This is a genomic window from Paraburkholderia lacunae (assembly GCF_003353175.1).
Lineage (GTDB): Bacteria > Pseudomonadota > Gammaproteobacteria > Burkholderiales > Burkholderiaceae > Paraburkholderia > Paraburkholderia lacunae.
On sequence record NZ_QHKS01000003.1, the window covers coordinates 340,411 to 428,051 of the forward strand.

Annotated in this window: 70 protein-coding genes, 1 tRNA gene and 1 pseudogene (1 of these 72 running past the window's edge); 49 read left to right on the forward strand and 23 right to left on the reverse strand. The window is 64.1% G+C overall.

Features of this window, described 5'->3' with window-relative positions; translation table 11 throughout:
- The 4 genes from DLM46_RS06435 to DLM46_RS06450 all read left to right on the forward strand — a co-directional run.
- On the forward strand, positions 1-1,208 hold the 3' portion of the coding sequence (locus DLM46_RS06435; RefSeq protein WP_244305864.1) for a sugar ABC transporter ATP-binding protein. The gene continues 430 nt to the left of window position 1, outside the view; 1,208 of the gene's 1,638 nt are visible here — the last part of the coding sequence; its start codon lies beyond the left edge, outside the window; the stop codon is at positions 1,206-1,208.
- Complete coding sequence (locus DLM46_RS06440) at positions 1,205-2,260, forward strand: ABC transporter permease (protein WP_115099914.1); 1,056 nt, start codon at positions 1,205-1,207, stop codon at positions 2,258-2,260. The genes DLM46_RS06435 and DLM46_RS06440 overlap by 4 nt, the downstream gene beginning before the upstream one ends.
- Before the next feature lie 206 nt (positions 2,261-2,466).
- A complete protein-coding gene (locus DLM46_RS06445) occupies positions 2,467-3,705 on the forward strand; it encodes an SfnB family sulfur acquisition oxidoreductase (protein WP_115099915.1) in 1,239 nt (412 codons plus the stop codon).
- A gap of 127 nt (positions 3,706-3,832) precedes the next feature.
- Positions 3,833-4,903: a substrate-binding domain-containing protein gene (locus DLM46_RS06450; RefSeq protein ID WP_115099916.1), complete on the forward strand. Its 1,071-nt coding sequence runs from the start codon at positions 3,833-3,835 to the stop codon at positions 4,901-4,903.
- Positions 4,904-4,983: 80 nt separating this feature from the next.
- Here the strand turns inward: DLM46_RS06450 and DLM46_RS06455 are convergent, their stop codons facing one another.
- Positions 4,984-5,988 (reverse strand): GlxA family transcriptional regulator, encoded by a 1,005-nt coding sequence (locus tag DLM46_RS06455; RefSeq protein ID WP_115099917.1) that lies wholly within the window; start codon positions 5,986-5,988, stop codon positions 4,984-4,986.
- Between the two features lie 1,345 nt (positions 5,989-7,333).
- On the opposite strand from DLM46_RS06455, the gene DLM46_RS06460 reads away from it, so the two are divergent.
- Together DLM46_RS06460 and DLM46_RS06465 are read left to right on the forward strand one after the other, a co-directional pair.
- Positions 7,334-7,410, forward strand: a tRNA-Asp gene (locus DLM46_RS06460).
- Between the two features lie 86 nt (positions 7,411-7,496).
- The gene (locus DLM46_RS06465; RefSeq protein ID WP_115099918.1) at positions 7,497-9,434 is read left to right on the forward strand and encodes a SurA N-terminal domain-containing protein; all 1,938 of its coding nucleotides are present in this window, start codon (positions 7,497-7,499) and stop codon (positions 9,432-9,434) included.
- Between the two features lie 329 nt (positions 9,435-9,763).
- Here the strand turns inward: DLM46_RS06465 and DLM46_RS06470 are convergent, their stop codons facing one another.
- Positions 9,764-10,468, reverse strand: a complete 705-nt coding sequence (locus DLM46_RS06470) for an arylesterase (RefSeq protein WP_115099919.1) — start codon at positions 10,466-10,468, stop codon at positions 9,764-9,766.
- Here DLM46_RS06470 and DLM46_RS06475 point away from each other — a divergent pair.
- A complete protein-coding gene (locus tag DLM46_RS06475) occupies positions 10,467-11,153 on the forward strand; it encodes an ABC transporter ATP-binding protein (protein WP_115099920.1) in 687 nt (228 codons plus the stop codon). The genes DLM46_RS06470 and DLM46_RS06475 overlap by 2 nt on opposite strands.
- A gap of 191 nt (positions 11,154-11,344) precedes the next feature.
- On the opposite strand, the gene pgi is transcribed toward DLM46_RS06475, so the two are convergent.
- The 3 genes from pgi to DLM46_RS06490 form a co-directional block, all read right to left on the reverse strand.
- Positions 11,345-12,967, reverse strand: coding sequence for a glucose-6-phosphate isomerase (gene pgi / locus DLM46_RS06480; protein ID WP_115099921.1), 1,623 nt, complete (start codon positions 12,965-12,967; stop codon positions 11,345-11,347).
- A gap of 272 nt (positions 12,968-13,239) precedes the next feature.
- Complete coding sequence (locus DLM46_RS06485; protein ID WP_115099922.1) at positions 13,240-14,829, reverse strand: NAD(P)H-hydrate dehydratase; 1,590 nt, start codon at positions 14,827-14,829, stop codon at positions 13,240-13,242.
- A gap of 110 nt (positions 14,830-14,939) precedes the next feature.
- Positions 14,940-16,235 carry an FAD-dependent oxidoreductase gene (locus tag DLM46_RS06490; protein ID WP_115099923.1) on the reverse strand — a complete coding sequence of 432 codons (1,296 nt, stop codon included), beginning with the start codon at positions 16,233-16,235 and terminating at the stop codon, positions 14,940-14,942.
- A 329-nt stretch (positions 16,236-16,564) separates the two neighbouring features.
- Between DLM46_RS06490 and purL the strand changes: the two genes are divergently transcribed.
- The gene (purL, locus tag DLM46_RS06495) at positions 16,565-20,713 is read left to right on the forward strand and encodes a phosphoribosylformylglycinamidine synthase (RefSeq protein ID WP_115099924.1); all 4,149 of its coding nucleotides are present in this window, start codon (positions 16,565-16,567) and stop codon (positions 20,711-20,713) included.
- 34 nt (positions 20,714-20,747) lie between these two features.
- On the opposite strand, the pseudogene DLM46_RS40060 reads toward purL, so the two are convergent.
- Positions 20,748-20,969 (reverse strand): annotated as a pseudogene (locus tag DLM46_RS40060) (hypothetical protein); the annotation flags it as partial.
- A 539-nt stretch (positions 20,970-21,508) separates the two neighbouring features.
- Between DLM46_RS40060 and DLM46_RS06505 the strand changes: the two are divergent.
- Positions 21,509-21,772 (forward strand): hypothetical protein, encoded by a 264-nt coding sequence (locus DLM46_RS06505; RefSeq protein WP_115099925.1) that lies wholly within the window; start codon positions 21,509-21,511, stop codon positions 21,770-21,772.
- A 386-nt stretch (positions 21,773-22,158) separates the two neighbouring features.
- Here DLM46_RS06505 and DLM46_RS06510 read toward each other — a convergent pair whose 3' ends face one another.
- From DLM46_RS06510 to DLM46_RS06530, 5 genes are all read right to left on the reverse strand, one after another.
- On the reverse strand, positions 22,159-22,938 hold the full coding sequence (locus DLM46_RS06510) for a peptidylprolyl isomerase (protein ID WP_115099926.1): 780 nt from the start codon (positions 22,936-22,938) through the stop codon (positions 22,159-22,161).
- Between the two features lie 11 nt (positions 22,939-22,949).
- Complete coding sequence (locus DLM46_RS06515) at positions 22,950-23,264, reverse strand: BolA family protein (protein ID WP_115099927.1); 315 nt, start codon at positions 23,262-23,264, stop codon at positions 22,950-22,952.
- Position 23,265: 1 nt separating this feature from the next.
- Positions 23,266-23,796, reverse strand: coding sequence for a septation protein A (locus DLM46_RS06520; protein WP_115099928.1), 531 nt, complete (start codon positions 23,794-23,796; stop codon positions 23,266-23,268).
- A 272-nt stretch (positions 23,797-24,068) separates the two neighbouring features.
- Entirely contained in the window at positions 24,069-24,491 is a 423-nt protein-coding gene (msrB, locus tag DLM46_RS06525) for a peptide-methionine (R)-S-oxide reductase MsrB (RefSeq protein WP_115099929.1), read from the reverse strand.
- Between the two features lie 52 nt (positions 24,492-24,543).
- A complete protein-coding gene (locus tag DLM46_RS06530; RefSeq protein ID WP_115099930.1) occupies positions 24,544-26,115 on the reverse strand; it encodes a protein adenylyltransferase SelO in 1,572 nt (523 codons plus the stop codon).
- 186 nt (positions 26,116-26,301) lie between these two features.
- On the opposite strand from DLM46_RS06530, the gene DLM46_RS06535 reads away from it, so the two are divergent.
- The 3 genes from DLM46_RS06535 (at position 26,302) to DLM46_RS06545 (ending at position 31,682) form a co-directional block, all read left to right on the forward strand.
- Positions 26,302-27,978: a 3-(methylthio)propionyl-CoA ligase gene (locus tag DLM46_RS06535; RefSeq protein ID WP_115099931.1), complete on the forward strand. Its 1,677-nt coding sequence runs from the start codon at positions 26,302-26,304 to the stop codon at positions 27,976-27,978.
- Between the two features lie 142 nt (positions 27,979-28,120).
- Positions 28,121-30,220, forward strand: coding sequence for a 3-hydroxyacyl-CoA dehydrogenase NAD-binding domain-containing protein (locus DLM46_RS06540; protein WP_115099932.1), 2,100 nt, complete (start codon positions 28,121-28,123; stop codon positions 30,218-30,220).
- A gap of 283 nt (positions 30,221-30,503) precedes the next feature.
- A complete protein-coding gene (locus DLM46_RS06545; RefSeq protein ID WP_115099933.1) occupies positions 30,504-31,682 on the forward strand; it encodes an acetyl-CoA C-acyltransferase in 1,179 nt (392 codons plus the stop codon).
- Here DLM46_RS06545 and DLM46_RS06550 read toward each other — a convergent pair whose 3' ends face one another.
- Together DLM46_RS06550 and DLM46_RS06555 are read right to left on the reverse strand one after the other, a co-directional pair.
- Positions 31,683-32,186: an LEA/WHy family protein gene (locus tag DLM46_RS06550; RefSeq protein ID WP_115099934.1), complete on the reverse strand. Its 504-nt coding sequence runs from the start codon at positions 32,184-32,186 to the stop codon at positions 31,683-31,685.
- 87 nt (positions 32,187-32,273) lie between these two features.
- Complete coding sequence (locus tag DLM46_RS06555) at positions 32,274-32,645, reverse strand: hypothetical protein (RefSeq protein ID WP_115099935.1); 372 nt, start codon at positions 32,643-32,645, stop codon at positions 32,274-32,276.
- A 178-nt stretch (positions 32,646-32,823) separates the two neighbouring features.
- On the opposite strand from DLM46_RS06555, the gene DLM46_RS06560 reads away from it, so the two are divergent.
- From DLM46_RS06560 to DLM46_RS06585, 6 genes are all read left to right on the forward strand, one after another.
- Complete coding sequence (locus tag DLM46_RS06560; protein WP_244305869.1) at positions 32,824-34,425, forward strand: aminotransferase-like domain-containing protein; 1,602 nt, start codon at positions 32,824-32,826, stop codon at positions 34,423-34,425.
- Between the two features lie 192 nt (positions 34,426-34,617).
- Complete coding sequence (locus tag DLM46_RS06565) at positions 34,618-34,920, forward strand: Dabb family protein (RefSeq protein WP_341868577.1); 303 nt, start codon at positions 34,618-34,620, stop codon at positions 34,918-34,920.
- A gap of 10 nt (positions 34,921-34,930) precedes the next feature.
- Complete coding sequence (locus DLM46_RS06570; protein ID WP_115099937.1) at positions 34,931-35,416, forward strand: PaaI family thioesterase; 486 nt, start codon at positions 34,931-34,933, stop codon at positions 35,414-35,416.
- 135 nt (positions 35,417-35,551) lie between these two features.
- Positions 35,552-36,550, forward strand: a complete 999-nt coding sequence (locus tag DLM46_RS06575; protein ID WP_115100008.1) for an NADP-dependent oxidoreductase — start codon at positions 35,552-35,554, stop codon at positions 36,548-36,550.
- Between the two features lie 46 nt (positions 36,551-36,596).
- Positions 36,597-37,475 carry an SDR family oxidoreductase gene (locus DLM46_RS06580; RefSeq protein WP_115099938.1) on the forward strand — a complete coding sequence of 293 codons (879 nt, stop codon included), beginning with the start codon at positions 36,597-36,599 and terminating at the stop codon, positions 37,473-37,475.
- 66 nt (positions 37,476-37,541) lie between these two features.
- A complete protein-coding gene (locus DLM46_RS06585) occupies positions 37,542-38,516 on the forward strand; it encodes an alpha/beta hydrolase (RefSeq protein ID WP_115099939.1) in 975 nt (324 codons plus the stop codon).
- 13 nt (positions 38,517-38,529) lie between these two features.
- Here DLM46_RS06585 and DLM46_RS06590 read toward each other — a convergent pair whose 3' ends face one another.
- Together DLM46_RS06590 and ygfZ are read right to left on the reverse strand one after the other, a co-directional pair.
- Positions 38,530-39,372 (reverse strand): NRDE family protein, encoded by an 843-nt coding sequence (locus DLM46_RS06590; RefSeq protein ID WP_115099940.1) that lies wholly within the window; start codon positions 39,370-39,372, stop codon positions 38,530-38,532.
- Positions 39,373-39,471: 99 nt separating this feature from the next.
- A complete protein-coding gene (gene ygfZ / locus DLM46_RS06595; RefSeq protein ID WP_115099941.1) occupies positions 39,472-40,578 on the reverse strand; it encodes a CAF17-like 4Fe-4S cluster assembly/insertion protein YgfZ in 1,107 nt (368 codons plus the stop codon).
- 78 nt (positions 40,579-40,656) lie between these two features.
- Here ygfZ and mltG point away from each other — a divergent pair, with 78 nt between their 5' ends.
- The 7 genes from mltG (at position 40,657) to DLM46_RS06630 (ending at position 46,209) form a co-directional block, all read left to right on the forward strand.
- Entirely contained in the window at positions 40,657-41,667 is a 1,011-nt protein-coding gene (gene mltG / locus DLM46_RS06600; protein WP_115099942.1) for an endolytic transglycosylase MltG, read from the forward strand.
- The gene (gene tmk, locus DLM46_RS06605; protein WP_115099943.1) at positions 41,667-42,287 is read left to right on the forward strand and encodes a dTMP kinase; all 621 of its coding nucleotides are present in this window, start codon (positions 41,667-41,669) and stop codon (positions 42,285-42,287) included. Before mltG ends, tmk begins: the two co-directional genes overlap by 1 nt.
- Before the next feature lie 116 nt (positions 42,288-42,403).
- Positions 42,404-43,438, forward strand: a complete 1,035-nt coding sequence (locus DLM46_RS06610; protein ID WP_115099944.1) for a DNA polymerase III subunit delta' — start codon at positions 42,404-42,406, stop codon at positions 43,436-43,438.
- Positions 43,439-43,525: 87 nt separating this feature from the next.
- Positions 43,526-44,041: a GNAT family N-acetyltransferase gene (locus tag DLM46_RS06615; protein ID WP_115099945.1), complete on the forward strand. Its 516-nt coding sequence runs from the start codon at positions 43,526-43,528 to the stop codon at positions 44,039-44,041.
- 34 nt (positions 44,042-44,075) lie between these two features.
- The gene (locus DLM46_RS06620; protein WP_115099946.1) at positions 44,076-44,867 is read left to right on the forward strand and encodes a TatD family hydrolase; all 792 of its coding nucleotides are present in this window, start codon (positions 44,076-44,078) and stop codon (positions 44,865-44,867) included.
- Between the two features lie 52 nt (positions 44,868-44,919).
- Positions 44,920-45,660: an ankyrin repeat domain-containing protein gene (locus tag DLM46_RS06625; RefSeq protein ID WP_115099947.1), complete on the forward strand. Its 741-nt coding sequence runs from the start codon at positions 44,920-44,922 to the stop codon at positions 45,658-45,660.
- Between the two features lie 192 nt (positions 45,661-45,852).
- A complete protein-coding gene (locus tag DLM46_RS06630) occupies positions 45,853-46,209 on the forward strand; it encodes a Rap1a/Tai family immunity protein (protein WP_115099948.1) in 357 nt (118 codons plus the stop codon).
- Between the two features lie 289 nt (positions 46,210-46,498).
- Here DLM46_RS06630 and DLM46_RS39305 read toward each other — a convergent pair whose 3' ends face one another.
- Positions 46,499-46,672: a hypothetical protein gene (locus tag DLM46_RS39305; protein ID WP_165847914.1), complete on the reverse strand. Its 174-nt coding sequence runs from the start codon at positions 46,670-46,672 to the stop codon at positions 46,499-46,501.
- Here DLM46_RS39305 and DLM46_RS06635 point away from each other — a divergent pair.
- The 4 genes from DLM46_RS06635 to DLM46_RS06650 all read left to right on the forward strand — a co-directional run bounded on the left by DLM46_RS06635 (position 46,671) and on the right by DLM46_RS06650 (position 51,957).
- Positions 46,671-47,903, forward strand: coding sequence for a mechanosensitive ion channel family protein (locus tag DLM46_RS06635; protein WP_115099949.1), 1,233 nt, complete (start codon positions 46,671-46,673; stop codon positions 47,901-47,903). The two genes, DLM46_RS39305 and DLM46_RS06635, sit on opposite strands and share 2 nt — an antisense overlap.
- 91 nt (positions 47,904-47,994) lie before the next feature.
- Positions 47,995-49,407 (forward strand): alpha,alpha-trehalose-phosphate synthase (UDP-forming), encoded by a 1,413-nt coding sequence (gene otsA, locus DLM46_RS06640; RefSeq protein ID WP_115099950.1) that lies wholly within the window; start codon positions 47,995-47,997, stop codon positions 49,405-49,407.
- Between the two features lie 67 nt (positions 49,408-49,474).
- Entirely contained in the window at positions 49,475-50,641 is a 1,167-nt protein-coding gene (locus tag DLM46_RS06645; protein WP_115100009.1) for an AAA family ATPase, read from the forward strand.
- Positions 50,642-50,889: 248 nt separating this feature from the next.
- A complete protein-coding gene (locus DLM46_RS06650) occupies positions 50,890-51,957 on the forward strand; it encodes a glycosyltransferase family 4 protein (RefSeq protein WP_115099951.1) in 1,068 nt (355 codons plus the stop codon).
- Positions 51,958-52,180: 223 nt separating this feature from the next.
- Here DLM46_RS06650 and DLM46_RS06655 read toward each other — a convergent pair whose 3' ends face one another.
- The 3 genes from DLM46_RS06655 to DLM46_RS06665 all read right to left on the reverse strand — a co-directional run bounded on the left by DLM46_RS06655 (position 52,181) and on the right by DLM46_RS06665 (position 54,264).
- Positions 52,181-52,768 carry a BPSL1445 family SYLF domain-containing lipoprotein gene (locus tag DLM46_RS06655; RefSeq protein ID WP_115099952.1) on the reverse strand — a complete coding sequence of 196 codons (588 nt, stop codon included), beginning with the start codon at positions 52,766-52,768 and terminating at the stop codon, positions 52,181-52,183.
- Positions 52,769-53,153: 385 nt separating this feature from the next.
- On the reverse strand, positions 53,154-53,600 hold the full coding sequence (locus DLM46_RS06660; RefSeq protein WP_115099953.1) for a hypothetical protein: 447 nt from the start codon (positions 53,598-53,600) through the stop codon (positions 53,154-53,156).
- A gap of 367 nt (positions 53,601-53,967) precedes the next feature.
- A complete protein-coding gene (locus tag DLM46_RS06665) occupies positions 53,968-54,264 on the reverse strand; it encodes a PsiF family protein (protein ID WP_115099954.1) in 297 nt (98 codons plus the stop codon).
- Between the two features lie 448 nt (positions 54,265-54,712).
- Between DLM46_RS06665 and DLM46_RS06670 the strand changes: the two genes are divergently transcribed.
- The 3 genes from DLM46_RS06670 to DLM46_RS06680 all read left to right on the forward strand — a co-directional run bounded on the left by DLM46_RS06670 (position 54,713) and on the right by DLM46_RS06680 (position 56,767).
- On the forward strand, positions 54,713-55,009 hold the full coding sequence (locus tag DLM46_RS06670; protein ID WP_115099955.1) for a YciI-like protein: 297 nt from the start codon (positions 54,713-54,715) through the stop codon (positions 55,007-55,009).
- A gap of 92 nt (positions 55,010-55,101) precedes the next feature.
- Entirely contained in the window at positions 55,102-55,314 is a 213-nt protein-coding gene (locus DLM46_RS06675; protein ID WP_133300300.1) for a hypothetical protein, read from the forward strand.
- A gap of 286 nt (positions 55,315-55,600) precedes the next feature.
- Entirely contained in the window at positions 55,601-56,767 is a 1,167-nt protein-coding gene (locus DLM46_RS06680) for a transposase (protein WP_115099957.1), read from the forward strand.
- Between the two features lie 105 nt (positions 56,768-56,872).
- Here the strand turns inward: DLM46_RS06680 and DLM46_RS06685 are convergent, their stop codons facing one another.
- Positions 56,873-58,438, reverse strand: a complete 1,566-nt coding sequence (locus DLM46_RS06685; RefSeq protein ID WP_115099958.1) for a mannose-1-phosphate guanylyltransferase/mannose-6-phosphate isomerase — start codon at positions 58,436-58,438, stop codon at positions 56,873-56,875.
- 676 nt (positions 58,439-59,114) lie between these two features.
- Between DLM46_RS06685 and DLM46_RS06690 the strand changes: the two genes are divergently transcribed.
- The 10 genes from DLM46_RS06690 to DLM46_RS06735 all read left to right on the forward strand — a co-directional run bounded on the left by DLM46_RS06690 (position 59,115) and on the right by DLM46_RS06735 (position 72,263).
- The gene (locus tag DLM46_RS06690) at positions 59,115-60,512 is read left to right on the forward strand and encodes an undecaprenyl-phosphate glucose phosphotransferase (RefSeq protein ID WP_115100010.1); all 1,398 of its coding nucleotides are present in this window, start codon (positions 59,115-59,117) and stop codon (positions 60,510-60,512) included.
- 67 nt (positions 60,513-60,579) lie between these two features.
- On the forward strand, positions 60,580-62,040 hold the full coding sequence (locus tag DLM46_RS06695) for a UDP-glucose dehydrogenase family protein (RefSeq protein WP_115099959.1): 1,461 nt from the start codon (positions 60,580-60,582) through the stop codon (positions 62,038-62,040).
- Between the two features lie 28 nt (positions 62,041-62,068).
- Positions 62,069-62,524 carry an arsenate reductase/protein-tyrosine-phosphatase family protein gene (locus DLM46_RS06700; RefSeq protein ID WP_115099960.1) on the forward strand — a complete coding sequence of 152 codons (456 nt, stop codon included), beginning with the start codon at positions 62,069-62,071 and terminating at the stop codon, positions 62,522-62,524.
- Positions 62,524-63,747: a polysaccharide biosynthesis/export family protein gene (locus DLM46_RS06705; RefSeq protein WP_244305870.1), complete on the forward strand. Its 1,224-nt coding sequence runs from the start codon at positions 62,524-62,526 to the stop codon at positions 63,745-63,747. The genes DLM46_RS06700 and DLM46_RS06705 overlap by 1 nt, the downstream gene beginning before the upstream one ends.
- 134 nt (positions 63,748-63,881) lie before the next feature.
- Positions 63,882-66,080: a polysaccharide biosynthesis tyrosine autokinase gene (locus tag DLM46_RS06710; RefSeq protein WP_115099962.1), complete on the forward strand. Its 2,199-nt coding sequence runs from the start codon at positions 63,882-63,884 to the stop codon at positions 66,078-66,080.
- Between the two features lie 59 nt (positions 66,081-66,139).
- The gene (locus DLM46_RS06715; protein WP_115099963.1) at positions 66,140-67,063 is read left to right on the forward strand and encodes a glycosyltransferase family 2 protein; all 924 of its coding nucleotides are present in this window, start codon (positions 66,140-66,142) and stop codon (positions 67,061-67,063) included.
- A 112-nt stretch (positions 67,064-67,175) separates the two neighbouring features.
- Positions 67,176-68,327: a glycosyltransferase gene (locus tag DLM46_RS06720; RefSeq protein ID WP_115099964.1), complete on the forward strand. Its 1,152-nt coding sequence runs from the start codon at positions 67,176-67,178 to the stop codon at positions 68,325-68,327.
- Positions 68,328-68,330: 3 nt separating this feature from the next.
- Positions 68,331-69,794, forward strand: a complete 1,464-nt coding sequence (locus tag DLM46_RS06725; RefSeq protein ID WP_115099965.1) for a glucose-6-phosphate isomerase — start codon at positions 68,331-68,333, stop codon at positions 69,792-69,794.
- Positions 69,791-71,020 (forward strand): glycosyltransferase family 4 protein, encoded by a 1,230-nt coding sequence (locus tag DLM46_RS06730; protein ID WP_115099966.1) that lies wholly within the window; start codon positions 69,791-69,793, stop codon positions 71,018-71,020. Before DLM46_RS06725 ends, DLM46_RS06730 begins: the two co-directional genes overlap by 4 nt.
- Before the next feature lie 76 nt (positions 71,021-71,096).
- Positions 71,097-72,263: a glycosyltransferase family 4 protein gene (locus DLM46_RS06735; RefSeq protein WP_115099967.1), complete on the forward strand. Its 1,167-nt coding sequence runs from the start codon at positions 71,097-71,099 to the stop codon at positions 72,261-72,263.
- A 231-nt stretch (positions 72,264-72,494) separates the two neighbouring features.
- On the opposite strand, the gene gmd is transcribed toward DLM46_RS06735, so the two are convergent.
- From gmd to DLM46_RS06750, 3 genes are all read right to left on the reverse strand, one after another.
- The gene (gmd, locus tag DLM46_RS06740; protein WP_115099968.1) at positions 72,495-73,538 is read right to left on the reverse strand and encodes a GDP-mannose 4,6-dehydratase; all 1,044 of its coding nucleotides are present in this window, start codon (positions 73,536-73,538) and stop codon (positions 72,495-72,497) included.
- Positions 73,539-73,690: 152 nt separating this feature from the next.
- Entirely contained in the window at positions 73,691-74,458 is a 768-nt protein-coding gene (locus DLM46_RS06745; protein ID WP_115099969.1) for an SGNH/GDSL hydrolase family protein, read from the reverse strand.
- Positions 74,455-75,549, reverse strand: coding sequence for an acyltransferase family protein (locus DLM46_RS06750; protein ID WP_115099970.1), 1,095 nt, complete (start codon positions 75,547-75,549; stop codon positions 74,455-74,457). The genes DLM46_RS06745 and DLM46_RS06750 overlap by 4 nt, the downstream gene beginning before the upstream one ends.
- A gap of 715 nt (positions 75,550-76,264) precedes the next feature.
- Between DLM46_RS06750 and DLM46_RS06755 the strand changes: the two genes are divergently transcribed.
- The 7 genes from DLM46_RS06755 to DLM46_RS06780 all read left to right on the forward strand — a co-directional run bounded on the left by DLM46_RS06755 (position 76,265) and on the right by DLM46_RS06780 (position 87,196).
- On the forward strand, positions 76,265-78,463 hold the full coding sequence (locus DLM46_RS06755; RefSeq protein ID WP_115100011.1) for an NHL repeat-containing protein: 2,199 nt from the start codon (positions 76,265-76,267) through the stop codon (positions 78,461-78,463).
- A gap of 108 nt (positions 78,464-78,571) precedes the next feature.
- The gene (locus DLM46_RS06760; protein WP_115099971.1) at positions 78,572-80,038 is read left to right on the forward strand and encodes a flippase; all 1,467 of its coding nucleotides are present in this window, start codon (positions 78,572-78,574) and stop codon (positions 80,036-80,038) included.
- Entirely contained in the window at positions 80,035-82,479 is a 2,445-nt protein-coding gene (locus tag DLM46_RS06765; protein WP_115099972.1) for a glycosyltransferase family 4 protein, read from the forward strand. Before DLM46_RS06760 ends, DLM46_RS06765 begins: the two co-directional genes overlap by 4 nt.
- 319 nt (positions 82,480-82,798) lie before the next feature.
- Positions 82,799-83,134, forward strand: coding sequence for an RHS repeat domain-containing protein (locus DLM46_RS06770; protein ID WP_244305873.1), 336 nt, complete (start codon positions 82,799-82,801; stop codon positions 83,132-83,134).
- A 43-nt stretch (positions 83,135-83,177) separates the two neighbouring features.
- Positions 83,178-85,985, forward strand: a complete 2,808-nt coding sequence (locus DLM46_RS06775; protein ID WP_244305874.1) for a DUF6531 domain-containing protein — start codon at positions 83,178-83,180, stop codon at positions 85,983-85,985.
- Positions 85,986-85,988: 3 nt separating this feature from the next.
- The gene (locus DLM46_RS40065; RefSeq protein WP_244305877.1) at positions 85,989-86,669 is read left to right on the forward strand and encodes an RHS repeat-associated core domain-containing protein; all 681 of its coding nucleotides are present in this window, start codon (positions 85,989-85,991) and stop codon (positions 86,667-86,669) included.
- 8 nt (positions 86,670-86,677) lie between these two features.
- The gene (locus DLM46_RS06780; RefSeq protein WP_115099974.1) at positions 86,678-87,196 is read left to right on the forward strand and encodes a hypothetical protein; all 519 of its coding nucleotides are present in this window, start codon (positions 86,678-86,680) and stop codon (positions 87,194-87,196) included.
- Positions 87,197-87,641 lie beyond the last annotated feature (445 nt).

Consider the following 87,641-nt stretch of genomic DNA (forward strand, 5'->3'; position numbering starts at 1 on the left):
TGCCGGCGCTGTCGATCGCCGACAATCTGCTGCTCGATCGCCTGTGCGATCCGGGCTCGCCGTGGCGCGTGCCGCCTGCGGCTCGCCGCGACGCGGCGGGGCCGCTTGCCGCGCGAGTCGGTCTGGATGTCGATCTGTCGGCGCCGCTCGCGTCGTTGTCGCTCGCGAGTCAACAACTCGTCACGCTCGCGCGCGCCCTGGCGTCGCACCCCGCTTTGCTGATTCTCGACGAGCCGACCGCCAGCCTGTCCGCGCCGGAAGCCGAACGGCTCTTCGTGCTGCTCGACCAGTTGCGCGACGAAGGCGTCGCGATCCTGCTGGTCTCGCATCGGCTCGGGGATCTGCGGCGCATTGCCGATCGGGTGACGATCGTGCGCGACGGACGTATCGTCGCCGACCTGCAAGCGCCGATCGATTTCGATGCGGCTGTCGAAACGATGATCGGACGGCCCCTACTCAAAGATCGCGCTCGCCATGCGGCGGATAGGGCGTCGCTCGAAGCGTGTTTCAGCTTGCGCGACTTCCAGTTGATGCCTGACAGCATCCCGTTCGATCTCGACGTGCGACGCGGCGAGATCGTCGCAATAGCGGGTCCGGTGGGAGGAGGAAAGTCGCGTCTGGCGAGTGCGATCTTCGGTGCTGCACGCGCGGCCGCCGGCGAGATGATGCTCGACGGGGCGCCGTGGCGTCCGCGCTCGCCCGCTGATTCGATTCGCGCAGGCGTGTTCCTTGCCGGCGAGGATCGTTGGCGCACGTCGCTGTTTCCCGACAGTGTGCCGTTTGCGTCGATCGCGGGCACGCTCAGTTTTCCGTTCATGTCGCGCTGGTTCCCACGCGGCACGGTACGCCGGACGGTTGAGCGCGATGCCGCGCTCGAAGCGATCGGCAACTTCGGCATTCGCTGCACGGGTCCCGACGATCGCCTCACGCACCTGTCCGGCGGCAATCAGCAGAAGGTCGTGCTCGCGCGCTGGCAGGCGCAACGCGCGCGGCTGTTGCTGCTCGACGAACCGTTTCAGGGCGTCGACGCGGGCGCACGCGCCGATATCGTCGATACCTTGCGGCGGCACGCGCGTGAACGCGCGACGATCGTGTTCGTCAGCGATCTCGAGGAGGCGTTCGAGATTGCGGATCGCGTCGTGCGCTTCGATCGCGCGACGCTAGATCGCGTACCCACCACCGACCCGACTGCCCACCTCCATCCATGAAACCCGTTACCCCTTCTATCGCTGTCAACGCGGTCACGGCGAGGCGTGCGCGCCCCGCATTACGCGGCTTGCGCGAGCACCTCGAACGCACCGGCATCCTGCTCGTGCTCGCCGTCCTGATTACCGTGTTCGCCACCAGGGAACCGGCGTTCCTGAACATCGACAATCTGTTCAGCATCCTGCAGGCGGTATCGATCGTGGCGTTGCTCGGCATCGGTGTGACGATCACGCTGGCGGCAGGCGGTTTCGATCTGTCGGTGGGCAGCGTGGCCGCGTCGGCGCAGATGGCGGCGAGCTATGTGCTGATCGTCTGGCACGGCAGCGCGCTGGCGGCCGTGGCCGCATGCGTCGCGCTCGGCGTCGCAGCCGGTCTGTTCAACGGCTTGCTGATCACGCGGCTGCGTGTGCCGGACCAGCTCGCCACGCTTGGCACGCTGTTCCTGCTGGCCGGCCTGCAACTGATTCCCACCGGCGGCCGTTCGCTCGCCACCGGCACCGTGTTGCCTGACGGCACGGAGGCAACCGGCGTTTTCCCTGCCGCGTTTCTCGCGCTTGGGCGTCTGCGTCTTTTCGAGGTGGTGCCGTTGCCGGTGCTGATTCTCGCTGCGTTGACCGTGCTCGCCTGCATCGCGATGGAGACCACGCGCTGGGGCCGCGTGATCTACGCGATCGGCGGCAACGAGACGGCCGCACGGCTCGCCGGCGCGCCCACCGCGCGCTACCGGATCGCGGCATACGTCGCGTCGGGAGCGATCGCGTCGCTAGGCGGCGTGCTGATTGCCGCGCGCGTCGGCCGGGGCGACGCCAGCGCCGGGCACTCGCTGCTGCTCGACGGCGTGGCCGCGGCGCTGGTGGGCTACGCGGTGTGGGGCGCGAAGCGGCCCAACGTGTTCGGCACAGTGGTGGGCGCGGTGTTCGTCGGCGTGCTGCTCAACGGACTGACGATGCTGAACGCGCCGTATTACATGCAGGATTTCATCAAGGGCGTCTTGCTGGTGCTCGCCCTGGCGTTCACGTTCAGTGTCGGGCGGCGCGCGGATTCGCGCACATGACCCGTGCGTGGTGGGGTGGCGGAGTGGCGGCGTCGCGGTGTCGCAGTGTCGGCGTCGTGCCGACCCAGGTCGTGCCGATCGCATCCGGCGGAAAACCGCCGGTGATCGTTTGCCATCCGAAGGAATATCGATTGCCGAATCGTTCAGTTTGCGCGCGCGATGTCCACTGATAGATTGTGCGAACGGCAATTCAAGCGGAGACGCTCATGGCAGAGATTGACGAAGCACCTTCATCGCATACGACCGAAGCGGACCGGCATGCGGTCCGCGTGATCGCCGACGACGCAGAGGCGCTCGCGGTCGCACACGAACTTGCGTCGCGCTTCGCGCACGGCGCAGCGGAGCGCGACCGCGAGCGCCGCTTGCCGCACGACGAGATCGAGTGGTTCTCGCAGTCCGGCCTGTGGGCGATCACGGTGCCGAAGGCGTACGGCGGGGCGGGCGTGTCGTTTGTCACGTTGACGGAGGTCGTCAAGATCGTCGCCGCGGCCGACCCTTCGCTCGGCCAGATGCCGCAGAACCACTTCGGCCTTGTCGACGTGATCGCGCTGACAGGCACGGAAGAGCAGAAGCGGTATTTCTTCGCGCAGGTGCTGAACGGCAAGCGCTTTGGCAACGGGTTCTCGGAGAAGGGCACGAAACACGTGCTCGATCTGAAGACTCGGGTGCGGCGCGACGGTGAGCACTATGTGGTCGATGGCGCCAAGTTCTATTCGACGGGTGCGCTGTTCGCGCACTTCGTGCCGGTGCTCGGACTCGACGACGAGCGCAAGGGCTGGCTCGCGTGGATTCCGCAGGGCACACCGGGCCTGAGCGTCATCGACGACTGGTCGGGCTTCGGTCAACGCACGACGGCGAGCGGAACCGTGGTGCTGGAGAACGTGCGGGTGCCGGCATCCCACGTGTTTCCGGCGCACCGTGTGTCCGATTTTCCGACGCTCAACGGCCCGATCTCGCAGATCATTCAGGCCTCGATCGACGCCGGCATCGCGAAGGCGGCGCTCGGCGATACGCTGACATTCGTGCGCACACGCTCGCGGCCGTGGATCGATAGCGGCGTAGAGCGTGCCGGCGACGATCCGCTGACCGTGCGCGAGATCGGTCATCTGCACATCCAGTTGCATGCCGCCGAGGCCTTGCTTGAACGCGCTGCGCGTGTGATCGACGAGATCGCCGCCAAGGGCGGCATCAGCGAAGACGACGTTGCGCGTGCATCGGTGGCGGTGGGCGAAGCGAAAGTGCTGACGACCGAAATCGCCTTGCTCGCTGGCGAGAAACTGTTCGAACTCGGCGGCACGCAAGCCACGCTCGGTGAGCACGGTCTGGACCGGCATTGGCGCAACGCGCGCACGCATACGCTGCATGATCCGGTGCGCTGGAAGTATCACCTGGTCGGCAACTACTATCTGAACGGCGTCAAACCGGCCCGTCATCCGTGGAATTGATCAACTGGGCGGACCGCGTCGTGCCCGCAATGCATCCGGGCGCGCGTGGTCGCGCACGCACCGCGGCGCAAGCCGGATAGCGCCTGCTTCGCCATAACCACATCGTCTATCGGGTTGGGGATCCTTCATGAAATCGGTTTTTCTCCGCAAGTCTTTCGTCGGCCGCATGTTCGGCGCGCTGACTTTGTTTTCGGCTACCGTGCTGACAGGACTCGCCGCACACGCCGCGCCGCTGAAAGGCGCGCCTGCGCCGTTCGATAAGGGCGGCGTCAAGATCGCACTGGTCAACTATCTGTCCACCGGCGATTTCTTTCAGGCCTATGAAGCCGGCGCGCAAAAGCAGGCGCAAGCGCTCGGCATCGATCTGCGCATCTATGAAGGCCGTCAGGATGCGGCCGAGCAGCGCGAGCAGATCCAGCAGGCGATCAGCCTGGGCGTGTCGGCGATCATCGTCAATCACGGCTTGCCTGAATCGCTGAAAGACGTCGTGCAGCGCGCGCTCGACAAAGGCATCAAGGTGGTCGCGTTCGACGTCGACCTGGGCAACCCGAAGGTGCCGCAGATCGAGCAGAGCGACCGCGACCTGGCGGCGTTGCTGCTCGAGCAGGTGGTGAAGGACAACGGCGACACGTTTGCCGCGGGTTATGTGTATGTAGCCGGCTTCGCGCCGCTCGACCGGCGCGATGCGGTATGGCGGGACTTCAGGAGCGCCCATCCGAAGGTCCAGGAAAAGGCGCGCTGGGGCACCGTCGACAATCCGATCGCGCAATCGGTGGCGAACCAGGCTGCCGCGGCCTATCGCGCGCATCCCGACATTCGCGTGGTGTTCGCGCCTTACGACGAGTTCGCGCGCGGCGCGAAACTCGCGGCGGACGAAGCGAACCTGTCGTCGAAGATCCGCATTTACAGCGCGGATATTTCGACCGCCGACATCGAGGCCATCCGCGCACCGGGCAGCGCATGGGTGGCGACGGCGGCGACCAACCCGGCGGTCGTCGGCGCGGTGTCCGTGCGCGCCGCGGCATTGCTCGTAGCCGGGCAGGACCCCGGGCGCCGGATCGTCGTCAAGCCGGCGCTGATTACGCGCGACGATCTGGTGAACAACAACATCCGGACCATCGCGGAGCTTGGCGCAAAATTCCCGGCCTTTCGCGCGAGCGACGCTGCAACGGCGCCGTGGATTCCTGGGGCGGATTGAGCCGCGTCATGCGGACTACGTCAGCCGCGCCAGGACGTTCGACGGGTACCTGAGATCGCTTTAAGCCGTCAGCCGGCCCGTTACGACAGTCCGTGCAACTGCCGCCCGTTGGCGCGATACTCGGTCGGCGTCGTTGCAAGATGCTTGCGGAAGAGTTTGGAGAGCTGTCCACCGGTGCCGATGCCGCAGCGGCGAGCGATCTTGTCGACGGGGAGGCTGGTTTCGACAAGAAGGCGGCAACTCAGGTCGAGCCGTACCTTCAGCAAATAGTCAGACGGGCTGAGGCCGACTTCAATCTTGAAGCGGCGCAGGAAATTCCGTTCGCTCATTGCGGCGACCTGTGCCGCGTCGCCGATCGAGACCGGCTGGTCGCCGTGGGATTCCAGCCACTGCGCGGCCGCCTGAATCTGCTTGCTCAAAAGCGCGGAGGTGTTCTTGCGAACGGTCGTGGTGAACGGCGTTTCAGCGAGCGGTTGCGTCCTGGCGGCGATCTGCTGGGCGATCTCAGAACCGAGATCATCCTGAACAACGCCTAGCGCCAGTCGCAAAGAGACGGTGGCGTCGTGGGAGAGTTTGGCGCTACGCGGCTTTCGGCCGACGTCGCCGCAGCCGGGCTCAGGATTGCCATCGGTGATGAATTTTGTCAGTCCGGTTGCCTCCAGCAGCGGATTCTCGCCGAAAGGCAGGCATACGTGCTCGGCGCCGTGCGAGGCGCGCCGCAGCCACCTGATCAGATTGACGTCGTGCAGTGTGTTCCACAAGTCTGCGCCGCCTGCAATGAAGAGTGCGTGAAGCTTGTCCGCCTGTTGGCGCGCCTCGATGCTTTCCGTGTACACGAACACCGATGACGAACTGGCTACCCGGCCTCCGGTCGCGGACAGCAGACGGACGTCGTAACGTGTCCTGGCCAGCTTGCGGGTCTCGGCGAGAGCGTTTGCCGCCTGGAATATCTCGATAACAGAAGCCGCCTCAGGCAGCGCAAAGCCGTTAAACAAGGCTATGCCGATATGCTTGACGTTACTGGTTTGCAACATAACTTGCCGTTGCAGCCGGTCGTTATTTTGAACGGTTGAATAGTGCTCCATTTTGATCCTCGGAAATAAATGAATCGATTCGAGTCGCTTTAATTGGTATGGACCTGCGCCCGCCTGGCGGTTTTGGACAAAACCGATGGCGGGTGTTTTTTAATTCAAGGGCTTTAGCTGCAATATGCGTTTTGTTGGGGAACCGTCGATCGATTGAGAGGCAATTGTAAGCTGCTGACTATATTACATTTGACCGTGCGTCTCATTCCAGAAAAAATAATATTTTCTGTCGATATACCGGTTGCTGGCCAGCTTGGTCCTGTTCGCTGCCGCGCACCTTTATTTCTATCCCTTACGGGAACCGCCTTCGGGGCACGTTGCTGCGCCCTTGGAGATCGGCTTTTACTCAGGAAGACAACGTTTTACTTCGTGATTGAATTCTGACCCTCAGTGAAATATCAGACGGCGAGGTACGCTTCACAAGAAACACTTATCAATTGCATTTGATGGCCTGTCGTGCATGGGGACTTTTACCTGCCTTGCACACAAATATTCAGACACTCCCATTTCCATGGGTAAGGCGCTCGCTCCGGAAGTACCGCGCGGCCTCGACAGCTCAATCGATGGTGCGCGCTTCAGCTGAGGTTCGCTGCGCGTTTTCTCCTGGCGCTATCAGTCAATGTGTTGGCCGGTTCAGCCGCTCGCGCACGACACCCCGTCCGTTCTACCTATACTCGCGCCGGCTCGCTGCGCACCCGATGGCGCTCAGCCATCGCCGAGTATCTTGTGCGTCCTCGCTCCCCGTTACCACTGCTCGACATTCGATTTGCCAATTCATGAAATATCCCTACGACCTCCTTCTTTCAGCACTTTTGCTGCTGCTCGCCCTAGGCTGCATTGCGAAGCTGGCCATCGGATGAGCGCCTTGCTGGCGCAGGTCGTTGCGTCGGCGCCTCCATCCACCACGGCGAAGAGCGGCGTTGCGGGGGCGGTGGTTCGGGTCAGGTTTGGGTCGACACCAGCACGAGGGCCGGCCGCTGCTCGAGCGCCAAATACTCCGGCAGGACAGGAGCGGCGGGGACATGCCCGACGCTCAAGCGCCGGCAACGGATTGTCACGCCGTTCGCGGCAGGGTCCGCTAATCGGCCTGACCTGCTTCAAGGCCCGCCGGGCAAAAGCGGCGGCCGTGCGCAATGTTGCGGTCATGCGACGGTTTCGGTTACAATTACTCTTCGTTGTATTTTTCGATGTATCCGTCGGATTGCGTCGGATCGGATTACGCGGGCGCCTTACCCCATAAGGCTTGGCGGGCCGTTTTTCGAGCCCCCGGCGCGATCGGATCCGGCTGGATGCGTCGGCAGTAGTGCGGCATCAACGGCCTGGAAGCAAGTCAGGCGCGGTACAAGGAGTGGTAGTTCAGTCGGTTAGAATACCGGCCTGTCACGCCGGGGGTCGCGGGTTCGAGTCCCGTCCACTCCGCCAGTATCCTCGAAAGGCGAACTCCGGTTCGCCTTTTTTATTGCCCGCTGTTGTAAGATCGGGCGTTCTGTTTTTGGCACCCCTCACGCATGCTCGATTTTTTCCGCAATCACAAACGCCTGATGATGTTCATGCTCATCCTCGTCATTGTGCCGGGGTTGGGTTTTGTGGGTATTCAAGGCTTCCGCGGCTTTCTTGACGAAAGTGCCAACGTCGCCGGCGTCAACGGTCACAAGATCACCCGCGCTGAGTATGACGGCGCCATGCGTCAGCAGCTCGACCGCGCCCGCCAGATGCTGGGTGCGCAGTTCGACATGAAGTTGTTCGACACGCCGGAGCGCCGTCGCGAAATGCTCGACGGTTTGATCGAGCAGCGCGTGCTGGCCGACGAAACGCAGCGCTTGCATCTGACCGCTTCGGACGAGGCCGTGCGGCGCGTCTTGCTGAGCGATCCGGTGATCTCGTCGCTGAAGAATCCCGACGGGTCGATCGACGTCGACCGTTACAAGCAATTGCTCGCGATGCAGGGCATGACGCCCGATCAATACGACGAGCGTGTGCGCTACAGCCTCGCCACGCAACAACTACCCAGCAGCATTCAGGGCAGCGCGTTCACGTCGAAGACGCTCGCACAGCATCTGACCGAACTCGCCGAACAGCAGCGCGAAGTGCAGGGCATCGCGTTCCATCCGCGCGACTATGCAGCGAAGGTGCAGCCGACCGACGCGCAACTGCAGGCCTATTACGACGCGCATCGCAACGACTTCGCCACGCCGGCCACGGCGACGATCCAGTACCTCGTGTTGTCGCCGGCAACGCTCGCGGCCGCGGTGCAGCTGAGCGACGCCGATCTGAAAAAGTATTACGACGACAACATTGCGAAGTACCGCACCGAGGGCCAGGTGCGCGCGAGCCACATCCTGATCGCCGCGCCGAAAGACGCAAGCGCTGCCGACAAGGCCAAGGCAAAGCAGAAGGCCGAAGAGGTGCTCGCGCAGATCAAGGCGCATCCGGATCAATTTGCGCAGATCGCGCAACAGAACTCGCAGGATCCGGGTTCCGCATCGAAAGGCGGCGACCTGGGTTACTTCGGCCGCGGCATGATCGCGGGCGGCCAGGCATTCGACGACGCCGTGTTCGCTCTCAAGAAAGACGAAGTCAGCAGCATTGTGCAGACCGACTTCGGCTATCACATCGTCGAGGTCACGGACGTGAAGCCGGCCGTCACCAAGCCGTTCGACGAAGTGAAGGAGGCGATTGCGAAAGACGTCAGGACGCAGCAGGCGAGCAAGACCTTCAGCGACGAGTCGGAAGGCTTCACGTCGCTCGTCTACGAAAAAGCGAAGAGCCTGCAGCCGGCCGCCGACAAGTACAAACTGCAATTGCAAACGGCCACGGTTACGCCGCAAGCCGACGCGAAACTGCCGCCGGATAGCCCGCTGAACAACGCGAAATTCCTCACCGCCGTGTTCGCAAGCGATGCGGTGACGGCGCGCAACAACACGCAAGCGATCGACGTCGGCGGCAATACGCTGATCGCCGCGCACGTGACGGACTACAAGGCCGCGGCGGTACCGGCGCTCGCTGCCATCAAGGACGCGGTGCGTCAGAAGGAGATCGCGGCTCAGTCGAACGAGGCGGCGCACAAGGACGGTCTTGCGAAGCTCGCCGAATTGCAGAAGTCGAATGCCACGACGGGCTTCTCGTCGCCGGTGAAGGTGTCGCGTAACCAGGCACAAGGCGTTCCGCCTGCGGCGTTGAGTGCAATTTACAAAGCGGATGCGCAAAAACTCCCGGCTTATGTCGGCGTCGATCTCGGCAACGACGGCTATGCGATCTATCGCGTGAACTCGGTGGCGGCGAGCGCGCCAGTCGATCCGCAGCGTCTGGCAGCGGCACAACAGCAGATTGCGCAAGTCGACGCGCAGTCCGAAGCAGAGGCTTACGTGCAAGCGCTGCGTGAACGGGCGAAGGTGAAGTTCTACGGTTCGCTCGACAGCAGCAACGCCCAGGCGAGCGGCGAATAAGCTTCGGTTCCGGCAAATCGGTCAGCGCGCGGTACAACGAAACGCGCAGATGCAAAAAAGCCCCGCAATGCGATTGCGGGGCTTTTTTATTAACGGGTTTGACGAGCGCAAACTCGTTGCTGGTTTTGTCCAACCGACTGGCCGCCCGTGGGCGGTTAAGCGGCAGGGGCGAAAATTGCCACGGTCAACGCGATTAACGGTACGTATTTCACGTTATCTCGTCAAAATTCGCTCGGAATCGAGCCGGCTTGCATAGATTGCGCAATAATCCGATGGACCTTCCGGATCCATGTTCCCCGATTTTCGTAAGCAGGTTGTTCGCGAACTTCTCAGCGCGGCGAACTTGTGCGCAGCAACGGCTTCACAGCCGGCCACACGTTGTCGAGCAGCACCGGTTGTGCCTGTTGCGTCGGATGAATCTGGTCGGCCTGAAACATCTCCGGTTTGTCGGCGATGCCCGCGAGCAGGAAGGGCACTAGCGGCACGCGCAGTTGTTTCGACAGTTCGCCGTAGAGGCCGTGGAACTTTTGTGTGTAGTCCGGGCCGTAATTAGGCGGTACATACATGCCGACCAGCACGACCTTCGCGTGACCTTGCTGAGCCTGCTCGATGATCGTGCGCAGGTTGTCCTCGGTGGTGGCGAGCGGCACGCCGCGCAACGCATCGTTGGCGCCGAGTTCGACGATCACGATGCTCGGTTTGAGTCTTTGCAGGAGCGCCGGCAAGCGGGCCCGGCCGCCGCTCGTGGTGTCGCCGCTGATGCTTGCATTGGCGACGCTATAATCGATTCGCTCGTCGTTAAGGCGCCGCCGCATCAAGGCCACCCAGCCGGTGTCGCGGGGCAGGCCGTATTCGGCGGAGATGCTGTCGCCGAGCACGACGATCACCGGCTTGGCCGCGTCGGGCGCGTTGGCGGCACGAGCCACGAAGGGCGTCGAAAACATGGCTGCGGCCAGCACGGCGGAGCCGAATCCCGTAGTCAGCGCCGCAGCGCGAGGTGCCTTGGCGCGCACTTTCAACCTACGCTTCACCATGCTAAACAAAACTGATCCAGTCATTGACGTGCGGGGTTTGAGCAAGCGGGTTAAGGATGCTACGGGCGAACTGACGATTCTCGACGATATCGATCTTGCCATCGCGGCCGGCAGCAGTGTGGCGATCGTCGGTGCGTCCGGGTCGGGCAAGTCTACGCTGCTTGGCTTGCTCGCAGGATTGGACAGCGCGAGTTCGGGCTCGGTTCGGCTGCTGGGCCGCGAACTCACCGAACTGAACGAAGATGAGCGCGCCGCATTGCGCAGCGGCTCGGTCGGTTTCGTGTTCCAGTCGTTTCAACTGATGCCGCATTTGACGGCGCTCGAAAACGTCACCTTGCCGCTCGAACTGCAAGGGGGCATCGGCACCCGCGAGGCCGCGGCGCGAGCGCGCCGCTTGCTGGAGCAGGTGGGGCTCGGGCAGCGCACCGGTCATTATCCGAAGCTGCTGTCGGGCGGCGAACAGCAACGCGTCGCGCTCGCGCGTGCGTTCGTCACGCACCCGGCGATCCTGTTTGCCGACGAGCCGACCGGCAGTCTCGATGCGGCTACGGGTCATGCGGTGATCGACCTGATGTTCGAGATGAATCGCGCGAACGGCGCTACGTTGATTCTCGTCACGCACGACATCGAGCTTGCGCGCCGCTGCGATACGACGGTGACGATCGAGGCGGGGCGCTTGGCCTGAGCGTGGCGCCGCACCGCCCGGCACATGCCAATCGTTCGTACAAAAGCAAAGCGGGCCGCGAGGGCCCGCTTTTCACTCCAGCCGAGGTCATCCAATAGCGCAACCCGCTACCGCAACCCAACGCAGCCAACCGGCCGCGATAGAGCGGCCAGCGCAAGCGCATTCGGCGCGAACAGGCGCGCCGCTCACGTTCAACGCTTTAACGCAGCACGTGCCCGCGCGATCAACGCCGAGGTCGACGAATCGTGTTTCGCCGCATCGACGCTTGCCGCCGTCAGGTCCGCCTCGACCACCTTGCCGAGAATCTTGCCCAGCTCGACGCCCCATTGATCGAACGGATTGATGTTCCATACCGACGCCTGCACCAGCACCTTGTGCTCGTACAGCGCGATCAGCGCGCCGAGCGAACGCGCGGTCAGTGCGTCGACCAGCAGCGTGCTGGTCGGACGGTTGCCCGGAAACACCAGATGCGGCGCCAGTTCCGGCTTGTCCGCGCCAGCCACTTTTTTCGCTTCTTCCAGCGTGCGGCCGAGCATTAGCGCTTCGCTTTGCGCGAAGCAGTTGGCCAGCAGCTTCGGATGATGGCTGACGAGCGGATGCTCCGGCGTCAGCACCGCGATGAAGTCGATCGGCACGATGGTCGGGCCCTGGTGCAGCATCTGGAAGAACGCATGCTGACCGTTCGTGCCCGGCTCGCCCCACGTGACGGCGGAAGTCGGATAGTCGACCATGGCGCCGTCCAGCCGTGCCGACTTGCCGTTGCTCTCCATCTCTAGCTGTTGCAGGTACGAGGGCAGGAAATGCAGTGCTTCCGAATACGGCGCGACCAGATAGCTTTGCGAGCCGAAGAAGTTGCGATACCAGATGCCGATCATGCCGAGCAGCACAGGCAGATTCTTGTCGAGCGGCGCGTCGCGGAAATGCTGGTCCATTTCGTCGGCGCCGGCCAGCAGTTCGCCGAACTGCCGCGGACCGATCGCGATCATGATCGACAGGCCCACCGCCGACCACAGCGAATAACGGCCGCCGACCCAGTCCCACATCTCGAACACGTTCTCTTTCGCGATGCCGAACCTGACCACTTCCGCCGGGTTCGCCGACACGCCGACGAAGTGCTTCGCGAGCGCGCTTTCCGGGCAGCCTTTCTCGGTGAACCAGTCGCGCAGCGAGCGCGCGTTGGTCATCGTTTCGAGTGTCGTGAAGGTCTTGGAGACGATGATCGCGAGCGTTTCTTCGGGATCGATCTGCTGCATCACGTTGTACAGATCGGCGCCGTCCACATTCGACACGAAGTGCGTCGTGATCTCCGGGCTCGCCAGATGGTGCAGCGCGTGCACGACCATCTTCGGCCCGAGGTCCGAGCCGCCGATGCCGATGTTCACGATGTGGCGGATCCGCTTGCCGGTGTAGCCGGTCCAGGCGCCGCTGCGCACCTGGTCGGCGAAGGCGGCCATCCTGGCGCGCTCGGCTTGCACCTGCGCGTAGAACGGCGCCTGCGGGTCGCTGGCGCGCAGCGCGGTGTGCAGGGCGGCGCGGCCTTCGGTCGGATTGACGACTTCGCCCGCGAACATCGCGTCGCGGCGTTTCTCGACGCCGGCTTCGCGGGCGAGTTGCACCAGCAGTTTCAGGGTTTCGTCGGTAATGCGGTTCTTCGAGAAATCGGCCGCGAGACCGCCGCCCGCGAACGCAAAGCGCTCAGCACGGGTAGGGGCGGGATCGTTCTCGGGGGCGAACCAGTCGCGCAGGTGCGCATCGCGAATCTTCTCGTAATGCGATTGCAGCGAGGACCAGGAGGGGAGCGAGTTCTGCGTCATAGCGTCCGTCTAACGAAGGGCACGAAGAAAGGCGCGCGCGTGAAGCGCTGCCGAGGATGATGCAACGATGCTGTCAGAGCGATGCCGCGCGGCCGGGTTCGTCGCCGGTTGCGGCGAAGCCTCGCGAGCCTGTTTCGGGATGAGAGCGCTCGCTTAAGTTTCGCCGCAACCCGCAATGAATCTGTCGGGCGGCGCAGTCAATCAGTATAGCGGCGTTGCGTGTCAGGCGGCAGCGGTGTGGGCATTCGCGGCAGACTGCGCGAGATGCGGGTTCATCGATTCGGTGCCGGATAGAACATCTGGTTCAGCAAGGTCCGCACCATCGGCGCCAGTTCTCCCGCCGTCAAGCCGGCCGGGCCGTGGCCCTGGGCGCTCAGCGTGTCGGCGGCGAGGCCGTGCAGGTAGACGCCCGCCAGCGCGGCTTCAAAGCGCGGCAAGTGTTGCGCAAGCAGGGCGCCGATGATGCCGCCGAGCACGTCCCCGGTGCCGCCTGTCGCGAGCGCGGCATTGCCGGTCGGATTGATGGCGAGGCGGCCGTCCGGGGCGGCGATCACCGTGCCGGAGCCTTTCAGCACGACGACGCTGGCAAAGCGCGCCGCCAGCGCGCGCGCCGCGGCCAGCCGGTCGCGCTGCACGGCCGGGGCGTCGGTGCCGAGGAGGCGCGCGGCTTCGAGCGGATGCGGCGTCAGCACGCACGGATCGCCTTGCACGCCGCGCGCGGTGACTGCTGCCGCAAGCGACGGGTTTTTCGAAATCAGATTTAGCGCGTCGGCGTCGAGCAGCTTGGGCGCGTCGAGGGACAACACGTCGTGCAGGACCTGCGTGGCGCGCTCGCGATGGCCCATGCCGCAGCCGACGGCGAGCGCGTCCATCGTATCGAGCGGCAGATCGTCGATTGCGTGGAGCATCAGTTCGGGATGCGGCGGATCGTAGGGCGGCGCGCCTTCGCCCAGCAGAGCGACGTGCACTTTGCCCGCGCCGGTGTAGAGCGCCGCGCGCGATGCGAGGATCGGCGCGCCGCACATGCCGGTGTCGCCGCCGACCACCGCGAGGCTGCCGAAGCTGCCCTTGTTGGTGGCGAAATCGCGTGACGGCAGGAAGGCGGCGAACAGATCGGGCGCGTTGAGTTGCACGCCCGTGCGGGCGGAGCTGTCGATGCCGATCGGCGCCACCGTGACCGCGCCGGCGAGGTCGCGGCCTTGTGCGGTGAAGAGACCTGGCTTGGCGCCGATGAAGGTGATGGTGTGGGTGGCGCGGACCGCGTCGCCTTCGCTTTGCTCCTCGCCGACTATCGTGCCTGTATCGCTGTCGAGGCCGCTTGGGGTGTCCAGCGCCAGCACGCCGCCTTTGTTTGTTCTGGTGCGTTGCGAGAGCTGGCGGGCGGCGCTCGCGAAGACGCCTTCCAACGGGCGTGTCAGGCCTATACCGAACATGCCGTCCACTAGCCACGTGTATTCGTCCAGCGAGGCCGGGAGTGTCGAGCTGATTGCAATGCCGGCGGCGCGGGCGTTGTTCAGGGCCCAGCGGGCGTCGTCGGGTTTTACCTCGATGGGCATGCAGAGTTCTACCGCGAAGCCTGCTTTGTGGAGTTCCGTCGCCATGACCAGGGCGTCGCCGCCGTTGTTGCCCGGCCCGGCAATGAGCCACACTTTGTGCCTTGTTCTGGCGACCGACGTGTCGCGGGTGATTTGCTCGCTCAGGAAGCTCGCGGCGGCTTTGCCTGCGCGGCCCATTAGCGTATGAGCCGGCAACGCTGCCGATGCCTGGGTTTCCAGGATCCGCAGGTCCGTCAGGGTGAGGAGGGGGAGCGCACGGGTGTGCGGGGTGATGAGCTGTGCAAACGTGGTGTCGGATCGGGTCATGGCGGCGGCTTGGGGTTCACCTTTTAGCAAGGTGAGTCAGCTTTTGACGCCATTATGGTCGTGCGGATTGGGTGTGTGGGTTTTTTTGCCTGCGCGGCAGAAAGCCTCTGTCAAAACCGGTCCGGCCGAAGCGCCGCCAACGTATCCACGGGCAGGTCAGGCGCCGCACCGGCAATGAGATCGGTCACCAGTTTCCCGGCTCCGCATGCCAGCCCCCATCCCGCGGGGCCATGACCCACATTCACAAAGAGACGGGGATGCAACGCGTTGCCGATCACCGGCAAACCATCCGGCGACAGCAGTTTGACCCCCTCCCACGGCAGTGCCGCGGAAATCCGCGCGGCGCCCGGGAGCCAGTCGTGCGTCGCCTGGCCCAGCAGCGCAAGCGCCTCCTTGGTCAAGGCTTCGCCGAGCGGTTTGTCGATCTGGCCGGTACTTTGCAATACCGCGCCGCCCGCAATCCGCAGACGATGGTTCATCCGCGTCACTGCAATTCGCTTCACCGCGTCGACGATCGCGACGTGCGGCGCACATTCCTCATGCGCTATCGGTGCAACCAGGGTGTGCAGGCGCAGCGGATGCAGCGGCAGTCGCAGCCCGAGGCGTTCGACGAGCGGCAAGCTGCCGTAGCCCGCGGCCACGACGATCGCATCGGCGCTGATGACGTCGACTTCGCGTGAACGGGACGTCTTGCCGGGGCGCGCCGCCAATTCCACCGCTGGGCGCTCGCCGTCGAGGCGGATCGCCGACACTTCGCAGCCCAGCATGAATTGCACGCCGCCCTGCGTATCGAGCGTTTGTTTGATCAGCTTGGCAAACAGCGGGCAGTTGGCCGTGCGCTCATGGTCGAACAGCACGCCGCCGGCGAATGGCGGATCGGTCGGCACGGAATGCTCGAACGCGGCGCATTCGGCGGGCGTCAGCACGTGATGCGGCACTTCGTATTGACGCAGCAATTCGAGCGCGGTGTGTGTCTGTTCCCATTCCTGCGCGGAGCGCACCAAATAAAGCAGGCCGTTCGCCTGTTCGAATTCCAGGCCGAAGCGCGCCTCCATGTCGGCCATCGCGTCACGCGATGCCTCGATCAGCGGGCGCAGCCGCCCGTATTGCCGGCTGAACGTCTCCGGCTCCTGCAAGGCGGCAAGCTGCTTGACGAACTGGCGCGCCGGCCCGTTGAAGCCGGCCTTGCTGATGACACCGTTCTTCGCGCCCTGACGGTTCGCCATGAAAGTCGGGCCGAACCAGACGTCGAGCGGGGTCGGGAGGACGGTGCCGCCGTGTCCATAGGTCGCGCCTTGCGCGACGGTCGCGTGGCGCTCGACGACGCACACCCTGTGGCCCGCCGCGCGCAGCTGATAAGCGGTGGCGACGCCCACTATCCCGCCGCCGATGACGATGACATCCATGTTCTGATTCGATTTGCCGGCGGGATACCGAAGCCCTGCATTCCGCTCAAGCGTGGCATGCGGCGCGAAGCCCGGCCCTGGCTCAGGCTGCTCGCGCCGATCTGGTGAAAGGGCGAATGATAGCAGTCAAACCGATCGCTTTACCACGCGAGAGCGGCAGGCAGGGCGGTCCCGCAACCCTGCCGGCGCCGCGCCAACCCCTATCTGCAAGCCCGCTGGAAGCCCGTTCCCGGGGTATAATCCCCGACTTCCTTTCCGCCTCACGTCGCCTGCACGCGCGACTCATCGGCATCACTCATCGGCATCATTAGCGACGCAACGTCAAGTCCATGGCCCACTTCTCGTGTTTCCCCGGCGCTTCGGCCCTTTCCGATTTCCGTCAAACCCGCCTGCTCGAAACGCTGACGCGCATCGACGCCAACATTGCCGGCGTGCGCGGACAGTATCTGCACTTCGTCAACGCACAAACGCCGCTCGGCGCCGAAGACAACGCGAAGATCGAAGCGCTGATGCACTATGGCGATCCATTCGAAGAAAGCAAAGAGCGCGGCTCGGCCGAAACCTTCCTCGTGGTGCCGCGCTTCGGCACGGTGTCGCCGTGGGCCAGCAAGGCAACCGATATCGCCCATCTGTGCGGCCTCACGCAGGTGCGCCGCATCGAGCGCGGCGTCGAGTACACGGTCACGCTGAAAAGCGGCCTGCTGGGCGGCAAGAAGGCGCTCTCCGACGAAGCCCGTGCGGCGGTCGCCGCGGCGCTGCATGACCGCATGACCGAAAGCGTCGCGCCGTCGCGCGATCACGCGCTGCATCTCTTCGACGAACTGCCGGCCAAGCTGCTGCAAACCGTCGACGTGCTGGCCAACGGCCGCGGCGCGCTGGAAGCGGCGAACACGGAACTGGGCCTCGCGCTCGCCGACGACGAAATCGACTACCTGGTCGACGCGTTCACGAAGCTCGGCCGCAACCCGACCGACGTCGAACTGATGATGTTCGCGCAGGCCAACAGCGAACACTGCCGCCACAAGATTTTCAACGCGCAATGGACCATCGACGGCGAGCCGCAGGACATCTCGCTGTTCAACATGATCCGCAACACCGAGAAGCTGAATCCGCAAGGCACGATCGTCGCGTATTCGGACAACTCGGCGATCATGGCGGGCGGCATGGCCGAGCGCTGGTTCCCGCGCACGCCGGCCGAACCCGGCGCAGACGGGTTGCCCGAGCACTATCGCCGCAACGTCGAACTGACGCACACCTTGATGAAGGTGGAAACGCACAATCATCCGACCGCGATCTCGCCGTTTCCGGGCGCCTCGACCGGCGCGGGCGGCGAAATCCGCGACGAAGGCGCCACCGGCCGCGGCGCGCGTCCGAAGGCGGGGCTGGCGGGTTTCACGGTGTCGAATCTGGAATTGCCTGACGGCGTAGAAGCGTGGGAAAACGCCCGCGACGCTGCGCAGCCTCTCGCGCACCGCAATCCGAACGACAAGCACGAAGCGTACGGCCGTCCCGACCGCATCGCGTCGCCGCTGCAAATCATGATCGACGGGCCGCTGGGCGGCGCCGCGTTCAACAACGAATTCGGCCGGCCGAATCTGGGCGGCTATTTCCGCGCTTACGAACAGAACGTGGCCGGTCTGGTGCGCGGCTATCACAAGCCGATCATGATCGCGGGCGGCATCGGCAATATTTCCGATCAGCACACGCACAAGCACGATCTGCCGGAAGGGTCGCTGCTGATCCAGATCGGCGGCCCGGGCATGCGCATCGGCATGGGCGGCGGCGCGGCCAGCTCGATGGCCACCGGCACCAACACCGCCGAGCTCGACTTCGACTCGGTGCAGCGCGGCAACCCGGAAATCGAACGCCGTGCGCAGGAAGTCATCAATGCGTGCTGGCAGCTCGGCGAAAAGAATCCGATCCTGAGCATTCACGACGTCGGCGCGGGCGGTCTGTCGAACGCGTTCCCGGAAGTGGTGGACGGCGCGGGCAAAGGCGCGATCTTCGAACTGCGCAAGATCCAGCTGGAAGAAAGCGGTCTGTCGCCGCGCGAAATCTGGTCGAACGAAGCGCAGGAGCGTTACGTGCTGGCGATTGCGCCGGCCGATCTGCCGGCCTTCGAGGCGATGTGCCAGCGCGAGCGCTGCCCGTTCGCGGTGATCGGTACGGCCACCGCCGAGCGTCAGCTGAAGCTGATCGACGCCGAACAGAAAGACGGCGCCGTGCATCAGCCGGTCGACATGCCGATGGAAGTGCTGCTCGGCAAGGCGCCGCGTATGCATCGCGACGTCAAGCGCGTCGCGACGAAGCTCGAACCGGTGGACGTCACCGGCATCGCGCTGTCGGACGTCGCGCTCAGCGTGTTGCGTCACCCGACGGTGGCTAGCAAGTCGTTCCTGATCACGATCGGCGACCGCTCGGTCGGCGGCACGACCGCGCGCGACCAGATGGTCGGCCCGTGGCAGGTGCCGGTCGCGGACGTCGCGATCACGACGATGGACTACGCCGGCTTCCGCGGCGAAGCGATGACCATGGCCGAGCGCACGCCGCTCGCCGTGATCGACGCGCCGGCGTCGGGCCGTATGGCCGTCGGCGAGGCGGTCACCAACATCGCGGCGGCGCCGATCGCGTCGCTCGATAAGCTCAAGCTGTCGGCCAACTGGATGGCCGCGTGCGGCGCAGCGGGCGAAGACGCCGCGCTGTACGACACGGTCAAGGCGATCGGTATGGAGTTGTGCCCGGCGCTCGGCATCAGCATTCCGGTCGGCAAGGATTCGCTGTCGATGCGCACCAAGTGGGAAGACAAGGGCGTCGCGAAGGAAGTGGTCGCGCCGGTCTCGCTGATCATCTCGGCCTTTGCGCCGGTCGAAGACGTGCGCCGCCACCTCACACCGCAACTGCGCCGCGCGAGCGGAACCGACGGCGTGGGCGAATCGGTGCTGATCGCGATCGACCTCGGCCGCGGCAAGCATCGTCTGGGCGGCAGTATTCTCGCGCAAGTCACGCAGCAGGTCGGCGACACGGTGCCGGACGTCGACGATCCGGAAGATCTGAAGCGCTTCTTCAGCGCGATCCAGGCGCTCAATAGCGACGGCAAGCTGCTCGCGTACCACGACCGCTCGGACGGCGGCCTGTGGGCGACGGTGTGCGAAATGGCGTTCGCGGGTCACGTCGGCGTGTCGTTGAACGTCGACATGCTGGTGCTCGATCCGCATCACGAATCCGATTACGGCGACGCCAAAGACTGGGCGAAGCAAACCAGCGGCCGCCGCGAAGACCGCACGATCCGCGCGCTCTTCACCGAGGAACTCGGCGCGGTGATCCAGGTGCGCGCCGCGGACCGCGACGCCGTGCTGGTCGCGTTGCGCGAACAGGGTCTGTCGGCGTGCTCGCACGTGATCGGCAAGATCAACGAACGCGACACGATCGAGATCTTCCGCGACGCGAAGAAGGTCTATGAAGCGCCGCGCACCGAATTGCATCGCGCGTGGAGCGAAGTGAGCTGGCGCATTTCGCGTTTGCGCGACAACCCGGCTTGCGCCGACGCCGAATACGACGCGCTGCTGGACGCGGCCGATCCGGGCATTTCGCCGGTCCTCACATTCGATCCGGCTGAAGACGTCGCCGCGCCGTTCATCACCCAAGGAGACTTCCCTCGGAGCCTCCCCCAAGGGGACTTCCTTCGGGGCGTTGGCAAGGGCGCGCGTCCGCGTGTCGCGATTCTGCGTGAGCAGGGCGTGAACTCGCACCTCGAGACGGCTTACGCATTCGACCGTGCCGGTTTCGACGCGCACGACGTGCACATGAGCGATCTGCTGTCGGGTCGCGCCACGCTGGCGGATTTCGCCGGCGCGGTGGCGTGCGGCGGCTTTTCATACGGCGACACGCTGGGCGCCGGCGAAGGCTGGGCCAAGGCGATCCGCTTCAACGCGCGACTGGCCGACATGTTCGCCGCGTTCTTCGAGCGCGAAGACACGTTCGCGCTCGGCATCTGCAACGGTTGCCAGATGATGAGCAGCCTCGCGTCGATGATTCCGGGCGCCGAAGCGTGGCCGAAGTTCACGCGCAACAAGTCGGAAAAATTCGAAGCGCGCTTCTCGCTGGTCGAAGTGCAGGCGTCGCCGTCGATTTTCTTCGCCGGCATGGAAGGCTCGCGCATTCCGGTCGCGATCGCGCACGGCGAAGGCTTCGCCGACTTCTCGCAGCAAGGCGATGCGTCGAAGGTGGCTGTGGCGATGCGTTATGTCGATCACCGCGGCCAGGCCACCGAGCAATATCCGTTCAACCCGAACGGCTCGCCGGACGGCATCACCTCGGTCACCACGCCGGATGGCCGCTTCACCGTGCTGATGCCGCACACCGAGCGCGTGCATCGCGCGGTGCAGATGAGCTGGCATCCGGAAGGCTGGGGCGAGCGCGGCAACGACGGCAGCCCGTGGATGCGTGTGTTCCAGAACGCACGCCGCTGGCTGGGTTGATGCAGGAAGGGCCGCTGCATCGCGCGGCGGTTTTTTAGAAAGCAGATCGTGTAGAAACGAAACAGCCGCCTTCGGGCAGTAATGCGGCTCCGTTAAGGTCCTTTTTTAGGTATCGAACGGTATAACATTGATGTCGTGATTTAACGACCTGGTCGCATGTGCGGCCGGGTCGTTTTTCGTTGGGTAAAGCCTTGAGCCGTTCACGCAAACGCTGAAGGCATGAGGGCAGTTTTGCGTATGCCGGAGTGATAGCGGCCCCCGCCGAGACGGGGCTCGTCACTTACCTGCTGTGACGGCGGATTGTTGTCGCGATGTTTTCCGGAAGGTGCATTCGGTACCTTGTTCGGCCAGTTCGGCTGCTTGGCGCGTTGATGTTTGGTTGCGTGCATCTGTCAGTCTCTTTCGGCTGGAATCGGTACGGGGCACATCGTTGCGATGAGCACGACGCGCATGATGCAACGGTTCGCAGGCATTGGGTGTGTCCTGAAGTTCCTTGAGGATTCTTCAGCCGTCTCCCATAAAGTGCCGTTTTTTGATATGACACTTCGCACTACTATCTGGATGGTGACGCTTCTCCACGCTGCATCTCCCTTTTGGGGCGGCTGCTAATACGCTCCGTCTTTGTTATTCCTGCTGTCCCGGATCGAACCGTCTGTCTCCATCCTTGTTCACGCGGGTATATCTCGCGTCAGGCGCGTACTTTGTGCCGCCATTCGAGGACTGACGGGGTAAGCGCTTCCTCGCGCTGTGCAGACAGAGAGCATTCGAAAGATATCAAATGTGCAGAGGGTTTTGATGGCTATTCATCCGCCGTATTCCGTGGTTCTGACCTACACCGAAGATCCCCAACAGTTGATCGTCCATACTGTTGATCCGGCCAAACTAGCTCCTCTCGTGGCCGGAAAAATGGGCGTGGTCTTGGCTGATGAACACGATTTCAAACTTGACGATGAATTCGCGAGACAGCTTGGAGTCGCAATGCTCAACGCGATCGCGCTGGGTCAGCCTGACATCAGGCAATACATGACCGTCACGCAAGAGCCAATCGACAGGCAGTAGGGCAGTACCTCACTACTGTCTGCCCGGACGATAGCCGCGCCCTGCCAGTTGGCGCTTTCCGTGTCTGTCTTCAGGCAATGGAACCTCGGAAATTACAGGTATGAAGAGCGCACACTTGAAATCCTGAAAGACCGACATCCAACTGTCAGGGAGAAAGGCGTAGAAAACCTCGTGGCAGAGCTAAGAGGGCCAGAACCAAACGGCGCAATGACCAGGCAAGTCCCTCTAGACGAGTTGATCAACGCGCTGCAAGGATCAAGAAGGCAATGCTTACCGAGCAGTGACACAGAGCACTCCCCGCAATGGAGGGGCCGTTGTCCAAATAGAACAAGAAAGCCGCCCGAGGGCGGCTTTCTTGTTCTCAAGCGGCAGCTTAAAAAACCCGCTTACTGAATCTTCGCGTTCTTACGCAAACCTTCTTCGAACGCTTGCAGCTTTTCCTGCTGGATCTGCTGCACGATCTGCGGACGCACCTGCTCGAGCGGCGGCGGCGTGATGCTGCGCACGTCGTCGACACGGATGATGTGCCAGCCGAATTGCGTATGCACCGGCGCGTCGGTCACCTGGCCTTTCTGCAGATGCGTGGCGGCCTCCGCAAATTCAGGGACGTAGGCCTTCGGGTCCGACCAGTCCAGGTCGCCGCCGTTCTTGCCCGATCCCGGGTCCTTCGAGAACTGCTTGGCGAGATCTTCGAAGCTCGCGCCGCCCTTGATCTTCGCGATCAGATCTTTGGCTTGCTGCTCGTTGTCGACGAGGATGTGGTGCAGGTGATATTCCTTGCCGCCCGCGTCCTTGACCAGCGCGTTGTAACGCGCCGTGACTTCGGCGTCGCTCGGCTGGTTGTTCTTCACGAAGTCTTCGATCAGCGCTCGCAGCACGACGGTTTGTTGTGCGACGGCGATTTGCGCCTTGATGTCCGGCCGGTTCGGCAGACCGCGGCGCAGCGCTTCCTGCATCAGAATTTCGCGGTTCACCAGCTCTTCGCGCACGGCCATTTGCAGTTGCGGCGTGTTTTGCTGGCCTTGATGAACCAGTTGGTCGATCAGCGCATCGGCGCGCGCCTTCGGAATCGGCGAGCCGTTCACGACGGCGATGTTCTGTGCGAATGCAGGTGCGGCCGCAAACGCAGCCAGCAATACCCAGAGGCGGGTTTTCTTCAAGGTCATCGAAAATTTTCCTAGCGGGGCAACAAAGCGAATTCTTCGGGCGTATACGCCGTGATTGCAAGGGCGTGAATGCCGCGCTGCATGGCATCGGCCAGCGCATCATACACCATGCGATGCCGCGCCACGCGGGCCTTGCCGGCGAATACTGCGCTCACGATCGTGACACTGAAATGACCGCCGGCGGACGCGCCGGCGTGGCCGGCGTGCTGCGCGCTGTCGTCGGTGATCTGGATCGACGTCACGGGCGCGAGCGCTGCGGTGAGGCGCGCTTCGATCAGCGCGGCGCGCTCGGCGGTGGTGGCGTGCATGAACACATCGCTCGTCATGTCATTCTTCCTTCATATACTTCGACAGCCACAAACTCTGACCGACGATGAACACTACCAGGCACCCGGTCGCGCCGAACAGCTTGAAATTGACCCACTGGTCGGTCGTGTAGTGATACGCGACGAACAGGTTGACCAGCCCGAGCAGCACGAAAAATACCGCCCAGACGATATTCAGCTTGCCCCAGATCGCATGCGGCAGCGTGATCTGCTTGCCCATCATCGCTTCGATCAGGTTCTTGTTGAAGGCCAGTTGCGAGACGATCAGTGCGACCGAAAACGCCCAATACAGTACGGTCGGCTTCCATTTGATGAAAGTATCGTTGTGCAGCACGAGCGTCGCGCCGCCGAACACGGTGACGACGCCGAGGCTCACCCACAGCATTGCATCGACCTTGCGGTGACGGAAGGCCACCCACGCGATCTGCACCAGCGTGGCGACGATCGCCACTGCCGTCGCCGTGAAAATGCCCCATACCTTGAAGGTGACGAAGAACAGGATGATCGGGAACAGATCGAACAGGAATTTCATTATCTGGTCGGGAATTCGGAGAGTGAGTCAGTGAGTCGGACAGGAAGGGGCGCTTTAGCGGCGCGCCCGGTGGTGTGCGTGCTGAAGAGTCCGTCGCTGCGGCCGGCGGCCGGGCGCGCCGCGCCGGCCGGTGTTGGCGGCCGCGCTTTGCCTGACTGCCGGCAACGGCTCGGCCGGTTCGCAAGCTGGATGAAGGGGCCTCGCGACCGGCCGACGATCAAGGAGGCAGTTTAGTGCATGCCGGCCGGCAACGCGCCGGACTCCGCGCTGCGTTACTTGGGCTCGAATTGTAACGCAGCCGAATTGATGCAGTAGCGCAGGCCGGTCGGCGCCGGTCCGTCTTCGAACACGTGACCCAGATGCGCGCCGCAATGCTTGCACTGCACTTCAATGCGCAGCATGCCGTGCGAGCGGTCGGTTTTCTCGGCGATCACTTCGCCGTTGATTGGCTTGAAGTAGCTCGGCCAGCCGCAACCGGCGTCGAACTTGGTGTCCGATTCGAACAGGGGCGTGCCGCAGCAGACGCAGTCATAGATGCCGCGCTCCCAGTGGTCGTGGTAGCGGCCGGTGAACGGCCGTTCGGTGGCGGCGTGGCGCGTCACCTGATATTCGATGTCGGACAGCTGCTTGCGCCACTCTTCGTCGTCTTTCTGCACGGCCGGGGCGCCGGTCCTGAGGTCGTCGGGGTTGTTCATGGTCGGGGTTCCTGTCTCGAGTTTGTTGTTGGAGCGTGCTTGCAGCGGCGCTTCACGAAGAGCAACTGACTTCCAGCGAGCTTGCCCAATCCGGCGGCAATCCCGCATACGCTTCGTGTTCCGGCTGCTCGTCGAATGGACGGCGCAGCACCGCCGCCAGACGTTCCACTTCGGAGAAGTCCTTCTCCTTGGCGCGGCGGATCGCTGTTTCCGCCAGGTGATTGCGAAGTACGAATTTGGGGTTCACACGGTTCATTGCAATGGCGCGCGCGGCGTCGTCGCGTGTTTCCTGCGACAGTCGCGCGCGGTAATCGTTCGCCCACGCATCGAAGGCTGCGCGCTCGAGGAACAGATCGCGCGCCGGCGCGTCGCCGCTCGCATCGTGCTTCGACAGACGCGCCAGATGGCGGAACGTCAGCGTGAAATCCGCACGGTTCGCGTGCATGATTTCGAACAGGCGATTGACCAGCGAAACGTCGTCGGATGCAGCGTCGCCGTCGCGTTCGATTTCGAGGCCGAGCTTCGCGCGCATGCGCCGCTCCAGCGCAGGCGCGAAACGGTCCTTGAAGCCGCCGAGCACGCGTTGCGCATCTTCGATCGCGTTGTCGCCGCGCACGCTTTCTTCGTGCTGTGCGCCGATGAGCGGCAGCAGGCCCTGCGCGAGGCAGAAGAGGTTCCAGTACGCGATCTGCGGCTGCATCCGGTACGCGTAACGGCCTTGCGAGTCGGAGTGATTGCAGATGTAGCCGGCATCGAAGCCGTCCATGAAACCGAACGGGCCGTAGTCGATCGTGAGGCCCAGAATCGACATGTTGTCGGTGTTCATCACGCCGTGGCAGAAGCCGACCGCTTGCCATTCGACCATCAGGTCGGCCGTCGACAGCACCGCTTCGTTCAGCAGCGCGAGATACGGGTCGTCGGCTTCGCGGCAATGCGGATAGAAACGCTCGATGACATGATCGGCGAGCGCTCGCAGTGCGTCGGTGCGGTCGTTCGAATAGAAATGTTCGAAGTGCCCGAAGCGCACGAAGCTCGGGGCCACGCGCGTGACCACCGCGGCGGTTTCGATTTCCTCGCGCCGCACCGGCTGGTCGGAGCCGATCACGCACAGCGCGCGGGTAGTTGGAATACCGAGGTGGTGCATCGCCTCGGAGCACAGATACTCGCGAATCGACGAACGCAGCACCGCGCGGCCGTCGCCCATGCGCGAATAGGGCGTGCGCCCCGCACCTTTGAGTTGCAGCTCGAAGCGTTGGCCGTCATGTTCGATCTCGCCGAGACCGAGCGCGCGGCCGTCGCCGAGCTGGCCGGCCCACACGCCGAACTGATGCCCCGAATACACCGACGCGTACGGCAGCGCCTCGGCCGGCCATTCACGCGTGGCGTTGCCGCAGAAGAGTTCGGCGAAGCCGGGATCGTTCTGGAGCCCGGGTTCCAAACCGAGCATCGCGGCGGTTTCCGCCGAGAAGCCGACGACGTACGGCGCACTGAGCGGCGCCGCGGGCAGGCGCGTCAGAAACGTGCTGCCGAGCCGCGCGAAGGCGCTTTCGGGCGAGGTGGCAAGAGCGTCGGAAAGAGCCGACAAGGGCCCGGATAGCCCTGCAATGCTTGGGGAAAACGACATATTGAGCGCCTCTGGATTAACCGATATTGTAAGTCCGCGCCCGCGGAGCTGCTGGCTGGCCTTTCCCCAGCGGCGCCCGCGTGCTGGGCGCCCCCGCCGAAGCCCCCCGCGGCACGTAGAAAAACGCAACCCCGCAAACCCATCGCAACCCCGATTGACGGAAACAAGGCGAGGAGACCTCTCTTTATGACGACGCCGCTGCTTGGCCAGATGATGGACGTGCCGCTCACCGTGTCTTCGTTGCTCGCGCATGCCGCGCGGCATTTCGGCGACACCGAGATCGTGTCGCGGCGTATCGAAGGCGACGTGCATCGCTACACCTATCGCGACTGCGAAAAGCGCGCGAAGCAGCTGGCGCAGGCGCTGATCGCGCTGGGCGTCGAACCCGGCGAGCGGGTCGCCACGCTGGCCTGGAACGGTTACCGGCACCTCGAAGCGTATTACGGCACCCCCGGCTTCGGCGCGGTGTGCCACACGATCAATCCGCGCCTCTTTCCCGATCAGATCGCCTACATCGTCAATCACGCCGACGATGCGTACGTGCTGTTCGATACCACGTTCGCAGCGCTCGTCGATTGTCTCGCGCCGCAGTGTCCGAAGGTGCGCGGCTGGATCGCACTCGCCGACGCAGCGCATCTGCCGAAGATGCAAACGCCCGTGCTCAGCTACGAGACGCTCGTCGCCGCGCAGGACGGCAACTACGCCTGGCCGCCGCTCGACGAACGCCAGGCGTCATACCTGTGCTATACGTCCGGCACCACCGGCAATCCCAAGGGCGCGCTGTATTCGCATCGCTCGACCGTGCTGCATGCGTTCGGCGCTTCGCTGCCCGACGCGATGAGCCTGTCCGCGCGCGACTCCGTGTTGCCGGTCGTGCCGATGTTCCATGTGAACGCATGGGGCATTCCGCACGCCGCGCCGCTGACCGGCGCGAAGCTGGTGTTTCCCGGCAAGGATCTCGACGGCAAATCGCTGTATGAGCTGATGGAAAACGAGCGTGTCACGTATTCGGCCGGCGTGCCCACCGTCTGGCTCGGCTTGCTCAACTACTTGCGCGAGGCAGGAGTGCGCTTTTCGTCGCTGAACCGCACGGTGATCGGCGGCTCCGCGTGTCCGCCGGCCATGTTGCGCACGTTTCAGGACGAATACGGCGTCGAAGTGATTCATGCATGGGGTATGACCGAGATGTCGCCGCTCGGCACCCTGTCGAAACTGACGTGGGAACAAAGCCAGCGCTCGCCGGACGAGCAGCGCAAACTGCGCGAAAAGCAGGGTCACGTGCTCTACGGCGTCGACATGAAAATCGTCGGCGACGATGGGCGCGATCTGCCGTGGGACGGCGTCGCGTTCGGCGATCTGCACGTGCGAGGGCCGTGGGTGATCGACCGGTATTTCCGCAAGGACGATTCGCCGCTGGTGGACGGCTGGTTTCCCACCGGCGACGTCGCCACCATCGACCAGGACAGCTTCCTGCACATCACGGATCGCTCCAAGGACGTGATCAAGTCGGGCGGCGAATGGATCAGCTCGATCGATATCGAGAACGTCGCGATCGCGCATCCGGCGGTGGCGGAAGCGGCGTGCATCGCCTGCGCGCATCCGAAGTGGACCGAGCGGCCGCTGCTGGTGGTGGTCAAGCGCGCCGCTTTCGATGTGACGCGCGAAGAACTGCTCGCGTTCTATGACGGCAAGGTCGCCAAATGGTGGATTCCCGACGACGTCGTATTCGTCGACGAATTGCCGCACACGGCCACCGGCAAGCTGCAGAAACTCAAGCTGCGCGACCTCTTCCGCGACCACGTGCTGCCGTCCGCGCTCGCGGATGAAAAAGACTGTCCGCTTGCCAGGGGAAACCCCGTCTAACGATAAATTGAACGAGCGTGCTTTTTTGTGTATTCTGCCTGCTGACCCCGGAAAAGTCGGACACAAAGTTGGACAATGAGCCAACTCGATGAACCGGACGGGCGGCGCGTCATGCGTCGCCTCATCGCATGGAGGCACGCAGATGGCAGTGGACTACACGACTCATGACGGCGTGGCCGTCATCACGCTGAACAATCCCCCCGTAAACGGCCTCGGCCTCTCGACGCGAGCCGGTATCGTCGAAGGGATCGAGCGCGCGCAGAACGATCCGGCCATCAAGGCGATCGTGCTGACGGGCGCGGGCAAAGCCTTCTCGGGCGGCGCCGACATCATCGAATTCAATACGCCCAAGGCCACCCAGGAGCCGACGCTCGCCACGGTCATCAAGACTGTCGAGGGCAGCGCGAAGCCGGTGGTCGCGGCGATTCACAGCGTCGCGATGGGCGGCGGTCTGGAACTGGCGCTCGGCGCGCATTACCGCATCGCCGCACCCGGCGCGCAGATCGCGCTGCCGGAAGTGAAGCTCGGCATCCTGCCGGGCGCGGGCGGCACGCAGCGTCTGCCCCGTGCGATCGGCCTCGAAGCGGCGCTCAACATGATCGTCTCCGGCGCGCCGGTGATGTCGGAGAAGTTGGCCCATTCCGGGCTGGCCGACTCGGGTCTGTTCGACGAAGTCGTCGAAGGCGATCTGGCCGAAGCGGCGCTCGCGTTTGCCCGCAAGGTCGGCGCGAAAGAAGGCCCGCATCCCAAGGTGCGCGAGCGCAAGATCGAACATCCCAATGCGGCCGGTTTTATCCAGTTCGCACGCAATAGCGTCGCGGCTGTGGCGAAAAATTTCCCGGCGCCGCAGAAATGTATCGACGCCGTGGAAGCAGGCGTGCAGAACGGTTTCGACAAGGGGCTCGCGTTCGAGCGCGAATGTTTCATCGCGCTCGTGCAAACGCCCGAGAGCCGCGCGCTGCGTCATGCGTTCTTCGGCGAACGCGCGGCGAGCAAGATCCCCGATGTGCCGTCCGATACGCCGGTGCGCGACATCAGGCAGGTCGCCGTGATCGGCGCCGGCACGATGGGCGGCGGCATCGCGATGAACTTCATCAATGCGGGTATTCCGGTCACGCTGCTGGAAACGAAGCAGGAGGCGCTCGAGCGCGGGCTGGCTACGATCCGCAAGAACTACGAAGCCACGGTCAAGAAGGGCAAGCTCAAGCCCGAGGCGCTCGAACAGCGCATGGCGCTGATCACGCCCACGCTCTCCTACGACGATCTGAAGAACGCCGACCTGATCGTCGAAGCCGTGTTCGAGGAACTCGGCGTGAAGGAGCAGGTGTTCAAGCGTCTCGATGAGATCGCGAAACCCGGCGCGATCCTGGCGTCGAATACCTCGACTTTGGACGTCGACAAGATCGCGGCCTTCACGAGGCGTGCGCAGGACGTGGTCGGCATGCACTTCTTCAGCCCGGCCAACGTGATGAAGCTGCTCGAAGTCGTGCGCGGCAAGGAAACGGCGAAAGACGTGCTCGCCACCGTCATGCAACTAGCGAAGAAGATCAGGAAGACCGCGGTCGTCTCGGGCGTGTGCGACGGCTTTATCGGCAACCGGATGATCGAGCAGTACGTCCGCCAGGCGCTCTTCATGCTCGAAGAGGGCGCGCTGCCCGCGCAGGTGGACAAGGCCATCGAGAAGTTCGGCTTCGCGATGGGGCCGTTCCGCATGAGCGACCTGGCGGGTAACGACATCGGCTGGGCGATTCGCAAGCGCCGCTATCTGGAACATCCTGACATGCACTATTCGAAGATCGCCGACCGTCTGTGCGAGACGGGGCGTTTCGGTCAGAAGACCGGCGGCGGCTGGTACGACTACAAGGCGGGCGACCGCACCGCGTATCCGTCGAAGGTGGTCGACGAGATGATCGCCGCTTACTCGAAGGAAACTCACGCTGAGCGCCGCAAGATCAGCGACGAGGAAATCGTCGAACGCCTCGTGTTCGCGCTCGTGAACGAAGGCGCGAAGATTCTCGAAGAGGGCATTGCGTCGAAAGCGTCGGACATCGACATGGTCTATCTGACCGGCTACGGCTTCCCGCTCCATCGCGGCGGTCCGATGCTGTATGCGGACACGGTCGGCCTTTACAACGTGGAGCGCGCGATTCGCCGCTATGCGTCGCGGCCGAATGGCGATGCGTGGCAGCTGGCGCCGAGCATTGAGGAACTGGCGGCGAAGGGCCGTGGTTTTAATGGCTGACGGGGCTGAGCGGGCTGAGTCCGCTGAGTCGGCTGAGTCGGCCGCCCGGCAGAAAATGAGTGAAACGAGTGGGTGGCGCGGCCGAGCGAAAACGCCGGCGCGCCGTCATCGACCTCTGGAAGCACCAGCCAACTTGTATGGGACCGGAGTAGGCGCTAAAGCGCCAACTCCGGTCGACCGCTGCGGGCCTGGAGTAAGTGCTGAAGCACTAACTCCAGGCAACCTCAGCATGGGACCGGAGTAGGCGCTAAAGCGCCAACTCCGGTCGACACAGGAGACTTGCATGACTGACGCTGTAATCGTATCGACTGCCCGTACGGGTCTCGCCAAATCATGGCGCGGCGGATTCAACATGACGCACGGCGCGACCCTCGGCGGGCACGTGACGCAGGCCGCCGTCGAGCGCGCGAAGCTCGACCCGGCGCGCGTCGAAGACGTGATCATGGGCTGCGCGAATCCGGAAGGCGCGACGGGCATGAACATCGCGCGGCAGATCGCGCTGCGCGCCGGTTTGCCGGTCAGCGTGCCAGGCATGACGGTGAACCGTTTCTGCTCGTCGGGTTTGCAGACCATCGCACTCGCCGCGCAACGTGTGATCGCCGGTGAAGGCGACGTGTTCGTCGCGGGCGGCGTGGAATCGATCTCGTGCGTGCAGAACGAGATGAACCGCCACATGCTCACTGAAGGCTGGCTCAGCCAGAACAAGCCGGAAATCTACTGGTCGATGTTGCAGACGGCCGAGAACGTCGCGAAGCGCTACTCGATTTCGAAGGAGCGCCAGGACGAATACGGCGTGCGCTCGCAGCAGCGCGCCGCGGCCGCGCTCGAAGCCGGCAGGTTCAAGGACGAAATCGTTCCGCTGACGGTGCTCGCCGGCGTCGCCGACAAAGCGACAGGACGTCTCTACACGAAGGAAGTGACGGTCAGCAGCGATGAAGGCATTCGCGCCGACACGACGCTCGAAGGCGTGTCGAAGATCCGCACGGCGCTGCCGGGCGGCGTGATTACCGCGGGCAATGCGAGCCAGTTCTCGGACGGCGCGTCGGCTTGCGTCGTGATGAACGCAAAGGTTGCGGAGCGCGAAGGTTTGCAGCCGCTCGGTATTTTCCGCGGCTTCGCGGTGGCCGGTTGCGAGCCGGACGAGATGGGTATCGGCCCGGTGTTCGCGGTGCCGAAGCTGCTCAGGCAAGCGGGTCTCAAGGTCGAGGACATCGACCTGTGGGAGCTGAACGAAGCGTTTGCGGTGCAGGTGCTGTATTGCGCCGACAAGCTCGGTATTCCGCACGACCGTCTGAACGTGAACGGCGGCGCGATTGCGGTCGGTCATCCTTATGGCGTATCCGGTGCGCGTTTGACCGGCCATGCGTTGATCGAAGGCAAGCGGCGCGGCGCGAAGCTGGTCGTCGTGACGATGTGCATCGGCGGCGGGCAGGGCGCGGCGGGCCTGTTCGAAGTGGTTTGATCAAGGCAAAGCGATTCCCGACGCGGGCAGACTCAACGTACCCCGATCGATGAAACGCGTAGCGCCTGTGAAGCCGTCGGCGAGCTTGCCGCGCAAGACGTACGGAATCTGCCCGGATTGCGCTGAGTCGGCGAATGCGAAGGCCTGGCGAACGGCGGCGAAGGCGGGCACCGTCAGCGGCACATCGACCACGGTTTCGCCGAAGCGCGGCACGGTGCCGCTCTGATCGCTGACGCCGCTCGCGAACAGCTTGCCGTTCAGTTCGAGGTCGAGCGAGACGCCGGTATAGGCGACGGCGGATTCGTTGGGATTCTGTACGCGCAGTTTGACGTTGAAGCGCATCTCGAGGCCCTGGCCATCGATCGGCTCGATGCCCGCCACGCTCACGCGCAGCGGGTCGCCGCCAAAGAGACCCGCGCAACCGTTGAGCGTCAGCGTGACGACGGCGAGGATCGCGGCCAGCAGGGTGGGGCGGCCGGACAGCAGCGCGCGAAAGAAGGACATGACCGGCACCTCGAAGGAAGCGGGTTAGGTCATGCATTGTACCGGCCGGTTTTGCGGCCGAAGAGCAGGGGCAAGCCGGGCTACGTATCAAGCCGGGCTGCGCAGCAGGATTCTGACCAGGTTGGACAGGCTGCGCGCGATCTGACGGATGAAGCCGTTGTTTTCAGGCCGCTGCGGTTGAACAAGGAACGCCGCCGCGCGTGGGAGTGCCGCGCTGATCGACACGACGCCGCGCTGTGGCGTGACGTATTGCTCGCCTTCATGCACGGTGATCCACGTGGGCATGACGGTGTCGCCCAACCACGCCAGCGAATGGTCGCGAAAGCCGAGTTGCAGATTGCCTTCGACGGCCACGATCGAGGTTTGCTCCCGCAGTTCGAGCAGGGTCACCTGACCGGCGCGAAGGCGTGAACTGGCGGTTTCGCGAGGCAAGGAGGCGCGGGATTGAAGGGCAGGCATGATCGATTCCTTTAAACCGTTTTCATGCCATCAAGCTTATGGAGTCCTTCGACGTGACAACAGCCGCAGCCATCCGCGATGTGAACCGGTACAGCCGAAGATTTTCGCATGCTGTATCGGTCGCAATCGCGGTGATGTGTATCTGTTGCGGCGTGCAAACAGTCCGCACCATCGGCTCATGACCCATTCGACCCTCACGCCTGAAGCGCCGCAAGACAGCTTGCCTCTCGACAGCCGGCTTCCGGATGGCCGGCCTCATGAGAGCCCGTCTCCGGATGGCCGTCCCCCGGAAGGCCTTCCCCCGGAAGGCCGGCGCCCAGAAGGCCGGCCCCCAGAAAGCCGCCCTCTCTATATCCAACTGGCCGATCAATACCGTCGCGCGATCGACACCGGCGTGCTGCGACCGGGCGACCGCATGCCGTCGATGCGCGCGTTCATGCAGCGCCACGGCGTGAGCCTGTCGACGGCGACCGAGAGCTATCGCGCGCTGGAACGCGCCGCGTTGATCGACGCCCGTCCGCGCGCCGGTTATTTCGTGCGCGCTCCTCTGACGGCGGCCTTGCCCGCGGCGAGCGAGCCCGACCTCGCGGTCGCGCCAGGCGGCGCGCAGTTCGTCGGCATCCACTCGGCCATTTCAGCGATCGTGTCGAAATTCCAGCGCTATCCCGACGCGCTGAATCTGGGTGGGGCCACCGCTTCCCCCGATCTCTACCCCACCGACGCGTTGCAGAAAGCCGCATTGCGCGCATTACGCCGCCGCCCGACCTTGCTCACCGCCGCCGGCCACGACCAGGGCGATCCGGCATTGCGCGCGATCATCGCGCGCCGGGCGCTCGACGCCGGCATCCAGATCGGCGCCGACGCTGTGATCATGACCCACGGCGGCATCGAAGCAGTGAACCTCGCGTTGCGCGCGGTGACCCAACCCGGCGACACGGTCGCGGTCGAATCGCCATGCTTTTTCGGCTTGTTGCAGGCACTGGAGAGCCTCGGCCTGCGCGCGCTGGAAATTCCGGCGAGTCCGTCCACGGGCCTCGCGGTCGAGGCCCTGGCGTTCGCGCTGCAAACGCATCCCGACATCAAGGCCGTGGTGGTCGTGCCGAATCTGCAAAACCCGCTCGGCAGCGTGATGCCCGAGGCGCACAAGGCACGGCTCGTCGAACTGTGCGCGCGCGCCCGCATCCCGCTGATCGAGGACGACCCCTACCGCGAACTCGCCGACGCCGCGCAGCCGCCCAAAGCGTTGAAGGCGTGGGACACCGACGGCACGGTGATCCACTGCACATCGTTCAACAAGACGCTCGCGCCTGGCATGCGCGTCGGCTGGATCAACGGCGGACGCTGGCATCCGCGTATCGGCATGCTGAAGTTCGCGCAGTCGCGGCACAACGAGCAGTTGTCGCAAGTGGTGCTCGCCGAGTTTCTCGAAACGAACGCGTATGAGCGGCATCTGCGGCGCTTGCGCGACCGTCTGCGGATCCAGCGCGAACGAATGGCCGCCGCTATCGCCGCATCGTTTCCGGAAGGAACGCGCTTTACACCGCCGTGCGGCGGGATGTTTTTCTGGATCGAGTTGCCGCGCAATGTATCTTCCGCGAGTTTTTTCGATGCCGCTCTGGACGAAGGCATACGCGTGATGCCGGGGACGGTGTTCTCGAACGCGGGGCGCTTCGATCATTTCATTCGCTTGAGTTCTCCGAGCGCGGATCTCGATCTCGCGGACGAAGCGGTGCGCAGGCTTGGGCGTCTGGCGGCGCGGATGGTGGTGCATGCAAGCTGATCCGATCGGCCAGCCGGCGCGGCGCCCGCGCATGCGCGAACGCCATACCGGTTATCATTTCCTGCTATGCGTGCGCGGCATGCAACGCATGTTTGAGCAGCCTGAAGCCCGGGGACTTTCCCGCGACCCGTCAGCGTCGAGCGCGGATGCCAGGTCCCCAGCCCAACGAATTGAATCGAAGAAGGTAACCCCGTGATCCGACATATTGTGATGTGGAAGCTCAAAGAAACCGCCGAGGGTGCAACCCGTGCGGAAAATGCTCTGAAGCTGAAAGAAAAGCTGGAAGGCTGCCGCGACATCGTGCCGGGCATTCTGAAGCTCGAAGTCGGCATCGCGCAGCCGGGGCTGGAGTCGACCTACGACATCGTGCTGGTCTCCGATTTCGCCGACAAGGCCGCGCTCGACGCGTACCAGGTTCATCCGCAGCACGAAGCGCTCAAGGGCTTTACCGGTGCCGTGCGTGAAGCGCGCCAGTGTGTCGATTACGAAATCTGAAAGTAGCGCAATGACCGATTCGTCCTCATCCAAAGCGAACCGCGCGGCGCTGCCCGAGAGCCCGTTTGTCGACCGGCTCGGCGCGCAGCTCGTCTCGGCTGCCGACGGCGTCAGCGAAGTCGTGCTGCCGTTGCAGCCGGATCACATGAACACGTGGGACGTCGCCCACGGCGGCGTCACGATGACGCTGGCCGATGTCGCGCTCGCGATGGCCGCGCGCAGTCTGGCCGGCGACGGCGTCGGCGTGGTCACCGTCGAGATGAAGGTCAACTTCATGCAGCCGGGGCGCGGCGAGTTGCGCGCCAGCGGCCGCGTGCTGCACCGCTCCACCACGATGGCCTATTGCGAAGGCGAGATCCGCGACAGCGAAGGTCACTTCGTCGCCAAAGCGCTCGGCACCTTCAAATACATGCGGCGCCTCGCCGTGGGCCGCGACGTGACGCGGCAGCGTCTGCGCAGCGATCCTTCCGCCAAACCCGGACCAAGCGACGGCTGACCCTTCGACGATGGCGCGTATCGGGAACCGCGCGCGCCGTCAGTGCCTTCGCAAACGTTGTTCGCATCATTCGCCGTTCGCATCATCCGCGCTGTTCACAACATCGCACAACATCGAACCATGGAGACGATCGTCATGCCCCAGATCAACCGTCAACTCGTGCTCGCTTCGCGTCCGCAAGGCGCGGTCACGCCCGATAACTTCAAGCTCGTCGAAACGCCGCTCGCGCCGCTTGCCGATGGCGAATTCCGCGTGCGCAATCATTTCCTGTCACTCGATCCGTACATGCGCGGCCGGATGAACGACAGCAAGTCGTACGCGGCGCCGCAGCCGCTGAACGAAGTGATGATCGGCGGCACGGTGGGCGAAGTGGTCGAGTCGAACAATCCGAAGTTCGCAGTCGGCGACAAGGTCGTCGCGATGTTCGGCTGGCAGGAGTACGGCACCTCGAACGGGGCGGGCGTGCAGAAAGTCGACGACACGCACGTGCCGCTGTCGGCGTATCTCGGTCCGGTCGGCATGCCGGGCGTCACCGCGTGGTACGGGCTGAACAGAATCATCGCGGCGAAGGCGGGCGAGACGGTGGTGATCAGCGCGGCGAGCGGCGCCGTGGGCAGCGTGGTCGGGCAACTGGCGAAGCTGGCCGGCGCGCGTGCGGTTGGTATTGCGGGCGGCGCGGACAAGTGCCGCTACGTGGTCGAGACGCTCGGCTTCGATGCCTGCGTCGATTACAAGGCCGGCAATCTGTATAAGGATCTGAAGGCGGTGACGCCGGACGGCGTCGACGGCTACTTCGAGAACGTCGGCGGCGAAGTACTCGATGTGACCCTCGCGCGCATGAACGCGTTCGGCCGCATCGCGCTGTGCGGGTTTATCGCCGGTTACGACGGCCAGCCGATGCCGCTCAAGCAACCGTCGCTGATGCTCACGCAGCGTCTGCTGGTGCAAGGCTTCATCGTCAGCGAGCACATGGACGTGTGGCCGGAAGCGCTCAGGCAACTCGGCACGCTGGTCGCGCAGAAGAAGCTGCAGTATCGCGAGACCATCGCGCAAGGGCTCGACCAGGCGCCGGAGGCGTTCATCGGTCTGCTCAAGGGCAAGAACTTCGGCAAGCAGCTCGTCAAGCTGATCTGATCGATCTGAACCCGGCTGTCAAAGAGCTCAACCCAGGAGGTACACGATGTTCGAATTCGAAGGCAAGGTGGCGGTGATCACCGGTGCGGCGAGCGGCTTCGGCCGCGCGTTCGCGGAGAAGGGCGCGTCGCTCGGCATGAAGCTCGTGCTGGCCGACGTCGATCCCGCCGCGCTCGCGCAAACCGTCGACGCATTGCGCGCCGGCGGCGCCGAAGTGCTCGGCGTGCCCACCGACGTTTCCAGCGCCGCCCAGGTCGAAGCGCTCGCGCAAGCGGCGCTCGACGCCTTCGGCAAGGTTCATCTGCTGTTCAACAACGCGGGCGTGGGTTCGGGCGGCTTCCTGTGGGAAAGCTCGGCGAACGACTGGGCATGGGTGTTCGGCGTCAACGTGATGGGCGTCGCGCACGGTGTGCGCGTCTTCACCCCGATCATGCTGCGGCAGAACGAGCCGGCGCATATCGTCAATACGGCGTCAGTGGCGGGCTTGCTGTCGCCGCCCGCGATGGGCATTTACAACGCGTCGAAGCACGCGGTCGTGTCGCTCACCGAGACTCTCTATCACGACCTGCAATTGGCACAAGCCGCGGGCGGCGAGGTCGGCTGTTCGCTGCTGTGTCCGGCCTTCGTGCCGACCGGCATCGCCAACGCGGAACGCGCGCGGCCCGAGGCGCTGCGCAACGACACGGGGCCGACGCGCTCGCAAATCGCCGCCGGCAAGCAGCTGCAACGCGCGGTGCAGTCCGGCAAGCTGACGGCGGCCGATGTCGCGGCGCTCACGTTCGAGGCGATCAGGACGCGGCGTTTCTACGTCGTCACGCATCCAGGCATCATGGAGACGGTGAAGCTGCGCCACGACGACATCGAACAGCAGCGCAATCCCACTGATCCCTTGTCGCTGAAGCCCGAGGTAAAGAGCGCAAGCTAGGCGCTCATGGCATCATACGGCGCTCGTTCCGCTCACCCTCGGCGCACCCGCGCCACTTGACGCACAATGCCGCTGAATCCGAAGCTCGAGCAGGTGCTCGACATGATCGCGCGCGCGAGGCGCGCGCCGTATCACGAACTGACCGCGCAACAGGCGCGCGCATCCTACGAGAAAAGCGCGCCGATTCTGGAGATCGCGAGCGCGCCGATGTTCGCGCTCGAGGATCTGCAACTCCCCACGCGCGACGGCGCGGCACTTCGCGCGCGCCTTTATCAACCTGTCGAGCCGAGCTGGGCTGAGCCTGCGCCCGCGCTGGTCTATTTTCACGGCGGCGGCTTCACGGTCGGCAGCGTCGATACGCACGATGCGCTGTGCCGGATGTTCGCGCGCGATGGCCGCTGCGCGGTGCTGTCGGTCGATTACCGGCTCGCACCCGAGTACAAATTCCCCACTGCCGTCGACGATGCATTCGACGCACTGGCCTGGCTGCACGCGCACGCCGCGGAGTACGGCGTGGATGCCGGACGGCTCGCGGTTGGCGGCGATAGCGCGGGCGGCACGCTGGCAATGGTGTGCGCGGTGCTGGCGCGCGACGCCGGCATCGAGCTCGCGCTGCAATTGCTGATCTATCCAGGCACGACCGGTTATCAGCAGACCGATTCCCACTCGCGTCTGGCCGACGGCTTTTTGCTGTCGGGCGATACGATCCAGTGGTTTTTCGAGCAATACGTCCGGGATGCCGGCGATCGCGACGACTGGCGTTTCGCGCCGCTCGACGGCAAGCGCGGTGCGCCCGATTTCAGCGGCCTCGCGCCGGCCTGGATCGCGACCGCCGAATACGATCCCTTGAGCGACGAAGGCGATGCATACGCGGAAAAGCTGCGTGCGGCGGGCAACGAGGTCACGCTAAAACGCTATCCGGGCATGATTCACGAGTTCTTCAAGATGGGCGGCTTCGTGCCCGAGGTCGCGCAGGCTCATGCGCAAGCCGCGGCGGCCTTGCGCGCGGCGTTCGGCGTCGAAGCGTTCGATATCGGGTAAGGGCCGCGACGCTTCAGGCGATCGCGCGTTCGACGTCGAACGCGAAGCTGCGCTCGAAATCGCCGGGCCGCACGATCCGGTGCGAGCCGTTGTCGTCGCTGCGCTCGGCGACTGCCACGCCGATCACGTCGCTGTGTACGAGCACCCGCAGCGCGGTGGTGCCGCGCGTGCCGTATTCCGGCGTTTCGATGAACGCCGCCGACAGCGCCCGTTCGCGTTCGAGCGGAATGCCGGTGGCCGGCAACTCGTCGTCGCGGGCGAGGCGCGGATCGCGCAGCAGATCGATCAGGCGTTCGAGCGGTGGCGTCGGATCGCGTGCGAGCAGGGCGGCCAATTCCGCGCGTTTGTTGACCAGCTTCGGCCACGCGGTGTCGAGCACCGCGTTCGAGATGCCGTGCGTGCCGGGCGCAAGCAGCGTCGGCGCGGTGTCCGAGCGATTGCAATACCAGCCGAGTTCGCGGCGCGTCCAGTCGCCGACGAGCAGGTTGAAGCCGTTGTAGATGTCGCCGGTTTGCGCGACCTGTTGCAGGTAGTCGAGCGGCGTGACGTGAGTTCCGTTGTTCCCGTTGGTGGGGCCGATGAGCCAGTCGCTGACGAGCGTGCCCCGGGTCGGCGCATCGGCGCGCATTTCATGCGGCGCGCGATAGTTGGTCAGCGCGGCGAAGCGGCCGTCGCGCGACATCCCCAGCCACGTGCCGCCGCCCACCAGATCGCGGCCGGCGAGCACGGTGGGCGCGTCATGCCACCAGTTGATCGGTTCGGCGGTGCGGCGAAAGAATTCGTCGCGGTTTGCGGCGAGCGTGAAGAGCGGGCCGTCGGCCGCATCGGGCCGCCAATCGAAGACGATCAGGCACATCGGGGGGCGTCTCCCGGTGGGAATGGGGGAAGTACAAACGCCAAACGCGCGGGCTTAAGCGCCGCGAAGCTGCGGCGCTTAAGCCCGGCAGACGGCAGGTCAAACCTCGGTCGGCAACCCATACGGCAGTTGCAGGAACCGCAACGCCGGGCCATCCGCCGCGCCCAGATGCACCGAGCCGTTTTCCAGCGCCGCGAGCTTGATCTCCACCAGCAGATCGACGCCGCCCTCCGGTGCGCACGCCGCGTTCACGACCATCCCGCATGGCTGGCCCGGGTCGTCCGAGTGGAACAGTTCCGCGCCGGCCTTGACCGTGTCCAGTTCGCCCACCACGTTCGCGAGCGACGTGCGCCGCTTGATGGTGCCGCGATACTGGCTGCGCGCCACGACTTCCTGACCCGGATAGCAGCCTTTGCGGAAGTTCACCGCGCCGAGCACGTCGAAATTGACCATTTGCGGCACGAACTGCTCGACCACCGGCTGCGTGATGCGCGGCTCGCCCGCGCGAATGTCGAGCCAATCCCACACCGCCGGCGAGACGCGCTTGAGCTTGCCATCGAGCGAAGGCAGGCGCGCCTCGATCGCGGCCTTCGGTCCGATCCACAGGTAACGCAGCCGGCCGAGCGCATCGGGCACGCGGATCAGCGAACCCGCCGCGCCGTCCACCTTCACGTGCACGCCGTCCGGCAGCGCGTCGAACACGCTGGAGAGCGCGCGGCGCACATCGCCCGCGAGGCCGACCACCGCCAACTCGCCGCTCGCATCCACGAGTTTGGCCTTGGCGCGCAGCACGAACATCGATAACCGCTTCTGCACTGCGGCCTGCACGTCTTTCGACACCAGCAGGCGGATCGTCTCGCCGCTGCGCCAGGTCAGAAACGATGCCAGCAAACGGCCCTTCGCCGAGCAGTAGCCGGCGAGCCGCGCATTGGCGGCGTCGAGATGCTGGGTGTCGTTCGTCAACTGGCCGTGCAGGAAGCTGGCCGCGTCGTCGCCGGTCACGTCGATCACGCCGAACTGCGTGAGCGGCATATAGGCGCCTTGCTGGACCACGGCGTCGAATTCATCGGAGGCCGGGCGCGGCAGCGTGGCAAGACCGGCAGGTGAAGAAGGAGCGGCGGCAGTGATGCCTGACGAAGTACCTGCAGGGGTGCCTGCGGGGGTGCCTGCGGGGGTGCCTGAACCAGTAGCGAGCGGTATGTTCATGGATTCGGAGAACAGTCAATTCTGACTTTAGCTAAGGCAAACAAGTATTATATGAGCTTCACCCCAGCCACGTTTCGCATGTCCCTCCTGAAGAAATGTCTCGTCGCCGGCTCAATCGTCGTTGTGCTGGCCGCAGCCGCAATTGCCGGCGGATATCACTGGGCCAATAGCCCGCTCGATCTGACTCCTGCGCAACTCGACGTCACTGTCAAACCGCATAGCAGCCTGCGCAGCGTCACGCAGCAACTCAACCGCGGCGGCGTGCCGGTCGAGCCGGAACTGTTCGTCATCATGACGCGGCTGCTCGGGCTGCAAAGCGAGTTGAAGTCGGGCAACTACGAGTTCAAGACAGGTGTGACGCCCTATGAAGTGCTGCAAAAAATCGCCCGTGGCGACGTCAACGAATTCGTGGCGACGATTATCGAGGGTTGGACTTTCAAGCGCATGCGCGCCGAGCTGGACGCCAATCCGGCGCTCAAGCACGACACCGCCGGCATGAGCGACACCGATCTGATGAACGCGATCGGCGCGCCGGAAGCGGCGATCGGCAACGGCGAGGGGCTGTTTTTCCCCGACACGTATCTGTTCGACAAGAACACCAGCGATCTCGACGTGTACCGCCGCGCGTACCGGCTGATGCGCGTGCGTCTTGACGAAGCGTGGAGCGCCCGGGCGGCCGATCTGCCGTACAAGACGCCGTACGACGCGTTGACGATGGCATCGATCATCGAAAAGGAAACCGGCAAGAAGTCGGACCGGCCGATGGTCGCGGCGGTGTTCGCGAACCGTCTGCGAGTGGGTATGCCCTTGCAAACCGACCCGACCGTGATCTACGGAATGGGCGAGAGCTACACCGGCCACATCAGGAAGAAAGACCTGCAGACCGACACTCCCTACAATACCTACACCCGCATGGGCCTGCCGCCGACGCCCATCTCGCTGCCCGGTGTCGCGTCGCTGCAGGCGGCGCTGAACCCGGCGCAAAGCACCGCGCTGTACTTCGTATCGCGCGGCGACGGCAGCAGCATCTTTTCCGACACCCTCGGCGATCACAACAAGGCCGTGGACAAATACATTCGAGGGCAATAATGGCGCGGGGCAAATTCATCACGTTTGAGGGTATCGACGGCGCAGGCAAAACGACCCATCTCGCCTGGTTTCGCGAGCGCCTCGAACAGAAAGTCGCGGCAAGCGGCCGCTCGGTCGTCTTGACGCGCGAACCGGGCGGCACGCCGCTCGGCGAGCAGATCCGCGAGATCGTGCTGCATCAGAAAATGGACCTGGAAACCGAGGCGCTGCTGATGTTCGCGCTGCGCCGCCAGCATCTGGCGGATGTGATCGAGCCGGCTCTCGCGCGCGGCGACTGGGTGCTGTCGGATCGCTTCACCGACGCGACTTTCGCCTATCAGGGCGGCGGCCGCGGCCTGCCGCGCGACAAGCTCGAAACACTGGAGCGCTGGGTGCAGGGCGGCTTTCAGCCGGATCTGACCGTGTTGTTCGACCTCGCGCCCGAGATCGCCAGCGAACGGCGCAGTGCGGCGCGCGACCCGGATCGTTTCGAGAGCGAATCGGCGGCGTTTTTTAACCGCACGCGCACGGAGTATCTGCGCCGCGCGGAAGAAGCGCCGTACCGGTTCGCTATCATCGACTCCTCGCAGAGCATCGCCCGCATTCAGAAGCAACTTGAAGAATTGATTGCAACACTTTGATTTTAAATTAATATAATTCTGCCTTGTAGCGGCGTTGATGGTTCGTGAGATTTCTCATCAAGCGCAGTCAACCCGCAGTCAACCCGCAGTCAACCGATTGATTCAAAAGAGAAACGATGATTTATCCGTGGCAAGCCGATGACTGGAATCGCCTGCAACAGTTGCGCGGTCACTGGCCGCACGCCTTGTTGCTCCATGGGCAGGCCGGCATCGGCAAGCTGCGCTTTGCCCAGCATCTGGCGCAAGGGCTGCTGTGCGAGGCGCAACAGGCCAACGGCGAGCCGTGCGGCGCCTGTGTGGCGTGCAACTGGTTCGCGCAGGGCAATCATCCGGACTATCGAATCGTCGTGCCGGAAGCGCTGGCTGCCGAAGCGGGCCTCGCCAGCAACGCCGACGAAAAAGCCGACAAGGCCGACGCCGACGAAGGCAAGAAAACGCGCGCGCCCAGCAAGGAAATCAAGATCGAGCAGGTCCGCGGCCTGCTCGATTTCGTCGGCGTCGGGTCGCATCGCGGCGGCGTGCGCGTGATCGTCCTGTATCCGGCGGAAGGGCTGAACGTCGCCGCCGCCAATGCGCTGCTGAAGACGCTCGAGGAACCGCCGGCCGGCGTGGTGTTCCTGATGGTGTCGGCGCGCATCGACCGCTTGCTGCCGACCATCATCAGCCGTTGCCGGCAATGGCCGATGACCACGCCCGCCCCGGATGTCGCGACGAAGTGGCTGGCCGTGCAAGGCGTGGCCGACGCCCCCGCGTTGCTGGCCGAAGCCGGCGGCGCACCGCTCACGGCGCTCGCGCTCGCCGGCGACGAAAACCGCGCACTGCGCGACTGGACGCTGAAACAACTGGCGGCCGGTCCGGATTGCGACGCCTTCGCTTGCGGCGAAGCACTGCAGAAGCTGCCGGTGCCGCTGGTGCTCGGCTGGCTGCAACGCTGGATGTACGACTTGCTGGCGCAGCGCACCGCCGGCGCTCCGCGCTATTTTCCACAGGCGTCGGCGGCGCTGACACGCTGTGCGTCGCAGGCCGACGCCAGCGCGTTCGCGCGTTTCATGCGGACCGTGACGCGCCAGCGCGCGGTGGAGAACCATCCGCTGAACGCGCGGCTGGTGTTCGAGGAATTGTTTATCGGCTACCGCGAGCTGTTCGCCTAAGCCTGTTGCTTTCGTGCGCGGGTCTTGTCGGCGTCTCGCTCCCGGGCCCGTCCGCCGTCCCGCCTTTCACCCCAGGTTCAATACACCATGACCCTTTCCTACCGCGACGCGACCCTCGACGACCTGCCGGCGATCGTCGCCATCTACAATTCGACGGTGCCGTCGCGGCAAGTGACCGCCGATCTGGAGCCGGTCAGCGTCGAAAGCCGGGTGGCCTGGTTTCACGCGCACGGTCCGCAAAAGCGTCCGCTGTGGGTGGTGGACGATCCGCAAACCGGCCGCGTGATCGCCTGGCTGAGCTTTTCGGATTTCTACGGCCGCCCGGCCTATCAGCGCAGCGCCGAAGTCAGCATCTATCTGGACGAAAGCGCACGCGGCAAGGGCCTCGGCAAGCAGTTGCTGGCCGCCTCGCTCGCGGCGGCGCCGGCGCTCGGCATCGACACGGTGCTCGGGTTTATCTTCGGCCACAATGAGGCGAGCCTGCGCCTGTTCCGCGGCTTCGGCTTCGACACGTGGGGTGCGCTGCCGCGCGTCGCGGTGCTGGACGGCGTGGAGCGCGATCTGGTGATTCTCGGCAAGCGGCTCGGCACGGCCGCCGCCTGATTCACCTCGGGTTATTTATCAGCAGGACATCACCATGTTTGTCGACTCGCACTGTCATATCAACTTCGAAGGACTCGCCGAGCGCCTGCCGCAGGTGCTGGAGAACATGCGCAGCCATTCGGTGACGCACGCGCTGTGCGTGTCGGTCGATCTCGAGACGCTGCCGTCCGTGCTGGAGATCGCCAGTCAGTATGAGAACGTTTATGCGTCGGTCGGCGTGCATCCGGATCACGAGGAGATGCGCGAGCCGAGCGTCGCCGAGCTGATCGAACTGGCCGAACATCCGAAAGTGGTCGCGATCGGCGAGACGGGGCTCGACTACTACCGTCTGGAAGGCCGCACGATCGCCGACATGGAATGGCAGCGCGAGCGCTTTCGCACGCATATCCGCGCGGCGCACGCCACGCAAAAGCCGCTGATCATTCACACGCGTTCGTCGGCGCAAGACACGCTGCGCATCATGGCCGAGGAGCGCGCAGGCGAGCCCGGCGGCGTGATGCACTGCTTCACGGAGCCGTGGGCAGTCGCCGAGCAAGCTCTGGCGCAGAATTTTTACATATCGCTGTCGGGCATCGTCACGTTCAAGAGTGCGACCGACGTGCAGGATGTCGCGCGCCGCGTGCCGCTCGAGCGGCTGCTGATCGAAACCGACTCGCCATACCTCGCGCCGGTGCCGTATCGCGGCAAGCCTAATGAACCTGCGTACGTCAGTTATGTCGGACGGTTTATCGCGCAGCAACGCGAGATGCCGGATACGGCGCTGGCCACCGCGACCACGCAAAACTTCTTCCGACTGTTCAAGATCCCCGCACCGGCTGGCGTCTGATCAATAAAGATTAAAGATATCAAAAGGATAGGAAATTCTCCTAAAGCAAAATATGAGAAACAATTCGACTTCGATCGCAGCGTTTGAACAGACTTCGGCCGCGCCGCACGCTTTCGGTTCGGCGCGCCGCGGCCTGTCCGGTTTTGCGTTCGCCGCCACGCTGGCTTGCGCCGCGCTGAGTTCGGTGATTGCGACGCCCGCTGAGGCGGCGCCGATCGACTCTCTGATCAAGTCGGTCAAGTTCGACGACGTCAACGGCGTCAACAAGCTGCTCGCCAAGGGCATGGACCCGAACAGCGTCGACAACCAGGGCATTCCGCTGCTGGTGCTGGCCGCGCGCGAGAAGTCCGACAAGGTGGGCGCCGCGCTGATCGCCAATCCGAAGACCGACATCGAGATCGAGGACAAGGCCGGCGAAAACGCGATGATGATGGCGGCGTTGAACGGCGACATCGACTTCGTCAAGCTGCTGATCGCGAAGGACGCCGAAGTCAGCAAGAAGGGCTGGACGCCGCTGCACTACGCGGCGGCGAACGGCCACGACGATATCGTCAAGCTGCTGCTCGACCATTCGGCCTATATCGACGCTGGTTCGCCCAACGGCACCACGCCGCTGATGATGGCCGCGCGCGGCGGTCACGTGTCGACCGTCAAGCTGCTGCTCGACAACGGCGCGGACCTCACGGTGAAGAACCAGATCGGCCTGACCGCGCTCGATTTCGCGAAGACCTATAAGGAACCGGACGTGGTCGAGGGACTGACCGCGCGTTTGCAGCAAATGCAAAAGAAATAAAGCGCGCGGGGCGTCCGACGGAAGGAGCGCTGAACCGGCAATTGAGCCTTAATTGAGCCTTAAAAGGGTGGCAGTTCGCACGACTGCCGCCTGGCAAAACAGTGCAGAATGACGGCTTTGGCGTGCCGTGTTGGGCGCGCCCTCCGGATGCGGCACCAGACCGCCTGATAAACACCCCTGGAAAGGAACACCATGCTGCGGGCTTTGATTTTCGCCAGCGCGCTTGCCGTACCGCTATCGGCAGCTGCGTTTACGGGAGGCGACCTCAACAAGCTGTGCACCAAGACCGATGTGGCGTCGCGCAGCGCGTGCGCCGCGTATATCGAAGGCGCCGCGGACGGCATCTTCAATACGATCGACGCGATCGGCGGCACCACCGGGCCGCGCGTCGGCCAGTACTTCTGCTTGCCGCAAGACGCGCGCTCGGCGCAGCTCACCGACGCGGTGCGCAAATACATCGCGGACAACCCGATCGTCGCGGGCTATAACGCCAGTACGGCGATCTCGCTGGGGCTCGGCAAGGCGTTTCCCTGCAAGAGCGGCAGTTGATTTCGATTTGAACGACGGTTGGCGCCGACCGGCTCGCGGTTGGCTGGTTCGGCGGTTCGGCCGGCTTGAGCGGTACTGTTTCAACCCGGCGCGATGCCGGTTAAAACCGGGCTTGATCCCCGGCTGCGCTTTCAGAAGTTGCCCGCCGCGGCCGTCTTTCCCCGTCCGGACGGACGGACGCCTTGGGCTTGCACAGGCGAGCCGTGCCGCGGCAGCAGGTGCAGCCATGCCTAGCCGGCGCGCCGTCGTAGCGTTCGCGCCGATGTCATCGACCGGGCCGCTTCGGCGCTCACACCCGCTCCGCAGGCGGCTTGCCGGCAGTCGGCGGTCGGCAGTCGCCAGTCGGCAGCCGGTTCACCGCCTGTCCACCCGGCCCGCGCGGCGCGCACAATGCACCACGCAACATCGCCGCCGCCCGGTCGCCGGTTCCGTTTTCAGCCACCAAGAGGAAAACGCCCTTCATGCCCACTTTCGACGAATTGAGCCGTATCGCGGAAGCACCGCTGCATACGTGGCTCGGCGCCTTGACCGTCTCGGTGATCGCGGCGCTGCTGGCCGCCGGCGTGCAGCGGGTCGGCGCGCGCATCGTCACGCGAATCGCGCGGCCGTATCCGCTCACCAGCGTCGTGCTGCGCTATATCGACAAACCGTCGCTGTTCGTCCTCGTGATCCTGATGCTGGAAGCCGTCTGGTGGGAGGCGCCCGACACGCTGATGTTCATCACGCCGCTGCGCGACGCCGCCGCGATCGCGCTGATCGGCGCGCTCACGTGGCTGTCGGTGCGCTCGGCGGCGGCGATCGGCGAGGCGATCGTCCAGGCCCATCCGCTCGATACCGCCGACAACCTGCAGGCACGCCGCATCCATACGCAGGCGCGGGTGCTGGCGCGTTCGGTGATGCTGGTGATCGTGATCGTGATCGTCGGCGTGGGCGGCGCGCTGATGACGTTTCCGAGTGTGCGGCAGATCGGCGCGAGCCTGCTGGCCTCGGCGGGCGTGGCCGGTCTGGTCGCGGGTATTGCGGCGCGGCCGGTGCTCGGCAATCTGATCGCCGGCTTGCAGATCGCGCTGTCGCAACCGATCCGGCTCGACGACGTCGTCGTGATTCAGGGCGAGTGGGGGCGTATCGAGGAAATCACCGGCACGTATGTGTCGGTGCGCTTGTGGGACCAGCGGCGGCTGATCGTGCCGCTGCAATGGTTCATCGAGAATCCGTTTTCCAACTGGACGCGCAGCAATTCGCAGATCATCGGCACGGTGTTTCTGTATGTCGATTACCGGATGCCGCTCGCGCCGTTGCGCGAGGAACTCGCGCGCATCGTCGAGAACGCCCCGGAGTGGGATCGCCGCGTGCAGGTGCTGCAAGTCACCGACGGCACCGAGCGCTCGATGCAGTTGCGCGCGCTGGTCAGCTCGCTCGATTCAGGCTTGAACTGGGACTTGCGCTGCCGGGTCCGTGAAGGGCTGCTCGACTTCATTCAGAAGCACTATCCGCAGTACTTGCCGAGAGCGCGCGCCGAAGTATCGGCCGAAGAACTGGAAAGCGGCAAGGGCGAGCCGCTCGACTGGGTGCCACGCAGCACGCGGACGTCCGCGGACAGCACCGCGGCGCGCACCGAAGCCGATCCGGTGGCGAGCCGCGCGGGCCCTGCGCAGGCGAGCGAGCCGCGGGCGAGGCAGAAGGAAAAGGCGTAGCGCGGACGGTCGTGTGCCGATGCGGGCGGTGTAGCAGCGGTGCCGGCGTACGTGCCGCGCCGCGCCGTGCGAACCATGGAGGACAACCAGCATGGGCCGACTGATCGTCGTGTCGAATCGCGTCGCAACGCCGACGGAAACCAGAAGCTCGGCGGGCGGCCTCGCCGTCGGCGTGTTCGGCGCGCTCAAGGATGCGGGAGGCGTGTGGTTCGGCTGGAGCGGCGACGTAGTGAGCGAGACCGTCGCCCATGCCGGTCCGACTCTGGAGCAGGACGGCGCGGTGACCTTCGCGACCGTCGGCCTCACACGTAAGGATTACGACCAATACTATCGCGGCTTTTCGAACGCGACGCTGTGGCCGGTGTTCCACTACCGCAACGACCTCGCGCGTTACGAGCGCGAAGAGTATGCGGGCTACCGGCGCGTGAACGCGTGGCTCGCGCACAAGCTGATCAAGCTGCTCGAACCCGACGACGTGATCTGGGTTCACGACTACCATCTGATCCCGTTCGCCGAAGCGCTACGCTCGGAAGGCATCACGAACCGGATTGGCTTCTTCCTGCACATTCCGTTTCCCTCGCCGCAGGTTCTGCTCAACATTCCGCCGCACGAAGAGCTGGTGAAGTCGTTGTCGTGCTACGACCTGTTGGGTTTCCAGACCACGACCGATGAACTCGCCTTTCACGACTACGTGAGGCGCCACGCGCGCGGCAGCGTGGGCGCGGACGGCCACGTCGACGCATTCGGCCGCAAGCTGCGCACGGGCGTCTATCGGATCGGCGTGTTTCCCGACGAAATCGCCGAGCAGGCGAAGCGCTATGAAGGCCGTCAGCATGTGCTCGACCTGAAGCAGAGCCTCGAAGGTCGCAAGCTGATCATGAGCGTCGACAGGCTCGATTATTCGAAGGGCCTGGTCGAACGGTTTCGGGCGTTCGAGCAGCTGCTGGAGCGCTCGCCCGAATGGCGCGGCAACGTCACGCTGGTGCAGATCGCACCGCCAACCCGCTCGGACGTCGCGACCTATCAGAAGATCCGTCAGGATCTGGAATACGAAGCAGGGCGCATCAATGGCCGCTACTCGGGCCTCGACTACACGCCGATCCGCTATCTGAATCAACAGTACGACCGCTGGAAGCTGATGTCGCTGTTTCGCGAGTCGCAGATCGGTTTTGTCACGCCGTTGCACGACGGCATGAATCTCGTCGCGAAAGAATACGTGGCCGCGCAGAATCCCGACGATCCGGGCGTGCTGGTGCTGTCGATTTTCGCCGGTGCGGCGGCGGAACTGAGCGGCGCGCTGCTGGTCAATCCGCACGATGCGATCGGCATGTGCGAGGCCTTGCAGCGTGCTTTGCAGATGCCGCTCGAGGCGCGCCGGCGGCGTCATGAGATCAATATGGCGGCGCTGCGCAAGAACGATCTCGGCGTGTGGCGCGATACGTTCCTGAGCGATCTGCGCAGCGTGCCGGTGCAGAAACCGGGTAACGGCGGCGGGCATAACTGATGGTGCGTATGAACGAGGTTGCGTTACTGGTCGTGCCGCGGCGCGCGGTTGACCGATGGGGGGCGGCATGCTGACCACCTTGGCTATCGCGGGGTACCGGTCGCTGCGCGAATTGATCGTGCCGCTCGGCCGCCTGAATGTGATCACGGGCGCGAATGGCAGCGGCAAATCGAGCGTGTATCGCGCGCTGCGGCTGCTGGCCGAAACTGCGCGCGGCGGCGTGATTACGTCGCTGGCGCGCGAGGGCGGCTTGCAATCGACTTTATGGGCCGGGCCTGAACGCTTCTCGCGCGCGATGCTGGCAGGTGAGTCTGCTGTCGAGGGCACGCGCCGCAAAGAGCCGGTGAGTCTGCGGCGCGGTTTTTCCGGCGATGAATTCGGTTATGCGATCGATCTGGGCTTGCCGCTACTCGATCAGGCCACACGGTTCCCGCTCGATCCAACGATCAAGCGCGAATGCATCTGGAGCGGCCCCGTGTTACGGCCGTCGGCGCTGCTGGTCGACCGGCGCGGTCCGGCGATCCATACGCGCGATGACGAACGCGGCTGGCAGACTATTGCGCAACCCGTCGCGAGCTTCGACAGCATGATGACGGAGTTCTCCGACCCGCGCACCGCGCCGGAGATGATCACGGTGCGCGAGCAGATCCGCTCATGGCGTTTCTACGACCATTTCCGCACGGATGCCGAAGCGGCGGTGCGCCTGCCGCAGATCGGGACGCACACCCCGGTGCTGTCCAACGACGGCGCGGACCTCGCGGCCGCGTTGCAAACCATTCGCGAGATCCGCGATCCGGCCGTACTGGATGCCGCCATCGATGACGCTTTCCCAGGTTCGCGCCTCGACATCGCCACCCAGGACGGCCGCTTCGAAGTGACGATGCAGCAGCACGGCTTGCTGCGACCGCTGAAAGGCGCCGAACTGTCGGACGGCACCTTGCGCTATCTGCTGCTGGTCGCGGCGCTGTTGACGCCGCGTCCGCCCGCGCTGTTGGTGCTCAATGAACCGGAGACGAGTCTGCATCCGGATCTGCTGCCGGCGCTCGCGCGTCTGATCGCACGGGCTTCCGTGCATTCCCAGGTGCTGGTGGTGTCACATGCGGCGCGGTTGATCGCGGCGCTCGAGCGGGAGGACGAGAGTCAGTCGATCGTGCTCGAAAAACACCTTGGCGCCACGCGTATTGCGGATGCAGACGATCGCGACCTGCCGGCGTGGAAGTGGCCGGCACGATAAAGAGCATCAAGGGCGCGGCGCCGGATGTAAATTGAATGTAACAGCGCCAAGGAATTGAAAGGGCCAAGGGCTTTTTATTGCGCCCTGGTGAATAATGCGAGGATGCGGGTGGTGCAGGCGGCCGCGCGGCGCTCCGTTGCATTGCGCGGAGATGCCGGCGCTGTCATATTCAGCGCCCTTGAGGCGCCGGTAGTGCGTCCCGCTGCAGGCCAAAAGCGGCCCAAGCCGACCGTTCACGGAGACAGGATATGAAGATTGCGCAGATCGCCCCTTTGACCGAATCGGTGCCGCCGAAGCTGTATGGCGGCACGGAGCGCGTCGTGTCGTACATCACCGAGGCGCTGGTCGATCTCGGCCATGACGTGACGCTGTTCGCGAGCGGCGACTCCGTCACCAGTGCGAAGCTCGAAGCGGTATGGCCGCGGGCGTTGCGTCTGGACCCGGGCATACGCGACCGCATCGCGCCCCATATGCTGTTGATGGAACTGGTGCGCCGTCAGGCCGAAGATTTCGACGTGCTGCATTTCCACCTCGACTACTACTCGTTTTCGGTCTTCAAGCGGCAGGACACGCCGTTCGTCACGACCATGCACGGCCGCCTCGACTTGCCCGAGCAACAACCGGTGTTCGACACCTTCAACACCGCGCCGGTCATTTCGATTTCGAATGCGCAGCGCCATCCGTTGCCGCAGGCCAGGTGGCTCACCACCGTCTATCACGGCTTGCCGGAACAGCTCTACACGCCGCAACCGGTCGAGCAGAAGTACCTTGCGTTTCTCGGCCGCATCTCGCCGGAAAAGCGGGTCGACACGGCGATCCGCATTGCCGGGCGCTGCGGCATGCCGATTCGCATCGCCGCGAAAGTCGATGCCGCCGACCGCGAATACTTCGAGCGCGACATCCGGCCCTTGCTGGATCTGCCGTACGTCGAGTACATCGGCGAAATCGCGGATAACCAGAAGGCCGAATTCCTGTCCGGCGCGCATGCGCTGCTATTTCCGATCGACTGGCCGGAACCGTTCGGTCTGGTGATGATCGAGGCGATGGCGTGCGGCACGCCAGTAATCGCGTTCAATCGCGGCTCGGTGCCCGAAGTGCTGGAAGAGGGCGTGACCGGCTTCATCGTCGAAGACGAGATCGGCGCGGTGGCGGCGGTGAATCGCCTGCACAAGGTGCCGCGCGCGGGTGTCCGGCAACGCTTCGAAGAGCGCTTCACGTCGCACCGGATGGCGCAGCAATATGTGGACGCGTATCAATCGGTGATTCGCGCGCAGAAACGCTCGCGCTTCAAGGTGATCGATTCGTCGGGGAGCTGAGTTGCGCTGAGCCGCGGCGGGCGGCTGCGCAAAAAAAGAACGGCGGTGCAGTGCGCATCGCCGTTTTTTTGATGGCTGCTGCACCGGCCTCGCAGCCCCGGCGTCAGCCTGATGGAACATGGACTGCGTTTGACCCGCAGCGTTTGGTCCGCTGCGTTTGACCCAGTTACCGCCTCGTGCGAGCCCGGCGGATCAAACGCAGACCCGTCAACCGGTGGCGCGCTTAGATCTTCAGGCGCGATACCTTGGTGCCCTGGAGCGATACATCGGCCATCAGGCCGGCATTGGTCAGCACGAACACTTGGACCGGCGCCGTAGCCGTGGTCGTATCGATCGCGCCGTTCGCGCCCACCTTGACCAGCGCCACCGAGGCGTCGCCACCCACGGCCCAGCCGTCCGAGTTGCGGAATTTGTCGAGCGAGTCCTGCGTCATGAACAGGAAGATGATGGCCTTCGACTGCGCACCGGCCTGCAGACCGAGTGAGCCGGAAACCGTGCTGTAGTAGCCGACCGTGCCGCCGCCCACGCGCAGCGCGCCTTCGCCGTACTGGCCGCCGACAATGAAACCTGCTTGCAGCACCGACGGGAACACGAGTACGCCGCGCGCCTTCGACACGAGTTCGCGCGAGCCCGTCACGGAGGTGAACAGCCGGGACATGGTGCCGTCGACGCTGGCGTCGATCGACTTGCGTTTGGATGCATCAGTGGACGCCGTGTCCTGGCTGCTCCCGGTCGTTGTACAACCGGCGAGTGCAAGGCCTCCGAAAGCGAGCGCAGCGGTAGTCTTCAACATGAAGTTTCGTCTTTGCATCGTTTTTCTCCATCGTGGTTCCTGGGCGCAACCTCAAATGTAGCGGCGGGTTGCCTTTTCGTTATATCACACGCAAGCCTTGATTGCTGTCTTCGCGGGTTCGCTAAAAGCCTTGTGTGGCGGGGCTTTGCGCCAGATCGCAAAACTCGATGCTGTAAATCTGACCGGCCTCGGGAGGCGCTTGCCGGCCGTTTGGAAAGTGCGGCCGCGTGGGTCCGGGCAGCATCATGCCCGATAACTGTCCGCACGAAGAAGCCGGCACTCCGGCAGCGCGACGCACTCGTTTTTACCGATTTTCGCGTCGTACTGGCGTCGTGCGAATGGTGTTGAAATCGAATTGAAAGTGTCGTCGGGATGCCGCAACAGCGACGTGGTCGGCCGCTCGTCAGCCGTTGTTCGCCGGACTTTTCACCGGTGGCCGCCGCAACACGCGGCGGATGACGCCGATCAGCGCGCCGATCGCGAACAGCGTGATGGCCGGTACGATCCAGTAGCCGACGAAGGCGTGCCAAAGGTAAGCGAAGAGAGTCGCGCGGCGCACGCTGTATTCATCGCGGGCCTCCTGTTGACGCGGCGCGTTGGCGGCCAGCACGTCGGCCGGGCAGCCGGCTGCCTGCGCTTCGTCGGGTTTGCCGTGACAGCGCGCGGGTGCGCCGGCGGCGCGTTGTGCGTCGGTGAAATTCCAGGTGGTCAGCGCGCGGTCGAGGTCGACGTTGTTATACGCCATTTCCTCCCGGATCTCGTTGACCGCGACGATTGCCACCGGCACCGCCCAGAATATGATCACGACCAGCCACCGCCTCAACCAGCGGTTTTTATGTTTCGATACCATCCTTGCCTCCGATCGATGCGCTTTGGCATCAACGACAAGATGGCGGCCCGTCTAATGTTGTGTGTGGGGGTGGGCCGTCTCCGCAGCCATCATAGAAGAAAAACGGCGCGTTCGCGCGAATGGGCTGTGAAGCTGCTGTGGACGGGCGTGAAGCGGTTGTGAAGCGACCAGGGAGGGACGGTGAAGCTTGGCTATGGGGCGCGCGCGATGAAGCGGCCTATGAAGCGGCGATGAAGCGGCGATGAAGCGGCGATGCAGCGGCGATGAAGCGGCGATGAAGCACCAGCGCGCCAGGAAGTAAAAACAGCGACCGCGCCGGAGAACGGCGCGGCCCTGTTCAGGCAAGGCGCGGTGATGCGCCGCGCGATTAGTTAGCCGGCGCGGACGACAGGCAGGTCTTCATGAACGCCTTGCGGTCGTCGCCTTTCTTGCCGGCGGCCTGCGTGTTGCACGCCTTCATCTTGTCCTGCTGGCTCATCGGCGCAGCGGCGGCCGGTTTCGCCGACAGGCAGGTCTTCATGAAGGCCTTGCGTTCGTCGCCCTTCTTGTCGCCGGCCTGCTTGTTACAGTCGGCCATTTTCGTTTGCTGGCTGTTCTGCGCGAACGCCGGCGAAACGAGGACCGCGCCCAACACCAGCGTTGCGATTGCGGATTGGATCTTCATGTGACACTCCCTTCGGTGGTGAAAACGTTTTTAGTGGTCGTGCGCGCAGGCGTCAACGGCATCCGGGACACCCCCGGCACGTCCATGGTGGCAATTGCTGTCTGCCAGAACGGACAAAAACGCATTCCGGTTGACAAGCCGCGACGGTGGTTTTCCCTACCTGGCGGGGCAGGGGAAGCCGCCCTCCAGTGTAGGGGTGCACGGATCGCGGCACTGTCAAGTTATGTTATGCATTCCAGATTAATTGACATGGAAAATTCAAACAGATCACCGCCGTGGGTGGTGAAATGATGAAAGCTTTAGCCACGAAATCGGCATTGCGCTTGTGGACAATCGAATAAGAAATAGGCAGGAAATTTCGCTGTCGATCGCGCGGGTAATATGGGCTCGAATTCCGTGCCGAGATGCTGCTCATCTCATCAATCACGCATGTCAAGGAGGCTACGCCATGCACTACCTGTTGATGTACGATCTCGTGTCCGACTACCTCGAACGTCGCGGCGCGTATCGCGACGAGCATCTGAAACACGCATGGGCGGCGGTCGAGCGCGGCGAATTGCTGCTCGCGGGCGCGCTGTCCGACCCGGTCGATACGGCTGTGCTGCTCTTCCAGAGCGACTCGCCCGCGGCCGCCGGCGCCTTTGCCGAGGCCGATCCATATGTGCTTGCGGGTCTCGTGACGCGTTGGCGCGTGCGGCCATGGACGACCGTGGTGGGCGAGCACGCGTCGCAACCGGTACGCTAGAACCAGCGCCCTGAACTTCTTTCGAGCACCACGGATACCGAGGCGAACGCGTGCCTGAGCGCTGCCGTTCGCTGTTTCACCGCATCGCGCCGATGACGGGCAAGCTCAGTTGGCGCGGTGCTCGTGCGCGCTGCATCAGCGATCAAATTCGTTCGAAGCGCATCGAAATGATTCGCGGCGCATTTCGCCGCGCATTTCGCCGATTTCATCAAAGCTATTCGCCGCTGATCCTTTGCCATTTCGCTGCCCAATGGCTCGTTTTGTCGCCGGAACCAACCGTCTTTCTGTTATGGCAATTCGAATAATGACGCAGCAAAAAGGACAAGATTGTTTCCATCCGTAACACTTGTCTCAGGGATATTCACGCAAACCCTGGTGGTGGTATGCTTCGTGCACAAATTCTCCCATGCACGAGTGAGACCACGTTTTGTGCTTCGCAATAGGGACAAACCGCACTAACGCAGTGCGGCGCTGACCGACAAACAAAACGTACAAAACATATTTGTGCAACCGAGGGCTGCACACGGATCGTGAAAGTTGAATCCGTGGCGGTCCAAAGCCGCGGCCCGGCCAGGCCGCGTGGAGAACTCCATGTTTTTCGATGAGCTAAGCAATGAAGAATGGGCGCTGCTGGCAGCGCTTGTCTCCGATGAGCCGGCCGTCCGTCTGAATCGACGCGGCCGGCCGCGCGCCGAACCACGTATCGTGGCGAATGCCGTCCTGTGGATTCTGACAACTGGCGAACCCTGGTCGAGGCTGCCGGCCCGCTATCCGTCGGGTCCCACCTGCCGGCGCCGTTTTGAAGAATGGCAATTGAACGGCACCCTCCTCGAGATGGTTCGGCTGTTATCCCAAACCGGGCGTACCTTCGCGTACGTCCCGCAACCGGCGCCGCCCGTCGCGGCCAAACCCGCAGCACCGGTAGCAGCCCCTCCCAGCGCGCGCGAAGACAGTCTGCGCGGCGTGTCCTGGAAAAGCCCCGAGTCATGGCAGGCGCCCGGCGTGGCGAACCGCTTGAGCAGTTGGCGTTCCGCCGATCCGATCGCCGACATGACGCGCCAGTTGTCCGGCGTGGCGGAGATGCCGCCGGTGCCGTCCGCTCACGCGGGGCGGGCCGGGCAGTCCAGCTTCGCCCAAACGGATGCGATGGACGCGATGGACGGCATGACGTCCGCCGCCATTGCCGAAGGCCAGCCGCAACAATCCGACGACCAGCGCAGCCCGCTGTCGATGAGCCTCGCGCCACGCGGCACGCAGGTCGCCGACCGGCGTGGCTATATGATCTACGTGGTGGCGGAGCAGGTGCCTAACGCGATGTATCGCGCATGGGCGGAGATCATGAAGGACGGCAAACGCGTCGAGCGTTCCGGTCTGGTCGGCCCGCGCTTTGCGCAGGCGGAAGCGGCGGAGCAGTACGCGCTCGACTGGGCGCGGCAGTGGATCGACCGCGAATGCCGCACGCTGGCGGCTGCGGGGACTGCGCCTGTCGTCAATGCCGCTGTGCCGGTTGCACGTCCGTCGCCGGCACGTCCGCTACCGGCATCTCCGCTACCAGCACGTCCGTTGCCGTCCATGCGTCAGGTGCCGGAGCCGGTTACGGTGAATCACGGCGCGCCATTGCATGGTCCTCTGGGTGCGTTCCGCGGTCCGCTGCGCCGTTATCCGGGCGAACCGGCTGCAACGGCTACGGCAGCCACAGAGAGCAGTGCATCAGATCGTTTTCCGGCGTTCCCAGAACTCATCTCCCACGCGGGGTGAGCACCGCAGTACCCCGCGGCCGGTAGGAGCAACCCGCCGCAGGATCCCGCTTCATCCGTTGTGACTCACTGGCGCTGTCTTATTGACGTCCTTCATTGACGGCCTTCATTGGCGTCCGTACGTGTCGTCGAAGCGCACGATGTCGTCTTCGCCGAGATACGAACCGGACTGCACCTCGATCATTTCGAGCGGCATCTTGCCCGGGTTCTCCAGACGGTGGGTGACGCCCAGCGGAATGTACGCCGATTCGTTTTCGGAGACGATAAAGCGCTCTTCACCCCGCGTGACGAGCGCTGTGCCGCGCACGACGATCCAATGTTCGGCGCGGTGATGATGCATTTGCAGCGAGAGCCGCGCACCCGGTTTCACGACGATGCGTTTGACCTGGAAGCGCTCGCCGGTGTCGACGGAATCGTAGTTGCCCCACGGCCGGTGCACCTTGCGATGGCTGGCCGCTTCCAGGCCGCCGTCGCTGCGAATCCGTCCGACGATCTTCTTGACGTCCTGCACGCGCGATTTGTCGGCAACCAGAATTGCGTCCGCCGTTTCCACCACGACCAGATCCTGGGTGCCCACGCAGGCGATCAGGCGTCCTTCCGAGTGCGCGAAGGTCGAGCTCGCGCCTTCGAACATCACGCGGCCGCGACCCACATTGCGCTCAGCGTCCTTGTCCGAGATTTCCCAGATCGCATCCCATGAACCCACGTCCGACCAACCCGCCTGCAGGGGCACGACTACGCCGGAAGCGGCAGTCTGATCGTTGCCCAGTTGCTCCATCACAGCGTAGTCGATCGAATTCGACGGCGAGGCGCCAAACGCGTCGCGTTGCAGACGGAAGAAGTCGCCGTCCGCCTTGCCGCCCGCAAACGCCGCCTCACAGGCTTCGTAAATGGCCGGCTGGAAGTGGCGGATCGCCTTCAGCCAGGTCGACGCGCGCATGATGAAAATGCCGCTGTTCCACCAGTACTCCTGCGACTCGACATAACGCTGCGCCAGCTCCAGATGCGGCTTTTCGACGAAGCGGTCGAGTTTGTGCGCGGCGATCGAGCCGGCTGCTGCGGCGTTGTCTTCAGCGCTGTGGTTAGGCATGCCTGGCTGTGTACCGAGCGCCGCGCCGATACGGATATAGCCGTAGCCGGTTTCCGCGCGCGTCGGCACGATGCCCATCGTCACGATATGGCCGGCCTCGGCGTGCTGCACGCCCGTGGCGACCGCCGCACGAAAGCCGTCGATGTCGGTGACCGCGTGATCGGCGGGCATCACGACCATGATGCCGTCCCCGTCCTGCGCGGCGATCGACAGTGCGGCCACCGTGAGCGCCGGCGCGGTGTCGCGGCCGACGGGCTCGAGAATCAGCCGGCTCGCTTTGCCGCTCGTGCGCAATTGCTCGGCGGTCGTGAAGCGATGCTCTTCGTTGGCCACCACGACGAGTTGCTCGGCGAGGAGGTGACCGGCTTCGAGTCCGTCGAGACGGCGCGTCGTGGATTGCAGCAGCGAATCATCGCCGAGCAGGCCAATCAGCTGTTTCGGGTACTGCTCGCGCGACATCGGCCACAGGCGTGTGCCGGAGCCGCCCGCGAGAATGACGGGGTGAACCTTGAGCTTGACGTTCAGGGACATGGCTTGCGTGGACCGGGTGTCGGCAGGCGTGGCCGTAACCGGAGCTGTCATGATGGACTCCTCGAGGCTGGGTGAATGCTGGGTGAATGCGTCGAGTTTTAACACGAAGTAACGAGTCAATAAAAGCGAGTTAAATAGAGGTTATATAAAAAAGCCAATAAAATTAGTCATTCCGTGACGCCAGAATGTCTGTTTAATTTTTAAAAAAATAAAAAATTCAGGAAAAAAATCAGAGGCAATTTTTTTACACGGGCGAATGTCGCAAAATAGGGACGAACGGCAGCGCGTAAGCTTTGTAGGCAAACAGGGGGAAATGGCGGTCCAGGCTTTCAGTAAGGCACTCAACTGGTCTTTCGAACACCGAAACCGGCAACAATTGCCGAACAAATTCCGAAAAAATATCGAAATTCTGACCGATACATTTTGAGATTTTTTGCTGTCTTGCAGTCCGAATTTTAATGCCGCTTTATTGATACCTGTACAAGGGTATTCACTCATTCCGACACGCGTTCTCCACCTCGGCCACCTGGATGGCTATCTGGATTTTTTTGGAGCGGAGAAACGGCGTGGCAATAGCACAGGCCAATTGGTTTCGCGGCGCGCATTCAGTGGTAGGGCGCGCATGCCGGCGTTGGGCGTCCTGATGCGGGGCTGATGTGCATAACCGGGTACCAGAAATTCAACCAACCGACGGATGGCCCTTGACTGACGAACTGAGGTGCAGCGCATGCTGAGCGTTCTATCGAGAATCATCGACATTGCGATGGTCGCCCTCGGCGCCTGGATTGCGGCGGCCGTGCACGGCGGGAAATTCGTGTGGCTGGACGACATGCAAAGCATTTCGCTCGCGTTCGGCTGCCTGCTGGTGGTGGTGTTTTTCCCCGCGCTCGGCATCTATCAGTCGTGGCGCGGCAAGCCGCTGTACGACCTGCTGTGCCGCGTGGCGGGCGGCTGGCTGATGGTGGAGGTCACCGGCATTCTGATCAGCTTCAGCCTGCACCGCTCGGACAGCCTGTCGCGCTTGTGGCTCGTGTACTGGGCGGCGGCCACCATCGTGCTGCTGATCGTCACCAAGATGATCGTCTATTCGATCCTCAAGGGATTGCGCCGCGAGGGTTTCAATCAGCGCGCGGTGGCGATCGTCGGCGGCGCGCCGTACGGCCGCTTTCTGATCGAGCAGATGCGCAGCCGGCCGGAAGCGGGCTTTAGCCCGGTCGCCGTGTTCGATGAAGACGGCACGATCAATCCTTATGAAGACCCGGAGGCTGCCGACGCGATCGAAGGCGTGCCGGTCGAGCGCGACTACCAGCGCATGATCCAGCTGGTGCGCCAGCGCGCGATTCGCGAACTGTGGCTCGCACTGCCGATCTCGAAGGAAAAGGCGATCCACCGCTTCGTGATGGACCTGCGCAACGATTTCGTGAACATCCGTTTCATTCCGGATGTGCGCAGCCTCACGCTCTTCAATCAGCCGATGGTCGATCTGCTCGGCGTGCCCGCGATCAACCTGGCCGCCTCGCCGATCACCGATCTGCGCGTGCTGCCCAAGCGCATTTTCGACCGCATGTTCGCGCTCGCCGCACTGAGCGCACTGTTGCCGGTGATGCTCGCGATCGCCGTGGCGGTGAAGCTGAGCTCGCCGGGGCCGGTGTTCTTCCGCCAGAAGCGGAAGGGCATCGACGGCAACCAGTTCGAGATCTACAAGTTCCGCTCGATGAAAGTGCACAAGGAAGAGTCCGGCAGGATCACCCAGGCCACGCGCCGCGACCCGCGCATCACCGCGGTCGGCGCATTCCTGCGGCGCACCAGCCTCGACGAATTGCCGCAATTCATCAACGTGCTGCGCGGCGAGATGTCGGTGGTCGGTCCACGCCCGCATGCGCTCGAACACGACGACATCTACAAGGATCTGGTGAAGGGCTACATGCACCGCTACCGGATCAAACCGGGCATCACCGGATGGGCGCAGATCAACGGCTATCGCGGCGAAACCGACCGCATCGAAAAGATGATGGGCCGCGTCAAGCTCGATCTGTACTACATGCAGCACTGGACCTTCTGGCTCGACATCAAGATCGTCGTGCTGACGCTGTGGAAGGGCTTTGTGGGCAGCAACGCTTATTGAGCGACAGCCGCGCAATGCATCGCGCGTCTGCTGTTCCGAACCAACTCAATTCTCCGAGGTGTAATACATGAACCTGACGATCATCGGTAGCGGCTACGTAGGCCTCGTGACGGGCGCGTGTCTGGCGGACATCGGCCACGACGTGTTCTGTCTCGACGTCGATCAGCGCAAGATCGACGTGCTCAACAACGGCGGCGTGCCGATCCATGAGCCGGGATTGCAGGAGATCATCGCGCGTAATCGCAAGGCCGGCCGCCTGAAGTTTTCGACCGACGTCGAAGCCGCCGTCGCGCATGGCGATATCCAGTTCATCGCGGTCGGTACGCCGTCCGACGAAGACGGTTCCGCCGACCTGCAATACGTGCTGGCCGCCGCGCGCAATATCGGCCGCCATATGACGGCCTTCAAGGTGATCGTCGACAAATCGACGGTGCCGGTCGGCACGGCCTCGCGCGTGCGCGAGGTGATCGCTGCGGAGCTGGCTGCGCGCGGCGAGAGCCACATGTTCTCGGTGGTGTCGAACCCGGAGTTCCTGAAGGAAGGCGCGGCCGTCGAAGACTTCACGCGCCCCGACCGCATCGTGCTCGGCTGCGACGAAGACGTGCCGGGCGAGAAGGCGCGCGAATGGATGAAGCGCCTGTACGCGCCGTTCAATCGCAATCGCGAGCGCACGCTGTACATGGACGTGCGTTCGGCCGAATTCACCAAGTACGCGGCCAATGCGATGCTCGCCACGCGCATTTCGTACATGAACGAGCTGGCGAATCTGGCTGATCGCGTCGGCGCGGACATTGAAGCGGTGCGCCGCGGCATCGGCTCCGATCCGCGGATCGGCTACGACTTCCTGTATGCCGGCTGCGGCTACGGCGGTTCGTGCTTCCCGAAGGACGTGCAGGCGCTGATCCGCACCGCCGCCGACTACAAGCAGAATCTGCGCATTCTCGAAGCGGTGGAAGCCGTCAACGACACGCAGAAAAAAATCCTCGCGCACAAGATCGTCGCGCGTCTGGGCGAAGACCTGTCGGACCGCACCTTCGGCGTGTGGGGCCTCGCGTTCAAGCCGAATACCGACGACATGCGCGAAGCGCCGAGCCGGCCGCTGATCGCCGAGCTGCTGCGCCGCGGCGCGCGCGTCAAGGCCTACGACCCGGTCGCGATCGACGAATCGAAGCGCGTCTTCGCACTCGATCTGAAGGACGTGCCGCAACAGCACGCGCGCCTGTCGTTCGTGAACGAAGAGATGGAGGCGGCCGAGGGCGCCGACGCACTGGTGATCCTCACCGAATGGAAGGTCTTCAAGAGCCCGGATTTCGACTCGCTCAAGCAGATCCTCGAGACGCCGCTGATTTTCGACGGCCGCAATCTGTACGAGCCGGACGCGCTGCTCGAACTCGGTATCGAGTACCACGCGATCGGCCGCCAGCACGTGCTGCGCAACGCGCCGGCACGGGTCGGCGCGAACGGCTTGCCGGTCACCGCCGAGACGGCCGACACCGCCGACTCGGCCGCCGCGGCGGCCGGGCGCTAGGTCGCCAGGCTGTGTTAGGGAGCCCGCTATGTTTGCCAACGTTCTGATCGTCTGTCACGCCAATGTGTGCCGTTCGCCTGCCGCCGAGATGCTGTTCAAGGCACGGCAGAGCAAGGCCTCGCGGCCGTCCTCGGCGCCGATCGCGTTTCATTCGGCGGGCATCCGTGCCGCGGAGGGTCGCGGCATGGACCCGGTGATGCGGCGCCTGCTCGCGGAGCAGGGCGTCGCTTCCGGGATCCATTACTCGCGGCGACTCGACCGGCACCTCGTGCGCTCCGCCGATCTGGTGCTGGTCAGCGAGCGCGCGCAGGTGAGCGAAGTCGAAGCGCTCGATCCGGCCTCGCGCGGCAAGGTCTATCCGCTCGGCAAGTGGGAACACGATTCCGACGTCGCCGATCCCCACGGCGGCGCGGAAACTGCTTATCGAGAGAGTCTCGTGCTCATCGAACATCTGGTCATGGGATGGCTGAAGAAAATATGCTGATGAAGACAACTATCGCGAACCTCAAGGCGAACTCACCGGCGAATCTTCGAACGAAATTCGCCGCCATTCTTTTGCTGACGTCCTTTGTGTCGGCCTGCTCCACCGCGCCGGGGAATTACCTCGACACGTCCCGTCTGAAAGACGACGGGCAGCATCAGAGTCAACCCGCTGAGACCTATCCGGTCCATCTGATCGACGCGAGCGTCGTGGCCGCGCAGGCTCAGGCGCAAGCCGCCGCCGCGCCGCCGGCGTTGCCGACCTCGTCTATCAGCGACCCGTCACAGTACGTGTACCGGCTCTCGCCGCAGGACATTCTCGGCATCACCGTTTGGGACCATCCTGAGTTGACCACGCCGCAGGGCAGCACGATGTCGGCGGGCGGCAACACCACGCAGTCGATCGGCGGCGCGTTGCAGCAGCCGTACACGGCCGCGTTGCCGGGCGAGGCCGATCCGTACGGCCAGACGATCGCTACCGACGGCACGATCTTTTTCCCGTTCGTCGGGCGGATCAAGGCCGCGGGCAAGACCGTCGGCGAGGTGCGCGATCAATTGGCCGCCGGCCTCGTGCGCTATATCCGCAACCCGCAGGTCGACGTACGCGTGCTCTCGTATCGCGGCCAGAAAATCCAGGTGACCGGCGAAGTGAAGACGCCGGGGCCGCTCGCCGTCAGCGACGTCCCGCTCACGCTGGTCGACGCGATCACGCGCTCGGGCGGCACGACCGCCGAAGCCGACATCCAGCGTGTGCGACTGACGCGCAACAAGAAGCTCTATGTGCTCGACGCGAACCGCATGCTCGATGGCGGCGACACCACGCAGAACGTGATGCTGCAAGGCGGCGACGTGATCAACATTCCGGATCGCAGCGCAAGCCGCGTGTTCGTGATGGGCGAAGTGAAGACGCCGATGCAGATGCCGATGCTCAAGGGCCGTCTGACGATCGCCGATGCGCTGACGCAAGCGGGCGGCATCCTCGATACCGACGCCAATCCGCGCCAGATCTACGTGATGCGCGGCCTGCGCGAGAAGCCGACCACGCCGGACGTCTACCGCCTCGACATGACGCAGCCGGACGCCATCATGCTGTCGTCGCAGTTCCAGTTGCAACCGATGGATGTCGTGTATATCAGTACCGCCGCGTCGACCACCTTCAACCGTGTCTTGCAGCAGGTGTTGCCGAGCGTACAGACGCTGTTCTACCTGAGGCAGTTGACGCGTTAAACGTCCGAGCCGCCGAGAGTCCCGCGCCGCTCCCCCAGGGCGCGGGACTGAAGCAAATGCTTGAGCAACCGCTGACGTAACCGCTGACGTAACCGATACGGGATCGAATTGTGAGCAATCAAATCACTCCACACATGGTCGCACCGGCCAGGACCGAAGAAGAGGACGTCGTCCTCGGCCAACTGGTGCAGGTGATCCTCGACGACATCTGGTGGCTGATCGCCATCGCCGCGGTGATCGTCGGGATCGCCGTCGCGTACTGTTTCCTCGCCAAGCCGATCTATTCGGCCGATGCGCACGTGCGGGTCGAGCAGGGCGACAACACCTCGCAGGCGCTCACGCAGACGCAGACGGGCGCGGCGATCACCACCGGCTCGAGCTCGCTGCCGACCGATGCAGAAATCGAAATCATCAAGAGCCGCGGCGTAGTCGGCCCGGTGGTGCAGCAACTGAAGCTGAACTTCAGCGTCACGCCGAAGACCATTCCGCTGCTCGGCAGCATCGCCGCGCGCATGGCGACGCCGGGCCAGCCGGCGCGGCCGTGGCTGGGTCTCGCGTCCTATGCATGGGGCGGCGAAGAAGCCGACGTCGATTCGCTCGACGTGGAGCCCGCGCTCGAAGGCCAGAAGCTGACGATGAAGGTGGTCGACGACCAGCACTACGAGCTGTACGCGGAGAACGGCGCGCTGCTGCTGCACGGCCAGGTCGGCCAGCAGGCGCAGGGCGGCGGCGTGACGATCGTGGTCAAAAAGCTGGTGGCGCGACCGGGTGAGGAATTTACGGTGGTGCGTTCCAACGACCTCGACGCGATCACCGCGTTCCAGTCGGCGATCACCGTGCAGGAGCAGGGCAAGCAGACCGGCGTGATCCAGATTTCGCTGGAAGACAAGAGCCCCGAGCATGCCGCTCTGGTCGCCAATGCGCTGGCGCAGTCGTACGTGCGTCAGCATGTGTCGAACAAGCAGGCCGACGCGATCAAGATGCTCGAGTTCCTGAAGAGCGAAGAGCCGCGCCTGAAGAGCGACCTCGAACGCGCGGAAGCCGCCTTGACCGCGTATCAGCGCCAGTCCGGCTCGATCAACGCAAGCGACGAAGCCAAGGTGTACCTGGAAGGTAGCGTGCAGTACGAACAGCAGATTGCCGCCTTGCGTCTGCAAATGGCGTCGATGACCGAGCGTTACGGCGACGACCACCCGACGCTCAAGGTCGCGCGTGAACAGATGGCCGAGTTGCAGGCGCAGCGCACCAAATACGCCGACCGCTTCCGCGATCTGCCGGCCACCGAAGTGAAGGCCGTGCAGCTGCAACGCGATGCGAAGGTGGCCGAAGACATCTACGTGCTGCTGCTCAACCGCGTGCAGGAATTGTCGGTGCAGAAGGCCGGCACCGGCGGCAACGTGCATATCGTCGACGCCGCGCTGCGACCGGGCGTGCCGGTCAAGCCGAAGAAGGCGCTGATCCTGTCGGCGGCGGTGATTCTCGGGCTGATCGCCGGCACGGGTTTCGTGTTCCTGCGCCGCAATATGTTCAAGGGCATCGACGACCCCGAGCACATCGAACGCGCATTCCATCTGCCGGTGTTCGGTCTCGTGCCGCTCAGCGCCGAGCAGGCGGTGCTCGAAAGCAGTTTCCAGCGCGGCGGCGAACGCCTGCGTTCGGTGCTGGCCAGCGCGCGTCCGAAGGACTTCACGGTCGAAAGCCTGCGCAGTCTGCGCACTTCGATGCAGTTCACGTTGATGGACGCGAAGAACCGCATCGTCATGCTGACCGGCCCGATGGCCGGCGTCGGCAAGAGCTTTCTGACGGTCAATCTGGCGGTGCTGCTCGCGCATTCGGGCAAGCGCGTGCTGATGATCGACGGCGATTTGCGGCGCGGCGTGCTCGAACGCTACATGGGCGGTTTGCAGGAAAACGGCATGTCGGAGTTGCTGAGCGGGCAGATCTCGCTCGAAGACGCGATCCGCAGCTCCAACATCGAGAACCTGAGCTTCATCTCGTGCGGCCGCCGTCCGCCGAATCCGTCGGAGCTCCTGATGTCGCCGCGTCTGCCGCAATACCTCGACGGCCTCGCCAAGCGCTACGACGTGATCCTGATCGACACGCCGCCGGTGCTGGCCGTGACCGATGCGTCGATCATCGGCGCCTATGCGGGTTCGACCTTCTTCGTGATGCGCTCGGGCATGCATAACGAAGGCGAGATCATCGATGCGTTGAAGCGCTTGCGGGCGGCTGGCGTGCACGTGCAGGGCGGCATCTTCAACGGCATGCCGGCGCGCTCGCGCGGCGGCTACGACCGCAGCTATGCGAGGGTCCAGGAATACCTGAGCACCTGAGCCGCGCGAGCGATCCCATTGTTCCGCTTTCAGCGCAACGACGAAAAAAGGACTTCACGATGAAAGTGACGGTACTGGTTCCCACGTTCCGCCGCCCGGCCGATCTCGCGCGCTGTCTCGCGGCGCTGCAACGGCAGTCGCGCGCGCCCGACGAAGTGGTGGTGGTCGCGCGCGCCGACGACGAGGCGACTCACACGTGCCTGCGCGATCCGGCGGTGCCCGGCGCACTGCCGCTCGCCGTTGCGCTGGTCGAGGTGCCAGGCCAGGTCGCGGCCCTGAATCGCGGGCTCGACGCGGCCAGCGGCGACGTGATCGCGATCACCGACGACGACGCCGCACCGCACGTCGACTGGGTCGAACGGATTGCGGCGGCATTCGAAAGCGATGCGCGTCTGGGCGCGCTCGGCGGGCGCGACTGGGTGCACGAAAAAGGCCGCGTGCTGGACGGCGAACGGCCGCAGGTCGGCAAGGTCACCGCGCACGGCAAGATCATCGGCAATCATCACCTCGGGGTGGGCGGCGCGCGCGAAGTCGACATCCTGAAGGGCGCCAACATGAGCTACCGCAGCGATGCGGTCCGCACGATCCGTTTCGACGCGCGCCTGCGCGGCGCGGGCGCGCAGGTTCACAACGACATGGCCTTCAGCCTGAGCGTGAAGAACGCCGGCTGGAAGCTGATGTACGACCCGCGCGTGGCGGTCGATCATTTCCCGGCCGAGCGTTTCGACGACGACCGGCGCGACGCGCAAACCATGGCGGCGTTGCGCAATGCCGCCTTCAACTTCCATCTGATCCTGCGCGACCAGCTGCCGCCGCTGCGCCGCGAAACCGCCTGGTGGTGGTGGACGCTGGTCGGCACGCGGGTCTATCCGGGGCTCACGCACGCGGCGCTCGCGCTGCTCTCCAAACAGGCGCGCCTGAAGCTGTCGCGCTGGCGCGCGGTGCGTACCGGCGCGCATGAGGCGCGGCGCGCGCTGTCCTGATCTTCGTGATCGCTCGCGCGACCCACGTCGCGACCTATACGTTCGTGCATCGGCGCCGGTTTCGTTTCATGGCCGCCGATGCTCCTTTCCACCGGCAGAGCGGAGTGTCTGCATGAGTACGAAAGTTCACGTTCATCTGTTTTACGGCGCAGATCCGCGCTTTTACCGACCGGGCGACAACATCGGTTGTCTGTACGGTTATCACCACGCCGAATCCGACGCGTTCGCGCTGACCTATTCGCAGGACGCGCAGGAAAGCAAACCGGTGCGCCTGTTGCGCCGCGCATTGAAGGCGGCGCTCGGCTTCGACTTCATTCACACGTGGCGCAACCGCGCCGAGATGTTGCGCTCGGACGTGATCTGGACGCATACCGAGCAGGAACATCTGTCGGCCGCGCTGATGCTGCTGCTGAGCGGCCGCAAGGCGGGCGCCGGGAACGGGCCGTTGCTGCTCGCGCAAAGCGTATGGCTGCTCGATAAATGGCCTGGTTACGGGATCCTGCGCAGTTGGCTTTATCGCAAGCTGCTTGCGCGCGCGGATCAGCTGACCACGCTCGCCAGCGAAAACGCCGAACTGTGCCAGCGCTTTTTCAACCGCAACGCGAAGCATGTCTACTACGGCCTGAACACGCAGGACTTCCCGGTGCAGGCGCCCACCGAATGGACGCCGCATACGCCGATCCGGATCGCGGCGATCGGCAACGATCGCGACCGCGATTGGGAGAGCCTCATCAAGGCGTTCGGCAACGATGCGCGCTACACGGTGAAACTCGCGACGCGCCGGCGCATTCCCGCATCGCTGCGCGCGGCGAATGTCGAGATCGCGCTGTTTTCGGGCATCAAGAAGCAGCACGAACTCTACGCCTGGGCCGACGTGATCGTCGTGCCGCTGCGGCCGAATTCGCACGCCTCCGGCATCACCGTGATGCTCGAAGCGGCGGCGGTCGGCAAGCCGATGGTGGTCGCCGACGTCGGCGCGTTGCGGGATTATTTCCCGGCGGACGAGGCGGCTTATGTGCCGCCGTTCAACCCGCAGGCGCTGCGCGAAGCGGTCGACGGCCTCGCAGCCTCGCCCGCCGAGGCCTTGCGCCAGGCGCAAGCGGCCGCAGCCGGTTTGCTGTCGCGCGATCTGACGACGCAGCACTACGCGATGCAGCATGTGCGGATCACGCAGGAGATGCTGCGTGCCCGGGCCGCGCTGCGGGCCCCGGCGGTGGAGCAAGGCCGCCGCCCCAGCCCGCGTGAATCGAGCGGGAGCCTCTAAACGATGTCGACAATTACGCGAGCCGGCGAGAGCGGCGCCGGACGTTCTGTGTCCGGCGGTCCGCAGGAATGGTTGCCGCCGGCGTTACTGTGGCTGATCACGGCGGTGCTGATCGCCGCGCATCAGGGCACGGTGCTCACGCTCGCGTTTCCGGTGCTCGCGATCCTGACCGGCCTGTGGCTGTACTTCAAGAGCCCGGCGCGCTACGTCGGCTTCATGTGGTGGCTGTGGTTCCTGAGCCCGGAAGTGCGGCGTCTGGCCGACTGGTCCAAAGGCTCGTTCACGCCCACCAGCCTGATCCAGATTGCGCCGCTCGCGGTGACGATGATCAGCGCGCTCTCCTTGCTGCGCTACTACCGATTGCTCGCGCAGCGGCGCGGACTGCCGGTGCTGCTGATCCTGCTCGGCCTCGCCTATGCGTTCATGGTCGGCGTGATGTCGAGCGGGCCGCTTGCCGCGACCTATGACCTCGCCAACTGGCTCTATCCGATCCTGATCGGCTTTCACATCATGGCGCACACGCGCCAATATCCGCAGTACCGCGACACCATCGTCAACACGTTCATCTGGGGCATGCTGGTGATGGGCGGCTACGGCCTGATCCAGTTCTTCATCATGCCGCAGTGGGACGCGCTGTGGATGCTCGGCTCGCAGATGAACTCGCAAGGCGATCCGGTGCCGATGGGCGTGCGCGTGTTCAGCACGATGAACTCGTCGGGGCCGTTCGCGTTCGCGATGATGGGCGCGATGGTCTACGTGATGGCGGCCACGCACCGGGTGCGCTGGGTTGCCGCGGCGCTGGGCTTTTTCGCGTTTGCGCTGAGCCTCGTGCGCTCGACGTGGGGCGGCTGGGTGATCGCGCTGCTGATCCAGCTGGTCAAATCGAACAACAAGGTGCGCATGCGCATCATCGCCAGCGCGGTGCTGCTCGCCGGCCTGTGCGTGCCGCTGCTGGCGGTCGGCCCGGTGGCCGACCGGATGCAGGCGCGTCTTAACACCATCGTCAATCTGAGCGACGACCAGAGCTATGCCGCGCGTAACGAGTTCTACGCGACCTTCGCGAAGACCGCCTTCACCGACGTCTCCGGCGAAGGGATGGGCGCGACCGGCACCTCCACCAAGCTCTCGAACGACGGCGGCCAGCTCGGCCAATACGGCAACTTCGACAGCGGCGTGATGAACATCCCGTTCGTGCTCGGCTGGCCCGGCACGCTGCTGTATATGTCGGGCATCGTCTGGCTGCTGGTGCGCGCGGTGCTCGCGTCGTTCAAGCTGAGCAACGACAAATACGTGTCCGCTTGCCTCAGTCTCAGTCTCGCGACCTTTGCGATGCTGGTGTTCACCAATTCGCTGGTCGGCACCGGCGGCCTGCTGCTTTTCATGAGTGTTTTTTCGATCCTTTCTGCGGTGCATTACGAAAAGATGAACCGCAGACGCACGCAATTACTCCACGGAGGCACTGATTGAGAGTCGCCATTGTCACGCACGTCGTGCGCCATAACGACGGCCAGGGGCGCGTCAACCACGAGATTGCGCGCGCCGCTCTCGACGAGAACATCGGCGTGACGCTGGTGGCGTCGCACGTCGCGCCCGATCTGCTCGCCCATCCGAACGTCCGCTGGGCGCAGATCAAGATCGGCCGCTGGTGGCCCACCAATCTGCTGCGCCAGCAGGTGTTCGCGTTCAGGAGCGCAATGTGGCTGCGCGCGCATCGAAGCGAATACGACGTGCTGCACGTGAACGGTTTCATCACGTGGATGCCGGCCGACGTCAACACCTCGCACTTCGTGCATAGTGGCTGGTTCGGCAGCAAGTACTACCCGTTCGGCTTGACCAAGGGCGTGTGGTCCGCGTATCAGTCGGTCTATACGCGCTGCAACGCGTTGCTCGAACGCTGGGCTTACCGGCGCTCGAAGGTGATCACGGCGGTGTCGCAAAAGGTCGCCGACGAAATCCGCGCGATCGGATTGACGCCGGATAACCGGGTGGATGTGATCTACAACGGCGTCGATACGCAAGGCTTCGCCGCGGCCCAGGGCGATCGCGCGCGCTTCGGACTGCCGGGGGAGGCGTTCCTGCTGCTGTTCGTGGGCGACCTGCGCACGCCGCGCAAGAACCTCGGCACTGTGCTGGCGGCGCTGAAGCATTTGCCTGAGCACGTGCAGATCGCGGTGGCCGGATTCCTGCCGGGCAGCCCTTATCCGGACGAGGCGAAGGCGCTCGGCATTGCGCATCGCGTGCATTTTCTGGGGCTGGTGAAGGACATGCCGGTGCTGATGCATTCGGTCGATGCGTTCGTGTTTCCGTCCCGCTATGAGGCGATGAGCCTGTCGCTGCTCGAAGCGATGGCGGCGGGGCTGCCGGTGGTCACGGCGCGCACGGCGGGCGGCGCGGAGATCATCACGCCCGAATGCGGCATCGTGCTCGACGACCCGGACGATCCCAAGGCGCTGGCGGGCGCGGTCTCGCGGTTGGCGGCGAACGACGACGCGCGCCGCGCGATGGGCGTCGCCGCCAACGAGCTCGCGACCGGCTTCGGCTGGGCGCGCATGGCCGCGCAGTACATCGCGCTGTACCGGCAGATGGAAGGTCAGCAGAAGGACCGCCGGCGCAGCGAAGCCGAGGCCGCCGTGGCCGCCGGGAGCGACGCGCTGACGCTGAACACGCTGGCCGGCCAGAAGGGCGCGGAATGACTATTTGCGCAGATACCGCGGAAACAGGCGGGCACGTAACCGATCACCACTCTCAGAACGCACAGGGGCAACAACCATGACGACGAGCTCAATCAAATCGCTGCAGATCGGGATGCACTGGTTTCCCGAGCGCGCGGGCGGCCTCGACCGCATGTACTACTCGCTGGTCGGCGCGCTGCCGGGCGCGGGCGTCGCGGTGCGCGGCGTAGTGGCAGGCTCGCCCAAGGTCGCCGCGGACACCGGCGGCGCGATCAACGGCTTCGGCCCGGCCGCGCAATCGCTGCCGTTGCGGCTGATGGCGGCACGCCGCGCGCTGCGCCGCGAAATCAGCACCGCGCGTCCCGACGTGATTTCGTCGCACTTCGCGCTGTACACCTTTCCGGGCCTCGACGTGACGCGCGGGATCCCGCAAGTGTCGCATTTCCAGGGACCGTGGGCCGACGAGAGCCACGTGGAAGGCGCCGATTCGCTCGGCCAGCGCGCCAAGCATTATCTGGAGCAGTCGGTGTATGCGCGCTCGTCGCGGCTGATCGTGTTGTCCGAAGCGTTCGGCAAGATCCTCACCTCGCGCTACCGGATCGCGCCGGAGCGCGTGCGCGTGGTGCCGGGCTGCGTGGACGTCGAGCAGTTCAACCTGCCGATCACACCGGCCGAGGCGCGGCTGAAGCTGCAATTGCCGCAAGACCGGCCGATCGTGCTGGCGGTGCGGCGCCTGGTGCGCCGCATGGGTCTCGAGGATCTGATCGATGCGGTGAAGCTGCTCAAGCGCCGCGAACCCGACGTGCTGCTGCTGATCGCGGGCAAAGGACGGCTCGAAGGCGAGTTGCAGGCGCGCATCACCGAGGCGGGCCTCGAAGACAACGTCAAGCTGCTGGGCTTCGTGCCGGATCAGCATCTGGCGGCGCTCTATCGCGCGGCGAATATCAGCGTGGTGCCGACGGTCGCGCTCGAGGGTTTCGGCTTGATCACGGTCGAATCGCTGGCCTCGGGCACGCCCGTGCTGGTGACGCCGGTGGGCGGCTTGCCGGAAGCGGTGGCAGGCTTGTCGCCGAATCTGGTGCTGCCGGCAACCGGCGCTCAGGCGATCGCGGAAGGCCTGGCCGGTGCGTTGAACGGCTCACTGAAGTTGCCGGACGCGGATGCCTGCCGTCGCTACGCGCGCGATCACTTCGACAATTCGGTCATCGCGCGGCGCGTGGCATCGGTGTATAGCGAAGCGATCGCGGCGGGTGGGGTGCACTGAAGGCGCTGACGCTCGGAGTGAACGCGGCGCGCGGCTCGCCGCTCGTCGCATTCACTCCGGCAAGCGGCAAAAAACTCACGCCGCTCGATGGCGTAAAAACAGACGAGGCCTGAATCATTGCGATCAGGCCTCGTCTGTTTTTGCAGCGGGTGAAATGCCGGTGGCGTGGGTGTCCGGCGGCCGCGGCGGCCCCGGCGGCCCCGGCGGCCGCCTGTGCGACCGCCGTCCCGCTTAGAACGTTTCGTGATGCTGATTGCGGCCGAGATCCGCATGAACCATCATGTTGCACAGCTGTTCGAGCGTGGTCTGAGGCTTCCAGCCGAGCTTCTCGTGGGCCTTGTCGGCGCAGCCGATCAGCAGATCGACTTCCGCCGGACGGTAGAACCGGGGGTTCACGCGCACCAGCGTCTTGCCGGTCGCGACGTCGATGCCGATTTCGCGCTCGTCCTTGCCCGACCATTCGATCTGATAGTCCGCGGCGGCGAACGCCATGCGTACGAAGTCGCGTACCGTCTCGGTGCGGTTGGTGGCGAGCACGTACGTGTCGGGTTCGTCGGCTTGCAGCATGCGCCACATGCCTTCCACGTATTCGAGCGCGAAGCCCCAGTCGCGCTTCGCGCTGAGGTTGCCGAGTTCCAGCACGTCCTGCTTGCCGAGCTTGATCTTCGCGACGGTGTCGGTGATCTTGCGCGTGACGAATTCGCGGCCACGCAGCGGCGATTCGTGATTGAACAGAATGCCGCTGCTCGCAAACAGGTTGTACGACTCGCGATAGTTGATGGTGCTCCAGTGCGCGAACAGTTTGGCGACACCATACGGGCTGCGCGGGTAGAACGGCGTGTCCTCGCGTTGCGGCACCGCTTGCACGAGGCCGAACATTTCCGAGGTCGACGCCTGGTAGTAACGGGTCTTCGGATTCAGGATGCGGATGCCTTCGAGCAGATTCAGCGCGCCGATGCCGGTCACTTCGGCGGTCGTCACCGGCTGGTCGAACGACACGCCCACGAAGCTCTGGGCGGCGAGGTTGTACAACTCGTCGGCTTGCGCGCCTTCGAGCAGACGCAGCGTCGAGCCGAGATCGGTCAGATCGTGTTCGACGAGGCGCAGATTCGGATGATCGAGCACGCCGAGCTCACGAATGCGCCAGAAGTTGACGGAACTGGTGCGGCGGTAGGTGCCGGTCACCTGGTAGCCCTTGTCGAGCAGCAGTTTGGTCAGGTAGGCGCCGTCCTGTCCGGATACGCCGGTGATGATTGCTTTGCGTGGTTGGCTCATAGCTTGCCTTCGATATTGGTAAAAGAGAAAGAGAAGAAGCATCCGCGCCATGACAGCGCATTTCATCGGCACATTCAGAAGCGCATTTCAGAAGCACGTTCCAGAAGCGGGCTGGGCGACGCAAACCCGGCAAACGCACTTGAAAAAACGCTTCAGGACGTCCCGTCCAGCAGTTGCCGCACCAGCGGATCGACGACACGAAAATCCTGTTCGGCCTTGAGCCGGTACAAGCCCGGCTTCGGATGCGCGCCATCGGACATCAGCGTCTTCCAGTCGGGCAGGCCGCAGATGTAGGCGAACTGGTCGACGAGCGGCACCTGCTGTTCGGCGGCGACCCGGCGCGTCATCGCGACCATCGCGGCGAGCCGCGCATTGAGCCGGTTGTCGGGCATCGGATTCGAGGTCTGCAGAACCGGCAGCTTGCCGAGCGCGCGAGCGGTTTTCACGAGCGTCGTTTCGGCCTCGTAGAACTGCTCGGGCGTCTGGTTCTGCATCACTTCGTTGATGCCGTAGTTGATCAACACAATCTGCGCACGCGAAGCCGCGAGCCGCTCCTGCCACGGCAAACCCGCCGTGCGGTCGAGGCGGCCGCGCTGCGTGCCGTCGCGCAACTGGGTGGCCGTCGTGCCGCCCACTCCATAGTTGGTGACCTGGACCCGCTCGCCGTGCGTGGCCTGCAACGCATCTTGCAGATACATCACGGCGTTTTGCGCCTGCGGCCCGCAGTGGCCGCCGCTGCATGAAATGCCGAGCGTGGTCGAATCGCCGTAGGCTTCGACCAGCACCTGGGCTTGCGGCCCCTGAATCTTTTGAGCCGTTTGCACCGCGCCGGCGCTGCCGGCGAGCGCGTCGAATGCCAGCGCAGCCAGCGCCGAAGCGGCGGCCCACAAGCTCGCCGCGAGCCACGTGCGGCGCCTCATGCGCGGCTTTGCGGCGCTTGCCGCACGGCCCCGCCGACACCCGCGGTGCCGGCCGGCGCGTGGCCCTTGCCCGCCGAGCCGAAGATCAACCGCCGTTCGAACGCTAACCACGTAATGCTGGCGTAGGCGAGGGTGATCGCGAGCGCCAGCGCGGCGGTCAGATACCGGTTCAGATGCAGCGGCCACAGCGTGTACAGCACGCTCAGGTGAATCAGGTAAATCGTGTAGCTGATGGTGCCGATATAGACCAGCACGGGATTGCACAGCAGCCGTTTGACGATGCCCTTGCTTTGCAGGGCGATGACCACGACGGAAGTACAAAGGACCAGCGAAATGCTGTAAAGCGCGGCATTCGAGAGCGGCGTATTCGCCGCGCGAAAGCGCGGATTGTGCAGGTGCAGCCACGCGAGCACGGCCAGCGCGGCGAAACAGCCGAGCACGGCCAGCCCCTTGAACGGCTCCAGCGCATCGCGGTTGCGCCGCACGGCGAGCGCGAGCAGCGCGCCGGCCGCGAGCAGGTCCATGCGGAACGGCGTCAGATAGTAGATCGGCCAGAACGAATCGAACCAGGGCGTGGCGACGGCGCGCAGCACCGGCACCGCGAGGATCAAGGCGGCCGCCACGTAGCCGAGCACGCGCTCGGGCACGAGCAGGATCACGAACGGCCAGAAAATATAGAACTGCTCTTCGACGGCCAGCGACCACAACACATTCAGGCTGTCGTGACCGCTCTGATTGAGCGCGTCGCCGATATTGGTGGCGAAAAACGCATACCACTGCCAGTGCTGCGCCCAGCCCAACCCGAACAGAAGCGACGACACCACCATCAGCAACAGATACGGCGGCAGGATGCGCCGTGCCCGGCGTGCGTAGAAATAGCCGAAGTACGACTGCCCGCGCGCCTTGCGTTCGAGCAGGATGCCGGTGATCAAAAAGCCGCTCAGGACGAAAAACAGATCGACGCCCATCCACAGCGGCGCTTTCAGCGCGTGCTGCGCGAACACCGCCAGCACGGCGATGGCGCGCAAGCCGTCGAGCTGCACGATGCGGCGTGAGTGGGAAGGCGCTGAGGGCAATGCGCTAGCTGTCATGAACCGTCCATGGTGTGAAGCGGATGGGCCGGGCGAAGGAGCGGGCCGGGGTTCGCACGGTCAGGCGGACAAACGGGCGCGCTCGCTTCGCGTCGCAACGGGAGTGCAATCGATTCTAGGGAAAAGAAATTGATGAAAAAACGGGAATGAAATAGATAAATGAACCAGATTGCAACAGGGTGTTTCGTTGCTCATTCCTGGCGGATTTTTATGCTTGCATCGAGGCGGCGGGGCATGCGCAAAGAGCGGGTAAGAAGCTGGCAAAAAGCGGGTAAGAAGTGCGGCAAGCATGCGTCGTCATCGGTAAAGATGGGCGGCCGGGTGCGGCTGCGAGCGTCTTTGTCAAGTTCATTGCGCCTTAATCGATTTTTAAATCGATTTCTTTCACGACGGTTAAAGCGGCGAATATTTTTGAATTATTTTCGATTTTCGTCGCGCTGTTTTTTCCGCGTAATGTGAGCCGTGCGGATTGGGTGGCCAGCGACGGCGCATGGGTCGCGTGCCCAGCGCGTGCTCAGGTCTTCGCGGTGCCGTCTTTATCCATGCTTCAAAGCCGGATACTGCACGCAGTGGCGTGAAGGATCCGGCTCGCGCAAACCGGTATCACCGTTCTTACGCCGCTTCTTCGTTCCTTAGTTCATCTCATTCGATTGTTTCCATGCTCGCGCGGGACTTTTTTCCTGACCGCGGCACGGCCCTGATTGGAGGAAATACTTTGTCCCGTTTCACGTTCAAGACCTCGATCGCTGTGATCGTTTGTGCGGCCGGATTGACGGCGGCATCGATCAGCTTCACGGCATCCGCGGAAACCGTGTTGAACGCGAAGACTTCCTGGCTCGGCAATACCTCCGGGTTCGGCGACGGCACATGGGCGCAGATCAACATTACCGCGATCGCGGTCGCGCCGGACGGCAAGGTCTATACGAACGCACCGTGGGACGAAAGCGGCGCCGAAGCCAGCGTCTACCAGAACGGCAAGATGCTCGGCTTCGCGGGCGGCACGCATGGCTGGGGCAACGGCGGCGGCAACGCGATCGCGGTGAACCGCCGCTACGCATTCGTCGCGATCGCGGTCGGCAACGAGAAGGGGCATCTGGTCGAGCAGGGCGTGTGGCCGGAGAAGGGCAAGCAATGGTTCGGCATTTCGCGTCGCCAGATTGTCGATCCGAAGCGCGCCGCGCCGTTCCAGCCGACCGCCCAGAACGCCGATCCGCATGCGCAACTGGCCGCCGGCTTCCTGATGATGAACGAGGTGCCGACCGGCACCAGCGCCGAAATCGGCGGCCTCGCGGCGAACGACACCACGCTGTACGCGGCCAATACCGCGCGCGATCGCATCGAAGTCTACGACGCCGAATCGATGCAGCAGAAAACCACCTGGAGCGTGCATGAGCCGGGGCGCATCGCGCTCGCGCCCGACGGTACGCTGTGGGTGCTGAGCGGCACGCGCAACGACAGGACGCCGCACGTCGAGCACTACGCCGCCGACGGCAAGCGCATCGACGAGACGGTCGCGCTGCCGGCCGACACGGTCGCGGTGGATATCGCCGTGGATGCGCAAGGCCGCGTGCTGATCGCCGATAACGGCCCGCGTCAGCAGGTGCTGTTCTTCAGCAGGAGCAACGGCCGCTATGCGGAGTCGGGCACGCTCGGCGAGCGCGGCGGCATTTTCAGCGGCGTGCCCGGCAAGCCGGGGCCGCAGCGCTTCAACGGCCTGACCGGCGTAGGCGTGGATGCGCGCGGCAACGTCTACGTGTCGACCAACGGCATCGGTCCGCGTTACGAGCCGATCGGCGCGGGCCTTGGTGCGACGCTCGAAAGCTATGCGCCGGACGGCAAACAGAACTGGCAGATGCAAGGTCTCCTGTTCGTCGACGGCGCGTGGATCGACCCGTCGCGGCCCGACAGCGTCTACACCGGCAACAAGCGCTTCGAACTCGATCTGTCGAAGCCCGCCGGACAGGACTGGAAATACGCGGGCTTTCTGTCGAACCGCTTCAAGTATCCCGACGATCCCGTCTTTCACGTCGATCAATATCCCGGCTTGCCGATCGCCCGCAAGCTCAAGGGCCGCACGTTCCTGTACCTGACGGACATGTACGCGGACCATCTGAAGATCTATCGCTTCGACCCGCAGCGCGATGGCGAAACCGCCATTCCATCGGGTTTCATCGCCGGACGTGAACGCGCGGTCGCCAGGGTGCCGAATGCGCCGCCCGGCGGCGACTGGATCTGGCGCGATGTGAACGGCGACGGCAAGTTCAACACTGACGAATTCACCCTCAACACCAGTGGCACGAAGCTCGCGGGCGGCTGGGGCTGGTGGGTCGACAGTGCCGGCGACATCTGGCGCACGCGCGATTCGAAGGGCATCTATCGCTTCCGCTTCGGCGGCCTCGACCCGAAGGGCAATCCGGTCTACGCGTACTCGAACATGACGCAGTACCCGGTGCCGCAACCGTTCACCGAACTGCATCGCGCGATCTACGAACCCGATACCGACACGATGTACGTGACCGGCTATACGCCCGACACGCCGGCCGACCGCGGCTTCTGGAAGGAAGTGGGGCGCGTGCTGGTGCGCTACGACAAATGGTCGAGCGGCAATCCGGTGCAGCGCTATTCGATCACGCTGCCGTGGCAGACGAGCAAACCCATCGCGACGATCATCGGCTTGACCGTCGAAGGGCAGTACCTCTTCGGCGTCGAGCCGGTCGGCGCGGTGCACGTGTGGGACAAGGACAGCGGCAAGGAGCTCGGCGTGATCCAGCCGGGTCCCGAAGTGGGCCGCGCGTCCGGCTGGGTCGATGTGCCCAACGGCATCAGCGCCGCGAAGCGCAGCAATGGCGAGTACCTCGTGTTTGTCGAGGAAGACGCGCGCGGCAAAGTGATGATGTACCGATGGAAGCCGTAATGAAACGCGCGCCGGGACGGCATTTTTTTCTCGCTTTCCCGCGCTAGCGGACATGACCAGGCATTACCAGGCATCACCAGGCAAACGTAGTCAAACCCAGGGCATCCGATGGACAAAGGCATTCTCAAGAACGTAGCGATCAATTTCTTCGGCCTCGTGCTGCCGACTTTCGTTTCGCTCGTGACCGTGCCGTCGTATATCAAGCTGCTCGGCGTCGAGCGCTACGGCGTGATCAGCCTCGTGTGGACCTTGATCGGCTACTTCGGGATTCTCGATCTCGGCATGAGCATGGCTGCGCAGAATCACATCTCGAAGGCGCGGGCCTCCGGCGACAAGGATGAGAGCGCGCGCGTGTTCTGGAGCGCGACATGGCTCAATCTCGCGACCGGCGTGATCGGCGGGCTGGTCATCTATTTCGGCGCGTTCCTGTACACCGCGTATTTCACCAAGGTGTCGCCCGAATTGCAGCACGAAGTCTATATGGCGCTGCCGTGGCTTGCTGTGGCGATTCCGATCGCGAATGTGTCGTGGGTGTTCGCCGGCGCGATCAACGGCGCGGAACGCTTCGGCGTCTACAACACCAACCAGACGATCGGCACCTTCCTGTTCCAGTTGCTGCCGCTCGGCGCCGCATGGTGGATGGGCGCGACCCTGCAGAACGTGCTGGCCGCAGCGGTGTTCGCGCGCATTCTCGCCGCGGCTCTGTTGGGCCGCTCCGCGCTGCAGGTGCTGGAAATTCGCCGCATCCTGCCGCCGCAGCTCGGCGTGGCCAAAGGCCTTTTCAACTTCGGCGGCTGGATGTTGATTGCGAGCGTGACCAACATGATCGCCGAATCGCTCGACCGCGTGATGCTCGGCACCAGTCTCGGCGCGCGTTTCGTCACGTATTACACGGTGCCGCAGAACCTCGTGACGCGTTTGAACATCGTGCCGACCGCACTGGTGCGCACGCTGTTTCCCAGGCTTTCCGCCGTGGGCCGCGCCGATGCCGACACCATTACGCAGCAGTCGCTCGAATTTCTCAATGGCGTGTTCACACCGGTCGCGCTCGTCGCGATGCTGGTGCTGGAGCCGTTCCTGCATCTGTGGGTGGGCAATGAAATCGCCACCGTGGCCGCGCCCGTGGGCCGGATCATGATCGTCGCCGTGTGGCTCGTCGGGCAGGCCAACGTGACGCGGATTCTGATCCAGTCGCAGGTCAATCCGGCGACCGCTGCACGCGTCGGCTTGTTCGAATTGCCCTTGTTCGCAGGCGCATTGTGGCTGGGCATCGCCCATTTCGGTTTGACCGGCGCGGCGCTCGCCGTGGCCGGCCGCGCGCTGTTCGATTACGCGGTGCTGCTGCGCCTGTCGGCGATTCGCGCCCGGCAGATCGCGCTCGACATGCTCGCGCATCTTGCTTTCCTGCTGGCCAGCCTGTGGCTCGCCAGTTTCCTGCCGAGTCTCGCTTTGGCGATCGTCGCCGGTGTGTTGATGGTGGGCGCGAATCTCGCCTGGTCCGTCACGATGACGCCCGCCTTACGCGATCTTGCGCGTTCACTGCTGTTACGACTGAATCCGAGGAAAAGCGCATGAACCACGAAGTCCTTGACGAAGCCGTGCTGCAACCCGCGACGCGCAGCGCTCTGGCTGAACTCACTACCGTCCCCGGCGTTCAGGCGCCGCCGCGTCGCGCGGCGCGCACCGACAAGACCGTGCGCGTCGCGATCGTGCACGACTGGCTCGTCACCTATGCGGGCGCGGAGAAGGTGCTCGAGCAGATCGTCGCGTGCTTTCCGGACGCGGATCTGTTCAGCCTCGTCGATTTCCTCGACGACCGCAGTTTCCTGCGCGGCAAGCCGGTCACGACCTCGTTCATCCAGAAGCTGCCGGGCGCGCGCACCAAATACCGCGCCTATCTGCCGTTGATGCCGCTCGCGATCGAGCAGCTCGACGTGTCGGCGTACGACGTGGTGATTTCGAGCAGCCACGCGGTCGCCAAAGGGATACTCACCGGTCCCGACCAGGTGCATATCAGCTACGTGCATTCGCCGATCCGCTATGCGTGGGATTTGCAGCATCAGTACCTGCAACAGTCGAAGCTGACCGGCGGCCCGAAGTCGGCGATGGCGCGGCTGATTCTTCACTACATCCGTAACTGGGATATCCGCACGTCGAATTCGGTGGATGGCTTCGTCGCCAACTCCGAGTTCATCGCGCGGCGTATCAGGAAGGTCTATCAGCGCGATTCGAAAGTGATCTTTCCGCCGGTCGACGTCGAGGCTTTTTCGCTATGCACGGAGAAGGACGATTTTTATCTGACCGCATCGCGGATGGTGCCGTACAAGAAGATCGATCTGATCGTCGAGGCCTTCGCGCGGATGCCCGAGCGCAAGCTGGTGGTGATCGGCGACGGTCCCGACATGCAGAAGATCCGCGCGAAGGCGGCGCCGAATGTCGAGATCATGGGCTATCAGCCGTTCAAGGTGCTGAAGGACCGGATGAGCCGCGCCAAGGCCTTCGTGTTCGCCGCCGAAGAGGACTTCGGCATCTCCGTGGTCGAGGCGCAGGCCTGCGGTACGCCGGTGATCGCCTACGGCAAGGGCGGGGCGCTCGAAACCGTGCGGGATCTGTCCGACGCACGGCCCACCGGCATGTTCTTCGACGAGCAGAGCGCGGAGTCGATCATCGCCGCGGTCGAGCGTTTCGATACCGACGCGAAGCATTTTTCGCCGGCGGATTGCCGGGCCAATGCCGAGCAGTTTTCGGCGGCGCATTTCCGCGAACGTTTCTTCGCGCACGTGCGGGCTTCGGTGCCGGCGTTGCGCTCGGCGACCTTGCCGCCGTACGTCCCGTATAAGGCGGATCCGGCCGTCACGGCGCCGCGCGTGCTGGCCGTCGATCAGAGCGGTGTGCTCGGCGGCGCCGAGCTGTCCCTGCTGGAAATCGTCAAGGCATTGCGTGCGCGCATCGAAGTCGTGCTGTTCGACGACGGTCCGTTCCGCACCGCACTGGCCAAAACCGGCGTGAGCGTCAACGTGCTGGACGCGGGCGCCTTGCGCCACGTCCGCAAGCAAGGCGGTTCATTGCCGAAGGGGCAGGCACTCAAGGGTCTGATTTCGCTGGTGCGCGCAACCGCGAAACGCGCGCGCGACGCCGAGGTGATCTACGCGAACACGCAGCGCGCGATGGTGATCGGCGCGATTGCCGGCAAGCTCGCGCGGCGGCCGGTGGTGTGGCATCTGCGCGATATCGTCAGCGCCGAGCATTTCGGCGCCAAGCAACTGGCGATCATCAAGTGGTGCGCGCGCCTCGGCCTCACGCATGTGATCGCCAATTCGGCGGCTTCGGCGCGTGCGTTCGCCGAGCTGACGCGCTTCGACGAAAAGCGTATCGATGTGGTGTTCAACGGCATTTCCGCAGCGCCGTTCGACGCGTTGCGCACGGTCCCGCAGGCGGTGCTGCGTCAGCGCCTCAGCTTGCCGCAGGACGCGTTTCTGGTCGGCTCGTTCAGCCGCCTCGCGCGCTGGAAAGGGCAGCACGTGCTGCTCGAGGCGATGGTGCTGAATCCGCAGATGCATGCGGTGCTGGTGGGTGCGCCCCTGTTCGGCGAAGACGCCTACGAGATCGAATTGCATGCCTTCGTGGCCGCGCATAACCTGGGCGAGCGGGTGCATTTCCTCGGCTTCCAGCACGATATTGCGGCCTGCATGTGCGCGGTCGACGCAGTGGTCCATACGTCGATCACGCCGGAGCCGTTCGGCCGGGTGATCGTCGAAGGGATGCTGGCGCAGCGGCCGGTGGTGGCGGCGCGCGCGGGCGGCGTGCTGGAGATCATCGACGACTACGAGAACGGCGTGCTGTGCACCCCCGGCGATGCGCACGGTCTGGCCGATACGCTGGCTGAGTTGCGCTCGAACGACGAACTGCGCGACAGGCTGGTCAAGAACGGTTATCGGACGGCGCTGAGCCGGTTTGGAACCTCGGCCTATGTGGAGGGTGTCGAGCGGATTCTGAGGCGTGTGGCGGGGCGCTGAGGCGGCCAAGGCGGCTGAGGCAGGCACAGCCGGGGCAGATGGTTGAAGCAGGGGTAGGCAGGGGCTGGCCGGCTCCTGTCTTTAGCGCGGCGGAGCGAAAGTCTTGACGATCTTCGCTCCGTTTTTTTGTTTTTGTCCTGTTGTATTCAAGCCTGTTTCAACTCGCCTTTGGGTTGTTGGAGGGGCTTAACGAGGGGGGGGCCGAATCGGATACCGGGCATTCCTACGCATCAAACTGAACCGGCCGATTCTTCAATGAGGGGCAGTGCCGTATCGTTCGCAATTCGTTGGCAAAACGTAATGATTGCGAGGAGATGCGGTGAGAGATCTTGTTGAGAGTAATGCGGGAGCGTCGTCGGCAGCCGTCCGGGGAGCAGCCGCCACAGCTCTGATTGTCGGTGCAGCGCTGTGTTCTTCCTTCTGCTATGCCGACGACATCACCTACGGCTACGACGCATTGGGCCGTTTGACGTCTGTCACGGTGGCTGGCGTCACCGCGTACTACGACTACGACGCGGCGGGCAACATCACCGCGATCCAGCGGCAGGGGGCGCTGACTTCACGAGTGCCGGTGAGCGGCGCGGCTTCTTCGCGTACGTCGGAAGTCGGCAAATCGCCAGTTTCGCCATCCCCGACTCAGGTCAGCGTGCGCTAGACGTACCGCGTCCAATCCCTTTCCAGGTCCCAGTCAGATTCTTATGCAATCAATCGATGCCTTTGCGGCGCGGCGCGCGTTGTCGCGCTCGTTCGTGCTCTTCCTCTTTCTGCTTGTGTCGTGGTTCGCCGCGCCGCATGCGCGCGCCATTGAATGTCCATCGGCCTACGCCGAGGCCGGCGCCTTCCCGACCGACCCGCTATGTCCGCTGAAGGCGGCTTCGGCTGATTTCGGCGGCATGGGTGGCTACATCTGCGGCAACCCCTTGACCATTGCCGCGTACTGCGGAGGGGCCTCCTCCGGAGGCGACACCGTCGAACCTGTGCCGGCCGAAGGCGCCAGTGCCGAGGACGGCGACCTCCCCGATGGCCAGCCCGGCGACACCGGGGGCTGCGCGGCTGACGCGACGGCCGGCTGCGGCGGCAGCACGTCCGGCGCCGACCCGGTGAACCTGTCCACCGGCCAGTTCCGCCTGGTCGCGCACGACCTGCATGTGGCGGACACGCTCGCGCTGGATGTCGCGCGGGTCTACCGCAGCAGTACCTACGACGCATCCGGGCGTCCGCTGGCTGGCGTGTTCGGTGTGGGGACGACGTTTGCGTACGACAGCTACCTGGTGTTCAGCGCAGCGAATGGCAGCGGCGTGCGGCTACGCGTCGAACTGCGCCTGCCGAGCGGCGTGCGGGTGCCGTTCACACCGCGCACCGGCACCATGACGGTCTGGGACAACCTGACGAGCCCGGGCGGCTACTACCGCGCAAGGATCAATGGCGGCAGCGCCGGCATGACACTCACGCTGCGCGACGGCCGGGTGCAGCAGTTCACGATGGTCGACGGACTGTACCGGTTAAGCCGCGTGCAGGACCGCAACGGCAACGCGGTCGTGATCGCCCGCGACAACACAAGCGGTGCGATCACCAGCATCACGAGCCCCAACGGTCGCAAGCTCACGTTCACGACGGTGACCGGGGCGCGCGGTACATCGCTCGTCTCACGTGTGACCGATCCGCTGGGCCGCGAGGTGAGTTATCAGTACGACAGCCAGGACCGGCTCGTGCAGTTCACCGATGCAGCGGGCGGGATCTGGAAATACGGCTGGGACAGCAAGTCACGCCTCGTGAGCGTCACGGACCCCGAGGGCAGCGTCCAGGTCAGCAACACCTACGACGATCGCGACCGCGTCATCAACCAGAAGTTGGCCGACGCCAGCACGTTCGGCATTGCGTATACGCTCGTCGATGGCAAGGCGACGCAGACCGAGGTGACCGACCGGCGCGGCAGCATCCGCCGTCTGGAGTTCGACGCGAACGGACGGGTGGTGCGCAACACGTATCCGGCCGGCCAGCCGGAGCAGCAGGTGCAGACCTACACGTACGACGCGACCGGTCGCGTGACGAACCTGACGACGGGGGGCCGCCAATACACGTTCGTGTACGACGCGAACGGCAACCGTACGAACGAGGCCGATCAGTCCGGTACGCTGGTCACGCGTACTTTCGACAGCTACAGCCAGTTGCTGACCGAAGCGCAGGCGGGCGATCCGCAGCGGGGCGTCGCCACCGTCTACACGTACGACGCGAAGGGCAACCTGCTGACCGTCACCGACCGGCTGGGTAACCGTACGACGTGGACGAACGACGGCCAGGGCCGCGTCCTCACGGTAACCGACGCGTTGAAAGGTGTCACGCGTTACACGTACACCAACGGCGACCTGACGGGCGTCACGGATCCGCTGAACCGCACTACGCAGTACACAACGGACGCGGCAGGCCGCGTGACGGCGATACAGTATCCACTTGGCAACCGGACGAAGCGTTCGCTCGATGCACTGGATCGCACCACCGACATCACGGATGCACTAGGCGGCGTCACCCGCTTTACGTGGGATCGCAATGGTCGTCTGCTGAGTCAGGCCGATCCGAGGGGCGTGACCACGCGTTACACCTACAACGCGATCGGGCGGCCGGTCAGTAAAACCGACCCGCTGGGCCGCAGCGAAACGTACACGTGGACGCCGGCGGGGCAGCTCGCAACGGTAACGGACCGCAAGGGCCAGACGACGGCGTATGCCTACGATGCAGCCGGACGCCTGGTGTGGAAAGAGCTGACGCCACCGGGCGCAGACCGTGCGATGCGGCGCCTGAGCTACGCGTGGGACGCGGTGACGGGACGGTTTTCGAGCGTTTCGCAGAGTGGCTGGAAGGATCCGTACTTCACGGACAACACCGCGATGCTGAAATACAGGCACGACCCGGTCACCGGTAAGGTGGCGAGCGTGTTCGAGTTCCCGATCCTGCCGGGTCACCAGACGCAGAAGTACGAGTACGCCCCGGACAGCCGCGAACTGACGCGTGTGGTGCTGGACAACGCGACGGTGGACTATACGCGCGATGCGGAACACCGGATCACGCAGGCACAGTACACACTCAACGATGAAGCGCCGAAGACATTCACGTTTGCCTACGACACTCTGGGTCGCCGCTCGAAGGCGACGCTGGGTAACGGCATCGCGATCGCTTATACGTGGGATGCCGCAAGCCAGCTGACGGGGATCACCTACAGCAGGAGCGATGGCGCCACCCTTGGCACGCTCACGTACGCCTACGATGCAGCCGGGCGCAGGACGTCGATGGGCGGCACGCTTGCCAGAGTGACGCTGCCGCAGCCGGTCGCCGACGCGCGGTACAACGGCGCAAACCAGCTCATCCGTTGGGCGGGGCAGAGCTTCACGTACGACGCGAACGGCAGCCTCACCGGCGACGGCGTGAACCGTTATGGCTGGAGCGTGGCTAACGAATTCAGCCAGCTCGACAGCGCTGACGGCAAAAAAAGCAGTATCCAGTACCAGTAGGACGTGCTGGGTCGCCGCAAGCGGACGATCGCGAACGGCAGCCGTACGGACTACCTGAACGTGGGCGACGATCTTGCGATCGCGAACACGGACAACGACTGGTCGCACCGGCTACGGCAGTTCCCGCTGTTCATCGAGGGCGGGCCGGACGAGTTGCTGATGCGGCGCATCGGCGATGACGCGACGACCGACCGTTACGTGCTGCGCGACGGGAACAACAACGTGGTTGCGCTCACTGATGCGGGGCAGAACATCGTCACGCAATACACGTATGAGCCATACGGGCAGACGACACTGACGGGCGCGGCGGACAGGAACCCCCAGCAGTACACCGGGCGGGAGAATGATGGTACGGGACTGTATTACTACCGGAACCGGTATTACAACCCAAGCATCGGCAGATTCATCAGTGAGGATCCGATCGGCTGGGCGAGTGGGCAGACGAACGCGTATGCTTACGTGGGTGGGAATCCGGTTCAACTCAATGACCCGTTCGGTCTCGGGTCAACAGGTACGCCGGGCAACAATCAAGCTCAAAACAAACAAGTTAGCGATATCGTTAGGGAGCTTGGCTTGACCAAAGGTCAGCGTCGTAAATTGCATGACGCGATAACTGGTCAAGACTACGGTTACCATGAGATCAAAGCGATAGCGATAGATATGTTTTGCCCGACCAATAACTAGGCGAAAGTATGTTGCGTGATGACATAAGAGACGCTTTTTCGGAGGTCTGCGGCCTGCCCACCTGGCAGGTCCGGAAAGGCGTCGGATCGTTCCTTACCCTGGAGTACGGCGACCCGCATCTGCGGATTCAGGAACCACGTTTGTCTCGATCGGAGTTGCCTGAAGTGCGCAAGTCGGCAGATCGTCGTCGAGTAATTGTGTCTGGTCGGTGGCACCTTTGGATCTATATGTGCAACTGGACGATAAGCTCGAATGGTACGTGGCTCGCGGACAACGAGGCGTCGAGCGAAGCCATCAATGAAGCGTCGCAATATCTCGATGGGCAAATATTGCTGTCGGTCGACGTCTTATCGAAAGATGTAAAGACGGTCTTTCGGTTTGATCTTGGCGGAGAGCTTGCAACATGGCCATATCTGGACGAGGGAGATCGATATGAGGAGCAGTGGCTACTCTACGATTATGAGGCGAAGAAGGTGCGGACGCTTAAAGGTGACGGGACTTGGCTTTGTGAGCCATTAGATGACTGATCCATTGCTGCCGTTGTCGCATCGTGTCTGGAAGTACGAGACAAAAATTGAATTGCAAATCGTTATATTCGTTGCTCGTCATGAGTTTATATAACGGAAGGGTCGCGCGAACAGCCCCCTCCTTGGGTGGGGCCAATAGAGGGGCAACTCGATGAGCCGAAAACAGCGACATAGCCAAGCCTTGCAGGATGCAGTCAAAGAGGTTCTGCTTCGTGAGTGGGATCCAATACGTATCGGGAGGGAAGATGCCGCGAAGGATGAATACGACGCCTATGTCACCAAGATTTGTGCACTCATTGTGCAAAGGCAGTCGGTTGAGGAAGTGTAGTGGTCTAATTTCCTCGGACAGGTCGATAGGAGGACAATCCGGAATCGACGAGGAAAAACAATAGATGACAAGAAGGCGCCGACAATTTGACGCCAGCTTCAAGCTGGAAGTGGTACG

Coding starts and splice junctions, on each gene's coding strand:
- DLM46_RS06440 (WP_115099914.1), top strand. CDS start 1,205: ATGAAACCCGTTACCCCTTCTATCGCTGTCAACGCGGTCACGGCGAGG.
- DLM46_RS06445 (WP_115099915.1), top strand. CDS start 2,467: ATGGCAGAGATTGACGAAGCACCTTCATCGCATACGACCGAAGCGGAC.
- DLM46_RS06450 (WP_115099916.1), top strand. CDS start 3,833: ATGAAATCGGTTTTTCTCCGCAAGTCTTTCGTCGGCCGCATGTTCGGC.
- DLM46_RS06455 (WP_115099917.1), bottom strand. CDS start 5,988: ATGGAGCACTATTCAACCGTTCAAAATAACGACCGGCTGCAACGGCAA.
- DLM46_RS06465 (WP_115099918.1), top strand. CDS start 7,497: ATGCTCGATTTTTTCCGCAATCACAAACGCCTGATGATGTTCATGCTC.
- DLM46_RS06475 (WP_115099920.1), top strand. CDS start 10,467: ATGCTAAACAAAACTGATCCAGTCATTGACGTGCGGGGTTTGAGCAAG.
- DLM46_RS06470 (WP_115099919.1), bottom strand. CDS start 10,468: ATGGTGAAGCGTAGGTTGAAAGTGCGCGCCAAGGCACCTCGCGCTGCG.
- pgi (WP_115099921.1), bottom strand. CDS start 12,967: ATGACGCAGAACTCGCTCCCCTCCTGGTCCTCGCTGCAATCGCATTAC.
- DLM46_RS06485 (WP_115099922.1), bottom strand. CDS start 14,829: ATGACCCGATCCGACACCACGTTTGCACAGCTCATCACCCCGCACACC.
- DLM46_RS06490 (WP_115099923.1), bottom strand. CDS start 16,235: ATGGATGTCATCGTCATCGGCGGCGGGATAGTGGGCGTCGCCACCGCT.
- purL (WP_115099924.1), top strand. CDS start 16,565: ATGGCCCACTTCTCGTGTTTCCCCGGCGCTTCGGCCCTTTCCGATTTC.
- DLM46_RS06505 (WP_115099925.1), top strand. CDS start 21,509: ATGGCTATTCATCCGCCGTATTCCGTGGTTCTGACCTACACCGAAGAT.
- DLM46_RS06510 (WP_115099926.1), bottom strand. CDS start 22,938: ATGACCTTGAAGAAAACCCGCCTCTGGGTATTGCTGGCTGCGTTTGCG.
- DLM46_RS06515 (WP_115099927.1), bottom strand. CDS start 23,264: ATGACGAGCGATGTGTTCATGCACGCCACCACCGCCGAGCGCGCCGCG.
- DLM46_RS06520 (WP_115099928.1), bottom strand. CDS start 23,796: ATGAAATTCCTGTTCGATCTGTTCCCGATCATCCTGTTCTTCGTCACC.
- msrB (WP_115099929.1), bottom strand. CDS start 24,491: ATGAACAACCCCGACGACCTCAGGACCGGCGCCCCGGCCGTGCAGAAA.
- DLM46_RS06530 (WP_115099930.1), bottom strand. CDS start 26,115: ATGTCGTTTTCCCCAAGCATTGCAGGGCTATCCGGGCCCTTGTCGGCT.
- DLM46_RS06535 (WP_115099931.1), top strand. CDS start 26,302: ATGACGACGCCGCTGCTTGGCCAGATGATGGACGTGCCGCTCACCGTG.
- DLM46_RS06540 (WP_115099932.1), top strand. CDS start 28,121: ATGGCAGTGGACTACACGACTCATGACGGCGTGGCCGTCATCACGCTG.
- DLM46_RS06545 (WP_115099933.1), top strand. CDS start 30,504: ATGACTGACGCTGTAATCGTATCGACTGCCCGTACGGGTCTCGCCAAA.
- DLM46_RS06550 (WP_115099934.1), bottom strand. CDS start 32,186: ATGTCCTTCTTTCGCGCGCTGCTGTCCGGCCGCCCCACCCTGCTGGCC.
- DLM46_RS06555 (WP_115099935.1), bottom strand. CDS start 32,645: ATGCCTGCCCTTCAATCCCGCGCCTCCTTGCCTCGCGAAACCGCCAGT.
- DLM46_RS06560 (WP_244305869.1), top strand. CDS start 32,824: ATGACCCATTCGACCCTCACGCCTGAAGCGCCGCAAGACAGCTTGCCT.
- DLM46_RS06570 (WP_115099937.1), top strand. CDS start 34,931: ATGACCGATTCGTCCTCATCCAAAGCGAACCGCGCGGCGCTGCCCGAG.
- DLM46_RS06575 (WP_115100008.1), top strand. CDS start 35,552: ATGCCCCAGATCAACCGTCAACTCGTGCTCGCTTCGCGTCCGCAAGGC.
- DLM46_RS06580 (WP_115099938.1), top strand. CDS start 36,597: ATGTTCGAATTCGAAGGCAAGGTGGCGGTGATCACCGGTGCGGCGAGC.
- DLM46_RS06585 (WP_115099939.1), top strand. CDS start 37,542: ATGCCGCTGAATCCGAAGCTCGAGCAGGTGCTCGACATGATCGCGCGC.
- DLM46_RS06590 (WP_115099940.1), bottom strand. CDS start 39,372: ATGTGCCTGATCGTCTTCGATTGGCGGCCCGATGCGGCCGACGGCCCG.
- ygfZ (WP_115099941.1), bottom strand. CDS start 40,578: ATGAACATACCGCTCGCTACTGGTTCAGGCACCCCCGCAGGCACCCCC.
- mltG (WP_115099942.1), top strand. CDS start 40,657: ATGTCCCTCCTGAAGAAATGTCTCGTCGCCGGCTCAATCGTCGTTGTG.
- tmk (WP_115099943.1), top strand. CDS start 41,667: ATGGCGCGGGGCAAATTCATCACGTTTGAGGGTATCGACGGCGCAGGC.
- DLM46_RS06610 (WP_115099944.1), top strand. CDS start 42,404: ATGATTTATCCGTGGCAAGCCGATGACTGGAATCGCCTGCAACAGTTG.
- DLM46_RS06615 (WP_115099945.1), top strand. CDS start 43,526: ATGACCCTTTCCTACCGCGACGCGACCCTCGACGACCTGCCGGCGATC.
- DLM46_RS06620 (WP_115099946.1), top strand. CDS start 44,076: ATGTTTGTCGACTCGCACTGTCATATCAACTTCGAAGGACTCGCCGAG.
- DLM46_RS06625 (WP_115099947.1), top strand. CDS start 44,920: ATGAGAAACAATTCGACTTCGATCGCAGCGTTTGAACAGACTTCGGCC.
- DLM46_RS06630 (WP_115099948.1), top strand. CDS start 45,853: ATGCTGCGGGCTTTGATTTTCGCCAGCGCGCTTGCCGTACCGCTATCG.
- DLM46_RS06635 (WP_115099949.1), top strand. CDS start 46,671: ATGCCCACTTTCGACGAATTGAGCCGTATCGCGGAAGCACCGCTGCAT.
- DLM46_RS39305 (WP_165847914.1), bottom strand. CDS start 46,672: ATGAAGGGCGTTTTCCTCTTGGTGGCTGAAAACGGAACCGGCGACCGG.
- otsA (WP_115099950.1), top strand. CDS start 47,995: ATGGGCCGACTGATCGTCGTGTCGAATCGCGTCGCAACGCCGACGGAA.
- DLM46_RS06645 (WP_115100009.1), top strand. CDS start 49,475: ATGCTGACCACCTTGGCTATCGCGGGGTACCGGTCGCTGCGCGAATTG.
- DLM46_RS06650 (WP_115099951.1), top strand. CDS start 50,890: ATGAAGATTGCGCAGATCGCCCCTTTGACCGAATCGGTGCCGCCGAAG.
- DLM46_RS06655 (WP_115099952.1), bottom strand. CDS start 52,768: ATGCAAAGACGAAACTTCATGTTGAAGACTACCGCTGCGCTCGCTTTC.
- DLM46_RS06660 (WP_115099953.1), bottom strand. CDS start 53,600: ATGGTATCGAAACATAAAAACCGCTGGTTGAGGCGGTGGCTGGTCGTG.
- DLM46_RS06665 (WP_115099954.1), bottom strand. CDS start 54,264: ATGAAGATCCAATCCGCAATCGCAACGCTGGTGTTGGGCGCGGTCCTC.
- DLM46_RS06670 (WP_115099955.1), top strand. CDS start 54,713: ATGCACTACCTGTTGATGTACGATCTCGTGTCCGACTACCTCGAACGT.
- DLM46_RS06675 (WP_133300300.1), top strand. CDS start 55,102: ATGACGGGCAAGCTCAGTTGGCGCGGTGCTCGTGCGCGCTGCATCAGC.
- DLM46_RS06680 (WP_115099957.1), top strand. CDS start 55,601: ATGTTTTTCGATGAGCTAAGCAATGAAGAATGGGCGCTGCTGGCAGCG.
- DLM46_RS06685 (WP_115099958.1), bottom strand. CDS start 58,438: ATGACAGCTCCGGTTACGGCCACGCCTGCCGACACCCGGTCCACGCAA.
- DLM46_RS06690 (WP_115100010.1), top strand. CDS start 59,115: ATGCTGAGCGTTCTATCGAGAATCATCGACATTGCGATGGTCGCCCTC.
- DLM46_RS06695 (WP_115099959.1), top strand. CDS start 60,580: ATGAACCTGACGATCATCGGTAGCGGCTACGTAGGCCTCGTGACGGGC.
- DLM46_RS06700 (WP_115099960.1), top strand. CDS start 62,069: ATGTTTGCCAACGTTCTGATCGTCTGTCACGCCAATGTGTGCCGTTCG.
- DLM46_RS06705 (WP_244305870.1), top strand. CDS start 62,524: ATGAAGACAACTATCGCGAACCTCAAGGCGAACTCACCGGCGAATCTT.
- DLM46_RS06710 (WP_115099962.1), top strand. CDS start 63,882: ATGGTCGCACCGGCCAGGACCGAAGAAGAGGACGTCGTCCTCGGCCAA.
- DLM46_RS06715 (WP_115099963.1), top strand. CDS start 66,140: ATGAAAGTGACGGTACTGGTTCCCACGTTCCGCCGCCCGGCCGATCTC.
- DLM46_RS06720 (WP_115099964.1), top strand. CDS start 67,176: ATGAGTACGAAAGTTCACGTTCATCTGTTTTACGGCGCAGATCCGCGC.
- DLM46_RS06725 (WP_115099965.1), top strand. CDS start 68,331: ATGTCGACAATTACGCGAGCCGGCGAGAGCGGCGCCGGACGTTCTGTG.
- DLM46_RS06735 (WP_115099967.1), top strand. CDS start 71,097: ATGACGACGAGCTCAATCAAATCGCTGCAGATCGGGATGCACTGGTTT.
- gmd (WP_115099968.1), bottom strand. CDS start 73,538: ATGAGCCAACCACGCAAAGCAATCATCACCGGCGTATCCGGACAGGAC.
- DLM46_RS06745 (WP_115099969.1), bottom strand. CDS start 74,458: ATGAGGCGCCGCACGTGGCTCGCGGCGAGCTTGTGGGCCGCCGCTTCG.
- DLM46_RS06750 (WP_115099970.1), bottom strand. CDS start 75,549: ATGACAGCTAGCGCATTGCCCTCAGCGCCTTCCCACTCACGCCGCATC.
- DLM46_RS06760 (WP_115099971.1), top strand. CDS start 78,572: ATGGACAAAGGCATTCTCAAGAACGTAGCGATCAATTTCTTCGGCCTC.
- DLM46_RS06765 (WP_115099972.1), top strand. CDS start 80,035: ATGAACCACGAAGTCCTTGACGAAGCCGTGCTGCAACCCGCGACGCGC.
- DLM46_RS06775 (WP_244305874.1), top strand. CDS start 83,178: ATGCAATCAATCGATGCCTTTGCGGCGCGGCGCGCGTTGTCGCGCTCG.
- DLM46_RS06780 (WP_115099974.1), top strand. CDS start 86,678: ATGTTGCGTGATGACATAAGAGACGCTTTTTCGGAGGTCTGCGGCCTG.